Genomic DNA, 113,599 nt, shown 5'->3' with positions numbered 1-113,599 from the left:
GGGTGAGCTTCGGCGCGGGCACCCCGGACGAGCACGTGGAGCGGTTCGTGCGGGCCGTCGGGGAGCTGGTCGCCGACGGCGCCCGGTGGAACTACCGCACCGAGGACGGGCGTTGCGTGCCGGACACCGACGCCGCCGCGGGTTCTGCCGCCGGTGCCGCCGCGGCCTGATCCGGAAGCGCCGCCCCCGGAAGTGCCGCCCCCGGAAGCACGGACCCCGGCAGCCGGGAACCGAGCAGGATCATGCGCAGGGCGCGTTCGGTGGCGTCGGTGAGGAACTCGGCGCCGCGGCTCAGCGCCTCCGTGAGCGACACCGGGGCGGGCAGGATCGCGCTGTAGGCGTCCACGCCGAGGGCGCGCACGTCCTGCGCCCCGTCCCCGATGGTGCCCGCGAGCACGAGGACCGGCCTGCCGGACCGCTTGGCGCGGCGCGCCACCTCGGCAGGCACCTTGCCGCGCGGCGTCTGGTGGTCGAGGGCGCCCTCGGCGGTGACGACCAGGTCGGCGCGGGCAAGGCGGGCGTCCAGGTCCAGGTGGTCCAGGAGCACGTCGAAGCGGGGCAGGAGCCGGGCGCCGAGGGCGGCGAGCCCCGCGCCGAGGCCTCCGGACGCGCCGGTGCCGGGACCGCCGCGGAGATCGGCGGTGACGCCGAGGTCGCGGGAGAGGACGTACGCCCAGTGCTCCAGGGCCGCGGCCAGCTCCTCGACCTGGGCGGGCGTCGCGCCCTTCTGCGGGCCGAACACGCGGGCCACGCCGTGCGGGCCGCACAGGACGTTGTGCGGGTTGCAGGCGACGAGCAGCTCGGTGCGGGCCAGGCGGGGGTCGACGCGCCTGGTGTCGATGTGGTGAAGCCGCGTCAGCTCTCTGCCGCCGTGGGGCAGTTCCCAGCTGTCGGCGTCCAGGAGCCGGGCGCCGAGGGCCTGGAGCGCGCCCGCGCCCCCGTCGGAGGTGCCGGAGTCGCCGCAGCCCACCAGGATCCGGCGGGCGCCGGTGTCGAGGGCGGCCCGGATCAGCTCCCCGACGCCGTACGTCGTGGTGGCGCCCGGGTCGCGCAGATCCCGCGGGACCAGGCCGAGGCCGGCCGCCGCGGCCATCTCCACCACCGCGGTGCCGGAGCCGAGCAGCGCGAAGTGCGTGCCGATCCGCTCGCCGAGGGGGCCCGTCGCGGGCAGGGCCACCAGACGGCCCCCGGTCGCCGCGGCAAGCGCCTGCGCGGTGCCCTCGCCGCCGTCCACCAGCGGGATCAGATCGACCTCGGCGTCCGGTACGACACGCCGTACGCCCACGGCGATGGCCTCGGCGGCGGACTGCGCGGACAGGGACTCCTTGAAGCCGCTGGGCGCGACGGCGACACGGGTCAGGGACATGGACGTACTCCTTGCGAGGACGGAGGGCGGGCGGGGCGGGCGTACGGAGCGAGGAGAGGGGCTCAGCGGACCACGGGCACGCCGAGCAGCGGCCACACCGCCAGCGCGAACAGCAGGACGAGGGCCGCCGTCAGGGGAGCGAGCACGGCGGAAAGGCGCAGCAGGTCGCGCGGGGTGTAGGTGGGCGTTCCCGGGATGTCGGCGAAGAGCGTGACCGGCTTCGCCGACGCGGGCAGCGTGTGGCAGAAACCGGCGGCCGCGGTGGACGCGAGCGCGGCGGCGACCGGGTTCACCCCGGCGCCCGCGGCGGCGGCGATCACCAGCGGCACGAGCACCGACGAGCGGGCCGAGCGGGACTGCAGGACCAGGTGGGCCGCGGTGCTGACGAGGATCACCACGGCCAGGAACAGCCAGGGCGACACCTCGACGGGCAACCCCGACACCAGCCACCTCGCCGCGCCCGAGTCGGCCATGGCGACCCCCATCGCCATCGTCGCCGCCATGAAGAGCAGCAGCGACCACGGCACCGTCCGCAGCGCGTCCTTCAGGCGCACGGTGCCGAGCGCGGGCGAGGACGCGACGACGGCGCCGATCAACGCGACCATCGCGGGCGGCACTTGGTGCAGCGGCTCGCTGCACCACAGCGCGACGACGGTGGCGAGGAGGAGGGCGCAGCGGGTCTCCGCGGGCTCCCAGGGGCCGGTGACCGGGCCGCCCATTCCCTCGGTGTCGCGCACGTGGTCCCGTATCTGCTCGGGGGTGACGCGGATCGGGCCGGTGCGGTCGGCGCGGCGCGTCGTCGTCCACAGCACCGCCTCCGCCGCCAGATGGGACGAGGCGATCGCCAGGGGCAGCCCGAGCAGCAGCCACTGGGCGAAGCCGATCCGCTCCCCGGTGCTCTCCCACAGGACCGACACCGTGATGAGGTGGGCGCCCGCACCGATCAGGGTGGCGACGGCGGACAGCAGGATCACGGTCGGGAACAGCAGCGCCAGCATCACGACGAGCCGCCCGCGGCCGGCGAGGGCCTTGGCGAGCGCCAGGAAGACGGGCAGGGCGAGCGCCGCCCTGCCGGAGGTGGCCGGTACCGCGAAGGCCGTCACGACGAGCGCGGCGGTCGTCAGATGCGTCAGCTGGCGCACGCTGCGCGCCCCGCTGACCAGGAACACCGCCGCGCGCCCCGCGAGGCCGCTGCGGGCCACGGCGGCGGCGAGCACGAACGCGCAGATCAGCAGCCACACCGTCGCGTCCCCGAGGGTCCCGAAGAGGGTGTCGCTGCTGATCACGCCGGTGGCGGTGAGGGCGAGTCCGGCGCCGAGGGCTATGTAGGTGTCGTCGATCGGCGTGCCGATCCAGGCGCAGGTGGCGAGCGCGAAGACCGCGAGCGTGAGCCGGGCGTCCCCGCTCAGGCCGGGGAAGTTCCCGGGCACGACGAGCAGCGCGCACAGGCTCAGGGCCAGGCAGAGCAGGGTCGATTGCCGCAGGGTCGGTGTCACGCCGTCAAGGGTTCCGGCGCGCCGTGAGCCACCGATGAGCCGCAGATGAAGGGAACTTCACCGAGCCGCCGGGGCCCGCCGGGCCTGCTGCGACCCGCTGTGACCCCCTCACGTCGGCAGCCGGTACCCCATCCCCCGTACCGTCTCCACCCGCTCTGCGCCCAGCTTCTTGCGCAGCGCCCGTACGTACACGTCGACGATGTTCGAGCCCGGGTCGAAGTCGTAGCCCCACACGTGGGACAGGATCTGCTCGCGGGACAGGACCTGCCCCGGGTGGCGCAGGAACAGTTCGAGGAGCACGAACTCACGGGCCGTCAGGTCCACCGTCCGCTCGCCCGAACGAGCCCGGCGCGTCCGCAGGTCGAGCGTCACCTCGCCGGTGCGCAGGACGGTCACCTCGGGTGCGCGGGCCGCCGTGCGCAGCCGCAGCCGCACCCGCGCGAGCAGCTCCTCGAAGCGGAACGGCTTCGTCATCCAGTCGTCGGCGCCGCCTTCGAGCCCGGCGACCGTGTCCCGCACGGAGTCCCGGGCCGTCAGCACGATCACCGGCGCCGACACGCGTGCCTCGCGCAGCTCCCGCAGGACCGTGAAGCCGTCGCGTCCCGGCAGCCCGATGTCGAGCAGGATCAGGTCGAAGCCGCCGGTGAGGGCGTAGTCGTACGCGGTGTCGCCGTCGCCAACGATCGTCGTCGTGAAGCCGTTGGCGCGCAGCCCCTTGTCGACGAAGGAGGCGATGCGCTCCTCGTCCTCCACGATCAGGATGCGGGTCACGTCCGGCTCCCGGTGGTCGGGTCCGTGCTCACGTCTGGTCCTCCAGTACGAGTACGAAGGTGGCGCCGCCGCCCTCGGTGGGGCGCAGCCGGGCCTCGCCGCGGTGGCCCTGGGCGATCGCGCGGACGATGGACAGGCCCAGCCCCGCGCCGCTCGTCCTGGCCCCGCGCCGGGACGTGCCGCGGCGGAAGCGTTCGAAGATGACCTCGGCGTCCTGGACCTGGACCCCCGGGCCGTTGTCGGCGACGTACAGCTCGACGCGGTCCGCGGCGACCCGGGAGCCGATGCGGACGCGCTGCCCGGACACGGTGTGCTGGACGGCGTTCTGGGCGAGCTGGACCATCGCCTGGGTGATGCGCTGCGCGTCGAGCCGGGCCTCGATGTCGGCGACCTCGGCCAGCTCCCAGCGCCGGTCGCCGAGCGTGCGCGCCTTCACGAAGACGTCGGCGGTGAGCTCGGCGACCTGCACCGGCTCCGGCCTGATGAAGTCCGGGCGCTCGGCCTTGGCGAGGAGCAGCAGGTCCTCCACGATGCGGCTCATGCGGTCCAGCTCGTCGGTGACGAGCCGGACCGTCTCCTCGCGTTCGGCGGCGGTCTCTCTGGCGCCGCCCATCAGCTCCAGGTGGCCCCGCACGATGGTGATGGGCGTGCGCAGCTCGTGCCCGGCGTCGTCGACGAACTCGCGCTGCGCGGCGAAGGCCCGCTCCAGGCGGTCCAGCATGCCGTTGAACGTCTCGGCGAGGGCGGCGATGTCGTCCCTGCCGTGCACGGGGATGCGCCGCGTCAGGTCCTGCCCGGTGAGCTGTGCGGCGGCGGTGCGCACCACGCGTACGGGTTTGAGGATGCGCCCGGCGACCGCCCACGCGATGCCGGTGGTGAGCACCAGCGCCACCCCGGAGATGGCGAGCAGGATGCGGAACACGTCGTCCGCCTTGGCCTGTTCCGCGGCCGGGTGGAAGGCCACGACGAACGCGGCCTCGGGCTCGCCGCCGTGCCGGGCGATGTCGACCTTGGACCAGCGCAGTTCGCCGGTGGGGCGGTCCAGGGTGCCGGTGGAGCCGCGCGCCGCGAAGATCGCCCGCCGGGCCGCCGGGTCGTGGTGCAGCGCGTGGCGCACCGAGAGGTCGCGGGGCTGGGTGTACTGCGCGGGGTCCGCGTCCGCGCGCTGCACCAGGCCGATCAGCTCCTCGCCCGGGTCCGCGTACTGGCGCTCCAGGAAGACCTTGAGCAGCCGGCGCGGGTCGGTGAAGCTCTCGCCGGTGTCCGGGTCGACGCCCCGGTCGACGAAGTTGGTGAACTCGCCGGTCTCCTGGGCGAGCAGCCGGTCGACGCGGTGGTCGACGTCGCGCAGGAGGATCGAGCGGGTGGTCGTGGCGACCGCGGCGAGCGCGACCGTCATCACCACGAGCAGCCACAGCAGGATGCGGACGCGCGCGGAGAGCCTGCGGCGCCCGGGGTCGAAAGCGGGGCCGCGGTGCCCGGGATCGGACGCGGGGCCGCGGTGCCCGGGACCGGTCGTGTCAGCCGTCGTCGCCGGGGCCGTCGTCCGCGTCGTCGTCGCCCGCGTCGTCGTCGGACCCGGACCCGGAGCCGCTGCCGGGGTTGCCGCCTCCGCCGGAGCCCGGGCCGCTGCCACCGTGGCCTGAGCCGCCGCCGGTGCCCGGGTGGCCGCCGGATCCGGAGCCGCCGCCTGATCCGGAGCCGCCGCCGGATCCCGGGTCGCCGCCTGTGCCGGGACCGCCGCCGGGTCCGGTGCCGCCGTCGCCGTTCCTGTCTCCCGCGTCACCCGCGTCACCGGAGTCTCCCGCGTCACCCGCGCCGCCCTGATCGCCGTGCCTGTCCGTGCCGTTTGTGGAGCTCTCGCCGACCGGGGGCGGGGAGACCACCTGGTCGCTCGGGGTGGGCGGCGGTTTCGCCGGTGTGCCCGACGGGGAGCCGCTGTCCAGCTCGACCTTGGGCGGGGGCTCGGGGGCCGAGGGTGTGTCGGCGAGGACGTAGCTCGTCACGGCGATGCCGAGCGGAATCGCCACGACGGCCGTCAGAGCCGCGATGCGATGCGAGAAGACCATGGCAGCGATCGTGCGGGGCGTACCGCCTCACCAGATGAGCCGCAGATGAGGAAACCCTCATCCTGGGGCGGCCGCGGGATCCAGGGGCGGCTACGAGTCCAGGCCGATCGCGAACGCCGCTTCCAGGTCGTGCTGCGAGTACGTGCGGAAGGCCACGTGGGTGTCCGTCCCCTCCACGCCCGGGATCTTGCTGATCTTCCCCGGGATGACGTCCGCGAGGTCGTCGTGGCGGGTGACACGGACCATGGCGATCAGGTCGTAGGTCCCGGTCACCGAGAAGACCTCGCTGACGCAGTCGAGGGCGGCGATCGACTCGGCGATCTCGGGAATCCGGTCCACGCTGGTCTTGATGAGCACGATCGCGGTGATCACGGCTGAGTGTCTCCCTCGGTGGCCTTGCCAGAGGTCTTCACTGTACTTGGCCCCCGACCACGCACCCAGGCGTACAGGAACCCCAGGGAGAAGCCCACCAGGTGCGCCAGGTACGCCACCGCGGGGCCCCGGCCTGCCTGCCCCGCCGCCACCCACTGCAGCGCCACCCAGAACGGCAGCACCACCCAGGCGGGGAACCGCAGCGGCAGGAAGAACAGGAACGGGAAGAGGCTGGTGACCCGCGCCTTCGGGAAGAGATGGAGAAAGGCGCCGAGCACGGCCGAGATCGCCCCCGAGGCGCCGACGAGGGTCTGGCCGGACTCCGCGTGCGCGATCGCGTAGGCGAGCAGGGCCAGCGCCCCACAGCCGGCGTAGAAGAGTGCGTAGTGGAGGTGACCCATGCGCTCCTCGACCATGAGCCCGAACACGTACAGGAACAGCATGTTGCCGAGCAGATGCAGCCAGCTGCCGTGCACGAACAGCGCGGTCACGGGCGTGAGCCAGGCCCGCGGGCTGCCGCTGAGAAGTTCGTCGGGCACGACGCCCCAGCGCTCGAAGTAGGCCTGCTGCGCCGTGACGAGGGCGTCGCCGGTGCCGTGGACGGGGTTGAGGCCGGAGTTCGGAGAGATCACGAAGATCGCGCAGCACGCGACGATCAGGGTGTACGTCACCGGAGCCGACTGCTGCCGCACCACCCGGCCGACGGCCGGAACCCACGAACTGATCATGGACAGAGCATATGGACAGAAGGCCACTCGACGGTGCAAATACACCCAGAACGCCCCGCGCGCTCGTATGCGTACGGAGCCCCTTACCCAGGCCTTAGGGTTACGGGCAATACGCACCACGGTTCCCGAAGGAAAGCGAACGTCACGATGACGGTTCCCCTGCCGACCGACACCACCCGATGGCGCTGCACCCTCTGCGGCAACCTGACGCGCTTCGACGTGACGCGGTCGTCGAAGGTCGTCGAGTATGTGCACCTCGACCTGGCCGGAGAACCCGAGGTCGAGGAACGCGAGGTGGTCAGTGAGACCATCGAGTCGGTCCGCTGCCGCTGGTGCAACGCGGTGGATCAGGTGGAACTCGTGGACAGGCCCGGGGCCGGCTCCTGACAGGAGCGGGCCCCGCACAGTTAGTGGGGTGACCGATGGTTGAGAGCGCGAGCGGAGCGCCGGAGGACGGCGCCGCCGAGGTGCTCGACCGTCCGCTGCCCGACGGTGTGCGGCGGGCGGTCGTGCAGATCGTGTCGGACGGCTTCGGCGGCCTCACGGTCGCCGAGCTGCCGGCCCAGCTGCGCCAGTACGCGCGGTTCACCCCGAGCAGGCGGGTGAGGTTCGCCGCCAACGCCATGGCCGCCGCCCTGGAGAGCGACCACCTGTTCCGGCAGCGCATCGGCGAACGCCTGCGGGAGGCGCAGCCGGAGCTGGCCGGGGCGCTCGACGCCGGCACGCCGCCGCCCGCCGCCGACCCCCTCGACGTCGCCGCGGCGGCCTATGTCCTGCGCCCCACCGGCTGGGTGAAGCTCGTCACCGCGGCCGGCGAGGAGGCCCAGCGCGCGGACGCCGAGCGGGCCGACGAGGAGACCAGGGCCGAACTGGAGCGGCTGCGCGCCGAGCTGGCCGCCGCGCGCGCCCACACCAAGACCGAGACCGATCGGCTGCGCGCCGAACTCGACGTGGCGAAGCGGGAGGCCGAGTCGGCGCACCGCAAGCTGCGCAGCGCGCACAGCGACATCAAGCGTGGCGAGGCCGCCCTGCGCAAGTCGGCCGCGGAGACCGACGCCGTGCGCTCCGAGGGCCAGGCGCAGCTGTCGGCCGCCGAGAGCGAGGCGCGGCGCCTGAAGGCCCGGCTCGGGGAGGCAGAGGCGGCCCTCGAGGCCACCCGCAGGGCCGCGCGCGAGGGGCGCAGCGTCGAGGACATGCGGGTGCGGCTGCTCCTCGACACGGTGCTCGACGCCGCCCAGGGGCTGCGCCGCGAACTGGCCCTGCCGCCGGTGTCGGTGCGGCCCGCCGAGACCGTCGACGCCGTCGAGCCGGGGCGGATGACGCCCAAGGACATCGCCGCCCGTGCCCTGTCCGAGAACGATCCGGCCATTCTCGACCAGTTGCTCGCACTGCCGCAGGCGCATCTGGTCGTGGACGGATACAACGTCACCAAGACCGGCTATCCCACGATGCCCCTGGACAAGCAGCGGCTGCGCCTGCTCGGTTCGCTCTCCCAGCTCGCGCTCCAGTCCGGGGCCGAGGTGACCTGCGTCTTCGACGGGGCCGAGCTGGCCGCGCCGGTGCTGCTCGCGCCGCCGCGCGGGGTCAGGGTGCTGTTCTCGAAGCCCGGCGTGACGGCGGACGAGCTGATCCGGCAGCTGGTGCGCGCCGAGCCGCCGGGGCGTCCGGTGGTCGTGGTGTCGACCGACCGCGAGGTGGCCGACGGCATCGCCAAGGCGGGTGCCCGGCCGGTGGCCTCGGCGGTGCTGCTCAAGCGGCTTTCGCGCGGTTGAGCCGGTCTGCGCGACTCCCCGCCCTATGACCGGATTGGGTCGTTCTGTTGCGCGACGTAGCGTCAAATGCCTGCTACCGCCCGTCGATTCTCGGTAAAGAAAACACTGCGCGGCTGACTTTTTTCCTATGAGGATTTGATCTGATCACAGGAGGGTCACTAGGGTCTCGGCTCGTACCCTCGCTCTGTTGATCACCCACCCGGGGTGACAGCGTGCGGTCCCGCCCGCCGTCCCGGCAGGCGGCTGGAGGAAGAAGGAGCCGCCTTCGTGGCGTCCCACCGTCGACCGAAGCAGCCGGGCCGTGCCCGTGTGACCGTGCTCACCGCGACCGCCGCCGCGGCCGTCGCCCTCACCTCGCAGGCCGCGAACGCCGCCCCGAGCGAGAAGCCGAGCAAGGACGAGGTCAAGTCCAAGGTCGACAAGCTCTACGAAGAGGCCGAGAAGGCGACCGAGAAGTTCAACGGCGCCAAGGAGAAGCAGCAGAAGCTGGAGAAGCAGGTCGACACCCTTCAGGACAAGGTCGCCCGCGGCCAGGACGACCTCAACGAACTGCGCAGCGGCGTCGGTTCGCTCGCCAGCGCCCAGTACCGCTCCGGCGGCATCGACCCCTCGCTGCAGCTCTTCCTCTCCTCCGACCCGGACAACTACCTCGACAAGGCCTCCGCGCTCGACCAGCTCAGCACCAAGCAGGCCGAGGCCCTGAAGAAGATCCAGGCCAAGCAGCGCACGCTCGCGCAGCAGCGCAAGGAGGCCGCGGACAAGCTCGAGGACCTCGCCACCACGCGCACGGAACTCGGCAAGAAGAAGCGCGAGGTCCAGGGCAAGCTCGGCGAGGCCCAGCGGCTCCTGAACACCCTCACCGCCGCCGAGCGGGCCGCCCTGAAGGACAAGGAGGAGCGCGCCTCGCGTGCCTCCGAGCGCCAGGCCCTCGACAAGCAGGGCCAGGCGTCGCAGGGCGAGGCTCCCAAGAGCAACGCCAAGGGCTCGGGCCGCGCCGCGTCCGCCTACGCCGCCGCGCAGAGCAAGATCGGCTCGCCCTACGTGTACGGCGCCACGGGCCCCAGCTCCTTCGACTGCTCCGGCCTCACCTCCTGGGCCTACGCCCAGGCCGGCATGAACATCCCGCGCACCTCGCAGGCGCAGGCCAACTACGGCACGCGTATCGCCTCGCAGAGCGACCTGCGCGTCGGCGACCTCGTCATCTTCTACGGCGACCTGCACCACGTCGGCTTCTACGCGGGCAACGGCCAGGTCCTGCACGCGCCGCGCACCGGCACCGTGGTCCGCTACGAGTCGATCAACAACATGCCGTTCCAGTTCGGCGTCCGCATCTGACGACGCGGTCCGGAAACCGGCCCTCGACCGGTGCCGCGCGCACCGTCCGATCGGGCGAATTCCGTTAGCCCACGCTGACCCCGCGCCCCGCCGATGACCTGCGTCTGAGGCGGGGCGTCGGCATGCGCGGGCAGCGGAGGTCTTTGGCCGGGACGTGATCACGCCGCTACTGTCGCGCGCGTTCCCCGACATCCGGGGCGCAGCCCCCGCCCCGCGCGGGGGAACCGGCAGTCCTCCGCCGTGCGGAGGTCACCTCCCAGCGGAAGGGGGAGCGGCTACCCGTGGGGTCCCATCGCCGTCCCGCAGCACCCACCGGTCCCGACCGGTGCGTACGCACCGCCACCAGCACCGTCCTGTCCGCCGTGGTCACCGCGGCCGCCCTCGCCGCCGCACCCGCGGGCGCCGCCCCGCGGGAGCCGCGGGCCGACACCAAGGCCGCGGTGGACCGCCTGTACGAGCAGGCCGAGAAGGCAACGGAGTCGTACAACAAGGCGGACGAGCGCGCGGACCTGCTGCGCACCGAGGTCGACCGGGCCAAGGACGAGGTCGCCCGCGGCCAGGAACGCATCAACACGATGCGCGGCGCCCTCGGGGCCCTCGCCGGGGCCCAGTACCGCTCGGGCGGCATCGACCCCGCGCTCGCCCTGATGCTGTCCTCCGACCCGGACCGCTACCTGGAGCGGGCCGCCGCCCTCGACCGCGTGAGCGCCCGGCAGAGCGGCGAACTCACCAAGCTCCAGCGGGCCCAGCGCGCCCTGACCCAGGAACGCACCGAAGCCTCCCGCAAGCTCGCCGATCGTGAGAAGAGCCTCAGGACCGTCGCCCGCCACAAGCGCACCGTCGAGAGCAAGCTCGCCAAGGCCCGGCAGCTGCTCAACTCGCTGTCCGAGAAGGAGCGCGAGGGGTACGAGGGATCCGGCCGCTCCTCGCGCTCGGCGCGAAAGGACGCGCCCGACCTCGCGGGCGCGGGCGCCCCCGCCTCGGGCCGCGCCGCCGCGGCGATCGCCGCGGCCCGCTCGGCGGTCGGCAAACCGTATGTGTGGGGCGCCAACGGCCCCACGGGATTCGACTGTTCGGGCCTGACCCAGTGGTCGTACGCGCAGGCGGGCGTCGGCCTGCCCCGCACCTCGCAGGCCCAGGCGGGCGCGGGCCGGCGGGTGCCGCTCGGCCAGGCACAGCCCGGCGACCTCGTCGCCTACCGCGGCGACGCCAGCCACATCGGGATGTACGTCGGCAACGGCCAGGTGGTGCACGCGCCCTATCCCGGCGCGGCCGTGCGGTACGACCCGGTGGGGATGATGCCGGTGTCGTCGGTGACCCGCGTCTGACCCGTTGTCCGGCCCGTCGGCGGGTCGGTCCGTACGGGAACGGACGCGGGGTCCGCGGGCCGCCCCCGTACGATCGGAACGTGGCTGGTCGAGGGCGCGGGCGTGGGCGAGGACGCGAGTACGGCAAGGTGCGGGCACGGCGGTACGGAGGGCGTGCGGCGGCCGGTGCGGCCGTGTGCCTCGCCGTTCTCGCGCCCGCCGGTCTCGCGGGCTGCGCCGCAGGGGACGAGGCACGCGGCGCCCCCGACGACGTACGGCGGCTGCTCGACCGGCGCGCGACAGCGGTCCTGGAGCGCGACCCGGGGGCGTACCGGGAGACCGGCGGGCCCGCCACCGGCTACGACAACCTGCGGGACGTCCCCCTGAAGTCCTGGTCCTACCGCCTCAAGGACTTCGAGCGCGACGGCACCCGGGCCACCGCGACTGCCGCCCTGAGCTACCGCGTCGCGGGCTACGACCGTGCCCCGCTGACCGCCGACAGGACCCTGTCCCTGCAACGGCGCGACAACCGCTGGTACGTCACGTCGGAGCGCCCCGCGAAGAAGGCCGTGGAGCAACTGTGGGACCAGGGCCGGGTCGGCGCCGTGCGCGGCACCCACAGCCTGGTGCTCGGTGTGGGCCGGGAGCGGGCCGAGCTGCGCCGGTACGCGGAGCTCGCGGACCGGGCGGTGCCCGCCGTGCGGGACGCCTGGCGCGGTCCCTGGCCGGGCAAGGTGGTCGTCCTGGTGCCGAAGTCCCTGGACAGCATGGCCGGACTGCTCGGCGCGCCCGCCTCCGGCTACCAGGGGATCGCCGCGGTGACCACGGGCGAGGCCGGCGGCACCGGCCGGACGCCCGCCGACCGCATCGTCCTCAACCCCGAGGCGTACGGAGTCCTCGGCGAGCTGGGGCGCCAGGTCGTCCTCACCCACGAGACCACCCATGTGGCGACCCGCGCCGCCACCTCGAAGGCCACCCCGCTGTGGCTCTCCGAGGGCTTCGCGGACTGGGTCGGCTACCGCGGCACCGGCCGCACCTCCCGGCAGGCCGCCCCCGAACTCCGCCGCGCGGTCGTCGACGGCCGCCTGCCCGCCACCCTGCCCACCGACGACGCGTTCGGCTTCAGCGGGGACGCGGGCGGGCTCGCGCGGGCCTACGAGGGGTCGTGGCTGGCCTGCCGGATGATCGCCGAGGACTGGGGCGAGGAGAAGCTCCGCGCCTTCTACGAGGCCGTGGGGCGCCATCGGCAGCGGGCGACCGCCGTCGAGGGTGCGCTGCGGGATGTGCTCGGCACGACGGTGGAGGACTTCACCGGGCGGTGGCGGGACTATCTGCGGAGGGAGTTGCTGTAGGCCTGTGCGGGGCGCCCCGCGCAGGCACCGCCCCCCGCCAGAGCCCCCGGCAGGCGAGCACCGCCGCAGCCACCAACAGGCCGTTGCGCACCAACAGCAGCCCCACCCCCAGCGCATCGCTCGCCACCACGTGCGAGAACCAGACGGGGAACTCCAGGAACGTCACGAGGGTGGCCGCGAGGACGAGGGCGGTGGGGCGGAGCATCCGGCTTTCGCGGCAGGTGAGGCAGACGGCGGCGACCCCCACCAGCCACAGCATGTACTGCGGACTGATCACCCGGCTCGTCGTCGTGAACAGGAGCACCGCCACGAACGCCGCGTCCGCGGACGTGGCCGCCCCCCACTCGCGGGCCCGCACCCGCCACACCACGAGCCACCCGAGCGCGGCCGCCGACAACCCCTGCGCGAGTCCGCTCACCAGCGGCACGAAGGGGCCGAGGAACTCCACCGAGCCGTAGTTGAGCTGCACCGTGCCCGGCCAGCCGAGATGGCGCGCCCCGTGGAAGACGAGAGCGCCGAGCGACTCGACCTCCGTGCCCCGGTCGCGCTGGAAGGTCAGGAACGCGAGGGCGCCCGGCATCGCCACCCAGAACAGCAGGGCGACACCGCCCGCGGTGAGCACTGCCGCCGCCCAGGAACGCCGGGCCGCCCGCCCCCGCGGCACTCCGGCGAGCAGCAGTACCGGCCACACCTTCACCACCGCGCCGAACCCGGCGAGCGCCCCCATGGTGCGGGCCCGCCGTGCCCCCGCGAGCAGGGCGGCCACCGCGACGGCGGTCACCATCAGGTCGTAGCGGGCGTACGCGGTGGGTCCGAGCGCCGCCACCCCGGCCGTCCACACCCACACGCCTCGGAACGTCCTGCCGGGCCGCCCGCCCGCGTACCCGAGCAGCACCGTCACCGCCGCGTCGGCCGTGAAGGACAGCAGGAAGAAGGCGACCGGGTAGGACAGGAACGGCAGCGCGCCCGGGGCGAGGACGGCGAGCGCGGCGGCGGGCGGGTACTGCCAGGTGACGTCGTCGAGCGGGAACGTGCCGGTGCGCAGCACCTCGTACCAGCCCTGGTAGATGAAGGAGACGTCGCTGGTGACGTCCGGGCCCGGGAGGGTGAGGACGCGCAGGACGCAGAGCAGGAGGAGGGTGCGGGTGACGGCCCAGACGGCGAGGAGCCGCACACTGGGCAGCGCGCGGCCCCGGGCCTGCGCCTCGTCGGCCGGCGGAGCGTCCGCTCGTGCAGCGCCCGCCCGTGCAGCGCCCGTTCGCGCGGTCTGTGTCCGACCCGTGCCGACCGTCATATGCGCCTCGCCCGCTTTTGTCGTACTTGAGTGGGTTCGGAAGGTCATGATGCCGGGCGGGGCCGTGCGGGGGGACGAGGCGGGGCCGTGCGGCGCGGGCGGCGGCCGGGCCGGTACATTCGGCGGCGATGCACAAGACCCTGGTCGTCACGAACGACTTCCCGCCCAGGCCCGGTGGCATCCAGGCGTTCCTGCACAACATGGCGCTGCGCCTGGACCCGTCCGAGATCGTCGTCTACGCCTCGACCTGGAAGCGCGGCCGCGAGGGCGCGGAGGCCACCGCCGCCTTCGACGCCGAGCAGCCCTTCCAGGTCGTCCGCGACTCCACGACGATGCTGCTGCCCACGCCCCGCGTCGCCCGCCGGGCGGTCTCGCTGCTGCGTGAACACGGCTGCACGTCCGTGTGGTTCGGTGCGGCGGCGCCGCTCGGCCTGATGGCGCCCGCGCTGCGCCGGGCAGGGGCGCGGCGGCTCGTGGCGACCACGCACGGCCACGAGGCCGGCTGGGCGCAGCTGCCCGCGTCCCGGCAACTCCTGCGCCGGATCGGCGAGTCGACCGACACGATCACCTATCTCGGCGAGTACACGCGCTCCCGTATCGCCGCGGCGCTCACCCCCGCCGCGGCCGGGCGCATGGTCCAGCTGCCGCCGGGCGTCGACGAGAAGACCTTCCACCCCGGTTCGGGCGGCGACGCGGTACGGGCCCGGCTCGGCCTGAGCGAGCGGCCGGTGATCGTGTGCGTCTCGCGGCTCGTGCCGCGCAAGGGGCAGGACACGCTGATCCTCGCCATGCCGCGGATCCTGGCCCGGGAGCCCGACGCGGTGCTGCTCGTCGTGGGCGGCGGCCCCTACGAGAAGGAGCTGCGCAAGCTCGCCGCGGAGACACGGGTCGCGGACTCCGTCGTCTTCACCGGGGCCGTGCCGTGGGCCGAACTGCCCGCGCACTACGGCGCCGGGGACGTCTTCGCCATGCCCTGCCGGACCCGGCGCGGGGGGCTCGACGTCGAGGGCCTCGGCATCGTCTACCTGGAGGCCTCCGCCACCGGGCTGCCGGTTGTCGCAGGGGATTCGGGCGGGGCGCCCGACGCGGTGCTCGACGGGGAGACGGGGTGGGTCGTGCGGGGCGGTTCCGCCGAGGATGCGGCTGATCGGATCGTTGCGCTGCTCGGCGACGCGGAGTTGCGGGGGCACATGGGGGAGCGGGGGCGGCAGTGGGTCGAGGAGCGGTGGCGGTGGGACTTGCTGGCGGAGCGGTTGCGCGAGCTGCTGTAGGCCTCGCGGGGGCGCCCGGACCCCGTATCGGCCTGCGGCCTCGTCCTCAATCGCCGGACGGGCTGAATACGTGCCGGTGAGTTCCAGCCCCTCCGGCGTTTGAGGAGCGGGGTCTGGGGCGGAGCCCCAGTTTCGGGAAGCCCCGATGCTCGCTAGTAGGAGTTCTGAGGGTAGTGCCTGGTCAGAGCGTGCAAAAGCCCCGCTCGGCACGTGGCCGAACGGGGCGTGGTCTTGCGTGGGCTGATCAGCGCTGAGTGGTCCAGCGCATCGTGGGCAGCTCGTTCCACTGCGCGAGCGGCCCGTACAGGTGCACGCAGTCGGGGCACACGTAGTGGGTGTGCCAGCCCCCTCCGCTCGTGCGCGGGATCTCGCCTACGGGGACGGGGGCTGTCGTCTGGTGGCCGCAGATGCCGCGCACGGACGGTGTGGGCGGGGTGGGCTCGCTGGTGACTCCTTCGGGGGTCATGCGGTCACCCGCCGGACGGGAGTGATGTTCGTGGTGGGGTGGTCGTAGTCCACGCCGAGTTCTGCGAACGCTGCCGCGCGCCACTGCTCGCGTTGCAGGTACGGAAGCTCGGGGCGCTGCTCGAAGATCTCCCGGACCGTCTCGGCGCTCGGCGTCTGCCAGGGTGTACGCCATGCTGCGGCCGGATCCGGGTCGGAGGGGGCTTCGCTCACTGACGTGGGCCGGGATGTGAAGAACTTGGCGGTGTGGCGTCCCGGCTCGACGCGAGGGGCACGGGACAGTAAGGAGAGCACCCAGACGAGTGCTCTGGCGATAGCATCACGCACGGTCGTTTCAGCTCCTTGGAAGCTGTCTCGGCAAGCCCCGGTGGACCGGTCCTAAGCGGTCTGCCGGGGCGTTTTGGCTACCTGGCGCGTCTCGGCGGGCACGACGGGCACGACGGGCGCCAGGACGGCGAAGCCCCGCACATCCACAGCAGGGGGGCGCCGGGACGGGCGGGGCGAGGAGAGATCAGCGCAGGGCGGCGAGGACGCGGCCGCGTAGCGTCTCGTCAGCGATCGTGTCGATTTCCCGCCATGCGTACCCGCTGACCTCTTCCTCTTGGAGCGTCACGGAGTGCTCGCCCGTCACCTGGAAGACGTAGCGGAAGTCCGCGTGCCAGTGAGCGGGCTCGTCCTTGCTGTCGTTGGCGGGGATGGGGTGCACGTCCACGTGGATCGGGGTCGGCTGGACAGGGGCGACGCTGAGAGTGATCCCGGTTTCTTCGACCAGTTCGCGCAGGGCTGCGTGCATCAGGTTCGTGTCCTCGGGCTCCAGGTGCCCGCCGGGGGTCAGCCACTTGTTCAGGGCCACGTGGTGGATGAACAGCGCTTGGCGCTGGTCGTTGACGAGTACGGCGCCCGCGGTGGCGTGGCCCCGGAACTCCTTCCGATTGGTCACGTCGGCTCCCTGGTCCAACAGCTCCGAAAGGGGTGCGAGCGTGTGCTTGTCCTCAGGATGGGCGTTGGCGTACTCGGCGAGGGTGGTGCGGACGTGGTCTGCCGTGATGGGCATGCGATCACCTGTTGTAGTAGTGGAGCCAGGTAGCCGCGATGGCTGCCCGGTCGGTGGCGGGGACTTCGTGGAGGGTGGCATCCAGACCGCCGCGGGCCAGCATGGCCGCGCCCGCGATGATTTCGGCTTGGACGAGGAAGATGAACGGTCCAACGCTCGCGCCGTGCAGGAAGTTGACGGCGTTGCCGCCATTCAGCAGGTAGAAGTAGTGCCCCGTGGTGGTGTACCGGGTCACGTTCTCTCCAGCGCTGTCCCGGACGTAGCCCGCAGGCAGGCCGTCCAGCTCCAGTTCGTCTTCCGAACTGGTCACGGTGGCCACGTAGGCGCCGTTCTTCAGGCGAGGGAAGTCCTCGCCGCGCAAGCTGAGTCCCCCGGTGGCGCACAGCACCAGTCCAGCGGTCTCCAGAGCCTGGTCACGGTCCCGGGCCACTTCGAACCCGTGTGACATGGCCTGTGTCTGCCGTACCGGGTTGATGTCGTAGACGATGACCCGCACACCCTTGACGTGCAGCAGCCGGGCGATGCTGGAACCGAGCTTGCCGAAGCCGAGGACCAGCGCGGGGCGTCCGTGCAGGATGTCGCCACGCCCTCGCAGGAGGGCTTCGGCGGAGAAGACGACCGACTGGCCCACCAGGAAGTCTTCGGGGTCTTTGAGGGGTGAGCGCGCGACGGACACCACGGGGCACGGCAGCTTGTCCCTGTCGGCGTACCGCTTGTGGCCGTTCTCGGTGTCTTCAACCACGCCGAGAATATGACCGGTGAAGCGGGCGCAGAGCGCGTCCAGCGAAGGAGCGAAGTACCCGCCCACGTCGAACAGAACGACCGGTTCCCCGGCCGCCCTGGTCTCCAGGTAGGTCACGGCAGTGTCCGCGTCAGCGAAGGTCTCGCGCGTCAGTTCGTCGCACGCCACGACCTGTTCCACCTCGCGCCGGGCCATCACGTCGATGGACTTCGGCTTGGGCAGCACGGCTCGCAGGACGGTTGCCTTGCCGATGGCCCTGATGAACGCGGGGCGCTCGGGTAAGAGGTGTGTGATCAGCAATGAGGACGGCCGCTCGGGCGGCGTGAACCCATCGGCGATCTTGCTGAAGTAGCTTTCCAGTCGCGCTCGGTCCGTGGCTTCCATGGGCCCTCTCTCTCGGGTTCCAGGCGAGAGCTGTTCGACTGCCCATCCGGGGACATCCAGACGGCTTCCTGAGACCGCTCCGTCGATACCCCGCCTTGGGCGATTCACCAGTACAGGGATAGGCATCGGGAGGTGCCAGCGCAGGAGTGCTGCATCTCTGCCGCATCGCTGCCGCATACTGGACTCACCGGACCCTCTGACCTGGTACAACGGCAATCCAGAGAGCGGGGAGGCGACATGGCCAGGCGAGAGAGCTTCGTGAAGCGCCGCAAGGCGATGGGTTTCAGCCAGGAGTCTCTAGCTGAAGCCATCGGAGTGGAGCGAACAACCGTGAGCCGCTGGGAGACCGGTGAAACTGCTCCGCAATCCTTCCACCGGCCGGACCTTTGCCGAGAGCTGAAGGTATCCGCATCTCAACTGGATTTATTGATCCACTGTGTAGATGGCGGCCCGCAGGCAATGCCCGCGACAACTACCCAGTCGGCGTCGTCTCTTCCTGCACATGATGACGAAATGGAAGCCCTGGAACTTGTGCGGCGAGTGGCAGCCAGTGACGTCGGGGGTGAAACGCTCTCACGCCTTGAGCTGGTTTTTGATGAAATAGCGAGGCAGTATCCGTCTTCCGCTCCGCAGGACCTCTTGGTGCGGGTGCGTAAGTACTCGGCATACGTCAGTCACTTGCTGGACGCGAGGAAGACCCTCGCCGAGCATCGGCAGTTGCTGGTCCTCGGTGGTTGGTTCTCACTGTTGGGAGCAACACTCCACATCGACCTGGACCAGGAGCATGCCGCGACGGCACGGTTGCACACAGCCATGACGCTGGCCAAGCACGCCGGGCATGCTGAGATCCAAGCCTGGTGTTTCGAGACGGACGCGTGGCGGGTTCTTACTGCCGGTAATTACGCCAAGGCTGTGGAGCTGAGCAAGGCGGCTCAAGCTCTTGCGCCGAAGGGGAGTTCCGTTGAAATCCAGGCGACGGCTCAAGAGGGGCGTGCGTACGCCAGGCTCGGGCAAGCAAATGAGACGTACGGTGCCATAGGTCGAGTCAGCGCGCTCGTCTCTCCCATGCGATTCCCAGACCACCCCGAGCATCATTACCAGTACGACCCTGGAAAGTCCGTTTCCTACGCTGCGACTACCCTGGCTTGGGTAGGCGACCCGGCAGCCGAAGAGTACGCGCGTGAGGTGATCAACCGGCTTGCCCCATCGAATGACATCTCGACATGGCCGCGTCGCGTAGCCTCGGCCAATATCGATCTCGCACTGTCGCTGGTCGTTTCCGATCGAGTGGACGAAGCCTGTGACGCCGCGCAGCGAGCCATCCTCTCAGGGCGAGTCGTTCCCTCCAACCGCTGGCGCGCCCTGGAAGTCGTGCAGGCCGTTGAGTCTCGCAAAATTTCGGAAGCTAGTGACCTGCGAGAGGCGTATGAGGGAATGCGGCAACCCGAGATAGAGGCGCGCTGATTGGCCTCCAGGTCACGCCGAAAGCCCCCGCATTCATCATCCTGGTAGGGGTGACGAATACGGGGGCCTTGAGTGGGTCAGCCGTGCAGGACGCCAGTCAGACGCGCTGCTGCCTTGCCGCCGAACAGCGCGAGCCCGCAGTAGAAATCGATGCGGGTCCGGTAGACGGGCTTATCGTGGGACTCGCCGAGGTCGGTGACCTGGATGCCGCCGTTGGTCAGACCGGAGACAGCGGCATCGGCTTCGGAGGAGCCGAAGCGTACGGCGTAGATGTCGCCGGTCTGCTTGCCGCCCGTGCCGGTTGCCAGGGGCAGCACGTCGGTACCGTCCAGCTTCTGTCCTGCGTCCAGGAGCGGGATGCCGTTCCAGGCAACGGTGCGCTTCCCTGCGATCTCGGAGGGGAGGAGTTCGCAGCCGCCGAGCCGGCGGAACCCGGACACGATCTTGGCGCGGGTCTCGGCGTTCATGTACAGCGCCCCATTGGAACCGTTGATGCCGCGCACCTGCGCGGTCAGCGTGTCCAACGTATCAAAGAAGTCATAGCCGTTGGCCACAGGACCGACACCCTTTGCGTCCAGGACTTGAGAGCCGATCAGCCGCTTACGCAAACCGTCGAACCCCTTGGGGTTCACCGCGGTGTCGCCGTTGAAGAACTGGTCCGCAAAGTGGATGGAGGCGGCCTTGACCTTCATCATGGTCTGAATGGCCCGCTGGTCGTTCAGGTTTCCCCGGGTCTGCACAATGAACTTGTCCACGTCCGCGTCACCGCCGAGGATGGCGAGCGTCTCGATCCGCTGGTTCACGGCACCGGTACTCTCCGGGTACGCCTCGTTCACTGCCCGGAACGAAACGCCGGGGAGGGAGGATTCTTCGCTGTAGCGGTAGGCGTTCCCTGCCACGTCGATCAGCGGCAGTCGATCCAGGATGGGAGACTCTTGAACGAACGTCTCGATCACTCCACGCCGCAGATCATCCTGAGAGAGCTTCGCGGACTCGGACAGAGTCAATGCCATAAGGGTTCTCCTTAGTAAGCAGCCGGAATTCGGCATATCAAGTGAGCGCCAGGATTTCTGGCGGTGCGCATGGCCCACAGAAACGCTCAAATGAGCCATGCGAGTTTTTTGCCTCCCTGCCGATCCATCTCGGTGGGGCGAGGGAGTACCCCCCTGGTCGCCACTTAGAAGCGGCGAGGACGGACGCGCTCGGCAGCCCAACCACCCGGTTGGTGCTTCGCGGTCTCGCGGTTGTGGCACGACGTGCACAGCGGACGCAGACGAGAGAACGCGTCCGGATCACTGACACCCCGAGCCACGAGCGAGCGGCGCGACTCCGGGAAGTGATCAGCCAACGTCGCCGTATGGCTGCACAGCACGCACCACGGATGCGCGTACAGGTAGCGGCGCCGGATGCGCTGCCACCGCGTGCCATAGCCCCGCTCGCCGGTAGTGCCTCGCTGCTGCTGTGCCTCGCGCTCGTGTGCCGGGCAGCGTCCCCCGCTCGTCAGCTCGGGGCACCCGGGGATCGTGCAGGGGGTACGGGGCTTACGGGGCATGGGGGATCACCTCCGAAACGAAGTGGCGCTTTTCGTGTGACTCCCACGGGTGCCGGATTGGCTTTCCCGGGGGCATTGGCCGCACTGTGGCTCTCCAACCGCGAGACCGCCCATGGAGGAAGCCATGTCGACCAAGGCGCACCAGACCCCCGCGTTCGAACTCCGCTGCGGCGGGCTTCACTTGACGATCCAGTGCGTGCCCGTGTGGCTCGTCTCGCTGATCACCGCAGCGGGCAGCATCGGTGCCGCCTGGTGGGCGCGGCAGTGAGCAGAGCCGAACGCACGCGGGTTGTCAGCGGTGGTAGGTACAGTTGTGTCACGCTACAGAAGGGAGAGGCGATGGGAGAGCACGAGACCGGAGCAAGCATGTTCTACACGCCGCGGGCCCTTGTGGAAGCGGTGGTTGATCTACTTCTTGATCATGACCATGGCTGCTCCGAAGGTGATCCGCCCGCAGGCGGCATGTTGGACCTCAGCGAAGCATTCCTGGTCGAACGTGGCTTCAACATCCTCGGGTCACGTGATGTCGTCACTCCGTGGGCCATTGCCGAGAGTCACTTCCGGTCCCGCCTCCGCACTGCCGCGTACGGCCTGCGTACCGCAACAACCACCGAGGAACGGCGCGAAGCTGTCCGTGAGTTCCTCTGTGCGCTTGCAGAGTTGATCGCATGCCTTCTCGGGTTTCTCGTCCGTCTGATGATGCGTCTACTCTCGGGGCTCCTCGGTCGCACCATCACGGTTAACGTAACCGTCTGGACGCCGGTACCACTCGAACGAACACCAGAGATCACGCCCCGAGGGCCCAACCTTGCCTCCCCCGTGAACACACACCGGGGCGGGCACCACCGCAGCACGCTGGGGAGCGTCGTACTAGCTGCCTGAGTGACCCGCCGACCATGCAAGGTCGGAAGGCTTCAGATCATGTTTTCCCTGCCGGACACGGCCCCCTGGTGGGCCATCCTGGCGCTCGCCGCACTCGGAATCATCGTGTTCGGAGTGCGCAGTTTTGTCCGCGCCGTATGGCCGCAAACCTCTGCCCACCGCAAAGAGCTGTTGCAGGAGTGGCAGCGGCAGCGAGAGCAGGAGCGAGCTCGGCAGCGGAAGGGAATCGACAACCGGGAATGACGCGCGTTCGGGGCGGTGGCCACTCAAGCCCCCGCCCCTAGGCGGTAGTACCGAACTCCGTCGCGGTCTTGAGCTGGTGGCACGAGTGGCAGAGCACCTGAACGTTGCTCTCCACGTCCTCACCCCCGAGGGACAGCGGACGCACGTGGTCCACGTCCACCCCGTCCGCGGGGAAGTCCCGCAAGCACCAGTCGCACCAGGCCGAGCCCCGTTCTTGCACTCGCCGGCGGAGCCGTGCCGCAGCGTCCCGCCGGTTGGCGCGGCGTCTTCCCCTTGCTCGTCGCGTACGGACCGAGGGTCGCTCCTCATACGCCCCGTGGTGTGTCTTGCAGCGGCCCCGATGCGTCGCGGGCTCGGTGCAGTCGATACAGCGCATGTGCGTCCCCCTGGTGGTGAGCGTCGTTGCGTGCCCGCCCCCGGACTCGAACCGGGGAACTCTGCGGAGTGCGTACGGGTCTCCCTCGCGGGGCCGGTACCGCGCACCTCAGCCGTTGGGTCAGCAGGCATAGAACGCCCGAGCCGGCGAAGACCGGTCCGGGGCGCTGTGGGGGCCGTACGGGCTTCCAACCCCGTTCGGCGCACTCGCGGACGAGTGGGTTACTGATGGGCGGTACGACCCCCGCACGCTGCCTCACGACCCCCGCGGACCACCCCGAGTAACGCGGGATGCGTGGTGCATGGGCAACGTTGCTACCGAGAGCGGACACTCAGACCGCCGTGTGTCCCCCTGTAGGGCGGGTGCGCGGTAATCCCGCTCTCGGAAGTCTGTGGAGAGCGGAGGGTTCCCGTGCCCCCCCCCGGGGGGCGGACCGCTTTCGCTCTCGGTACTAGTGGAGAGCGAAGGTTTCCCGAGCGCCCCGCGGACGACGTGATACCGCTCCCTCTCCCGGTATTGGTAGAGAGCGGAGGTTTCCCGAGGTGGCCCATGGTGCTGTTGTGCCGAACGGGGGCTGATCTCTCTTCTTTCTTATTTTTTCTACGTGTTCTTAAAAAGTGGTGTAAACCGTCACTCCACCACCCCTCGCCCCGCTGTCGGGCCGCTCGGCCCGAGGGGCTGCCCGTGGGCGGACAGCGGAAAGCCCCGGCAGTCACGGGGACCAACCGGGGCTCACACGGCTAGTTGTACTGCACCGCATACAACCGGGTACCTAGCCGCTCGGGGACTGTACCGGGCAGCACAGTCCCGGCAGGCGACAAGCACCCACCGGGCCGGAATCGAGCTTGTATGGCTGCTATGCGGCGACCAGTTCCCGGGCGGGCTCGGCGAGCCGCATGGCGCTGCCAGGGGCGGGGGGAGCGTCGTTGCGTGCTTCGGCTTCCACGTCTGTTTCTACGGTCGCAAGTTCCTCTATGGCCGGGTCCAGTTCCCCAGTGATGGTGAAGTCCACGCGCCGCACGTCGAGCGTGCGCCATCCGCCCTTGGTGCCCCGCCGCACCGTGAGCCGCGCGCCCGCGTCAATGAGCATCGCGCGGCGTGCTTGCGTGTCGCCCTGGTGCCACTCGTCGGCGTGGGTGCGTCCCGTGGGGATCACGCTGCGGCGGGTCTCGGTCTTCTCCCGCGTCTCCAGCTCGGCCAGTCTGGCGTCCAGGGCATCGGCGCGCTTCTGCCACACAGCCATGCCGGACTTGGACTTGCGCCGTCCCTTTTGCTGGTCGTGTTCTTCCATCTCGGCCAACGTGGCATCGATCTCCGGTTGTGGGTCGTACCCGGGGATCTCCACGACGCGCGTGAGCTGCACACCCCCGCTGCCCGCAGGAACTCTTCGCTCACGTAGTCGTCCACCCACGTGCCCCGCACCGAGCTGGGGGCCGCGCAGTAGCTGCCGTACTTGTACGACGAGCACTGATAGTTCCCCGAGGACTTGTTCAGGTACATGCGGCTGCCGCATCCGGCGCAGTGAACGACACGCAGCAGCAGCGCCCCGGAGCCTTTGCGCTCGGGTGCCTTTTCCTCCGTGCGCTTGGGAGCGAGCAGCGCCCCGACCTGATCGAATTCCTCGCGGGTGAGGATCGGGGCAGTCGTGGCCATCACGGGGGCGCCCTGGTCGTCGCGGACCGGGTTGCCCTTGTGCATCTTCCAGCCCATCAACGCGGGGCTGGTCAGCATGCGCGCGATGGTCTGCCCGTTCCACTGCGCGGGGCGCTTGGCGGGCTCGCCCTCGGCGGTGGCGGTCTTGTTCTTCACCCGGGCCTGGTAGGCCGTCCAGTGCGCGGACGGGGACAGCACGCCGTCCGTGTTGAGGATCTTGGCAATCGCGCCGGTGGACTTCCCGTCGAGCAGCAGAGCAATGATGCGCTCGACCACCTCAACCGCTACAGGGTCCGGGACGAGCGTCCAGCCCACCCCGCCGAACTCGGCAGGCATCGGGGCGGGCAGGTAGCCGTACGCGGGCTTGCCACCGCCACGCCACCGAAGCGGCATCTTGCGCATGGCGGCCTGAGCGCCGGTGACGCGATCCTTGATGCTCTGCGACTCGACCTGAGCGGCAAAGGCGAGCATGAGCATCATCAGCTCACCCATGGGGTCCATGGGGTTGCGGAAGTCGAACACGAGCCGGCCCCCGCCGATGCCCTCGGCAAAGGCGATCATCTTGCGGTGCTTGCGTGCCCACTTCGCAAGCTCGTGCATGTCGCCCATGTCACGGATGGCGCGGTCGAAACGCCAGAACACCAGGGCGTCAAAGTCCGCGGGACGCTTCAGCCATCCACCGAGCTGGGGACGGTCGAACGGTCCGACCTTGGATGCGGACACGTCCAGGTCAACCGCTTCACGCAGGGCTGCGCCCCTGCCGAAGTCAATGCCGAGGGCCGCCGCCGCTGCGTCGTCCGCCTCGCGCTGCCGCTCCGGGCTGGTGGTCTCGTCGGTACGGACGGACAGCCGGATGCAGCGGACACCGCGCAAGGTCTCCGTAGGTGGGATCTTTACAGGTGAGCCGGTTTTCTCCATGCTCTCCGTGGAGAGCGGCAGGTTCCCCGAGTCTCTGACCAGTACCGATGCCACCATGGGTGATCACTCCAGAAGTGTCAGTCTGGAGCATCGGGAAGGGGCGGGCCTGGGGCGCCCCCGCGAGGGCACCGGGCCTCAGCCCCGGTACAGCGCCTCGATCTCGTCCGCGTAATCCTTCGCGACGACGTTCCGCTTCAGCTTCAGGGATGGCGTCAGATGCCCGGACTCCTCCGTGAACTGGGAGGGCAGGACCCGGAACTTGCGGACGGACTCGGCCTTGGAGACCGCCGCGTTCCCGTCGTCGACGGCCTGCTGCACGGCGGCGAGCAGATCGGCGTCCTGCCGCAGGGAGGCGGCACTCACCCCGGCGGGCTTGCCGTGTTCGGCGGCCCACCGCCCGAGGAACTCCTCGTCGATGGTGACGAGCGCGGCCACGAAAGGACGCCCGTCCCCGACGACCATGCACTCGGCGACGAGCGCGTGCGCCCGGATGCGGTCCTCGATCACGGCGGGCGCGACGTTCTTGCCGCCCGCCGTCACGATGATCTCCTTCTTGCGGCCGGTGATGCGCAGATAGCCGTCCTCGTCGAGGGTGCCGATGTCCCCGGTGTGGAACCAGCCGTCGGCGAGCGCCTCCTCGGTGGCGCCCTCGTTGTTCCAGTAGTGCGAGAACAGGTGCTCGCCGTGGAGCAGGACCTCGCCGTCGTCGGCGATGCGGACGACCGAGCCGGGCAGCGGCTGGCCGACGGTGCCGATCTTCTGCCGGTCCCAGGGGTTGAAGGCGGTGGCGGCGCACGACTCGGTGAGGCCGTAGCCCTCCAGGACGGTGAAGCCGATGCCGCGGAAGAAGTGGCCGAGGCGCTCGCCGAGCGGGGCGCCGCCGGAGATGGCGTACTCGCCGCGCCCGCCGAGGACCGCGCGGAGCTTGCTGAAGACCAGTCTGTCGAAGAGCGCGTGCTTGATCTTCAGACCGAGCGAGGGGCCGCTCGGGGTGTCCAGGGCGCGGCTGTAGGCGATCGCCGTGTCCGCCGCCTTGTCGAAGATCTTGCCCTTGCCGTCGGCCTGCGCCTTGGCGCGCGCCGCGTTGTAGACCTTCTCGAAGACACGGGGCACGCCGAGGATCAGCGTGGGCCGGAACGCTGCCAGCTCGTCCGTGAGGTGCTTGATGTCGGGCGCGTGGCCGAGCTTGATGGGGGCCATCAGCGCGGCCACCTCCACCAGGCGGCCGAAGACGTGCGCGACGGGAAGGAAGAGGAGTACGGAGCACTCGCCGGTGCGGAAGAGGGGTTTCAGGCGCTCCACCACGTTGCCGCACTCCGCGAAGAAGCTGCGGTGGGTGAGGACGCAGCCCTTGGGGCGGCCCGTGGTGCCCGAGGTGTAGACGATCGTCGCCGGGTCGTCGGCGCCCGCGACGGCGCCGCGCTCGTCGACGGTCCCGTCCGTGACGTCCGCACCCGTCCGGTTCAGCTCCTCGACCCCGCCCCGGTCGATCTGCCACACATGCGCCAGGGACGGCAGGGCCACGCGCACCGACTCCACGGCGGCGGCGTGCGCGTCGGTCTCCACCACGCAGGCCACGGCGCCGGAGTCGCCCAGGATCCACTGGATCTGCTCGGCCGAGCTGGTCTCGTACACCGGCACGCTGACCGCGCCCGCGCTCCAGATCGCGAAGTCGAAGAGCGTCCACTCGTAGCGCGTACGGGACATCAGGCCCACCCGGTCGCCGGGCCGCACGCCCGCCGCGATCAGGCCCTTCGCGGCGGCGCGCACCTCGGTGAGGAACGCCGTCGCGGTCACGTCCTGCCAACTGCCGTTCACCTTGCGGCCGATGACCGCCACATCCGGGTGCTGCGCGGCGTTTCTGCGGACGATGTCGGTCAGATTGCCGTCCGCGGGGACCTCGTACAGGGCCGGAAGGCTGAACTCGCGCAAGACTGCTGCTCCTACATAGGGCGCCGGCGCCACGACGTTGTGCGATGCGACGGTGCGGTCCAAGGTCGGGCAGGTGCTCAGTCGGGGGGGCTCGGGGGGTTCCTCAGGATTTCGTTGAGGGGCTGAGCACTACTGGACTGCCCGGACGTTACCCATCGGTATGGCTGGTTCGGTAGGGGGGCCGGGCCAGATGTTCCGTGCGTCACACGACGTTGTGGTCTGAACCGCACAGTACGCCACGCACTTCCTGACTCGGAAGTAACCGACGGGCCCGCGCCCGGACGTAACCGCAGGTCCGCCGCTCGTGTCCCGACCCGGACCGCCCGGCTACGAGAGCGGCCCGGCCTGGTCCGGCGCCGACCGCCCGTCCTAAGGTGTCCGGCATGCGAGGTTTCCGGGTCCATGTGGTCAGTGATGTGCACGGCAACGCCGAGGGCCTGGCTCGGGCCGGGGACGGCGCCGACGCCCTGATCTGCCTGGGTGACCTGGTGCTCTTCCTCGACTACGCGGACCACGCGCGCGGCATCTTCCCCGATCTGTTCGGCAAGGAGAACGCGACCCGCCTGGTGGAGCTGCGCACCGCCCGCCGCTTCGAGGAGGCCCGCGCGTTCGGCGCCTCCCTGTGGGCGGGCCTCGACCGCGGCCCCGCCGTGGAACGTGCCGTGCGCAAGCAGTACGCCGAGCTCTTCGCCGCCTTCCCCACCCCTACGTACGCCACCTACGGCAATGTCGACATGCCGCAGCTGTGGCGTGAATACGCCGGTGCGGGCACGACCGTCCTCGACGGGGAGCGCGTCGAGATCGGCGGCCGCGTCTTCGGCTTCGTCGGCGGCGGCCTCAGGACCCCCATGCGCACGCCGTACGAGATCAGCGACGAGGAGTACGCCGCCAAGATCGAGGCCGTCGGCGAGGTCGACGTGCTGTGCACCCACATCCCGCCGGAGGTCCCCGAGCTGGTGTACGACACCGTGGCCCGCCGCTTCGAGCGCGGCAGCCGCGCGCTCCTCGACGCGATCCGGCGCACCCGGCCCCGGTACGCCCTCTTCGGACATGTGCACCAGCCCCTGGTGCGGCGCATGCGGATCGGCGCGACCGAGTGCGTGAACGTCGGGCACTTCGCGGGGTCCGGACGGCCCTGGGCCCTGGAGTGGAGCGGGTGACCGCCGCAGGTCGCGTGCGCGGTAGCCTTCACGCGGCAGGCACTGCACCCGCACCGGACCGCATCTGGAGGAGCCACGGCGATGGCGGAACACACCAGCTCGAGCATCACGATCGAGGCGGCACCGGCCGACGTCATGGAAGTGATCGCCGACTTCGCGCGCTATCCGGAATGGACCGGTGAGGTCAAGGAGGCCGAGGTCCTCGCCACCGACGACGCGGGCCGCGCCGAACAGGTCCGCCTCGTCATGGACGCCGGCGCGATCAAGGACGACCAGACCCTCGCGTACACCTGGACCGGCGCGCACGAGGTGTCCTGGACCCTCGTCAAGTCCCAGATGCTGCGCTCCCTCGACGGCTCCTACCTCCTGACGCAGGCGGGCACCGGCACCGAGGTCACGTACCAGCTGACCGTGGACGTCAAGATCCCCATGCTCGGCATGATCAAGCGCAAGGCGGAGAAGGTCATCATCGACCGCGCCCTGGCCGGCCTCAAGAAGCGGGTCGAGACGGGCCCGAAGGCCTAGCACTCCCTCCAGCGCTCCACGCCTCCCGCCGCGGGCACCCGCCGGGCGGCGGCACCGTGCGGTGCGGTCACCGTAAACTGCCACCGCATGCGCACCCTCTTCGTCACCGGCCCCGGCGGCGCCGGCCGCACCACCCTCGCCGCCGCCACGGCACTCGCCGCAGCCCGCGACGGCGCCCGCACCCTGCTCCTGTCCGCCGACACCTCGGACACCCTCGGCGCCGCCCTCGGCACCCCCACGGGCCCCCGGCCGGAATCCGTGGCGCCGGGCCTGACGGCGCTCCGCCCGGACCCGGACGCCGGCTTCCGGGCGGGCCTGCTCGCCCTCCAGGAGCACGCCCGCCCGGCCCTGGACCTCCTTGGCGCCGACCACCTGGACGACGAGGAGCTCACCCCGCTGCCGGGCGCGGAGGACCTCGCCCTGCTCGGCGCGATACGCGCGGCGGCAACCCACGGCACGTCCCCCGGAACGGACGGCGCACCGGCGTACGACACCGTCGTCGTCGACCTGCCCGCCGCCCCCCGGGCCGTCGCCCTGCTCGCCCTGCCCGCACAGCTGCGCCGCTATCTGCGCAGACTGCTGCCCCAGGAACGGCAGGCGGCCCGCGCCCTGCGCCCGGTGCTCGGCCGCCTCGCGGGCGTGCCCGTGCCGACCGGATCGCTGTACGAGGCCGCCGCCCGCTGGGACGCCGCGCTCGCCGCCGCGCAGGCCGTGATCGAGGACCCGGCGACGGGCGTCCGCCTCGTCGCCGAGCCGGGCCCCGCGGGCGCCGACGCCGTGGCCCGTACCGCGACCGGCCTCGCCCTGTACGGCCTCGGCATCGAGAGCCTGGTGGCCAACCGGGTGCTGCCGGGGTCCCACGACGACGCCCCCTGGCTCGCCGCCCTCCGCGCGCAGCAGGACAAGACGCTCGGCGAGTGGGCCCAGGACCACCGCACGCACGAGGTCGCCCACCGCGGCCAGGACCCCCGCGGCACCGACGACCTCACCGCCCTCGGCGTACCGGGGCCCGGCGACCCGGCACCCGTGCGCTGGCCCGTCCTCGACGCCCTCGCCACGGACTCCCTGCTGACCTGGGCCATCCCGCTACCCGGCGTCGTACGCGACGATCTGCACCTGGTCCGGCGCGGCGACGAACTGGTCGTCACGGCGGGCCCGTTCCGGCGCATCGTGCCGCTGCCGTCCGCGCTGCGCCGGTGCACCGTCACCGGCGCGGGCCTGAGCGAGGGCGCCCTGCGGATCCGCTTCGCACCGGACCCCGGTCTGTGGCCGCGGACCCGATGAACGCCGTGCCGCCGTTCGGGTAACGTCGAGAGTACGAAAACGTCGGCCCTGCGCAGGAGTCAGCCCGTCATGAGCGATGCCATCGAGCGCGACGCGTCCGAGCCGGACGAGCCCGCGGGTCCCGGGCCGCGTACGCCCCGGGGCGGCGCGGAGCACGCCACCGAGGACGGCACGGAGCACGCCACCGAGGACCGTGCGGAGCACGCCTTCGAGGACCGCGCGGAGCCGCGTTCCACCCCCGACGCCGACGCCTGGGCCACCGCCTGCGCCGAGGACCTGGCGGCCGAGAAGGCCCGCCGCCGCGCGCAGTACGGCCCGCCGCCGGGCTCCGCCGCCGAGGAGCTGCGCCGACTCTTCGGGGCCGTGTCCGACAAGCTGGCGGGGTTGCAGTCGCCGCTGCTCGGCGCGGTCGCCCAGGGGGCCGTGCAGGAGACGGTGCAGCAGGTCGTGCGGCAGGCCAAGGCGGCCGTGGAGCCCGTCATCGAGCGCAACCCCGATGTCTTCGACCACCTCGCCGCGGCCGGCTCCGAACTGCTCGCCGCCTACCGCAGCGCGGTCACCCGGCAGGAGGGCCGCTGGACGCGCGACGACGCGGGGCCGGGCGCCCCGGGCGGCTCCGAACGCCGCGAGGAGGGCCCCGGGCCGGGCGAACCCATCGATCTCGACTGACCGTCCGGACCGACCCCCCTCGGGTACGGTGGGCCGTAGCGGGGCTCGATCGAACTGAGGGATTCATGGGACTCACCATCGGCGTCGACATCGGCGGCACGAAGATCGCGGCCGGAGTGGTCGACGAGGACGGTCACATCCTGTCGACGTTCAAGGTGCCCACCCCCGGCACCTCCGAGGCGATCGTGGACGCGATCGCCTCCGCCGTGGAGGGCGCCCGGGCCGGGCACGAGATCGTCGGCGTCGGCATCGGCGCCGCCGGATACGTCAACCGCCAGCGCTCCACGGTGTACTTCGCACCGAACATCGACTGGCGCCAGGAGCCGCTCAAGGACGAGGTCGAGCGGCGCGTGGGCCTGCCCGTCGTCGTCGAGAACGACGCCAACGCGGCCGCCTGGGGGGAGTACAAGTTCGGTGGCGGCAAGGGCCACCGCAACGCCATCTGCATCACCCTCGGCACCGGCCTCGGCGGCGGCATCATCATCGGCAACAAGCTGCGCCGCGGCCACTTCGGCGTCGCCGCCGAGTTCGGCCACATCCGGATGGTGCCGGACGGCCTGCTGTGCGGCTGCGGCAGCCAGGGCTGCTGGGAGCAGTACGCGTCCGGCCGCGCCCTCGTGCGGTACGCGAAGCAGCGCGCCAACGCCACGCCGGAGAACGCCGAGTACCTGCTCTCCCTGGGCGACGGCACCCCCGACGGCATCGAGGGCAAGCACATCTCCATGGCCGCCCGCCAGGGCGACCTCGTCGCCGTGGACTCCTACCGCGAGCTGGCCCGCTGGGTCGGCGCCGGACTCGCCGACCTGGCCTCGCTGTTCGACCCGTCGGCTTTCATCGTGGGCGGGGGGCTCTCCGACGAGGGGGAGCTCGTGCTCGCCCCGATCCGCAAGTCCTTCAAGCGGTGGCTCGTGGGGGCGCAGTGGCGTCCGCAGGCGGAGGTCATCGCCGCGCGGCTCGGGAACAAGGCCGGACTTGTCGGCGCCGCGGATCTGGCTCGTGAGCCCGACCCGGTGATGTGACCCCCCCCTGTGCGGGGTGCCGTCGATCGCGCTGCGCGCTCGTCCTCAAACGCCGGACGGGCTGATACTCGCTCGGCGCGGGCCGGTGCGACGGTCGAGGACGTCAACGCCGGGCCCGCCGGTTCGACCGGCGGACCCGGCGTTGACGTATCTTGATCGACATGCCGACCAGCCCGACCCCCGCGCTGCCCAACTCCCGCACCGAACCGGACGGTTCGGTCGTCGTGCGGGTGCTCAGCTACAACATTCGCTCGATGCGGGACGACACGGAGGCACTCGCCCGTGTCGTCGCCGCGTGCGCGCCCGACCTCGTGCTCGTGCAGGAGGCGCCGCGGTTCTTCCGCTGGCGCAAGAAGCTGGCGCGCCTCGCCCGCGCCGCCGACCTTGTGATGCTGTCCGGCGGCGGTACGGCGGCCGGTCCCGCGCTGCTGTGTTCGCTGCGCGCCACCGTCGAGCGCACCGAGGACGTGCTGCTCCCGCTGACGCCCGGACTGCACCGGCGCGGCTTCGCGACGGCGGTCGTACGCTTCGGGAACGTCAGGATCGGCGTCCTGAGCTGCCACCTGAGTCTGCAGGGCGAGGAGCGGTACGAGCAGAGCGGGATGCTGCTCGACCAGCTCGCCGGAATGGGCGTGGAGCACGCCGTCGCGGGCGGCGACCTCAACGACCGCCCCGACGGACGCTCCTTCCGCAGGCTCGCCGCGGGCCTCCGGGACTGCTGGGCCACGGCCCCCTGGGGCGGCGAGTACACCTCTACCCCCGCCGACCCCCACCAGCGCATCGACGGCATCTTCACCACACCGGGCGTGGAAGTCCTGGGCTGCGGGGTGCCGTTGGACCTGCCGGGCGTGACGGCGGAGGACCTCAGGGCGGCGACGGACCACCTCCCGGTCCTGGCGGCCCTGCGGGTGCCCGGTTCCAGCCCGTCCGGCGATTGAGGACGAGCGCGCAGCGCGATCGACGGCGCCCCTCGCAGGGGGTCACCTGACGGCGCCGTGCCGCACCCGGCGGCCGCCCCGGGCGGGGGTTCAGACGACGGCCCCCCGCCCGGGGTCGTCGTCCTCCTCGTCGTCCCCCTTCATGCGGACGACCAGCGTCGCGAACCCGCCGAGGAACCCGCCGATGCCGAGCGTCGTCAGCCACCACGTCATCTGCCAGCCGAGGAGCACCGCGAGCAGCAGGATCAGCGGACCGCCGATGACGGCGAGCCAGGCGAACTTCGCGGTGACGTCCGCGTCCGGCAGCGGCGGCGGCTCCGGCGGCACGAAGTGCCCCTCGTCGCCCTCGTCGAAGTCGTCGTCGGACGCCTCCGCGGCGCTGTAGTCCCGCGGCCCCCCGCCACCCACGCCGGGCGCGAAGGACACCGAGCTGCCGAGCGGCTTGCCCGCGTCGCCGTCGGCGCCCTTGCCGCTCTTGCCGACCTTGCCGTCGGTGTCGGCGTCACTCTCGGTGTCCGCGAGCGTGCCGGTGCCCGCCGTGCCGTTGCTCTCCGACTCCAGGAGCGCGAGGTCCTCGACGGACTTGAAGGGCTTGGCGCCCGGCGGGTCCGCGGGCTCCTCGCCGTACCCGGCGACGATGGCGCGCCAGGCGGCGTCCTCGTCGAGGGGCACCGCCTGCTCGGACGGCTCCCGGCTCTCCTCCTCGCGGCTCTCCTCGCGGTCCGCGCCATGCTGCTCAGCCACCGGTTGCCGTCCCTTCCTTGCCTGCGCTGGGGGCGAGCCGGCCGATGAACGCGAGGCTCTCCGCGAAGATCCGGTCCGCGTCGTAGTCCAACGTCGCGACGTGGTAGCTCTGTTCCAGGAGGATCTCCGTGACGTCCGTGGACGACACCCGGCTGAGCACACGGGCGGAGTCGGCGGGCGGCACCACGTGGTCCTGCGGGCTGTGCAGTACCAGGAGCGGCTGGGTGACCTGCGGCAGTTCGGCGTCCACCACACGGAAGAACCGGCGCAGCGAGTGCGCGGCGTGCAGCGGCACCCGGTCGTACCCGATCTCGGCCGACCCGGGCTTGGCGATGTCGCTGACGATGCCCTTCGTGGAGGGCACCAGGAAGCGGGCCACCGGCAGGGCGGGGGCGGCCTTGTCGTGCATCTTGTTCGCCGGGTTGACGACGACCACGCCGCGCACCGCGTCGCCGTGCCGGGCCGCGAGGCGCAGGGCGAGGGCGCCGCCCATGGACAGGCCGAAGACGAAGACCTCGGCGCAGCGCTCGGTCAGTGCGCGCAGCTCGCGGTCCACCTCCGCGTACCAGTCCTGCCAGCCCGTGACCTGCATGTCCTGCCAGCGCGTGCCGTGGCCGGGCAGCAGCGGGAGCGAGACCGTCAGGCCCCGCTCGGCCAGGTGCTCCGCCCAGGGGCGCAGCGATTGCGGGGATCCGGTGAAGCCGTGACACAGCAGGACGCCGACCTCGCCGCCCTCGTGGCGGTACGGCTCGGCTCCGGGGAGCACCGGCACCTCGGTCTCCTTCGTGGGATGTGTGGTTCTGCTACGGGGGGTACTTCACCGTACGCGACCGGACCGACACCGACCAGGGCCGTCTCCGGAAGGAGCGCGGGCCCCACTCGGGTTATGGTCTGATCCACAGACACAGGAGGCACTCGGTTTGATCTACGGCGCAATGAAGCTTTCCATCGGAGGGCCGCTGAAGCTCGCCTTCAGGCCCTGGGTGGAAGGCCTCGAGAACGTGCCCGCCGAGGGCCCCGCCATCCTGGCGAGCAACCATCTGTCCTTCTCGGACTCCTTCTTCCTGCCCGCGGTCCTCGACCGCAAGGTCACCTTCATCGCCAAGGCCGAGTACTTCACGACGCCCGGCATCAAGGGACGCATGACGGCCGCCTTCTTCAAGGGCGTCGGTCAGCTCCCCGTGGACCGTTCGGGGGCGCGCGGCGCGGGCGAGGCCGCCATCAAGAGCGGCATCGAGGTCCTGGAGCGCGGGGAGCTGTTCGGCATCTACCCGGAGGGCACCCGCTCGCCCGACGGGCGGCTCTACCGCGGCAAGCCGGGCGGCCTCGCCCGGGTGGCCCTGGCCACCGGTGCTCCCGTGCTGCCCGTCGCGATGATCGACACCGAGAAGATCCAGCCGCCCGGCAAGGTCATGCCGAAGCTGATGCGGCCCGGCATCCGCATCGGCGAGCCCCTGGACTTCAGCCGCTACCAGGGCATGGAGCACGACCGCTTCGTGCTGCGGGCGGTGACCGACGAGGTCATGTACGAAATCATGAAGCTGTCGGGCCAGGAGTACGTCGACATCTACGCGACCGCCGCGAAGCGCCGGCTCAGCGAGGCGGCCAAGGCGGAGAAGGAAGCCGCCAAGGAGGCGGCGAAGAAGGAGGAGGCCGCGAAGAAGGAGGCCGCGGCCAAGCGCGCCGCGGCGGCGGCCAGGGAGCGGATCGAGGGCGGCGCCGTCCCGGACGGCAAGCCGGACGACCCCGACGGCGCGAACGGCGCGGAGCGGGGCGGCGCGGCGGGCGTCGGACGTCCCGGCGGGGAACGATCCGGCTCGTAGCGGCGTCGGTGCAGGGGGGACGCACAAGGCGTCCCCGAGGGGGCGGGCGGGGTCATCTTCTGTGCGACGACATACGAGCGACGAGCACCGCGACCAGCGATCGAGGAACTCCGACGGCGAGCAGCCGCCCGCGCGGGAGCGGCGCCGGTCCGGGCGCAACGCGCTGTCGGTGGAGCAGCCGTTGTGGCGTGCGCTGACCGCGTACCGGGTGCTCACCATGCTGTACGCCATCGGGCTCTTCGTCGCCGCGTACTCCAGCTTCGCCCGGCCCTGGCTCGCCATCGCCTACTTCGCGGTGCTCGCCGTCTGGACGCTCGCCACCCTGCCGAAGGTCGCGAGCGCCGCGCGCTGCACCAAGCGGTTCCTCGCCGTCGACCTCGCGGTGGCCCTCACCGGCATCCTGCTGACGCCGGTCGCCGACGCGCACTGGCGTGTGCTCGACGGCGGTCCGACGCTGCCGTCCATATGGACGGCGGGCTCCGTGCTCGCGTACGCGATCAAGGGCGGCTGGCGCTGGGCTGCCTGCGCGTCGCTGCTGGTGGGCGTCGCCAATGTGATGCAGCGCGGGGCGTTCAGCCGCGACACCGTCCACAACGTCCTGCTCGTCTGTATCGCGTCCATCGCCATCGGGTACGTCGTGGAGGTCGCCCGCGCCTCCGAGCGGACGCTGGCCCGCGCCCTGGAGATCGAGGCCGCGACCCGGGAGCGGGAGCGCCTGGCCCGCGACATCCACGACAGCGTCCTCCAGGTCCTCGCGATGGTGCAGCGCAGGGGCACCGCCATCGGCGGTGAGGCGGCGGAGCTCGGCCGGATGGCGGGCGAGCAGGAGGTGGCGCTGCGCACCCTGGTCGCAGGCGGCCTGGTCCGCACCTCCTACGCCGCGGAAGACGGCTCCCGGGGTGCCGCCGTCCGGATGGTCGGGGAGCACGAGGAGGCGGTCGGCGGCGGCGCGGGCGCCGGCGGGCAGGGGGTCGCGGACGGCGCGGACTGCGATCTGCGCCTGCTGCTCGCACCGTACGCCGGGGCGCGCGTCACGCTCTCGGAACCCGGCGCCGCGGTGCCGCTCGCCCCGCACGCGGCCGGGGAGGTCGCGGCGGCCGTCGGCGCGGCCCTGGACAATGTCCGCAAACACGTCGGGGCGGACGCCCGAGCCTGGATCCTGGTCGAGGACGAGCCGGACACCGTCGTCGTGACGGTGCGTGACGAGGGTCCCGGCATTCCGCGGGGGCGGCTGGCGCAGGCCGAGGGCGAGGGGCGGCTCGGGGTCGCCCTGTCGATCCGGGGGCGGCTGCGGGACATCGGCGGCACGGCCGAGCTGATCTCGGTACCGGGCCAGGGGACGGAAGTGGAACTGAGGGTGCCGCGCACCGCGCGGGACATCCGGGGGAAGGCGGAAGCGGAGCGATGAGCAGCGGGCACGAGCAGCACAGCGGGACGGCGGGCGGGGCGGGCAGGTCCGCTGCGTCACCGGCGTCACCGGCGTCACCGGCGTCACCGGCGTCACCGGCGTCACCGGCGTCCACGGCGTCCACGGCGGGCAGAACGGCCGGGGCCGCCGCGGCGGCGGACGCGCCGGTCAGGGTGATGGTCGTCGACGACCACCCGATGTGGCGCGACGCCGTCGCCCGGGACCTGGCCGAGTCCGGCTTCGACGTGGTGGCGACCGCGGGCGACGGCGAGCAGGCGGTCCGGCGGGCCGGAGCCGCCGCCCCCGACGTCCTCGTCCTGGACCTGAACCTGCCCCTGAAGCCGGGTGTGCAGGTCTGCAAGGAACTCGTCGGCGCCAATCCCGCGCTGCGCGTCCTGGTCCTGTCGGCCAGCGGCGAGCACGCGGACGTCCTGGAGGCGGTCAAGTCCGGTGCCACCGGGTACCTCCTGAAGTCCGCCTCCACCGCCGAGCTGATCGACGCCGTGCGCCGCACGGCCGTCGGCGACGCCGTGTTCACGCCGGGCCTCGCCGGTCTGGTCCTCGGCGAGTACCGGCGCCTCGCCTCCGAGCCCGCGCCCGCCACCCCCGACGAGCCGGGGGCGCCACGCCTGACCGAGCGCGAGACGGAGGTGCTCCGGCTGGTCGCCAAGGGCCTCAGCTACAAGCAGATCGCCGAACGCCTCGTCATCTCGCACCGCACCGTCCAGAACCACGTCCAGAACACCCTCGGCAAGCTCCAGCTGCACAACCGCGTGGAGCTCGTGCGGTACGCGATCGAGCGCGGCCTCGACACCGACGACCCCGCCGCCTCCTCTGGCACCTCCGGCACCGCACGCACCCCTGGCACCGCCCGTCCCTCGTGACCTCCTTCGAGTGAACCGGGATCTTCCCTGGTGCGACAACTCCTGCACCGCGTACGGGAATTCACCGTTCGCCCCATGCCGGAGTGACGCGGATCACCATTAGCGTGGCCCGCGTCAGCGCAACTGCGGCGAAGGGACATTTCCATGCGGGTCGGAGTTCTGACCGGAGGCGGCGACTGCCCCGGGCTCAATGCCGTCATCCGGGGCGTCGTCCGCAAGGGCGTACAGGAGTACGGCTATGACTTCGTGGGCTTCCGCGACGGCTGGCGCGGACCCCTCGAAGGCGACACGGTCCAGCTCGCCATCCCGGCCGTCCGCGGCATCCTGCCCCGCGGCGGCACCATCCTCGGTTCCTCGCGCACCAACCCCCTCAAGGTCGAGAACGGCATCCGGCGCATCAAGGAGAACCTCGCCAAGTACGAGGTCGACGCCCTGATCGCGATCGGCGGCGAGGACACGCTCGGCGTCGCCGCCCGGCTCACCGACGAGTACGGCATCAACGTCGTCGGCGTACCGAAGACCATCGACAACGACCTGTCCGCCACGGACTACACCTTCGGCTTCGACACCGCCGTCGGCATCGCCACGGAGGCCATCGACCGCCTGCACACCACCGCCGAGTCCCATATGCGGGTCCTCGTCGTCGAGGTCATGGGGCGGCACGCAGGGTGGATCGCCCTGCACTCCGGGCTCGCGGGCGGCGCCAACGTCATCCTCATTCCCGAGCAGCGCTTCGACCTCGACCAGGTGTGCGCCTGGGTGACCTCGCGCTTCAAGGCCTCGTACGCGCCGATCGTCGTCGTCGCCGAAGGGGCGATGCCGAAGGACGGCGAGATGGTCCTCAAGGACGGCACGCTCGACTCCTTCGGGCACGTGCGGCTCTCCGGCGTGGGGGAGTGGCTGGCCAAAGAGATCGAGAAGCGCACCGGCAAGGAGGCGCGGACCACGGTCCTCGGGCACGTCCAGCGCGGGGGCACGCCCTCCGCCTTCGACCGCTGGCTCGCCACCCGCTTCGGGCTGCACGCGATCGACGCCGTGCGGGAGGGGGACTTCGGGAAGATGGTCGCGCTGCGGGGCACGGACATCGTCCGGGTGCCCATCGCCGACGCGACGGCCCGGCTGAAGACGGTGGACCCCGCCCTGTACACCGAGGTCGGTGTCTTCTTCGGCTGACACCCGGCCGCACGGCCGCTTCGGCTGACACCCGGCCGCACGCCCCTGTCAGCGATCGCCGGGTGGGGCGCCGGGAACGTATATTCGGTACCAATGGGGGGTTACATACCGAAAACGGGAGCACACCGTGGAAATCCTCGCCTTCGGCGTCCAGGCGGACGAGCGCCCCCTCATGGAGAAGGCGTTCTCCCCGCACCACGAGATCCGCTGCCTGAACGTCTTCCTGAACGAGGACACCGCCCCCATCGCCGCCGGCTACGAGATCGTCTCGACGAGCGTCAACGCCAGCCTCGACAACCGCGTCCTGCAGACCCTCGCCGCCGGCGGCACCCAGCTGATCGCCCAGCGCTCCACGGGCTTCAACAACATCGACCTCCAGGTCGCCGAGCGCCTCGGCCTGACCGTGGCCCGCGTCTCCTCCTACTCCCCCTACTCCGTGGCGGAGTTCGCCTGGACCCTGGCGACGGCGGTCAACCGCCGCATCGTCCGCGCCAGCAACCGCACCCGCGACTTCGACTTCCGCCTCGACGGCCTGATGGGCCGGGACCTGCGCGGCCGCACCGTCGGCGTGCTCGGCACCGGCAAGATCGGTGAGGCGTTCACCCGGATCGCGCACGGCTTCGGCATGCGGCTGCTCGGCTGGGACGTGGACGTGAACCCGGCGTGCGCCGAGCTCGGCATGGCGTACGTGTCCAAGGAGGAGCTGTTCGCCGAGGCCGACCTGGTCAGCCTGCACGTACCGCTGCTGCCCGCGACCCGGCACCTCGTCGACGCGAGCGCGCTGCACGCCATGAAGGACGACGCGATCCTGATCAACTCCAGCCGCGGCGGCCTGATCGACACCGAGGCCCTGGTGCGGGAGCTGCGCGCGGGCCGCTTCGCGGGCGTCGGCCTCGACGTGTACGAGGCCGAGGCAGGGCTGTTCTTCCTCGACAAGTCCCTGGAGGTCGTCGAGGACGACACCCTGGCCCGGCTCGTCACCTTCCCGAACGTCGTGGTCACCTCGCACCAGGCGTACTACACCCACGACGCCGTGAGTCAGATCATCGAGACCACGGTCCAGAACGTCCTCGACTACAGGGCGGGCCGCCGCTCCGAGAACGTCCTGGTGCCGGCCGCGCCCACCAGCTGACCGAGCAGCTCCCCGACGATCGCGGGGCCCCGCAGGGAGAGCACGGACTCGGGGTGGAACTGAGTGCCCGCGAACCCGGGCCCGCGCAGCGCGTGCACCTCGCCGCTCACCGGGTCCCTGCTCACCTCGACGCCGTGCGCGGCGAGTTCGCGGGCCGCCGCCTCGTCGCAGCGCGCCACGAAGCTGTTGTAGAAGCCGACCGTCTCCGCCCGCCCGAACAGGTCGACCGTCGTCTGCGCGCCCTGGTACGGGACCTCCTTGCGGACGATCTCCAGGCCGAGCTCGGCCGCGAACAGCTCGTGGCCCAGGCACACGCCGAGCACCGGATACCGGTGGCCGCGGATCAGCCGGGCCGCGAGGCCGCGCAGGAACCGCATCCTCGGGTCGGCGGCGTCACCGGGGTCGCCGGGGCCCGGGCCGAGCACCACGGGACCCTCGTGGGCCCGCGCCGTTTCCGCGAGCCCGGGTTCGTCGTAGCGCCGCACGGACACCGCGAGGCCGGACGAGCGCAGCACGTGCGCGAGCATCGCCGTGAAGGTGTCCTCCGCGTCGACGACGAGCGCGTGCCCGCTCAGGGCGGTGGCCGCGCCCGGGTCCTCCGGGGCGGTGCGGGCGGACGGCGCTCCCTCCTGAAGGCGCAGCCAGAACGGGGAGAGGCCCGCCCGGCGGGCGTCGAGTGCGGCCCGTACCCGCGGGTCGTCGGCGAGTGCGGGCCGGGTGCTCTCCTGCCGCGGGCGGCCGGGGCGCACCCCGAGCGCGGCGAGCACCCCGGCCGCCTTCGCGTGCGTCTCGGCCACCTCGCCCGCCGGGTCCGAGCCGCGGACGAGGGTCGCCCCCACCGGCACGCGCAGGCCACCGGCCGCGTCGATGTCGGCGGTGCGGATCAGGATCGGCGAGTCCAGGGTCTGCGCGCCGCCGGAGTCCCTGCCGATCAGCGCGAGCGCCCCCGCGTAGTAGCCGCGCCCGCCCGCCTCGTGGCGCCGGATCACCCGGCACGCGTTCTGCACCGGCGACCCCGTCACCGTCGCCGCGAACATCGTCTCCTTCAGAACCGTACGCACGTCCAGGGAGGAACGCCCGCGCAACTCGTACTCGGTGTGCGCCAGATGGGCCATCTCCTTCAGACGCGGCCCGACCACTACACCGCCCCGGTCGCCGACGGTGCACATCATCTTCAGCTCCTCGTCGACGACCATCGACAGCTCCTCCACCTCCTTGTCGTCGGCGAGGAACCGCAGCAGGTCGTCGGCGGTGGGGCCCGCGGCCGGATAGCGGTACGTGCCGCTGATCGGGTTCATCACGACCGTGCCGCCGGACATCCGCACATGCACCTCGGGGCTCGCCCCGACCAGGGTCCGCCCGCCCGTCTCCCGCCGCCGCCCTTCCGAGGAGGGCCCTTCGGGCCCTTTCCGGTCTCCGGTGTGCACGACGAACGTCCAGTACGCGCCGCGCTCCCCGAGCAGCAGCCGCCGGAACAGGGCGAGCGCGTCGGCCCGCCCGAACCCGGGGATCTCGCCCCGGTACGTACGCCGGATCACGAAGTTGGCGCCCTCGCCGCTGCCGATCTCCTCGCGCAGCACCCGGCCGACGGTGTCCGCGTACTCCTCGTCGCTCACGTCGAAGCCGCCGGCCGTGACGCGCACGTCGTGGTCGGGAAGCGCCGAAAGGGCCTCGGCGAGCGGGAGTTCGTGCCGCTCCTCGGGGACGAGGGCGGTGAGCGGCGTGCCGTCGTCGCGCACCTCGAAGCCGCGCTCCCGGATCTGCCGGAAGGGCACGAGCGCGAGGCCCTCGGGCAGGTCGGCGAGGCGTTCGCAGGTGGTCATGGAGCCGACGAGGAGCTCCACCGTGTCGTGGTCACGGCCGGGGGTGCGGCGGCGCAGCAGCGCGAACGGGCGGTCGTCGGACAGCAGGTTCCGCAGGTTCCGCGGGCTTCTCGGGTTCATGGGGGCGTTCCTTCTCCTTGAGCGGGGGGAGAGGAACGGCCGGTCCGGAAGGTTCCGGAAACACCGAAGGCCGCCCCTCGGGCGGCCTTCGCGAGTCGTGGGTACGCGCAGTCAGTGGGCCGCCGGAAGAGCGGGCCACCACCAGGAGCGGGTCGAGTGCGCGAACATGCCCGCACCTTAACGCATGGGCGGGCCCGTGCGCCGGTGCGTCTCAGGGGCGGGCCATCAGCACGTCCAGGGCCTCGTCCAGATAGGCGCCGAACTCGTCCTCGCCGGGCAGCACGGACGGCGCGGCGTGCCCGAGCTGGGCATGGCCCAGATACACCGTGACCGCGAGCAGGCCGCGCCGCCGGGCCTCGGCGGCCGGGAAGCCGAGGGCGGCGAACAACTCGGCGACGTACGCCACCCGGCGCTCGGTGACGCGGCGCAGCGCCGCCGCGACCTGGGGGTGCGAGGCGGTCGCGAGCAGCGTGACCTCCAGCGGGTCCGCGGAGGCGGAGCTGATGGCCTCGGCGAACAGGAGCCGGATCCGGCGCCGGACGTCGGGCTCGGCCTCGACCTCCTCGATCGTGCCCTCGGTGTGGACCTCGGCCCAGCGGTCGAGGGCGGCTTCGATGAGGGCTTCGCGGTTCGCGAAGTGCCAGTAGAAGCTGCCCTTCGTCGCGCCGAGCCGGGCCGCGAGGGGCTCCACCGCGACCGCCGCGAGCCCGCCCTCGCCGATGGCGACGAGCGCCGCGTCGGCCCAGTCCCGCGCGCTGAGCCGGGCCTTGCCCCCGGGCTTGCGGGCGGCGGGGGCCGCTTTCCTCTGCTGCCGTTGCGCCATGACCATACGCTACCGTACGGTTTCCGTACGCCAGCGTATGGAGGGACGTGATGGGTGTGGTGCGCAACGAGCACGAGCGGGTCGTCGAGGCGCGGGCGGACGTGGTCGGAGCCCTGCTCGACCGGCTCTCCGCCCCGGACGACCCGCTGTTCCCGACCCCGGTCTGGCCCGCGATGACCTTCGACGGCCCCCTCGCGGTCGGCGCCACCGGCGGCCACGGCCCGGTGCGCTACCGGGTCGCGGCGTACGAGCCGGGGCGCCGGGTGCGCTTCGACTTCACCGACCCGGGCGGCGGCTTCCACGAGATCTCCGTCGAGCCGCTGGGGGAGCGGCGCTGCCGGGTGCGGCACGTCCTGGAGACGGAGCCGCGCGGCCTGGAGCGGATCCTGTGGCCCACCGTCGTCAGACCCGTGCACGACACGATGGTCGAGGAGGTCCTCGACAACGCGGAGCGGGCCGCCGCGGGCGGCTGCGCGCGTCCCGTGCGCCGCTCGCGCCGGGTGCGGCTGCTGCACGCCCTCGGCTGGGACCGCCCCGAGGCCGTCGCAGTCCCCGCGGCGGCCCGGCTGCTCCGCCGCTCCATGGAGCGGCCCGCCCATGCCGACGCGTACCGGATGCGGATGCTCCCCGGACTGCCCCGCGACCCGCGGGCCTGGGCCGGGATGCTGCGCGGCGCCTTCCCCGTGCTCGGCTGCGCCGACGGCGAGCTGCTGCTCCGGGTGGACGTCGCGGGTCTGACGGCGCGCGCCTCGATCCTCGTCGACCAGGAATTCGTCACGCTCAGTACGTTCGCGCGCCCGGACACCCGGCGGGGCCGTCTGTACTGGGGCGTGGTCCGGATCGGCCACCCCTTCATGGCCAGGCTGATGATGCGCCGTACGCACCGCGCACTGGCACTGGCGGCCCCGAGTGCGGGGGAGCGGGCGCTCTCCCCCTGTCCCGTCGGCCGGGACTCCCGCTCCGCGGTTTGAACCGGGGGCACCCCGCTGACGTGCGGCGGACTCCGGACCCGCCCGCCGGGACCCCCGAAGCGGAACCACACCGGAACAGGCCATCGAGCCGCACTCGGAACGAAAGGTGGCAGAACACCGCACCAGCAGATAAAAGGCCGGTCGTCTCATCAGCCGAGCAGGGGCAAAGTCGCTTGACGGGACCCCGTAATGTTTACGGAGTGACCGTGAATGCTGATTCCCACGCCGTCGCCATCAACGCGACCTGGCGAGACCTGCCTGCGGCGCAGCAGCCCGAGTACCCCGATGCCGAGGCGCTGCGCGACGCTGTCGACGAGCTCAGCTCGTATCCTCCGCTCGTCTTCGCGGGTGAGTGCGACCAGCTGCGCTCCCGCATGGGCGCCGTGGCCCGGGGTGAGGCGTTCCTGCTCCAGGGCGGCGACTGCGCCGAGTCCTTCGACGGCGTGAGCGCCGAGCACATCCGGGCGAAGCTGAAGACGCTTCTCCAGATGGGCGCCGTCCTCACGTACGCCGCCTCGGTGCCGGTCGTGAAGGTCGGCCGCATCGCCGGGCAGTACTCCAAGCCGCGCTCCAAGCCCACCGAGACCCGCGACGGCGTGACACTGCCGACCTACCGCGGCGACTCCGTCAACGGCTTCGCCTTCACCGAAGAGGCCCGCGTCCCGGACCCGCAGCGCCTGAAGCGGATGTACAACGCCTCCGCGTCGACGCTCAACCTGGTGCGCGCCTTCACCACCGGTGGCTACGCGGACCTGCGCCAGGTGCACGCCTGGAACCAGGACTTCGTGAAGTCGTCCCCGTCCGGACAGCGCTACGAGCAGCTCGCCCGCGAGATCGACAACGCGCTCAACTTCATGCGGGCCTGCGGCACGGACCCCGAAGAGTTCAAGACGGTCGAGTTCTACTCCTCGCACGAGGCGCTGCTCCTGGACTACGAGACCGCCCTCACCCGCGAGGACTCGCGCACGGGCAGCCTCTACGACGTCTCCAGCCACATGATCTGGATCGGCGAGCGCACCCGGCAGCTCGACGGCGCGCACATCGAGTTCGCCTCGAAGGTCCGCAATCCGATCGGCATCAAGCTCGGCCCGACCACCACGGCCGAGGAGGCGCTGCAGTACATCGAGCGCCTCGACCCGGACCGCGAGCCCGGCCGGCTCACGTTCATCGTCCGGATGGGCGCCGACAAGATCCGTGACCACCTCCCCGAGCTGGTCGAGAAGGTCACCGCGTCCGGCGCGACCGTCGCCTGGGTCACCGACCCGATGCACGGCAACACCTTCGAGGCCGCGTCCGGGCACAAGACCCGCCGCTTCGACGACGTGCTCGACGAGGTCAAGGGCTTCTTCGAGGTCCACAAGTCGCTCGGCACGCACCCGGGCGGCATCCACGTCGAGCTCACCGGCGACGACGTCACGGAGTGCGTGGGCGGCGGCGACGAGATCTTCGTCGACGACCTGCACCAGCGCTACGAGACGGCGTGCGACCCCCGCCTCAACCGCAGCCAGTCGCTCGACCTGGCCTTCCTGGTGGCGGAGATGTACCGGGACCAGTAGGCGCGGCCGCTCGGCCTCCCGCACCTGACAGTGGGGCACGGATCCATGTGATCCGTGCCCCACAGGCGTACCCGGGGCTTTTGCGGTTCCGGGGACGTGGGTAAGGTTAGGTTAGCCTCACCGATCAAATCGGTACGGCACTACTCATGGACCCTGGTCGGGAGGTGAACCGCGTGTACGTCTGCAATTGCTTCGGGGTGACCGAGACGCAGGTGAAGCAGCACGCGGCGGAGGGTGCCTGCACCCCCCGGCAGATCGCCTCGGCCTGCAAGGCGGGCACGGACTGTGGTTCGTGCGTACGCCGCATCCAGGCCCTGCTCGGCCGGGGCGCGTGCCCGCGGCGGGATCTGGTGGACCAGGGCGAGTCGGCCGTGGCGCTCGCTCCGGCGGCCGAGCTTCCCAAGATTCCCGGCATCCCGGGGATCCCCGGAGTTCCGGTGGAGCGGGAGCTCCCGGAAGCGGCCTAGCTGTCCGGCTGCTCGATGAGCTGCGCGATGTACAGCGGCTCGCCGAGCTTCTCGACCAGCTCCAGCTGAGTGTCGAGATAGTCGATGTGGTGCTCCTCGTCCTCCAGGATCGACTCGAAGATGTTCGCGGACGTGATGTCGCCCTTGGCGCGCATCACCTCGATCCCGCGCTTGAGGCGGTCGATGGCCTCCACCTCGACCTGCCGGTCCGCCTTGAACATCTCCGTCACGGTCTGGCCCACGCGCACATGGAACAGCCGCTGGTAGTTGGGCAGGCCGTCGAGGAACAGGATCCGGTCGGTGAGCACCTCCGCGTGCTTCATCTCGTCGAACGACTCGGACCTGGTGTACTTGGCGAGCTTCGTCCAGCCGAAGTTCTCCTGCATCTTCGCGTGCAGGAAGTACTGGTTGATCGCGGTCAGCTCGGCGGTCAGCTGCTCGTTGAGAAATTCGAGGACCTCGGGGTCGCCCTGCATCGCAGAGGCTCCTTCCAAGCGGGTGACTGGGCAGGTAGCGGGCATCCTTGCACCGGCATCCTGGGGCGTCCAGTAAGTGCATGCTTAGTAGGAGTTGCCCGAATCCCCGTATACCTGGTCACGTCCACCACTCGCGGTCTGTCAGGATGGAGGTATGGGTCAGCCGGTGGGTCGCGCATCTCGGGACGTAGCGGAACCGGATCTTCCGCCGGGGCAGCGGCTCCAGCGCGGCTGGCCGGTCACGCACTACGGCCCGGTGCCCAAGTTCCGTCCCGAGCGCTGGGAGTTCAGGGTCTTCGGGGCCACCGCCGACGGCGAGAAGCACTGCTGGAACCACGAGGAGTTCTCGGCGCTGCCGTACAGCTCGGTGGTCGGCGATTTGCACTGTGTGACGAAGTTCAGCATGCTCGGCGCCGAATGGGGCGGGGTGCTCGCCCGCGATCTGCTCGCCCTCGCGCCGCCGGCGCCCGAGGCCACCCATGTCATGGTCTGGGCCGAGTACGGCTTCAGCTCGAATCTGCGGATGGCCGACTTCGCCTCCGAGCGCACCATTTTCGCCACCCACAAGGGCGGTGAACTGCTCACCGCGGAACACGGCTTCCCGCTGCGGCTCGTGGTGCCCCAGCTGTACGCCTGGAAGGGCCCGAAGTGGGTCCGAGGCGTCGAGTACATGACGGCCGACCGCCGCGGCTTCTGGGAGGAGCGCGGCTATCACAACGTCGGCGACCCCTGGCGCGAGCAGCGGTACTCGTACCAGGAGGAACCGGGCGACGGTCCGGAGCTGTAGCGCTCCGGGCTGTACGGCCGCGCGGTCGGGGCGCGGGCCGTCAGTGGTGGTACCGGTGCACCACGGCGTGCCCCTTGCCGCGGCCGATCATCCACTTGTTGACCGGCGTGGTGATCACGAAGGCGGCGGTGAGCGCGAGGGCGAGGACGATCCAGAACTTGGCGTCCGCGAGGTGCGCGTCCATGGCGCCCGGCCACAGCGCGATCACCCCGTTGTCGATCAGCTCCATCACGGCGATCGACAGCGTGTCGGCCGCGAGCGCGACCCGCAGGGCCGTCCTGAAGTCGACGCCCGACTTCAGGACGCCGCGCAGCGTGAGCGAGTAGCCGAAGAAGAACGCGAGCACGATCGCGAGGACCATCGTCGGCACGTTGCCCCAGCCGAGGGCCGTGCCGATCACCATGCCGAGCACCTCGCCGATGGCGCACCCGGTGAGGCAGTGCAGCGTGGCCTGGGCGGCCATGGACCAGCTGACCCCGTCGGCGCCGGGGTGTCCGGCGTGCCCGTGGTGCCCGCTGAGTCCCTCGTGGCCCTCGTGTGCGTCGTGGCCCTCGTGCCCCTCGTGTGCGTTGTGTCCCGTGTGTGCGCCGTGTCGCATGAGTTTCCCCAACGTCGAAGAGCGGTTCCTGCCCACTGCGCAGAACCGTATACCCCTAGGGGGTATTCCTCAAGAGGAAAGGATCATGTGTCCCTGAGCTCCTTCAGCCGGGCCACGTCCGCCGCGTGCCCCTCCTTGCCGCCCGGCGTCTCGATCACCAGCGGCACCCCCTCGGTCGCCGGGTGCAGCATCAGCTCGTGGAAGGGGTCGGCGCCGATGTGACCGGAGCCGATGTTCTCGTGCCGGTCCTTGTGGGCGGCGACCACGTCCTTGGAGTCGTTGGCGTGCACCAGCTTCAGACGGCCCTCGCCGACCGTGTCGACGAGCAGGTCGAGGGTCTGCTTCATGCCGGCAGGACCGGCCAGGTCGTGTCCGGCCGCGAAGATGTGGCAGGTGTCCAGGCAGACACCGAGCTTCGGGTGGGCGTCGAGGGCCTCGAAGTACGGCCCGAAGTCCCAGGTGCGCGAGCACAGCGACGCGCCCTGCCCGGCCGTCGACTCCAGGAGCAGGAACGGGTCGTCGTCGTGCGTCAGCTCGTCGAGGAGCGGCAGCATCCGCTCCCGCACCTGCCGCAGGGCGACCTCGCGGTCCCGACCGCCCGTCGCCGAGCCGGTGTGCACGACGACGCCGAGCGCGCCGATCTCCCGGCCGCGGCGCAGCGAGTGCCGCAGCGACTCCACGGACTTCTCGGCCGTCGCCTCGGTGTGCGAACCGAAGTTGATCAGGTAGGGGGCGTGCACGTAGGCGGGGATGCCCTCGGCCGCGCAGGCGGCGCGGAACGCCTCGTCCTGCTGGGGGCTGCCGGGCGGGGTCGCCCAGCCGCGGGGATTGGCGACGAAGACCTGTACGGTCTCGGCGCCGATGTCACGCGCGTACGCGAGCCCCACGGAGGCGAGGCCGCCGGCGACGGGGACGTGGCTGCCGACGGGGTTGCGGCGGATGCGGGAGTCGGGGGTGTTCTCGTTGCTCACCCTGTCCAGGGTGACACGGGCGCGGGGCGGGCCCGAACGGGGTCCGGCGCGGTCCCGGTCCCCTCGGGGAGAGGGGGGGGCGCCGGGCGGCTGCCCGTGTGCTGGTACGGCCGCTCGTGCGCTCGTACGGCCGTCCGTGTTTTCGTATGGCCGTCCGTCCGTTCGTACGGCTAGCGGATCTGGATGGTGATCGTCGAACCCTTGGGGGCCTCGTCGCCGGGGTCCACGGACTGGTCCTTCACCGTGTCGCCGAAGATGCCGAGGATGCCGCGGTCCTCCTTGACGTCGAAACCGGCCTCGCGCAGCTCGTCCTTGGCGTCGTCGACGCTCATGCCCTCCACGTCGGGGACCTCGATCATCTCCGGGCCCTTGGAGAGCGTCAGGGTGACCGTGTCGCCCTCGGCGCGGATCCCGCCCTCGGCCGGATCCTGCTCGACGACGTCGCCCTCGTCCTCGTCGGAGGAGAAGACCCGCTCCGGCGCGATCCGCACCTTGAGGCCCGACTCCTCCAGCTCCTCGCGGGCGTCGGCCTCCGGCTCGCCGGTGACGTCGCGCACCTCGATCTTCTTGCCCTTGCTGACGACGAGCGCGACGGCCGACCCGGTCTTGCGGACCGTGCCGGGCGCGGGGTCCGTGCTGATCACGGAGCCCTTCTCGACGTCGCTGCTGAAGGCCTTGTTGACCATGCCGGCGCCGAGACCGAGGCCGTCGAGCTCGTTCTTCGCCTTGTCCAGCGGGGTGCCCTTCAGATCGGGCACCTTCACGGTCTGCGGGCCGAGGGAGACGGTCAGCGTCACCTTGCCGTTGTGCCGGATGCGCTCGCCGACGCCGGGGTCGGTCGCCATGACCGTGCCGCGCTTGTCGGTGGGGCTGTAGGCGCGCTCCACCTTGCGTACGTCGAGACCGGCGCCGTCGAGGCGCTTGCGGGCCTCCGCCTCCGTCTTCGCGAGCAGCGGCGGGACCTTGGTGAACTGACCGGAGTTGATGTACCAGACGCCCGCGCCGAGGCCGAGGGCGAGCAGGACGGCGGCTATGACCGCGGTTGTCCCGCGGCGGGTCTTCAGGCGCGCGCGGAGCCGCTGCGCGGCCGAGGCGGGGGCGGCAGGCTCAGGCGGGGGCGTCCGCAGCACGCTGGTGTGGCTGAGGCCGTCCTGCCGGTGCGGCTTCAGGGACGTCGTGGCCTGGTCCTCCGCTGTGGCGGGCAGGGGGAGCTGGACCGGGCGGGCCGTGCGCGGGATGACGCTCGTACGGTCGTCCGAGCTGTCGTGCTTGCTGTGCTCGTCGTGGCCGTCATGGCTGCTGTGGTGGCTGTCGTGGCCGCTGTGGTGGGTGTCGTGGCCGTTCAGCTCCGAGCCGCGGGCGAGCGGGGGCAGGGCGTCCAGCTGGGTGTCGACGAGCGTGGCTCGGGCTTCGCGCAGCTGGCCGAGCAGCGCCACCGCGTCGTGCGGACGCAGGTCGGGGTTGCGCGCGGTGGCCGCCGCGACCAGCTCGTCGAGCGCGAAGGCGAGACCCGGTACGGCGGCGGAGGGCGGGGGCACGTCCTCGTTCAGGTGCTGGAAGAGGATCTGGGCGGGGGACTCGCCGGGGTGCGGCTTGGCGCCGGTCAGCATCTCGTACAGCACGACACCGGAGGCGTACACGTCCACGCGGGTGTCCGCCGTGCCGTGCTCGATCTGCTCCGGGGCGAGGTAGGAGACCGTGCCGAGGACCGTGCCGGTGGTGTTCGTGACCGAGTCCACGGCCCGTACGAGGCCGAAGTCGGCGACCTTGACGCGGCCGTCGTCCCCTATGAGGACGTTCTCGGGCTTCATGTCGCGGTGCACGAACCCGGCGCGGTGCGCGGCGCCGAGGGCGGCGAGCACCGGCTCCAGGATGTCCAGGGCCGCGCGGGGGCGCAGGGCGCCGCGCTCGCGCAGGACGTCGCGCAGGGTGCAGCCCGCCACGTACTCCATGGCGAGGTACACGTACGGGCCGTCTGTGCCCTGGTCGAAGACGCCGACCACGTTCGGGTGCGCGAGGCGGGCCACCGATTTGGCCTCGCGGATGAAACGGTCGACGAAGGTGGCGTCGGCCGCCAGCGTCGGGTGCATCACCTTCAGGGCGAGTACGCGGTCGAGGCGGGTGTCCACGGCCCGGTAGACCGTGGCCATCCCGCCGACCGCGATCCGTCCGTCGACGCGGTACCGGTCGTCGAGCACCTGCCCGACGAGGGGGTCCTTGAGGGTCGTGTCCACGGAGGGAGTCTACGAGGCGGTGCCTCGGGGGCGGGGGCGTGGGCGCTCCGGCCGCCGGACTGCAGCGCACCTGTGACCGACCGCGTACGCCTTGCGGGGCGGCTGCCGGATCCCGCCCCCTCGGCCGTACCCCGCACCTCTGGGCGTGCTCCCGCATCTCTGGCCGTGCCCCGCATCTCTGGGCGTGCCCCGCATCTCTGGCCGTGCCCCGCATCTCTGGGCGTGCCCCGCATCTCTGGGCGTGCCCCGCACTCCGGCCGTGCCCCGCCGCTCCCGGCGGCACCTGCCCCGCCGCTGCGCGGCGTCTTCCCCACCCGCCCGCCCGTGACGGTCGTCCGCGTCGCACCGGCGGCCGGGCCCTCCAGCCCCTTCGGGCGGCTCACCCCCGTACCGCGCTCGGGGGCCGACAGTCACGGGCGGGTGGGTGGGAGACCGCCGCGCAGCGGCGGGACGGCTGCCGCCCCCGCAGGGGGTTCAGAACGCCGGGCGTTCCGGGTCCAGGGCCGCGCGGCCCTCCGCAGGAGACGACGCCTCGGCGAAGTGCCGCCGAGGTATGCGCCCGCCCAGGTACGCGAGCCGCCCCGCGAGCACCCCGTGCCGCATGGCCTCCGCCATCAGCACCGGTTCCTGCGCCCGCGTCACGGCGGACGCGAGCATCACCCCGGCGCAGCCCAGCTCCATGGCGAGGGCCGCGTCGGACGCGGTCCCCGCCCCCGCGTCCAGGATCACCGGAACCCGTGCCTGCTCGACGATGAGCTGGAAGTTGTGCGGGTTGCGGATGCCGAGCCCGGAGCCGATGGGGGAGCCGAGCGGCATGACGGCCGCGCAGCCCACGTCCTCCAGCTTCCGGGCGAGCACGGGGTCGTCGTTGGTGTACGGCAGCACCGTGAACCCGTCGTCGACCAGCGTCTCCGCGGCGTCGAGGAGCTCCACGGGGTCGGGCAGCAGCGTGCGCTCGTCCGCGATGACCTCCAGTTTCACCAGGTCCGTACCCAGCGCCTCCCGGGCGAGCCGCGAGGTCAGCACCGCCTCGCCCGCCGTGAAGCACCCCGCCGTGTTCGGCAGCACCCGGATGCCGAGCCGGTCGAGGACGGAGAGCACGGACCCCTGCACCGCGGGGTCGAGCCGCCGCATCGCGACGGTGGTCAGCTCCGTACCGGAGGCGACCAGGGACCGGTCGAGGACGTCGAGGCTCGGCGCGCCCCCCGTACCCATGATCAGTCGCGACGACAGCGTGAGGTCGCCGATGACGAAGGGGTCGTCTGCCATCCGGGTCAGCCTCCCTGAACAGCGGTGAGGATCTCGACGCGGTCGCCGTCACCGAGCACGGTGTCGGCCCACCGGGCGCGCGGGACCACGGTTTCGTTGAGGGCGGCGGCGACACCGGACGGCGCGGCGGTCAGCTCGGCGACGACGGTCCCGAGCGTGGTCCCCGCGGCCACGTCTCGTACGTCTCCGTTGACGGAGACGGCGCATACGGCGAACGGCGTGCTCATACGGACAGCTCCGTGAAGTTCGAGGGGGAGGGAGGGGAGACAGGGGAGGAAGGAGCGGAAGGGGCGGAAGGGGCACCCGGCGCACCGGACGCACCCGGCGCACCGAACGCCCCCGGCACACCCCGCGCCTGCTCCGCCGTGAACCTGCGCGGCGTGAACGCCCGTGCCTCCTCGGGCAGTTCGCCCGTCGTGAGGGCGTGCGCCAGGACGTCCCCGGTGACCGGCGTCAGGAGGACGCCGTTGCGGTAGTGACCGGTGGCCAGGTGCAGGCCCGGCAGCGCGGTCGGGCCGAGGAGCGGCGCGTTGTCGGGGGACCCGGGCCGCAGCCCCGCGCGTGTCTCCGTGAGCGGCAGCTCGGTGATGCCGGGGACGAGTTCGTGGGCGTCGCGCAGCAACTCGTACACGCCCCCGGCGGTGACCGTCGTGTCCCAGCCCAGCTCTTCGCTCGTCGCGCCGACGACCAGTTCCCCGTCGGCGCGCGGCACCAGGTAGACGTGGCTGCCGCGCACGACCGCCCGCACGGTGCGGCTGAGGAACGGCGCGTACCGCTCCGGCACGGTGAGCCGCAGCACCTGCCCCTTGACCGGCCGTACTGGCGGCAGGACGTCGGCGGGGACCCCGGCGAACCGCCCGCTGAGGCTGCCCGCGGCGAGGACCGTCTGTCCGGCGCCGAGGGCGGTGCCGTCACCCAGTACGACTCCGGTGGCCCGGTCCCGTACCACCGTGAGTTCACGCGCCCACGCGCGCGTGAAGACCACTCCGGCCCGCTCGCAGGCCACGACGAGCGCCGCCGCGAGCTTGCGCGGGTCGACCTGGTGGTCGCCGTCGACGCGCAGCCCTCCGCGCACGCCGGGAGCGAGCATCGGCTCAAGGCGTCGGCACTCGCGGCCGTTCAGCCACTCCGACGTGAGCCCCGACTGCTGCTGGAAGGCGTGCAGCTCCCGCAGGTGCGCGCGGTCGTCGGAGTCGAGGGCCACGGCGAGCGTGCCGCACGCGCGGTAGCCGACGTCCTGCCCGCACGCCTGTGTCAGCTCCGCCGCGAAGTCCGGGTAGCGGCGCGCGGAGGCCACGTTCAGGCCGAGCAGGGTCTGCTCCCCGTAGTGCAGTTCGGTGACGGCGGCCAGCATGCCCGCCGCGACCTGCGCCGCGCCGCCGCCCGGCTCGGGGTCGACCACGGTGACGGACAGCCCGCGCTGCGCGGCCCGCCAGGCGGTGACGAGCCCGATGACGCCACCGCCGACGACGAGGACGTCCACGGGTGGCCCCCCGGAGGAGGGCCCGGCCGACGCCGACGCCGACGCCGATGCCGATGCCGACGCGGACACCGAGGTCGACGCGGACACCGAGGTCGAGGTCGAGGTCGACGTCGAGTCGGGCGTTTCGTGCGGACCGTGTCGGCCGTGCGTGTCGCTCGGACTGAGCGGATGGGAACGCATGGGCGTCCAGCCCCTCCCTTCGCCGGCATGACCCGGATCAGGTTCGTACGGTCGGAGGCCGTCCCAGCCTCCCTCTCAGCCCGGTGCGTCCGGGCTCCCGCGAGTGCTCTGCACCGCCAGCCTAGCCCGTCGCCCGGCGGTGGGTTAAGCCCGTCGTGCCCTGTCGCGAACACGCCGTCCTACAGTTGATCGGGTGAGCGAGCAGCAGAAGCGGGTGGAGACGGAACGCCGCGTCGTGATCGTCGGCGCGGGGATGGCCGGGGTGCAGACCGCGGTGGCGCTGCGCGAGCAGGGCTTCACGGGCACGGTCACCGTGATCGGCGCGGAGCCCCATCCACCGTACGACCGGCCGCCGCTGTCCAAGGCGGTGCTGCTCGGCACGGCGGACGGCTCCGCCTTCGACATCGACTTCGAGGCGCTCGGCATCGCACTCCGGCTGGGCGTGTACGTCACCGGTGTCCGTCCCGCCGACCACGAACTGGACACCGCGGCGGGTCCGGTCGCGTACGACAGCCTGGTCCTCGCGACCGGCGCCGAACCGATCCTGCTGCCCGGCTCCGAGGGCGTCCCCGGTGTGCACGTGCTGCGCACCCTCGACGACGCCGAGCGGCTGCGCCCCGTCCTGGCCGAGCGGCACGACGTCGTGGTCGTCGGCGCGGGCTGGATCGGCGCCGAGTTCGCCACGGCGGCGCGCGAGGCGGGGTGCGCCGTGACCGTGGTGGAGGCCGCCGACCGTCCGCTCGCGGGCGCCCTGCCCGCCGAGGTCGCGGCCCCGATGACGGCCTGGTACGCGGACGCGGGCGTCGCGCTGCGCACCCGCGCGCGCGTGCGGCGCGTCGAGCCCGGTGCCGTGTTCCTCGACGACGGCACCCGGCTGCCCGCGGGCGCGGTCGTCGTCGGCATCGGCGCGCGGCCCGCCACGGCCTGGCTCGCGGGCTCCGGCATCGCGCTCGGCATCCACCACGAGGTGCTCGCCGACGACCACCTGCGCACCTCGGCACCGGACGTGTACGCGGTCGGCGACTGCGCGTCCTTCCCGTCGGGCCGCTACGGGGAACGCCTCCTCGTGCACCACTGGGACAACGCCGTCCAGGGTCCGCGCACGGTCGCGTCCACCGTCATCGGCGAGACCCCGGCGGTGTACGACCCGGTGCCGTACTTCTGGTCCGAGCAGTTCGGCCGCTTCGTGCAGTACGCGGGCCACCACGCCCCCGGTGACGAGCTGATCTGGCGCGGCGACCCCACGACCCCGGCCTGGACGGTCTGCTGGCTCCGCGACGGCGCCCTGTCCGCCCTCCTCGCGGTGGGCCGCCCCCGCGACCTCGCCCAGGCCCGCAAACTGATCGAGTCGTCCACCCCTCTGGACCCGACCCTGGCGGCGGACCCGTCGATCCCGCTGAAGAAGGCCGCGACAGCCTGACTCCCGCCCCTACCGGCGCCTGTTCCGCAGCCCGGCTGCCGCCCCTCCCGGCGCCTGTTCCGCATCCCGACTCCCGCCCCTCCGGGCACCGGTTCCGCCCAGAGGGCGGAACCGGTGGGCACAGCCCGCTTTCCGGCCACCGCAAGGGCAACAGCCACCCCGGGGACACCCCCAGGACGCAGGCCCCCCGACCCCCGCTACCGGCCCCCGGCCAGAAATGGCACGCTTGATCCGTGACCGAGATTGACGCAAAGACCGATGCTCTCGTCCCCGCCTGGCTGCACCTCCCCGACATCGCCGAGATGCTCGATGTCGAGGTGACGCGCGTGCGCCAGCTGGTCAAGGAGGGCCAGCTGATCGCCGTGCGCCGCGGTGAGAACCGCGCGCTCCAGGTGCCCGCCGCCTTCATCGACGGCGACAAGGTGGTCAAGGGCCTCGCCGGTACCTTGACGCTCCTGCGGGACGACGGTTTCACCGACGAAGAGGCCCTCGAATGGCTCTTCACCCCCGACCCGACCCTGCCCGGCACCCCCGCGCAGGCCCTGAGCGAGAATCGCGGGACGGAGGTGAAGCGCCGCGCGCAGGCGCTCGCCGTCTGACCTGAAACAACCTTCCGGCGTACGGGCCACGCCCGTGGCCCGTACGCCACCGACACGGGGGGACCTCTCCATGGCCACCGACACGGCGGGCGCGTCCACACGCGCCCGGCTCGCCGACGCGCTGCTCTATCTGTGCGTGGACGCGCGCAAGCGCCAGGGCGACCTCCCGCAGTTCCTCGACGCCGTCCTCGCGGGCGGCGTCGACATCGTGCAGCTGCGCGACAAGGGCATGGAGGCGGCCGAGGAACTGGAGCACCTGGAGGTCTTCGCCGACGCCGCACGCCGGCACGGCAAGCTCCTGGCCGTGAACGACCGAGCGGACGTCGCCCACGCCATCGGCGCCGACGTGCTGCATCTGGGCCAGGGCGACCTGCCGGTGCCCGCGGCCCGCGCCGTCCTCGGCGGGCAGGTCCTGATCGGCCGCTCCACGCACGCGGAGCACGAGGCCGCCGCGGCCGCCGTCCAGGAGGGCGTGGACTACTTCTGCACGGGACCCTGCTGGCCCACGCCCACGAAGCCCGGCCGGCCCGCGCCGGGGCTCGACCTGGTCCGGTACACGGCCGCGCTCGGCACCGACCGCCCCTGGTTCGCCATCGGCGGCATCGACGCGGGCAACCTGGACGAGGTCATCGAGGCGGGCGCGCGCCGCGTGGTGGTCGTGCGGGCCCTCACGGAGGCCGACGATCCCGGGGCGGCCGCCGCCGACTTCGCGAAGCGGCTGCGTACGGCCCTCTGACCGGCCCGGTGGTCCGACCTTCACCGTACGGCCTCTCGACGCGGAGGCCCAGATTTTCTGGGCGTACGGCTGTTTGATCAACACCCCTATGGTGTCCGATGCGTGGACAACAAGCCGACTAACAGGACAAATGACCAACGTGCGGTTGGGGGAAGGTCCGGGCCTGGCTAACCTGCCGGTATGGCCCTAGGAACTGCTTCCACCAGGACTGACCGCGCACGCACCGTGCGCGACATGCTCGCAACCGGCAAAACCACGTACTCGTTCGAATTCTCGGCGCCGAAGACCCCCAAGGGCGAGCGCAACCTGTGGAACTCGCTGCGGAGGGTCGAGGCCGTCGCGCCGAGCTTCGTCTCCGTGACCTACGGAGCGGGCGGTTCGACGCGGGCGGGCACCGTGCGCGAGACCCAGCAGATCGTCGCCGACTCGACCCTCACCCCGGTCGCGCACCTCACGGCCGTCGACCACTCGGTCGCCGAGCTGCGGAACATCATCGGGCAGTACGCCGACGCAGGCATCCGCAACATGCTCGCGCTGCGCGGCGACCCGCCCGGCGACCCGATGGCCGACTGGGTCAAGCACCCCGAAGGCCTCGACTACGCCGCCGAACTGGTGCGGCTCATCAAGGAGTCGGGCGACTTCTGCGTGGGCGTGGCCGCGTTCCCCGCGATGCACCCCCGCTCCTCCGACTGGGAGACGGACGTCCGGCACTTCGTCGACAAGTGCCGCGCGGGCGCCGACTACGCGATCACCCAGATGTTCTTCCACCCCGAGGAGTACCTGCGCCTGCGCGACCGCGTCGAGGCGGCCGGGTGCGATACGCCGATCATCCCGGAGATCATGCCGGTGACGAACGTCCGTCAGCTGGAGCGACTGCCGCAGCTCAGCAACGCGGACTTCCCGGCCGCACTGAAAGAGCGCATCCTCTCGTCCAAAGACGACCCGGCCGCTGTACGCTCCATTGGCATCGAGTTCGCGACGGAGTTCTGCGCGCGGCTGCTGTCCGAGGGTGTGCCGGGGCTGCACTTCATCACGCTGAACAACTCCACGGCGACGCTGGAGATCTACGAGAACCTGGGCCTGCACCACCCGCAGGCCTGACCGGTCGTACCCCTTAGGCCACGGCCGTAGGGGAGAGGGGCGTACATGGGCTGGACGGTCCTCTACATCGCGTTCGGCGCGGTCGCGCTGTGGCTGCTCGGCGAGGTGCTGTTGCAGTACAAGGCGCGGCTGCGCTGGCGGCTGCTCGCGTTCGTCGGCTTCCTCGGTGTCGTCGTCGGCGTGCTGATGCCGTCGGTGGTGGTCATCGCCGTCGGCGCGATCGCGTTCGCCACCGGGCAGACGTATGTGACGCTGTCGTTCCGCCGCGGCTTCTCGACGGGCTGGGCGCTCGGCGGGAAGCCGGGCGCGAGCAAGCGGCGCAGGGCCACCGGCTCCCGGGCCGCGGCCGCCGAGCCGACGCTCCAGGTGTCCGGCCTGGAGTACGACGACGCCTCCGCCGCCCCCGAGTCCGGGACGGAGACCCCCGGCGACGCCGAGATCCAGGCCGTGGGGCCCGGTGTGTACGAGCCCGAGCCCATGCCCGACGACACCGGGCAGTACGGCGTCTACAGCGAGGCCGCGGACACCGCGTACATCCCACCCACCACCGACGACTACGGCTTCGCCGGATACCCCGGATACGCCCCCCAGGGCCCGGACCGGCAGGCAGAGCAGCAGGACGCGCTGCACTTCGCGTACGGCGAGACCGGCGAGCAGCGCTACGCCGCCTACTCCGACCCGTACATCGGCCCCCAGACCTACGGCGCGCAGCCCGGCTACGACGCGTACGCGGACCCGCCGCCGTACGCGCCCTACGGCGGGGACACCTACGGCGGCGGCTACCAGGACACCCCGCCCGGCGGCGTCTGGGTCCCGCACCAGCGCACCGACGAGCCCGCGCCGCCGTACGCCGGGGACCTGCCGCCCGAGCAGCACGGCCGGCCGCCGTTCCCCGGCGAGGCACCGCAGGCTCCGGGCGGCCCCTTCGGCTATCAGCCGGAGGTCGGCGGGGAGCAGCAGTACCGGTACTGAGCCGCGTGCCGCTCGGTCACTGCGAGCCGCGGAACTCCGGGCCCTCCACGATGAGGCCGGCGACCAGGGCGCCGGACATGCCCGCGTGCGGCAGCCCGCCGCCGGGGTGGGACCAGCCGCCGACCGCGTAGAGCCCCGGCAGGGCCGTGCTGTTGGCGGGGTGCAGGCGTCTTCCGGAGTCGGCCGCGAGGGCGGGCGGCGGGACGGCGCCGCCCTCGGCGCCGGTGGCCCCGGCGAGGTCCGCGGGGGTGCGCACCTCGTGCCACAGGAGCCGGTCCGCCAGGTCGGGGACCGCCGTGCCCGCGCGGTCGAGCAGGCGGCGGACGTCCCCGTCGGTGATCTCGGCTCCGGCCGCGACCGTGGTGGTCAGCGTGACGGCTTCGTGGCCGGTGTCCGGGACGGCCGTGGGATCGTCCGGGCGCAGCACGGTCAGGGTCGGCGAGTCGGGCAGGGCGGAGCGGCCGTCGGCACCGGAGCCGCCGGCGCCTCGGGGCGGGGCGGGGGCGCCTTCGGGTGGGGCGGGTGCGCCGAAGACCCGGTCGAGTTCGTCCGCGCGGTCGGCGGTGTGCAGGACCGTCCGGTGCGGCGTGTCCGCCGGGCGGCCGCCGCGCAGGGCGAGCAGGACCGTGAGGCGGCTGGGCAGGCCGGACCGGGCGGGCACGTCATCGGGCGACCGGACGGCCGTGCCCCCGGACAGCAGGGTGGCCAGCGCCCGCGGGGGCACCCCGGCCACCACGGAGTCCGCGTCCACGACGGACCCGTCGGCGAGCTCCACGCCCGCCGCGCGGCCGTCCTTCTCCACGATCCGCACCACCGCCGAGTCGAAGACGAACTCGACCCTGCGGGCCAGGCACCGCTCGTACACCGCGGTGGCGAGGGCGCGCATGCCGCCGCGCGCGGACCACGCGCCGAAGGTCTGCTCCATGTAGGGAAGCACCGCGGCGCTCGCCGGGGCCGTGCGCGGGTCCAGGCCGCGGGCCAGCGCGAAGTGCTCCAGAAGCGCGGTCAGCCGGGGCTCGCCCGCCAGCTCGAACTCGGCGACCTGCGCCAGCGTGGCCGCGCGCCGCTCCCGGCGCAGGAGGCGCTTGTGGGGCACCGCGGGGTAGGGCTCACGCTCGGCGAGCACCTGCCAGTTCGGCCACAGGGGTTCTTCCAGGAGGGGGCGGCGGGTGCGGTCCCAGGCCTCCCGCGCGCGGTTCATGAACGCCGCCCAGCGGGCGCCCGCGCCGGCGCTGAGCGCGGCGTCCAGGGCCTCGCCCACCCCTGCCCTGGAGGCGTTCGGCAGGTCCGTCGTCGTGCCGTCCGCGAAGACGTGCCGGACGGCGGGCTCGACCTGGGACAGCTCGACGCAGTCCTCCAGGGGCTGCTTGCCCGTCTTCACGAACAGGTCGCGGTAGACCGCGGGGAGATGCAGCAGGGACGGGCCCGTGTCGAAGCCGAAGCCGCCCTGCCGCACACGGCCGAGCGCGCCGCCGTACGTCCCCGCGCGCTCGTGCACCACCACCCGGTGGCCCGCGACGGCCAGCCGAGCGGCGGCCGCCATGGCGCCCATCCCGGCGCCGATCACCACAATCCGTGCCATGCCAGGGACTTTATCGGCACCCTCTGACAGTGCCGCCGTCAGCCCGGTGGCCGCCCGCCCGGCGACGCGAGCCGCCGCTCCTCGCGCCGCTGCGCCCTGCGCCGCAGGAACCGCCGGATCCGGTGGGCGAGGAACAGCAGCAGGACGAGTCCCGCGACCAGCAGCAAGGCCGCCACGACCGCCGCCGCCTCGGGGTGGAACATCGCGAAGCTGAGGACCCCGCCGACGCCCAGGTCCTCCGCGGTGCTCAGGACGAGATTGCTGAACGGCTCGGGGGAGGTGTTGACCGCCATCCGCGTCCCGGCCTTCACGACATGGCTCGCCAGGGCCGTCGAACCCCCGACCGCGCCCGCGGCCACCTCCGGGAGCGAACCGCTCTGCCCCGCGAGCAGCGCGCCCACCACCGCCCCGGACACCGGCCGGACGACGGTGTGCACGGCGTCCCACACCGAATCGACGTACGGGATCTTGTCGGCCACGGCCTCGCAGGCGAACAGCACGCCCGCGGTGATCAGCACCCAGGGGCTCTGAAGCGACTCGGGCACCTCGTCGGACAGCCCCGTTGCCCCGAAGACACCGAGCAGCAGGACCACCGCGTAGGCGTTGATCCCGCTGGCCCAGCCGCTGGTGAACACCAGAGGAAGAACACTCACTGTGGCTCCTACCTGCGAAAACCAGGGTTCAGAAGACCCCAGAGTCAGCACAAGTCAGCACGGTGATTCCGATCATGCCGCAGTCAGCACGCCATCGAGCACTGAGACGGCCGTGTCTACGGCATCCGGGGTCAGGTGGCCGTACGTGTCGGCCGTCTCCTGGATGCTGGCGTGCCCCGCCACCGGGACACCGACAGCAGCGGCAGTTTTGCTTTGGCTCAGCTCACCACAGCACGACCAATCAAGGTCCCGATGTGGTCAGGTTCGGGGGCGTCGAGAACCCGCACTTCCGCGTGATCGAATCCGGCCCGCAGGAGGAGGTTTTCCCACTTCCTCGGGGTGTAGCTGTAGCGGTAGGTGAACAGGGCCTTCCCTGCGAATCCGCCCTTGTACATGCCTTGGGGTCCGTAGGCGCCTGGGATGGCAGGGGGATGTGAGAACGCGAAGACCCCGCCAGGGGTGAGCCGCTGCGCCACCAAGGGGAAGAGTCGCGCGGGGTCGGTGAACCAGGCGGCCCCAAAGATCGAATAGATCGCCTCGTACGTCTCCGGGTTCTCGCGCAGATGCTCCAGCACTTCGGCACAGACGAACCGCGCCCCGAGCGAGCCCCACCGTCGGGTGATGTTGTCCACCATGACGGGCGAGAGATCAACGCCCGTGACCTTGACGCCTTGCTCCGCAAGGAACGCGGCGGCCCTTCCGGTGCCGCATCCGATCTCAAGGGCGGTCGTTGGCTGCCCCAGAACTTCCGGCCCCGGGCCGTGCCCCTGGTACTGCGTCCAGCAGAAGACCGGGGGCGAGTCGTTGACGGAGCCTTGCACGCTCTTGCTGTTGGCGTACTGGTCCCAAAGTTCGCGATCAACGGCGCGTGGTGCTTGTACTTGCCGCCGTTGTAGACCTCGCAGAGTGCGAAGTACACGGGCGTGTCGAGCAGGAGCTGATGGACGCCGATGTCCACCGTCTTGCCCACGCCGATGTGCACGTCTCGGCGCTCCATGGCCGTGAGGGTGTAGGCGACCGCCTGCCCGAGGATGCGTTCCGCCATGTCACGCACCATGACGTTGTCTCGCATCAGGAGCTTGATTTCGCGCTCCCAGATGGTGACGCCGATCGAGCCGGGGCTTTCCAGCACGTTGTAGGTGTAGTCCCTGATGTGCGGGCGTACCGCGTTGAAAAGCGTCACCGGGTCGCGGAGCTGTGTCCGCGTGGGGCTGTCCAGTACTACAGTCATCGCGCTTCCCTTCCTTTGGTGGTGGAGGCACCTGGGCCGAATGGCCGGGCCGTACCGCGCGCTTGCTGACCCGACCGGCCGACTCCGCTTCACGGTCGCGTGCGACCGGTCGGGCGTTGTGCCCCGCTCCCCTCGGGGGAGCCACACCTAGCCAGAGGGGAGCGGGAACTCATGGATGCGCTGGGGTGAGCTTTCCGACTGCCGCCATGGCCAGGAGAACGACGCACGTCCCCCAGGTCAGCAGGATGAAGACCCCACTCCAGAACAGGCCGTCGCGAGTGACCTTCCAACCCTGTAACCGGCTCATCTTCCGCCCCTGATGGCCGCAAGGCCGCGTACGTTGCGGTGGTGCCTGGCCAGGGCTTTGAGCTGGATCTCTTCCCTGTAAGTGGCTGCCCGGACAGCAACGACACGGGTAGACCAGCGAAGCCCGGATGGCCGCTTCAGGGTCACCAAGGCCCCCCGCTGCTCGTGAACAACGCCAACCATCTGGCTGGCCCTGTCGAACACCGGAGTGCCGGGCTTCCAACCCGTCTTTGAGGCCGTTCCGCGTTCGCCTGCATTCGTCATACCCAGTGCCTCCAGACCGCTGGTGATCTGGTGACTACCGTGCAGCCGGGCAGAGCATCCGCCCAGGGACAGGGCGTGCGAGCACTCAAGTCAGCTAGGACGCAGCGTCCTGGTTACGTATCGATCTCCAGGCGGACGGCCAACTCCCTGATGGGAGAGCTGCGCCGTCGCTCGCGTTCACGCAACTCCGCCACCAGGTGGCGTGAGGTTGAGTGATACCTCATCCACTCCGGGGCCGTGCGCTCCGCTGCGAGCAAGGCCCTGGTTGCTTCAAAGTCTCGGTTCATCTCCGCGTTGGCCAGGGCGCAGTCCAGATGATGCCGGGCGAGCCAAGTAGGGGGGAGGCTGGCCACGTTGGTGATCCGCTTGGCACGGTTCAGGGCCTTGTCCGGCTTGCCCATGTCCACGTACGCGTTCACGGCTGCTACTCCGGCGTTCGTGGGACCGAAGGGCGTCGCGTAGTCAAGCCGGTCAGCACCGATGCGCGTGGCCGCCGTCGTCGCCAGCGAGAGTAGCTCCTCTGCTGTATCGGTCCGCTCCGCCCGGACTGCGGCGCTAGCCCCTCGAAGCAAAAGAATCCCCCACAGCGACAGGTCGATAGGCGCTGAACGGAAACCGGGCTCGATACGCTCTGCCATCCGAACCGCGACGGCTTCGGCATCCGCCACCCGCCCTTGCTTGGAGAAGATCCAGGAGAGCGCGGACACACCGATGATCTCCAAACGCGGGTCGTTGGACTGCTTAGCCGCAGCCATGGAGCGCTCAAGGGCGGTATACGCAGCGTCCTCCTTCCCGAATGCGGTGAGCGTCGTGGCGGCTACCTGGTACGCCTCAGCGAGGACGGCATAGGCCGCCGACCGGTCTTCCCCGGTGCACTCGCGGACAGCAGCGCGGGCATCGGCCAGCAGCGTGGGCAGGAGGGCAGTGATCTTCGTCAGTTCGCCTTGGCGGCGGATGCGCTCGGTGCTTCGGATGCTGTCGCGTAGCTGAGCGATCGTAGGGGCAGGGAGGTCATCCGGTTCGCCGACTCCTGGAAAGTCCGAGAGAGGCGTCACCGCCTGGCGCAGGGCAAGGAGGCTCGGCGGCTCTGTTCCGTTGCTTGCCTCTAACACCCTGGGTGCCCCGAGTAGAACCGATGTCTCCACGTCCAGAGCCCGCGCGAACTTGTTGAGCGTGCTCATACGAGCCGTCATGCGTTGGTTCTGCTCCAGCTTTCGGACTGTGTCCACGCTGAGATCCGCTCTCTCAGCGAGCTGTTCCTGCGTCAAGCTACGGCGCAAGCGAAGCTCAATCAGCCGTTCCCCAAGCGTTGTTGTCGCCATGGCCCTACCCGTCGGGAAGTGAAGCTCTAGGACTACGGTACGCCCGCGCGGGACGGGTTCGAATGCTCTCCTGCCCCGTTGGTTACGCGATCAACGCAAGGCTTGGCTGCCTCGACGGTCGGGCTCGACATGAGGTGCGTTCAGTGTGATGCGGAACCCCAGTTGAGAGAGGCCGTCGCACGGACTGAGTGGTCAGCACCGAATCAGCACGGTGCCCGCAAGGGCACGGAAACGGCCCGGAACGCTCCGAAGAGCGGCCGGGCCGTCTGTCATCTGACCTGCGAGTTTGCCTAGGGGGCGCAGGGGGTGTAGGGAGCCATGATCCCGCAGCTGGTCATATCCAGAGGAAGTACGGACACGATCGTGATCGTAACTAGTAGGGCACGTTCCGGCTCAGAAGTGAACAACCCGGCCTGAGTATGCGTACTCAGTGATGGAGATGAGTACGCGCGCGGATGGGCCACGACCTGCGCGGAAGGGAGAGTGAGGGCACGGAGAAGGGCGCGGCACCGGCACCGCCGACACGGGGCGGCGGAACGGGCGGCGCCCTTGGCCGTTCCTCCCGCCCTCGGCGGGAGGGGGGAACGGGGGACCGGGGGGCGACCACGGGGGTCGCGCGGGGGAACGCAACAAGCGCCGGTCCGGCGGATCCGGGGACACCGGGGCCCGCCGGGCCGGCGCCGCGCGATGACGCCGAACGGGTGAACCGGCCCCTCGGGCAGCACCGCGGGGCACCCGGCGGCGTTGCCGTCGGTCTGCGTCCGTCTCCGGCGTTGCTGCCGGTCCGCCTCAGGCGTTGCGGTCGGTCCGCGTCCGACGTTGCTGCCATTCTTCTCAGGCCTTGCTGCCAGTCCCCATCAGGCGTTCCCGCCGCTGACCCGTCCCTGCAGCAGCCTGGACAGCGCCGCGTGCACGTCGTCGAGGGAGCGCTCCGGCTGGAAGGCCTGCCAGTCCAGGGCCGCCACCAGGACCATCCCCACGAGTGCCGCCGCGGTCAGGGGGATGTCGATCTCCTCGCTCAGCTCACCGCTCGCCACCCCGCCGCGCAGCACGTCCTCGACGACCGCCACGGCCTGCTGGCGGACCACCATGAGCGTCGACTGCCAGGCGCGGTTGGTGCGCCACAGCTCCGCGACGTAGAGCTGGGTGAAGGCCGGATAGCGGTCGATGAAGACGAGGCCCGCCCGGATCATCGCGTCCAGCGCGTCCACGTGCCGGCCGCCGTCCCGGGTGGCCTCGTCCGCCGCCGTCTTCAAGGAGGCGGTGAGCAGCCCCACACCGTGCCGCAGCAGCTCTTCGAAGAGGACCGATTTGCTGGCGAAGTTGTAGTAGACCGTGCCCTTGGCGACCCCGGCCCGTTCGGCGATCTCGTCAACTGTCGTGGCGGAGAACCCTTGTTCCGCGATGAGGGTGACGGCGGCTTCGTAGAGCTTCTGCCGGGTGGCCTCGCGCCGCGTCCTGCTTGCGCTACTTGCGCTGCTTTCCATGGGCCTGATTTTCACAGGTTCCGTCACGTTCACAGGCTCAGCTCCGGATGCAGCCGGTCGAGCGTCCACACCTGCTTGCGGCGCGCGGAGAGCGCGGTGAGCGCGAGGGCGCCCACGGTGAACGCGGTCAGGACCGCGCACGCCGTCCACACCGGACCGAGGCCGCCGCCCGTGATGAGCCTGCGCAGGGCGTCGACGACGTGACTCATCGGCAGGTACAGGTGGATCGCGCTGAAGAACGCCGGGCTCGTCTGCACCGGATAGGTGCCGCCCGCGGACGTCAGCTGGAGCATCAGAAGGGCGAGGACGAGAATCCGGCCCGCCGCTCCGAAGCGCGCGTTCAGCCACTGCACGATCGCCGCGAAGCAGCACGTCACCAGGGCCAGGAAGGCGATCGTCCCCGCCGCCCGCTCCATCTGGAGACCGAGGCGCCAGTGCAGCACCGACATCAGGGCCGCCACTTGCAGCGCCCCGAGGGCGGCGACCGGCAGCCAGCCCGCGAGCGCGATGCGCCAGGCGGGCGCGCCCGCGGCCAGCGCGCGCCGGTTGAGCGGCTGGATCAGCATGTACGCGACCATCGCGCCGACCCACAGGGACAGCGGGATGAAGTACGGGGCGAAGCCGGTGCCGTAGTTGGGCGCCTTGTGCAGGGACTGGGAGGCCAACTGCACCGGGTCGGCCATGACGTCCGTGCGCCGGTCGCGGTCCTGCTTGTCGTAGTCGGGGATCTTCTTGACGCCGTCGTGCAGTCCGCCCGCCAGCTTCCGGGTGCCGTCCGCCAGGTTGAAGATGCCGCCGTCGAGGTCGCTCGCGCCCGTCTCGAGGTCGCCGACGCCCGTGTCCAGGCGGGTGGCGCCGGCCTTGGCGGTGCCGAGGCCCGTGTGCAGCTTCTTGGCGCCCTCGGCGACGTCGCTCGCACCGGTGTTGAGCGCGTTGATGTCCCGGACGGCCTTGTCAGCCTCTTTCAGGTCCTTGTCCAGCCGCGGCGCGCGGTCGGCCAGCGCCTGGGCCTTGCGCTGGAGCTTGCCGAGGTCCCGGTCGAGCCGGGCGAGGCCGCCGGACTGGTCCTCGACGAGGGTCTCGACGTCGCCCGCGACGGTCGCCACGTCGGCCGCGGCGTCCTTGGCCCGCTTCAGGTCCGGGCACGCCGGGTCGGGCTCCGGGAGGTTCTCGCAGCGCCGTTCGTGGACGCGGTCCAGGGCCGCCGAGCCCTTCTCGGCGCCCTCGGCCGCCGCCGGTGCCGCCTTGACGAAGTCGTCCAGGTTGCGGCGCACCGCCTTCGAGGAGTCGGCCACCAGCTGAGCGCTGTCCCCGATGGTCCTGCCGTTGTCCTTCAGGTACGGACGGACCTTGTCTGCCACGCCGTTGACCTTGTCGGCCAGCTTCTGCGTCCCGTCGGCGAGGCGCCGCGAGCCGTCCTGGAGGTCGGCTGCTCCCGTGTGCAGCTTCTTGACGCCCCCGGCCAGCTTCCCGCTGCCCTCCTTGGCGTCCTTGAGGCCGTCGACGAGCTGCTGCGAGCCCTTCTGCGCCTTCCCGAGGCCGCCTTCGAGCCGGTCGGCGCCCTGCGCGGCGTCCCGCGTCCTGCCGTGGATGTCGGAGAACGAGATGAAGATCTTGTCGAGCATGTTCCGGGACGCCTTCTTCGACGCGGCCGAGCGCACCTCGGAGAAGACGGTCCGTGAGATCTGGCCGACGATGTAGTTGTTGGAGTCGTTGGTGCGCACCCGCAGGGCGCCCGTCTCCGGGGAGTCGCCGGAACTGGAGCCCACCCGCTTGCTGAAGTCGGACGGCATCGTCAGGGAGAGGTAGTACGAGCCGTCCGCCACGCCCTCGCGCGCACGGGCGCCGCTCACCTCGTGCCACTCGAACGTCTTGCTGTCGCGCAGCCGCCCGACAATGTCGTCGCCCGCCGTGACCTTCTTGCCGTCGACGGTCGCGCCCTTGTCGTCGTTCACGAGGGCCACCGGGATCTTGTCCAGACGGCCGTAGGGGTCCCAGAACGACCACAGGTACAGCGCGCCGTACAGCAGGGGAAGCAGCAGGAGCGCCACCAGGGCCGCGCGCGGCAGTTTGCCCCTGCCGAAGCGCTTGAGCTCAAGCGCGGCGAGCTTCGGCGACCGCATCGGCTGCCTCCTTGTCGGTGGCTTCGGTGGCTTCGGTGGCTTCGGTGTCAGCGGCGACGGCACCGGCGTAAGTTGCAGCAGTGGAGTCGGCGTCAGCCCCGGCCTCGGTATCGGTATCGGTATCGGAGTCGGTGGCGGTGGCGGCAGCCGCATCGGCCTCAAGGGGCGTGTCGGTGCACGCGCGCGTGGCCGACGGTGCCGTCGAGACGACGACCACTCCCGGCGGGGCCTCGCGGCACACGGCCACGACGGTCGTCCCGCGCTCGGCGACGGACCGCAGCAGCGCCCACGCCTCGTCCCGTTCGGCGTCCGAGAGCTTCAGGTCGACGTCGTCGACGCCGAGCAGCCGGGGCCCGCCCATGAGCGCGAGGGCCACGGAGAGCCGCAGCACGTCGAGGCGCTCCAGGTCCCGTACGGAGGTCCGCGGCCCCTTGGGCAGCGCCTCGACGTCGAGTCCGGCGGCCCGCACCGCGTCGTCGAAGCGCAGCCGGGACGCGGCGGCCCGCTCCGCGCGCGGCCGCAGCAGCGCGCGCAGCGGGCTCCCGAACCGCCGCTCCAGAAGCGCGCGCTCCCGCAGGTGCTCGGCGACGGTCAGCGCCGGGTCGAGGTCGGTGACGCCGGGTACGTTCGCGACGGCGCTGATCCCGCGCGCCGCCGCGAGCTGCGCGGGCAGCCGGAAGCGGCCCACGGCGGCCGTGCCCTCGGTGGCGCGCATGCGTCCGGTCAGGGCGAGCAGCAGACAGGTGCGGCCGGAGCCCGAAGGGCCCTCGACCGCGACGAGCGCGCCCGGCCCCGCGGAGATCCCGACCCCGCGGAACGCCCAGCCCCGCGGTCCCTTCAGGCCGAAGTCCGCCGCGTCGACGGCGGCGCCGTACGGGCGACCGTCCACGGCCCCCTCCCATCTTTTGAACTGACCAGTCAGTACAAAAGCTAGCTCGAACTCCCGATCGAGGCAAAAGTCCAGGTCAGGGCCGATTGTCAGTGGCATACCCCACGATGGGCACATACGGCCACTGCGCCGTCACACAGACGACAGGAGGTTCGTCATGGCCAGTACCAACGCAGCAGCCGCACACCGGCGCCGCGCCCTCGGCCCTGCCCCCTCACTGACCGGTCCCGCGAGCGACGTCCACCCGGTGCTCCGCCGGGCCACGGCCCCGCCCGCCGCCCTCGAACTGCTCGCCCAGGCCCGCGCCGGACTCGACGAGGCGGCGCACCTGGACACTCCGAACGAGCGCTACGCCACCGCCCACCTCGCCGCCCTGCGCACGGCGGCCGCGGTCCTCGCCGCCCGCGGCCGCCCCGAGCTCGCCCCGCGGCGCAGGCAGCGCATCCGAAGCGCCTGGGAAGTGCTGCCCGAGATAGCCCCGGAACTGACCGAGTGGAGCGCCCTGTTCGCCTCCGGAGCCGCCCGCAGGGCCCGCGCGGAGGCGGGTATCCAGGGTGCGGCGAGCAGCCGTGACGCCGACGACCTGCTGCGGGACGTGTCGATGTTCCTGCGTCTGGTCGAGCGGATGCTCGTGCTGCAGCCCGTGCTGCCCCAGCCGCGTCAGGAGCCGCCGGACGCGAGCTGACCTGCCGGGGCTGGCGAAGCACCGCTGCGATTCCCATTAGGGTGGGAGCGCCCGCACCCGAACAGCCCGCCGTAGATGAGGCGGAGCCGCGCCGAGGAGTCAACTGCCGTGTCGGACCCGATGCGCCCCCGCGCTTCTCTCCGTACCGCCGTGGTCTGGGACGTCCTGAAGGACGCCCTCGACCGCCGGGTCAAGGCCACGGGACAGGGGCCGGACGGCGCGACCGGAGGCGGCGCGGGACCGCTCGCCCTCGACGTCCTCGACACCGGCGGCGGCAGCGGCAACTTCGCGGTGCCCGTGGCCGCCCTCGGGCACCGCGTCACCGTCGTCGACCCCAGCCCGAACGCCCTGTTCGCCCTGGAGCGCCGCGCCGCCGAGGCCGGTGTGGCCGACCGCGTGCGCGGTGTGCAGGGCGACGTGCACGGCCTCTTCGACGTGGTCGAGCGCGGCGGGTACGACGCGGTGCTCTGCCACGGCGTCCTGGAGTACGTGGACGACCCGGCCGAAGGCGTGCGGAACGCCGTCGGCGCGCTGCGTGCCGGGGGCGTGCTGAGCCTGCTCGCCGCGGGTCTCGGCGGTGCCGTGATCGGCCGCGCGCTCGCCGGGCACTTCAGCGAGGCGCACCGGGCGCTCGACGACCCGGCAGGGCGCTGGGGCGAGAGCGACCCCGTGCCGCGCCGCTTCACCGCCGAGCAGCTCGGCGGGCTCGTCGAGGGCGCGGGACTGCGCGTCGGTGCCGTGCACGGCGTGCGCGTCTTCGCCGACCTGGTCCCCGGTGTCCTCGTGGACACCGAGCCGGGCGCCCTGGACGCGCTGCTCAAGCTGGAGGCCGCCGCCGCGGAGCTGTCCGCCTTCCATGCGGTGGCCACGCAGCTGCATGTGCTCGGTGTGACACCTGCGACGGACGAGGCCCCCGAGTCCTGAGAGGCCCTCGGGGCCTGAGTGCCCGCGGTCCGGGTGTGTCGCGAGTGACAGCCGGTACCGGGTCGCTGATCAGCGGCGCAGCGGCACATGGAGTACGCCACAGGCGCCCCGAACGGGCTACTCGCGCCGTATGATCGAGGGACACCGTCCGGCATGACGGACCGGCCGCTGGGGAATGCAGGCTTCAGCGAGCCGGAGCGACCTGGCGGTCCGGTTTGGCGAAGTTGGCGCAGAGGGGCGGGTTTCACGGGGGCGATTCCCTGCCTATCCTGAAGGGGACCCCCCGGTCGCCCCGGCGACTGCACGATGAGGAGGACTCCGTGCCGCTCTCGGAGCACGAGCAGCGCATGCTCGAGCAGATGGAGCGAGCGCTGTACGCCGAAGATCCCAAGTTCGCGACAGCGCTTGAGGGAAGCGGGCTGCGTACGTACACCCGGAAGCGGGTCTACCAAGCGGTCGCGGGCTTCCTGGTGGGCATTGCCCTTCTCATGGCCGGAATGGTCTCCCAGCTCATCTGGGTGAGCGTGATGGGTTTCCTCGTCATGCTGGGGTGCGCCGTGCTCGCCGTCACCGGTTGGCGCAAAGCGCCCAAGCCGGGTGAGCAGGCGCCCGGCGCCGCCGCCCCGGCCACCGGCCCAGGCGCGCCGGCGGGACGCCGGCATCAGCCCAGGCAGCAGCGGCGTTCCATGATGGACCGCATCGAGCAGCGCTGGCAGCGGCGCCGGGACGAACAGCAGGGCCAGTAGCGGGCCCCTGGGCCTTGAGCGATCCACGGAGCGGCAGGGGCTCGGAGCCCATCCGGGCACCGGGCACTGTTGCGCCCCTCAAGGGGGCCTGGAACACCACTGGAGCCGCCCCCTCCGCACGGCCCGGGGCGTAGCCCCCGCAGACCATCCGCGCATCGCGTGCATCCGCGCATCGCGTGCACCCATGCACCGCCTGCGCCCGCACACTGCGTGCACGGCGTACATCCGCAGACCATATGCACCCGCATACCGCGCACCCGCGTACCGCGCGCACCCCGCGCCCCCCGCACACCGCGGGCACCCGCACACTGCGTCCACCGCGTACATCCGCCCACCCACGCACCGCGTCACTCCGTGCACCCCGTGCACCCCGCACACCGCGGGCACCCGCACACTGCGTCCACCGCGTACATCCGCCCACCCACGCACCGCGTCACTCCGTGCACCCCGTGCACCCCGCACACCGCGGGCACCCGCACACTGCGTCCACCGCGTACATCCGCCCACCCACGCACCGCGTCACTCCGTGCACCCCGTGCACCCCGCACACCGCGGGCACCCGCACACTGCGTCACCCCTTGCACCGCGTGCCCCCGCACCCCCGTGCACCGCGTGCCCCCGCACCCACGCGCACCGCCCACCGCCCACCGCTCATCCCCATACCACCGTGCACCAACAGCGCACCCCGCCGGACAGCTGCCGTACACACGTGGGGGGGCGACCGCATCCATCGCGGTCGCCCCCCACGCATATGTCCGGTGGGCCCGCCCGGGCCCACCGGCCCGCTCAGCCCCCTTGCCGGGCCGGCCTCCGCAGAGCCGCCCAGCGCCTCGCCGCCCACTGTGACCAGCGGGCGGTGAGTGCCGTCCAGCGGTCCGACGCCGTCCACACCACCCGGGCGGCCGAACGCGGCGCGAGTGTCGCGCGCAGCCGTGTCTGACGGCTCACTGAGGCGCGCAGCCCCTCCCGCAGCCGCCGTACGTCGTCGCCGAGCCCCTGGGCGGGCTGCGGATGCGGCGCGTACAGGACCTGCTCCACGGCGGCCGCCACCCGGTGGACCGACTCCGCAGGGGCCGGGCCGAGAGAGCCCACGCGGACGATCCGGGCCGCCGCCTTCCGCGGGGTGTCGGACTCGTTCGGGACGATGCCGTGGTCCCAGGCACTGTCGGTGACCTCCTGCCAGGCGGCCAGCGTGCGCGTCGCCGCGTCCGCCACGGCGCGGCCACTGCCCTCCAGGCGCGGCGCGGGCCCCCCGGCCACCGGGACGCGCCCCCCGCCGCCGAGCCGCACCGCGCGCACCCGCGCCCGCCACAGCATCGGAAGCAGCGGCACCACGAGGGCGACGAGGGCGAGCAGGGAGCCGCCGACGATCCAGCCGATCGGCGGGCCGTCGTCGTCGGAGCCGCCCGTGAGCTGCGGCATCGCGCTCGTGCAGCCGCCCTGCTGCCGCGTGTCGCGCGGGCAGTCCTGGGGCTGCGAGGGCGTCGGCGACGGTGCCGCCGAGTCGGAGGGCACCGGCACGGCCGACTCGTCGGACGTGTCGGACGGCGTGTCCTCACGGGTGTAGTCGGGCACCGAACCACGGTTCGGCGTCGGCTCGAACCGGGTCCAGCCCACGCCCTCGAAGTACAGCTCGGGCCACGCGTGGGCGTCCCGAAGCCCCACCGACATGGTGCCGTCCGACTGCGCGGAACCCGGCGTGAAACCCACAGCGACGCGCGCCGGGATGCCGAGCGTGCGGGCCATCGACGCCATGGCGAAGGAGAAGTGGACGCAGAAGCCCTCCTTCTGCTCCAGGAAGCGCACGATGGCCGAGGGCCCGCTGCCCGCGCGGACCTGCGTGTTGTAGGTGAAGCCGCCGTCCGAGGCGAACCAGTCCTGGAGCTTCACCGCGCGTTCGTAGTCGTTGGCGGAGCCGTCGGTGACCTCGCGGGCCGTGGCCGCCACCATCGACGGCAGCGAGTCCGGCACCTTCGTGAACTCGCGGGCCAGGCCCGAGGGCGCGGCGGGCGCCGCCGCGAGCTGCTCGGCGGTCGGCTCCACCACCAGGCTGTTCACGCTGTACCGCGCGCCGCGCGTGGTCTGGCGGCGGTCCCCGACGACCGTGCGGCCCACCGGCTCGTACCGCCAGCGGCCGTCGATGCGGACCTGGCTGGCGGGATACGGCATCGGCAGCCAGTTCTGCGCGTAGCGGTCGTCGGCCGAGATGTTCGTCTGGATCTCGGTCCTGCGGACCGAGGGGGACAGGCCCTGCGGGTCGGGCAGGCGGGCGGGGATGTCCTCGATGTCCCGGACGGTGGTCTTCCAGGTGGTGCCGTCGAACTTGTCGAGCGAGACGATCCGCAGGTACATGTCCTGCGCGTTCTTGGCGTTCGTCCGGTACGAGATGACCTGGCGGTCCTCCGGCTGGTTCAGGCTGTCCTGGAGCGCGACCAGCGGGTTCACCGCGGAGATCGTGCCCCCGCCGCTGCCGTCACCGCCTCCGGGGCCGTCCGAGCCGTCCAGGAGGCCGCTGTCCAGTGAGGGCAGCGCGAGCGGCACCACGAGCGCGACGCCCAGGGCGACGGCGCCGATCCTGCGGCCCGTGCGCACCGGCGCCGTCGCGCCGCCGTCGGCGTCGAGACCGCCCGAGATCCGCCCCGGCGGCCGTGCCGCCCCGCCGAACACGCGGCCCCACTGGGAGAGCCGGTCCCGGCCCTCGGCCAGGAGCAGCAGCAGATATCCGGCGGCGGCGAGGAGGAACCACAGCCATCCGGCGCCGTCCTCGGAGAGCCCCGCCGCGACCGAGTACAGCGCGAGCAGCGGCAGTCCCGCGGGCGCCGCCGTGCGGAACGTCACCGCGAGCGCGTCCACGGCGAGGCCGACCACGAGGACGCCGCCGACCACCATCAGGCGGATGCCGTCGGTGAGCGGCGCCGGAATGGCGTACCGCCCGACGTCGTCGCCGCCCGTCTCCAATAGCACCCCGAAGTGCCGGAAGACCTCGGGCCCCGGGATCACTCCGGCGAGCGCCTGCTCCCGCGCGAACAGCAGTGTCAGGAGGAGCAGCGACACCAGCGCCTGGGCGGCCACCGTGACCGGGCGCGCCAGCGGCACCCGGCGGGCGAGCCCGCCGACCCCGCTCTGCAGTGCGAGCAGGATCGCCGCCTGGACGATCCAGCCCGACGTGTCGACGAGCGGCAGCAGCGCGCCCGACGCCATCAGCGTGGCGGCGGTGGCACACAGCGCAAGCCGCGTACGCCCACTCATGAAGCACCCCCCGGGCTCATCGGGAACCCCTCGTCGTCCGCGCGGACCCGGCCGCTGATGACCGGGTTCCGCGTCCCGGTCGGCCTGCGCCTCATGCCCATCCCCCGCTCGCCGCTCCCGCCGTACCCGGTGCCCCGGGCGCCGGTGTGGTTCCCGAGGTGCGCAGGTGGTCCGCCTGGCGCCACAGGTCCGTGAGCGGGACGCCCGGAGGCACCGGGACCGCCGTCCAGCCCGCCTCGCGCAGCAGCCGCAGCGGATGCTGCACCGCCGCGGAGGGGCCACCGCCGGGGCCGTGGGTCCAGGCCGCGCCGTCCAGGACGAAGGCGACCGCCGCGCCGCTGCGCTGCCGCATCTTCGCGATGACCGCGGCCTGCTCGTCGTCGAGATCGCCGAGGAAGGCCACCAGGAGGCCTTCGTTGCCGCCGCGCAGCACGTCGTACGCGCGCGAGAGCCCCGCGCCGTCCGAGTGGCCGATCACGGCGAGCGTGTCCATCATCAGCCCGGCGGAGTCCGCCGACTCCTGGCTCGCGCCCGCGAAGCCGTCCGCGCCCTCCCCGGGCAGCGAGTTCCCGGTGTCGGTCAGGAGGCGGACGGAGAAGCCGCGTTCGAGCATGTGCACCAGCGTGGACGCGGTGCCCGACACGGCCCATTCGAAGGCCGAGTCGGGGCCGCTGCCCCGATAGGCCACGTCCCTGGTGTCGAGGAGCACCGTGCAGCGCGAGCGCTGCGGCTGCTCCTCGCGGCGTACCATCAGCTCGCCGTAGCGCGCGGTGGAGCGCCAGTGGACGCGGCGCAGGTCGTCGCCGTGGCGGTAGCCGCGCGGGATGACGTCGTCCTCGCCGGCCAGGGCGAGGGAGCGGTGCCGCCCGTCGCCGTACCCCTTCGCCTCGCCCGTGAGCCGCACCGGTGGCAGCGCCTCCACGCGCGGGACGACGGTCAGTGTGTCGTACGTGGAGAAGGAGCGGGTCAGCTCGCACATCCCGAACGGGTCGGTCAGACGCAGCTGGAGCGGGCCCAGCGGATAGCGGCCCCGCAGGTCCGAGCGGACGCGGTAGGACACCTCGCGGCGGCCCCCCGCCTCGACCCGGTCGAGCACGAAGCGGGGCCGCGGCCCGAGGACGTACGGCACCCGGTCCTGGAGCATCAGCAGGCCCGTGGGCAGCCGCGAGACGTTGTCCATCCGCAGGTGCACGCGGGCCTCCGAACCGGCGGGCACACGCGCGGGGGAGAGCCTGCGGCTGCCCGCGACGCGGTAGCGCGTGCGGTAGAGCACGGCCGCGCACACCAGCGGGAGCACCGCGAGCAGCAGCCCGACCCGCAGCAGGTCGCTCTGGCCGAGGACGTAGGCGCACACGGCCGCGGCGATGCCCGCCGCGAAGAAGGACCGGCCGCGGGTGGTCAGGCCGGCGAGCGCCGTGCGCAGGCCGCTCCGGTCGTCCTCGGCCCGTGCCCCCTGCCCCCCGGCGGCCATCAGAGCCCCCGGGTGCCGGGCGGCTGCTGGCCGAAGAAGCCCTGGCCGGGCTGGGGGGCCGCCGGGACGGGGGTCCGCTGGAGGATCTCCAGGACCACCGACTCGGCCGTACGGCGGTTCAGCTGCGCCTGGGCCGTGGGCAGCAGGCGGTGCGCGAGGACCGCGACGGCGAGGGCCTGCACGTCGTCCGGCAGGGCGAAGTCCCGGCCGCTGAGCGCGGCGGAGGCCTTGGCGGCGCGCAGCAGATGCAGCGTGGCGCGCGGGGACGCGCCCAGCCTCAGGTCCGGGTGGGTGCGGGTGGCGCCGACCAGGTCGACCGCGTACCTGCGGACGGCCTCGGAGACGTGCACCGTGCGGACCGCGTCTATGAGCTTCACGATGTCGTGCGCGTGGGCCACCGGCTGGAGGTCGTCCAGCGGTGAGACACCGCCGTGCACGTCCAGCATCTGCAGCTCGGCCTCCGGGCCCGGATAGCCGATCGAGACCCGGGCCATGAAGCGGTCGCGCTGCGCCTCGGGCAGCGGATACGTGCCCTCCATCTCGACCGGGTTCTGCGTGGCCACCACCATGAAGGGGCTGGGCAGTTCGTACGTCTGCCCGTCGATGGTGACCTGGCGCTCCTCCATGGACTCCAGGAGCGCGGACTGCGTCTTCGGCGACGCGCGGTTGATCTCGTCGCCGATCACGATCTGCGCGAAGATCGCGCCCGGCTTGAACTCGAAGTCACGGCGCTGCTGGTCGAAGATGGACACACCGGTGATGTCCGACGGCAGCAGGTCCGGCGTGAACTGGATGCGCCGCACCGAACAGTCGATGGACCGTGCGAGCGCCTTGGCGAGCATGGTCTTGCCCACGCCCGGTACATCCTCGATGAGCAGGTGCCCCTCCGCCAGGAGCACGGTCAGCGAAAGCCGTACGACCTCCGGCTTGCCCTCGATCACACCCTCGATCGATCCGCGGACACGCTCCGCGGTCGTGGTCAGATCTGTGAGGCTCGCTCGATCGTCATAGGTCGTCACCCGGCCCTCCTCGGCCCTTCCCCACGCTCGGCAAGGAGCAGGGATACCTCTTTACTGGTTTCCCCGGGCCGACGCTCTCGCACGGACCGGGCCCACCCCGAAACACGGACACCACGCGGGAATGGTTCAGCGTGACGCCACACACGCATTCTTGTTGGGCTTACCGGTTCGTGTCACTTGCCTGTGGACAACTGGCGGCGATATGCCGGTTCTTGCCGGGTTTGGGTACCGGAGATTGTCCGGTACCCACCCTCCGGTGGTCACACAGGGTCGGCGCCGTCACGCAGGGTCGATCTCGCGCAGCAGTCCCGTCCGCACGTCGAAGACGAATCCGCGCACGTCGTCGGTGTGCAGAAGGAACGGCGATGTCCGCACCCGCTGCATGGACTGGCGCACGTCCTGGTCGACGTCGCGGAACGACTCCACGGCCCAGGACGGGCGCTGGCCGACCTCCATCTCCAGGTCGTGCCGGAACTCCTCGGTGAGGGACTCCAGGCCGCAGCCGGTGTGGTGGATGAGGACCACGCTGCGGGTGCCGAGCGCCCGCTGGCTGATGGTCAGGGACCGCAGGACGTCGTCGGTGACCACACCGCCTGCGTTGCGGATCGTATGACAGTCGCCCAGCTGGAGGCCGAGCGCGGCGTGCAGGTCCAGGCGCGCGTCCATACAGGCCACCACGGCGACCTCCAGCACCGGACGGGCGTCCATGCCCGGGTCGGTGAAGTCCGCGGCGTAGCGCTCGTTGGCCGCGACGAGACGGTTCGTGACCGTACCGGCCGTGCCGGCCGTGCTGTCCGTGCTGTCCGTGCCGGCCGTGCTGTTCTCGCCCGCACCACCGGTACGTATGGCGCTGTCGGGACCTGTGGGTACTGATGCGGAAGTCGTCATGAGTATGACGGTAATGGTCACGGGGGGTGTGGGCCTGCTGTGAGAGCGGACAAAGAACGCCATGGAGCCTTGTTGTGAGGGAACCCACAGGGGCGGCGGTGACGCGTCCGAACAGGTGATGCGCCCCCGCGGACCCTCGCGTCCCCTCCCTCCGGGGAGCGATCGGCCCGCCACGGAGGGGTCGGGCCGCGCCGCGCAGGCCAGTTGATTGACCGCGAGACAGGGTGGACTAAAGTGACGCGAAGCGGGAGTGGAGTCCGCTCGGCCGCACTGGTCGGTCTCCCTGACCGGTCGGTCTCCTTGCCGGTCTCCGTCCCGCTGGACCGTCCCGGAGCTTCCCGGTCGGTTCCGGAGATTTCCATTGAGTCCCCCCACGTGCGCGGCGCGTACGTACGGCTCGGCCTCCTCCCGCTCCCGGTCGGCCGACGCCACTCTCCCGGCGCCGGCCAGCCGGATTCCCCTTCAGGAGCGGGCGGGGACCCGGCCGTGCGGACGGCGACCGCGCCGGACCCTGAGAGGGTGCAGTGAGTTCTGCCCGACATGTCCCGGTGATGCTCCAGCGGTGCCTGGACCTGTTGGCCCCGGCGCTCGCGGAGCCGGGAGCGGTCGTCGTCGACTGCACCCTCGGGCTCGGCGGGCACAGCGAGGCACTGCTCGCGGCCTTCCCCTCGGCCCGGCTCGTGGCCCTGGACCGCGACAAGGAGGCGCTGCGCCTGTCCGGCGAGCGCCTCGCCCCCTACGGCGACCGCGCCACCCTGGTGCACGCGGTCTACGACGAGCTGCCCGAGGTCCTCGACCGGCTCGGCATCCCGCGCGCGCAGGGCGTCCTGTTCGACCTCGGCGTGTCCTCCATGCAGCTCGACGAGGCCGACCGCGGCTTCGCCTACGCCCAGGACGCCCCGCTCGACATGCGCATGGACCAGACGACCGGCGTCAGCGCGGCCGAGGTGCTCAACACCTACCCGCCCGGCGAACTGGTGCGGATCCTGCGCGCGTACGGCGAGGAGAAGCAGGCCAAGCGGATCGTGTCCGCCGTCGTGCGCGAGCGCGAGAAGGAGCCGTTCAGCAACAGCGCACGGCTCGTCGAGCTGATCCGCGACGCGCTGCCGCAGGCCGCCAAGCGCACCGGCGGCAACCCGGCCAAGCGCACCTTCCAGGCCCTGCGCATCGAGGTCAACGGCGAGCTGAGCGTCCTGGAGCGGGCCATTCCCGCAGCCGTGAAGACGCTCGCCGTCGGCGGCCGCATCGCCGTCCTCTCGTACCACTCACTGGAGGACCGGCTCGTCAAGCAGGTGCTCGCGGCGGGCGCCGCCACCACCGCGCCCCCCGGCCTGCCGGTCGTCCCCGAGCAGTACCAGCCGCGGCTCAAGCTGCTCACGCGCGGCGCCGAACTGCCCACGGACGAAGAGATCGCCGAGAACCGCAGGGCCGCACCGGCCCGGCTGCGGGGTGCCGAGCGCATCCGCGAGGACGCGCTGTGAGACCCCGCCGCGAGGTAGCCACGTGAGCGGCCTCTCCGGAGAGGCCCCATGAGCCGCGTCCGCAAGGAGGCCCGATGAGCAAGAAGCCCGAGCTGCGGGGAAGAGCGGCGCGGCTCGCCCGGCTGCTGCCCGCGGCCCCGAGCCAAGCCGCCCGCACCCCCTTCGTGCTCCTGGTCGTCCTGCTGCTCGGCGGCGGCCTGATCACGCTCCTGCTCCTCAACTCCTCCCTCAACGAGGGCTCCTTCCAGCTCACGAAGCTCAAGAAGGAGACCCAGGAGCTGACCGACGAGGAACAGGCGCTCCAGAAGGACGTGGACAAGTACGCCGCCCCTGACGCCCTCCAGCGCCGCGCCCGTGAACTCGGTATGGTCCCGGGCGGCGACCCCGCCTTCCTCGGCCCGGACGGCAAGGTCCGCGGCGTCCCCGGCGCCGCCCCGGGCACCGCGGTGCGCCCCTCCGCGGCCCGGCCGCCCGCCGCCCTGCCCCCGGCGTCCCCGGCACCCTCGCCGACCGGGACGCCCGCCCCGCCCTCCGCCTCCGCCTCCGCCTCGGCGCGGCAGCCGGCCACGCCCTCCCCGCAGGCGCCCGCGACGGGCTCCCCGAGCGCGGCCGGGGACCCGTCGGCACCGGCCTCCGCGTCCGCGGGCGGCGCGCCCCGGCCGCCGGCCATCGCCGAGCGGCCCGCTCCCACGACCCCCGGCAGGTGACGTAAGTGACGGACCGCCAACCGCCACCCCCACGGCGCCGGGTCCCCGGCCCGGCACGGCCCGCACGCCCCGCCGAGCGGCGCAGGCCAGACCCGGGAGCGCGCCCGCCCGCCGCCCGCGGCCCCCGCCCGCCCGGCCGGGGACCGCGGAACAAGCCCAAGACCATCCGCCTGGGCAGCCCGCGGCCCCGGCTGCGCATGGTCAGCCTCGGCCTGACCCTGGTCATGCTCGCCTTCGTGGTGCGCCTCCTTCAGGTGCAGGCCGTGGACGCCGACGTGTACGCGGCCAAGGCGGAGAAGAACCGCTACTCCACCCACAAGCTCGCCGCCGAGCGCGGCGCCATCACCGACCGCGGCGGCGTCGAACTCGCCACCAGCGTGGACGCGTACGACATCACCGCCGACCCCTCGCTCTTCACGCCGAAGGAGACGAAGACCGGCGACGCGCCCGAGCAGGCCGCGGCGCTGCTCGCGCCGATCATCGACAAGGACACCGACGAGGTCGCCGAGAAGCTGCGCACGCCCAAGTCGCGCTTCACCCTGCTGGCCCGGCGCGCGACACCGCAGGTCTGGAAGCAGATCAAGGACCTGCGCACCGCCCTCGCGGACAAGGCGAGCACCGACCCCAAGGCGGTCAACGTCCTCGGCGGCGTCTTCGCCGTGCCCACCAGCAAGCGGGTCTATCCGAACGCCGGTCTCGCTGCCGGGATACTGGGCTGGGTCAACGCCGACGGCAAGGGCGGCGGCGGCATCGAGCAGCAGCTCAACAAGGAACTCGCGGGCAAGCAGGGCGAGGTCCGCTACGCCCAGTCGGGCGGCCGCCGGGTGCCCACCGCGGGCAGCACGGAGAAGCCGGCCGTGCCCGGCTCGGACGTCGAGCTGACCATCGACCGCGACATCCAGTGGGCCGCGCAGGACGCCATCACCGAACAGGTCCGGAAGTCCCACGCGGACCGCGGCTACGTCCTCGTGCAGGACACCAGGACCGGCGAGGTCCTCGCCATGGCCAACGCGCCAGGCTTCGACCCCAACGACCTCTCCCAGGCCCAGGGCACGAGTCTTGGCAACGCCGCGGTCCAGGACGCCTTCGAACCGGGTTCAACCGCCAAGGTCATGTCGATGGCCGCGGTCCTGGAGGAGAACGCCGCCACCCCCGGCACCCGGGTGACCGTGCCCAACCGGCTGCACCGCGGGGACCGGCTCTTCCAGGACGACATCGACCACCCGACCTGGTACCTCACGCTCAACGGCGTGCTCGCCAAGTCCAGCAACATCGGCACCATCCTCGCCACCGGCGAACTGGGCGACACCCAGGAGCAGGTCAACAAGAGCCTCTACTCGTACCTGCGGAAGTTCGGCATCGGCAAGGAGACCGGGCTCGGCTTCCCCGGCGAGACCTCCGGCATCCTCGCCCCGCCCGACAAGTGGTCGACCTCCCAGCAGTTCACGATCCCCTTCGGCCAGGGCGTCTCCATCAACGCGATGCAGGCGGCCTCGGTGTACTCGACCATCGCCAACGGCGGCGTCCGCATCGAGCCGACCCTGGTACGGGGCACCAAGGGGCCCGACGGCCGCTTCACGCCCGCGCCCGCCCCCAAGAAGACGCGGGTCGTCAGCGACAGGACCGCGCGGACCGTCGCCGGGATGCTGGAGTCCGTCGTCGACGACGAGCAGGGCACCGGAACCAAGGCCCGCATCCCCGGCTACCGCGTCGCGGGCAAGACCGGCACGGCCAACCGGGTCGACCCCAAGACCGGCCGCTACCACGGCTACACCTCGTCCTTCGCCGGCTTCGCCCCCGCCGACAAGCCGCGCGTCACCGTCTACTGCGTCATCCAGAACGCCACCAAGGGAAGCTACTTCGGCGGTCAGATCTGCGGTCCCATCTACAAGAAGGTCATGCAGTTCGCCCTCAAGACACTCCAGGTCCCGCCCACCGGCAAGGCCCCCGCGCGACTGCCCGTGACGTTCAGCCCCGGTAAGCCGGAGACCCCGGGACGCCCCGCGGACGACCGCTAGCCGCCGCCCGCGCCGCCGAGCCGCCCGGCACGGACCAGGAACGCACACCCGAACAGGAAAAGCCCGTGACGACGATCACCCCGGACCCGGGGAACCGGGCCGCGACACACCGCCCGACGAGCGGTCCCGCGCCCGCGCCCCGGCCCGACCCCGCTACGCCCGGACCCCTCCCTTTTGGCTCTGGAGCGGGTACGCCCGGTACGCTCACCGCCGTGCCACACGCTGATCAGTCCCAAACCACCCAGAAGGACGCTCCCGTGAACCACCCGGGTCCGCCGAGGCCGACGCAGGTCTCCGCCACCCCCCTCGCGGAGCTCGCCGATCAGCTGGGGGCCGCGGCCCCGGGCACGGACGCCGCCATCACCGGCATCACGCACGACTCCCGTGCGGTGCGTCCCGGTGACCTCTACGCCGCCCTGCCCGGCGCCCGCATGCACGGCGCCGACTTCGTCGCGCAGGCCGCCGACCTCGGCGCCGCCGCCGTCCTCACCGACCCGACGGGCGCCGACCGCGCCGCCGCCACGGGCCTGCCGGTGCTCGTCGTCGCCGACCCGCGCGGCAGCATGGGCGAGCTGGCCGCCACCGTGTACGGCCACCCGGGCCGCGACCTGCTCCAGATCGGCATCACCGGCACGTCCGGCAAGACCACCACGGCCTACCTCATCGAGGGCGGCCTCAAGGAGGCCCGCCGGAGCTCCGTGGACCGGCGCGAAGCGCCGTCGGTCGAGGGCGGTGGCGGGCGACGGGTGGGCCTCATCGGCACCGTCGAGATGCGCATCGGCGACGAGCGCATCAAGTCCGAGCGCACCACGCCCGAGGCCACCGACCTCCAGGCGCTCTTCGCGGTGATGCGCGAACGCGGCGTCGAGGCGGTCGCGATGGAGGTCTCCAGCCACGCCCTGGTGCTCGGCCGGGTCGACGGCTGCGTCTTCGACGTCGCCGTCTTCAACAACCTCAGCCCGGAGCACATGGAGTTCCACTCCGGCATGGAGGACTACTTCCAGGCCAAGGCGCAGCTGTTCACCCAGCGGCGCGCGCGGCTCGGCGTGGTCAACTTCGACGACGAGTACGGACGCCGGCTCGTCACCGAGTCGGAGATCCCCGTCACCACCTTCTCCGCCGAGGGCCACCCGGACGCCGACTGGCGTGCCGAGGACGTGGAAGTCGGCCCCCTGGACTCGACGTTCACCGCCGTCGGCCCCAAGGGCGAGCGGATCGCCGCCAAGTCGCCGCTCGCGGGGCCCTTCAACGTCGCCAACACGCTCGCCGCGATCGTGGCGCTCGCCGTCGCCGGACTCGACCCGCAGCAGGCCGCCGACGGCGTCGGTGCCGTCGCGGGCGTCCCCGGCCGCCTGGAGCGGGTCGACGCGGACCAGCCCTACCTCGCGGTCGTGGACTACGCCCACAAGACGGACGCCGTCGAGTCGGTCCTGCGCGCGCTGCGCAAGGTCACCGAGGGCCGCCTCACGATCGTGCTCGGCTGCGGCGGCGACCGCGACCGGACCAAGCGGAAGCCGATGGGAGCCGCCGCGGCCAGGCTCGCCGACACCGCCGTACTGACTTCCGACAACCCCCGCGGCGAGGACCCCCTCGCCATCCTCGCGACGATGCTCGCGGGCGCCGCCGAGGTGCCCGCCCACGAGCGCGGCGACGTCGCCGTGTTCGAGGACCGGGCAGCCGCCATCCGTGCGGCCGTCGCCCGCGCCGAGCCCGGCGACACGGTGCTCGTCGCGGGCAAGGGGCACGAGCAGGGCCAGGACATCGCCGGTGTGGTCCGTCCCTTCGACGACCGCCAGGTGCTTCGCGAAGCTATCGAGCAAACCCAGGGATGAAGTTGTGATCGCCCTCTCCCTCGCCGAGATCGCCACCGTCGTCGGCGGGCAGACGTACGACATACCGGATCCGCAGGTCCAGGTGACCGGGCCGGTCGTCATGGACTCCCGTGAGGTGCAGCCCGGCGCCCTGTTCGCCGCCTTCGTCGGCGAACGCGTCGACGGGCACGACTACGCCGGGCAGGTCGTCGGGGCGGGCGCGGTCGCCGTGCTCGGCTCCCGGCCGTGCGGGGCCCCCGCGATCGTCGTCGACGACGTGCAGGCGGCGCTCGGCGCCCTCGCCCGGCACGTCGTCGCCCGGCTCGGCGCGACCCTGGTCGCCCTCACCGGGTCCGCGGGCAAGACCAGCACCAAGGATCTGATCGCCCAGGTCATCGGCAGCAAGGCGCCCACGGTGTGGACGCCGGGATCGTTCAACAACGAGATCGGCCTGCCGCTGACCGCGCTGAGCGCCACGGACGAGACCAAGTTCCTCGTCCTGGAGATGGGCGCCCGCGGTATCGGCCACATCCGGTACCTCACCGGCCTCACACCGCCTCGGATCGGCCTCGTCCTGAACGTCGGCACCGCCCACATCGGCGAGTTCGGCGGCCGTGAGCAGATCGCGCAAGCAAAGGGTGAGCTCGTCGAGGCGCTGCCCGCCGACGGCACCGCGATCCTCAACGCCGACGACCCCCTGGTCCGCGCGATGGCAGCGCGTACGAAGGCCCGGGTGCTGCTCTTCGGAGAGGCCGAGGACGCCGACGTACGCGCCGAGAATGTCCGGCTCACGGAGAACGGACAGCCGGCCTTCACGCTGACCACACCCTCCGGGTGCAGCGACGTGCGGCTGCGCCTGTACGGTGAGCACCACGTGTCGAACGCGCTCGCCGCGGCCGCCGTCGCCCATGACCTTGGCATGTCCGTGGACGAGATCGCCCTCGCGCTCTCCGAGGCGGGCACGCTGTCCCGCTGGCGGATGGAGGTCACCGAGCGCCCGGACGGCGTGACGGTCGTCAACGACGCCTACAACGCGAACCCCGAGTCCATGCGAGCCGCCCTGCGCGCGCTCGCGGCCATGGGCAGAGCCGCACAGGCCGACGGAGGACGCACGTGGGCGGTGCTCGGTCACATGGCCGAGCTGGGTGACGACGGGCTCGCCGAGCACGACGCGGTCGGACGCCTTGCCGTCCGGCTGAACGTGAACAAGCTCGTGGCAGTCGGGGGCAGGGAAGCTTCCTGGCTCCAACTGGGCGCATACAACGAGGGTTCGTGGGGTGAGGAGTCGGTGCACGTGTCCGACGCACAGGCGGCGATCGACCTGCTGCGCAGCGAGCTGCGCCCAGGAGACGTCGTGCTGGTGAAGGCGTCCAGATCGGTCGGTCTCGAGCGGGTCGCCCTGGCGCTGCTCGACGACTCCGCCGCGTCTTCGGAGGGGCAGGTCGCCGGCCGATGAGGCAGATCCTCTTCGCAGGTGTGATCGGGCTCTTCCTGACCCTGGTCGGTACGCCCCTGCTGATCAAGCTCCTGGCCCGCAAGGGCTACGGCCAGTTCATCCGGGACGACGGCCCGCGCGAGCACCACAGCAAGCGCGGTACGCCGACCATGGGTGGTATCGCCTTCATCCTGGCGACGCTCATCGCGTACTTCCTCACGAAGTTCATCACCGGCGGGGAGTTCACGCTCTCCGGTCTGCTGGTGCTCTTCCTGATGGCGGGCATGGGCCTGGTCGGCTTCCTCGACGACTACATCAAGATCGTCAAGCAGCGTTCGCTCGGTCTGCGCGCCAAGGCGAAGATGGCCGGCCAGCTGATCGTCGGCATCGGCTTCGCCGTCCTCGCGCTGAACTGGCCGGACAACCGCAACCAGACCCCGGCCTCCACCAAGCTGTCGTTCGTCACGGACTTCGGCTGGTCGATCGGCCCGGTCCTGTTCGTGGTCTGGGCGCTGTTCATGATCCTCGCGATGTCGAACGGCGTGAACCTCACCGACGGCCTCGACGGCCTCGCGACCGGCGCCTCCGTGATGGTCTTCGGCGCCTACACCTTCATCGGCGTCTGGCAGTACCAGGAGTCCTGTGCCAACGCCAACACGCTCACCAACCCGGAGGCGTGTTTCGAGGTCAGGGACCCGCTCGACCTGGCGGTCGTGGCCTCCGCGCTGATGGGCGCCTGCTTCGGCTTCCTGTGGTGGAACACCTCACCCGCGAAGATCTTCATGGGTGACACCGGCTCGCTCGCCCTCGGCGGCGCCCTCGCGGGCCTCGCGATCTGCTCCCGCACTGAACTGCTGCTGGCGCTTCTCGGCGGCCTCTTCGTCCTGATCACCATGTCCGTGGTCATCCAGGTCGGCTCCTTCCGTATGACCGGGAAGCGCGTCTTCCGGATGGCGCCGCTCCAGCACCACTTCGAACTCAAGGGGTGGTCCGAAGTCCTTGTGGTGGTCCGCTTCTGGATCATCCAGGGCATGTGCGTGATCGTCGGACTCGGACTCTTCTACGCAGGGTGGGCGGCCACCAAGTGAGCAGCTGGCAGGGCAGGAACGTCACCGTCGCCGGGCTCGGCGTGAGCGGCCTCAGCGCCGCCCGCGCCCTCGCGGGCCTCGGCGCGGTGGTGACGGTCGTGGACGGCGGCGACGGCGAGGCCCAGCGGGCGCGCGCCGAGGAACTCGCCGGGACCGGGATCTCCGTACGCCTCGGCGACGCGGAGACGCTCCCCGACGGCACCGACCTCGTCGTCACCTCGCCCGGCTGGAAGCCCTCGTCGCCGCTGTTCGCGGCCGCCGCCGCGGCGGGCGTCGACGTCGTCGGCGACGTCGAGATCGCCTGGCGCCTGCGCGGCCCGGACGCCGCGCCCTGGCTCGCGGTCACCGGCACCAACGGCAAGACCACGACCACGCGGATGCTCGCGTCCATCCTGGGCGCGGCCGGACTGCGCACGGCAGCCGTCGGCAACATCGGTACGCCGATCATCGACGTCGTCCTGGACGCCGAGCCGTACGACGTACTCGCCGTGGAGCTGTCCAGCTATCAGCTGCACTGGGCGCCCTCGCTGCGCGCGCACTCCGCGGCGGTCCTGAACCTGGCGCCCGACCACCTCGACTGGCACGGCTCCATGGAGGCGTACGCCGCCGACAAGGGCCGCATCTACGAGGGCAACCAGATCGCCTGCGTCTACAACGTCGACGCCGTCGACAAGCCGTCGACACAGGACCTGGTCCGCGAGGCCGACGTCGAGGAGGGCTGCCGCGCCATCGGTTTCACGCTGAACGCGCCCGCCCCCTCGCAACTGGGCGTCGTGGACGGCATCCTGGTCGACCGTGCCTTCGTGCCGGACCGCCAGAAGCAGGCCCAGGAACTCGCCGAGATCTCGGACGTACGGCCGCCCGCGCCGCACAACATCGCCAACGCCCTGGCTGCCGCCGCCCTCGCCCGCGCCTACGGCGTACCGGCCACGGCGGTCCGCGACGGCCTGCGCGCCTTCAGCCCGGACGCCCACCGCATCGAGCACGTGGCCGACGTGGACGGGGTCGCGTACATCGACGACTCCAAGGCCACCAACACCCACGCGGCCCAGGCGTCGTTGGCCTCCTACGAGTCGATCGTGTGGATCGCCGGCGGCCTCGCCAAGGGCGCCACCTTCGACGATCTTGTGGCCGATGCCGCCGCGCGGCTCAAGGGGGTCGTCCTGATCGGCGCCGACCGTGCCCTGATCCGCGAAGCGCTCGTGCGACACGCCCCGCAGGTCCCGGTCGTGGACCTCGACCGGACGGACACTGGTGCGATGTCCGAGGCGGTACGGCAGGCGGCACGGCTCGCGGGGCCGGGGGACACCGTCCTGATGGCGCCCGCCTGTGCGTCGATGGACATGTTCACCAACTACAACAAGCGTGGTGACGCGTTCGCGGCAGCCGTCCGCGAACTCGGCGCGAGCGCCTGACGGCGGGCCCAGCGGTGGTCCGGGGGCGCCCGGCACCCGAAGGAGGGCACGTGGCAGCCGTGGCAGCCGTGGCAATCGTTCGTACGCCGTCGTGGCGGGGGCCTTGTGGACGGCCGGGATCCGGTACGGGACGCGTGGCCGTCGCGGCCTTCGGCACGGGAGGCCGCTGATGCCCGAGCGAGCACCCGTGCGCACACCGCGCGCCCCCAAGCGGGCGCCGCGCCCGCGCACCGCCCCGGCGGCTGCCGAGAGCCCGCTGCGACAGCTCTACGTCCGGGCCCGGCGGGCCTGGGACCGGCCGCTGACCGCGTACTACTTGATCTTCGGCAGCAGCCTGCTGATCACCGCGCTCGGCCTGGTGATGGTCTACTCGGCGTCGATGATCCAGGCGCTGCAGCTGAACCTGCCCGCGTCCTACTTCTTCCGCAAGCAGTTCGTGGCCGCGGTCCTCGGCGCGGGACTGCTGCTCGTGGCGATGCGGGTGCCGGTGAAGCTGCACCGCGCCCTCTCGTACCCGATGCTGGCCGTCTCCGTCTTCCTGATGGTGCTCGTCCAGATCCCGGGGATAGGGCGCAGCGTCAACGGCAACCAGAACTGGATCTATCTGGGCGGTCCCTTCCAGCTCCAGCCCAGTGAGTTCGGCAAGCTCGCCCTGGTGCTCTGGGGCGCGGACCTGCTGGCGCGGAAGCAGGACAAGCGCCTGCTCACCCAGTGGAAACACATGCTGGTGCCGCTCGTTCCCGTCACCTTCATGCTGCTCGGCCTGATCATGCTGGGCGGCGACATGGGGACGGCCATCATCCTCACCGCGATCCTCTTCGGCCTGCTGTGGCTGGCGGGGGCGCCGACGCGGCTGTTCGCCGGTGTGCTGAGCATCGCCGCCGTCCTCGGTGTGATCCTCATCAAGACGAGCCCCAACCGCATGGCCCGGCTCGGCTGCATCGGCGCGACCGATCCCGGGCCGAGCGACCAGTGCTGGCAGGCCGTGCACGGCATCTATGCCCTGGCCTCCGGCGGATTCTTCGGTTCCGGTCTGGGCGCGAGTGTGGAAAAATGGGGTCAACTGCCCGAACCGCACACCGACTTCATCTTCGCCATCACCGGCGAGGAACTCGGTCTGGCGGGGACACTGTCGGTGCTCGCCCTGTTCGCGGCTCTAGGCTATGCGGGTATCCGCGTGGCCGGACGCACGGAGGACCCCTTCGTGAGGTACGCAGCGGGAGGCGTGACCACCTGGATCACGGCGCAGGCCGTGATCAACGTAGGTGCGGTGCTCGGTCTGCTGCCGATCGCCGGTGTCCCGCTCCCGCTGTTCTCCTACGGGGGCTCGGCCCTGCTGCCGACCATGTTCGCCATCGGCCTCCTCATCGCCTTCGCGCGCGAGGAACCGGCGGCGAAGGCGGCCCTGGCCATGCGGCAACCTCGGGTGAGATGGAACACGATGCGACGGCGCGTCAAGGCGCGCTCGTCCGGAGAGCGGTGAATTTCGGTGCATGTCGTACTCGCCGGTGGGGGGACCGCCGGCCACATCGAGCCCGCGCTCGCCCTCGCGGACGCCCTGCGCAGGCAGGACCCGACCGTGGGGATCACGGCCCTGGGCACGGAGCGCGGCCTCGAGACCCGACTCGTGCCCGAGCGGGGCTATGAACTCGCCCTGATCCCCGCCGTGCCCCTGCCGCGCAAGCCCACGCCCGAGCTGATCACGGTGCCGGGCCGGCTGCGCGGCACCATCAAGGCGGCCGAGCAGATCCTGGAGCGCACCAAGGCCGACTGCGTGGTGGGCTTCGGCGGCTATGTGGCGCTGCCCGGCTATCTCGCGGCCAAGCGCGCGGGCGTGCCGATCGTGGTGCACGAGGCCAACGCGCGCCCCGGTCTGGCCAACAAGATCGGCTCGCGGTACGCCTCGGGGGTCGCGGTCTCCACCCCCGACAGCAAGCTGCGCGGCTCGCGCTACATCGGCATCCCGCTGCGCCGCACCATCGCGCTGCTCGACCGGGCCCGGGTCCGTCCGGAGGCGCGCGCCGCGTTCGGTCTCGACCCGAACCTGCCGACGCTGCTCGTCTCCGGTGGCTCCCAGGGCGCCCGGCGCCTCAACGAGGTCGTCCAGCAGGTCGCCCCGGTGCTCCAGCGGGCGGGCATCCAGATCCTGCACGCGGTCGGCCCGAAGAACGAAATGCCGTACGTAGAGAACATGCCCGGGATGCCCCCCTACATCCCGGTACCGTACGTGGACCGGATGGACCTCGCGTACGCCGCGGCGGACATGATGCTCTGCCGTGCGGGCGCGATGACCGTCGCCGAGCTGTCCGCCGTCGGGCTGCCGGCCGCCTATGTCCCGCTGCCCATCGGCAACGGCGAACAGCGGCTGAACGCCCAGCCGGTGGTCAAGGCGGGCGGCGGACTGCTGGTCGACGACGCGGAACTGACGCCCGAGTGGGTCCAGGGCAACGTCCTGCCCGTGCTCGCCGACCCGCACCGGCTGTACGAGATGTCCCGCGCCGCCTCGGAGTTCGGCCGCAGGGACGCCGACGACCTCCTCGTCAACATGGTGTACGAGGCGATTGCGTCACGCCGCAGCGCGTGAGAGAAGGCAGGGACAGTGGCCGGACGGGCCGGACCGACGACCGCCGAACGGCGGGGGGCTGGGCCCGGGCCCGCCCGCCCGTCCCGCCCGCGCCCGCGGCTCCCACGGCTGCCGCGCCTGCCGGGGGTCCCGCGGCCGCGCACCCTGATCGTCGTGACGGCCGCCCTCGCCGTGCTCGTGGGCGGCGGCACCTGGGTGGTCTACGGCTCGCCCTGGCTGCGGGTGGAGCGGGTGACGACCTCCGGCACGATGGCGCTCAAGCCGGGCGAGGTGCGGGACGCCGCGGGCGTCCCGCTCGGAGGACCGCTGATTTCGGTCGACTCCGGCGCCATCGAGGAGCGACTGCGGAGAAAATTGCCCCGAATTGACTCGGTTGCTGTCATCCGCTCCTGGCCCCACGAAATCAGTCTGAAAGTGACGGAGCGCACTCCGGTACTGCTCGTGAAAAAGGGCGGAAAGTTCATCGAAGTGGATGCGAAGGGTGTCCGTTTCGCCACGGTCGACAAGGCCCCGCGGGACACCCCGCTCCTGGAGATGGCGACCGACCCCGACGGCAGCGCCGGTGCCAGCCTCCGCCGCTTCGACGCCGAGCGGCTGCGCCGCGAGGCCGTCCGCGTGGTCGCCGCCCTGCCGGGCGCCGTCGCCGCGGACACCCTGGCCGTCAAGGTCCGTTCGTACGACTCCATCTCGCTGCGGTTGCGCGACGGCCGCACGGTCCTGTGGGGCAGTGGCGAGAAGGGGCGCGCGAAGGCCGAGGCGCTCACCGCGCTGATGAAAGCAGTTCCGAAGGCACGGCACTTCGACGTGAGCGTCCCCACCGCCCCCGCGTCATCCGCGAGTTGACGTACATCAGCGCAGGCCAGCACCCTGGATGGGCAGTGCTCCGCCTGATCACATAGGGTGAAAAGAAAAACGGGAGGTTCGGCGTGTTCGTTGAACGTGCGCCACTTGTCGACTTAGTGTCCTGTTCGGAAGAGTCCAAGGAACAGACACACTGGTAACCCTAAACTTCAGCGTTAGGGTTCGGGTCGGCGTTCGGACCGTCCCATTCGGCATCAGTCGGCGTATCGCGGCAGTGCGAGACGACGACACGTAACTCGAGGCGAGAGGCCTTCGACGTGGCAGCACCGCAGAACTACCTCGCAGTCATCAAAGTCATCGGTGTCGGCGGCGGTGGTGTCAATGCCATCAACCGGATGATCGAGGTCGGTCTCAAGGGCGTCGAGTTCATCGCCATCAACACCGACGCGCAAGCCCTGTTGATGAGCGACGCCGACGTCAAGCTCGACGTCGGCCGGGAACTCACCCGCGGACTCGGCGCCGGAGCCAACCCGGCCGTCGGCCGCAAGGCCGCCGAGGACCACCGCGAGGAGATCGAGGAGGTCCTCAAGGGGGCCGACATGGTCTTCGTGACGGCCGGTGAGGGCGGCGGCACCGGCACGGGCGGCGCGCCCGTGGTCGCCAACATCGCCCGCTCCCTGGGCGCCCTGACGATCGGTGTGGTCACCCGGCCCTTCACCTTCGAGGGCCGCCGCCGCGCCAACCAGGCGGAGGACGGCATCGCGGAGCTCCGCGAAGAGGTCGACACCCTCATCGTCATCCCCAACGACCGGCTCCTGTCCATCTCGGACCGCCAGGTCAGCGTGCTCGACGCCTTCAAGTCGGCCGACCAGGTGCTGCTCTCCGGCGTGCAGGGCATCACCGACCTCATCACCACGCCCGGCCTGATCAACCTCGACTTCGCCGACGTCAAGTCGGTCATGTCCGAGGCGGGTTCGGCGCTCATGGGCATCGGCTCGGCCCGCGGCGACGACCGCGCCGTGGCGGCGGCCGAGATGGCGATCTCCTCGCCGCTCCTTGAGGCGTCCATCGACGGCGCCCGCGGCGTCCTGCTCTCCATCTCCGGCGGCTCCGACCTCGGCCTCTTCGAGATCAACGAAGCCGCCCAACTGGTCAGCGAGGCCGCCCACCCCGAGGCCAACATCATCTTCGGCGCGGTCATCGACGACGCGCTCGGCGACGAGGTGCGGGTCACCGTCATCGCGGCGGGCTTCGACGGCGGTCAGCCCCCGTCCAAGCGGGACAACGTCCTCGGCTCGGCGTCCGCCAAGCGCGAGGAACCGGCGACCCCGGCCCGGCCGAGCGAACCGGCCCGTCCGGCCCCGGCGTTCGGCGGCCTCGGCAGCGTCACGGCGCGCGAGGACTCCGCGGCCCCGGCCGAGCAGCCCGAGCCCGCCGACCGGGCGAGCGAGCCCCCGGCGTCCCCGGCGACGCCGCCGCAGGTCCCCTCGACCCGTCTGCACCAGGACAGCCAGGCGGAGGAGCTGGACGTGCCGGACTTCCTGAAGTGATAGACCAGCGCTCCACCACGAGCACCGCGAGCGGCGCGCACTTCGCCTTCACCGACAGGTGGGGCGGAGTGAGCGCCGTTCCGTACGAGGCGCTCAACCTCGGCGGCGCGGTCGGCGACGACCCCGAAGCCGTGCACCGCAACCGCGAACTGGCGGCCAAGAGCCTCGCCCTCGACCCCGCGCGCGTGGTCTGGATGAAGCAGGTGCACGGCCGGGACGTCGCGGTGGTCGACGCGCCCTGGTCCGCCGAGCAGGAGATTCCGGCGGTCGACGCCGTGGTCACCGCCCGGCGCGGCCTCGCCCTCGCGGTGCTCACCGCCGACTGCACCCCGGTGCTCCTCGCCGATCCCGTCGCGGGAGTCGCCGCGGCCGCGCACGCCGGGCGTCCGGGCCTGGTCGCCGGGGTGGTGCCCGCGGCCGTCGAGGCCATGACGGGCCTCGGGGCGAGGCCGGAGCGGATCGTCGCCCGCACCGGGCCCGCGGTCTGCGGCCGTTGTTACGAAGTACCCGCGGACATGCGCGCCGACGTCGCCGCCGTGGAACCCGCGGCGTACGCCGAGACGAGCTGGGGCACGCCCGCGGTCGACGTGACCGCCGGCGTGCACGCCCAGCTCGACCGGCTCGGAGTGCGCGACCGGGAGTGGTCGCCGGTGTGCACCCTGGAGTCGGGTGACCACTTCTCGTACCGCCGCGACCGCACGACCGGTCGGCTCGCGGGCTATGTGTGGCTGGACTGATGAGGCATGACGGACCGTAAGGCGGAACTCGCCGCGAATCTGGCGGCGGTGGAAAAGCGCATCGGGGCGGCCTGCGCGGCCGCGGGCCGCAAGCGCGAAGAGCTGACCCTGATCGTGGTCACCAAGACCTACCCCGCGAGCGATGTGCGGTTTCTCTCGGAACTCGGTGTACGCCACGTGGCCGAGAACCGCGACCAGGACGCCGCCCCCAAGGCCGCCGACTGTTCGGATCTGCCTCTCGACTGGCACTTCGTGGGCCAGTTGCAGACCAACAAGGTGCGTTCCGTGGTCGGCTATGCGGATGTGGTGCAGTCGATCGACCGGGTCAAGCTGGTCACGGCCCTGTCGAAGGAGGCCGTGCGCGCCGGGCGCGAGATCGGCTGTCTGCTCCAGGTCGCCCTGGACGCGGGGGTCGGCGGCCGGGGCGACCGCGGCGGAGTGGCGCCGGAGGGGATCGAGGAGTTGGCCGCGTCCGTGGCCGGGGCTCCGGGCCTTCGGCTCGGCGGTCTGATGACGGTCGCGCCGCTCACCGGCGCATACGCGGGACGGCAACAGGCGGCGTTCGAGCGGCTGATGGATTTGTCGACTGCCCTGCGCGTGGCCCATCCGGCTGCGAACATGGTGTCGGCAGGGATGAGTGCGGACCTCGAACAGGCTGTGGCGGCCGGTGCGACACATGTGCGCGTCGGTACGGCGGTACTCGGAGTCCGACGCGGGCTCGGGTAACGTCGCCAAGAAGTCGGACCACAGCAGAAAATATGGTCATTCCCGCAGTTCGGCGGGGATACCTCGTGGATCGCGGGCAGTTGATGACGACGGACCTCTCGATCCACCACAGAGCGGAGGACTCAGAGCATGGCCGGCGCGATGCGCAAGATGGCGGTCTACCTCGGCCTCGTGGAGGACGACGGTTACGACGGTCGGGGATTCGACCCCGACGACGATTTCGAGCCCGAGCCGGAGCCGGAGCGCGACCGTCGGCGGCACGAGCCGCCGCACCAGTCGCACCAGTCCCACCTGTCGGACCGGGACTTGGATCGGGACGAATCGGTACGAGTGGTACAGCCGCCGGCGCCGCGCGACCCGGCGCCACGCGCCGCTTCGCTTCCCGCTGAATCGGGACGTCCGGCACGAATCGCCCCCGTGGCATCTATCACACCCGAACGCCAGAGCCTGGAGAAGAACGCACCGGTGATCATGCCCAAGGTCGTGTCCGAGCGTGAGCCCTACCGCATCACCACACTTCACCCCCGGACCTACAACGAAGCCCGTACCATCGGGGAACACTTCCGCGAAGGCACCCCGGTGATCATGAACTTGACGGAGATGGACGACACGGACGCGAAGCGACTTGTCGACTTTGCAGCCGGTCTCGTCTTCGGCCTGCATGGCAGTATCGAGCGAGTGACGCAGAAGGTGTTCCTGTTGTCGCCTGCTAACGTCGATGTCACGGCGGAGGACAAGGCCCGCATCGCAGAGGGCGGGTTCTTCAACCAGAGCTGAGACGCAGGTGCAGTAGACAGCAGTCATCGGATCGACACGGCACGAACTCGACTGAGCACACAGACTCGACCGAGGACACTCGACTGAGAACAGGGGAGAGGGAAACGCGAACATGGGCGTGGTCCTGCAAGTGATCTATATCGCGCTGATGTGTTTCCTCATCGTGCTGATCTTCCGGCTGGTCATGGACTACGTCTTCCAGTTCGCCCGCTCATGGCAACCCGGCAAGGCGATGGTGGTCGTTCTGGAGGCCACCTACACTGTCACCGATCCACCGCTCAAGCTTCTGCGGCGGTTCATTCCGCCGCTGCGTCTCGGGGGCGTGGCGCTCGACCTGTCCTTCTTCGTGCTGATGATCATCGTCTACATCCTGATCACTGTCGTGACCAAGGTGTGAGCGCGATGTCGACTACGTTCTTGCCGAATGCCGACGACTACGTTGAGGTAAAGAGATGCCGCTGACCCCCGAGGACGTGCGGAACAAGCAGTTCACGACCGTCCGTCTCCGAGAAGGCTATGACGAGGACGAGGTCGATGCCTTCCTAGATGAGGTCGAGGCCGAGCTGACCCGCCTGCTCCGCGAGAACGAGGACCTGCGCGCCAAGCTGGCCGCGGCCACCCGTGCCGCCGCGCAGAACCAGCAGCAGGGCGGGATGCGCAAGGGCCCCGGCGGTCCTGGTGGCCCCGGCGGCCCCGGTGGACCCGAGGGTCCGCAGGACCAGCGCGGTCCCGGCGCCCCTGTGCCCGCCGCAATATCGGGTCCGCAGCCGGTGCCGCCGCAGCAGCAGCACCCGATGGGCGGCCCGCCGCAGCTTCCGGGCGGTGCGCCGCAGCTCCCCGCGGGACCCAGCGCGCACGGCCCGCAGGGCGGTCCGCAGGGTCAGGGGCAGATGGGTCAGGGTCAGATGGGGCAGGGCCAGATGGGCCAGGGCCCCATGGGGCAGGGTCCGGGTCCGATGGGCCAGGGTCCGATGGGTGGCCCGATGGGCGGTCCCATGGGCGGCCACGGTCCGCAGATGCCGCAGCCCGGTCAGGGCCCCGGCGGCGACAGCGCCGCCCGTGTGCTCTCCCTCGCCCAGCAGACCGCCGACCAGGCGATCGCGGAGGCCCGTTCCGAGGCCAACAAGATCGTCGGCGAGGCCCGTTCGCGTGCCGAGGGCCTGGAGCGGGACGCCCGTGCCAAGGCCGACGCCCTGGAGCGGGACGCGCAGGAGAAGCACCGTGTCGCGATGGGCTCCCTGGAGTCCGCCCGCGCCACCCTGGAGCGCAAGGTCGAGGACCTGCGCGGCTTCGAGCGCGAGTACCGCACCCGTCTGAAGTCCTACCTGGAGTCGCAGCTGCGTCAGCTGGAGACGCAGGCCGACGACTCGCTGGCGCCGCCGCGGACCCCGGCGACCGCTTCGCTGCCGCCGTCCCCGGCGCCTTCGATGGCCTCGGCCGGCGCGGGTGCCCCGTCCTACGGCAGCAACCAGTCCATGGGGGGCACCCAGTCCCCGGGCGGGCCGTCCTACGGCGGGCAGCAGCAGATGTCGCCCGCCATGACGCAGCCGATGGCGCCGGTGCGGCCGCAGGGGCCCCAGCCCATGCAGCAGGCCCCGTCCCCGATGCGTGGGTTCCTCATCGATGAGGACGACAACTGACGGGCCTCGCGCCCTAGGCGTCGGCAAGTTCGTACAGGGCGGAGCCCCCGGAGTTTCCGGGGGCTCCGCCCTTTTGCGCGCGCGGATACCGGGGTAAGGCGAAGGCCCGGCTCCGTCGCCTGAGCTGCGGGGCCGGGCCTTCGGTGGTGCCGCTACGCCTTGCGGAGGCGGAAGGTGAGGTTCAGGGAGTCGTCCTCGAACGGCTCGCCGTAGGTGTCGTCCGCCTCGCCGGAGGCGAAGTCCGTGGCGAGGACCTCGTCGGCGATGAGGGCGGCGTGGTCGGTGAGGGCCGTGGCCGTGGCCTCGTCGGGGGAGTGCCAGCGCAGGGCGATGCGGTCCGCGACGTCCAGGCCGCTGTTCTTGCGGGCCTCCTGGATCAGACGGATCGCGTCCCTGGCCAGGCCCGCGCGCCGCAGCTCGTCCGTGAGCTCCAGGTCGAGGGCGACCGTGGCGCCGGAGTCGGACGCCACCGACCAGCCCTCGCGCGGGGTCTCCGTGATGATGACCTCGTCCGGGGCGAGGCTCACCCGCTCGCCGTCGACCTCCACCGACGCCGTGCCCGCGCGCAGGGCGAGGGACAGGGCGGCCGCGTCGGCGTCGGCGACGGCCTTGGCGACCGCCTGGACGCCCTTGCCGAAGCGCTTGCCCAGGGCACGGAAGTTGGCCTTGGCGGTGGTGTCGACCAGGGAGCCGCCGACGTCGGAGAGCGACGCCAGGGAGGAGACGTTCAGCTCCTCGGTGATCTGGGTGTGCAGCTCCGGGTTGAGGGACTCGAAGCCCGACGCCGCGATCAGCGCGCGGGACAGCGGCTGCCGGGTCTTGACGCCCGACTCCGCGCGCGTGGCCCGGCCGAGCTCGACCAGGCGGCGCACGAGGACGATCTGCTTCGACAGGTCCGGGTCGATCGCCGACAGGTCCGCCTCCGGCCAGGAGGACAGGTGCACCGACTCCGGGGCGTCCGGCGTGACCGGCACGACCAGGTCCTGCCAGACGCGCTCCGCGATGAACGGCGTCAGCGGGGCGAGCAGGCGCGTGACCGTCTCGACGACCTCGTGCAGCGTGCGCAGCGCGGCCGCGTCGCCCTGCCAGAAGCGGCGCCGCGAGCGGCGGACGTACCAGTTGGAGAGGTTGTCCACGAAGGTGGAGAGCAGCTTGCCCGCGCGCTGGGTGTCGTAGGCGTCCAGGGCCTGCGTCACCTGGTCGGTGAGGGCGTGCAGCTCGCTGAGCAGCCAGCGGTCCAGGAGCGGGCGGTCGGCGGGGGCCGGATCGCTGTCCGAGGGTGCCCACTTCGACGTACGGGCGTACAGCGCCTGGAAGGCGACCGTGTTCCAGTACGTCAGGAGGGTCTTGCGGACGACTTCCTGGATGGTGCCGTGGCCCACGCGGCGGGCCGCCCAGGGGGAGCCGCCCGCCGCCATGAACCAGCGGACGGCGTCGGCGCCGTGCTGGTCCATGAGCGGGATCGGCTCCAGGGTGTTGCCCAGGTGCTTGGACATCTTGCGGCCGTCCTCGGCGAGGATGTGGCCGAGGCAGACGACGTTCTCGTACGAGGACTTGTCGAAGACCAGGGTGCCGACGGCCATGAGCGTGTAGAACCAGCCGCGGGTCTGGTCGATGGCCTCGCTGATGAACTGCGCGGGGTAGCGGCTCTCGAACAGTTCCTTGTTCTTGTGCGGGTAGCCCCACTGCGCGAACGGCATCGAGCCCGAGTCGTACCAGGCGTCGATGACCTCGGGCACGCGCACCGCTTCGAGGGCGCAGTCCTCGTGGGTGCAGGGGAAGGTGACCTCGTCGATGAAGGGGCGGTGCGGGTCGAGCGCCGACTGGTCGGTGCCGGTCAGCTCGGTGAGCTCCGCGCGCGAGCCGACGCAGGTGAGATGGCCCTCCTCGCAGCGCCAGATGGGCAGCGGAGTGCCCCAGTAGCGGTTGCGGGACAGCGCCCAGTCGACGTTGTTGGTCAGCCAGTCGCCGAACCGGCCGTGCTTGACGGAGTCCGGGAACCAGTTGGTCTTCTCGTTCTCCTCCAGGAGCCGGTCCTTGACGGCCGTGGTGCGGATGTACCAGGAGGGCTGCGCGTAGTAGAGGAGCGCCGTGTGGCAGCGCCAGCAGTGCGGGTAGCTGTGCTCGTAGGCGATGTGCCGGAAGAGCAGGCCGCGGTCGTCCAGGTCCTTGGTGAGGCTCTCGTCGGCCTTCTTGAAGAAGACGCCGCCCACGAGCGGGACGTCCTCCTCGAAGGTGCCGTCCGGGCGGACCGGGTTCACCACCGGCAGGCCGTAGGAACGGCAGACCTTGAGGTCGTCCTCACCGAAGGCGGGGGACTGGTGGACGAGGCCGGTGCCGTCCTCCGTGGTGACGTAGTCCGCGTTGACGACGTAGTGCGCCTCGGCGGGGAAGGCGACGAGCTCGAAGGGGCGCTGGTACGTCCAGCGCTCCATCTCGGCGCCGGTGAAGCTCTGGCCCGTGGTCTCCCAGCCCTCGCCGAGCGCCTTCTCCACCAGGGGCTCCGCGACGACCAGCTTCTCCTTGCCGTCGGTCGCCACCACGTAGGTGACGTCCGGGTGGGCGGCGACCGCCGTGTTGGACACCAGCGTCCACGGGGTGGTCGTCCACACCAGGAGGGCGGCCTCACCCGCGAGGGGGCCGCCGGTCAGCGGGAAGCGGACGTAGACGGACGGGTCGACGACCGTCTCGTAGCCCTGCGCCAGCTCGTGGTCGGACAGGCCCGTGCCGCAGCGGGGGCACCAGGGGGCGACGCGGTGGTCCTGGACGAGCAGGTCCTTGTTGAAGATCTCCTTCAGGGACCACCAGACGGAGTCGACGTACTCCGGGTTCATCGTGCGGTACGCCTCGTCGAGGTCGACCCAGTAGCCCATGCGGGTCGTGAGGTCGGCGAAGGCGTCCGTGTGCCGGGTCACGGACTCGCGGCACTTGGCGTTGAACTCGGCGATGCCGTACGCCTCGATGTCCTTCTTGCCGTTGAAGCCGAGTTCCTTCTCGACGGCCAGCTCGACGGGCAGGCCGTGGCAGTCCCAGCCGGCCTTTCGGGCGACGTGATAGCCGCGCATGGTGCGGAAGCGCGGGAAGACGTCCTTGAAGACGCGGGCCTCGATGTGGTGTGCGCCGGGCATGCCGTTGGCCGTGGGCGGGCCCTCGTAGAACACCCACTCGGGGCGGCCCTCGGACTGCTCCAGGCTCTTGGCGAAGATCTTCTGCTCGCGCCAGAAGTCGAGCACGGCGTGCTCCAGGGCGGGCAGGTCGACCTGGGCCGGCACCTGGCGGTACTGCGGGGGCGGTGTCATGTTCGCGCTTCCTCCGGCGGACGTTCTTCCCTTCCGTCGGAGGGACGAGAGGCTGCGCTGCTGCGCTCCCGCGGTACCACCCTCCTTGGCCCTCCTGGCGCGGGCGGCGCCCTGGAAAGCCCCCTCATTGGGGTCGCGATGCCGGGTCTACTTGCCGGGTCCGCCCCTCTTCGGGGTCGGCCGCGGCGTTCTTCCGGCGGCTCCGGGGTGATCTTCGCGTCGCGCTCGCCCCCGGGCTCTCACCGTCCCCGGGTCGCTCCTGGCCGCGTACGCCGCTACTCGTCCCCATCCACGCTTCTCGCTCCGGCCAGTGTACGGCGCCGGGACGGGGTCGGCCGACCGGTTTTCGGCGGGGCCGGGCGGGGCGGGAGCGCGGGCCCGCCCTGACCCGAATGGCCAGACGCGCGCCGACGGGTCCGCGCACGCTCCCGTCGGCGGATTTACGGGGCGGGGAGCTGGGCACAACGCTTGCAGGCTCGTCGCGCGGCACCCGCGGGGCGGGCTCATCGGGCGGCGTGCCCCGTTGCCGCGGACGTGGAGTCGATTTATCGTCCCAGCACGATTCGCGTGCAAGATCACAATATGTGAAGGGGCCGCGGCCATGGTGGCGAAGAAGACCGCCGGACAGCAGTCGGCGTCGAACAGATCCACCGGTTCCTCGGCGGGGCCGAGAAGGGCTGCCTCCGGCACGGGGGCTGCCTCCGGCGCTTCGGCCGTGCCCGAGTCCGAGGGGGCGACCGCGGCCGCCGGGGCCCCCGCGAAGCGGCCTCCGGCCAAGAGGGCTTCTGCCGCGAAGAAGCGGCCTCCAGCCGAGAGGGCTTCTGCCGCGAAGGGGGGTGGTCCGGCGGAGAAGGCCACTGCCACGAAGGCGGCCGCCGCGCACACTGGCGCCACGAAGGCCGGAGCCAAGAAGACAGCCACTGCCAAGACAGCCACTGCCAAGGCAGGCACTACGAAGGCAGGCACTACGAAGGTGGCCGCCACGAAGGCCGGCGCTACGGAGACGGCCGCCACGGAGACGGCCGCCACGGAGACGGCGACCACTACGAAGGCGACCACTACGAAGACGGCTGCTACGAAGGCGACCACTACGAAGGCGGCCGCCAAGAAGTCGGGCACAGCGAAGTCGGCCAAGGCGGCAGTGACGGCCAAGAAGGCCGCTGCCAAGAAGAGCGCCGCCAAGGAGACTGCCGCCAAGGAGTCCGCACCCGGGAAGTCCGTGGCCACGAAGGCCGTGGCCGGGGAGGTGGAGGGCGGGGTGTCTGCGTCCAAGAAGGCGACGGGCGCCGCCAAGGGCCCCGGGGCCGGAAAGCGTACGGCCAGGAAGACGGCCGCGTCCGCGGCCGACGGTGCGGCTCAGGCCGCGGAGACGACGGGAGCCACGACGGTGGTTGCGAAGAAGACTCCGGGCACGGCGACGGCGGCGAAGAAGCCGGATGCGGTGCCCAAGGCGCGGGCCGCGGCGGCGGCACCCGGCGAGCTCGCGGTGCGGCCCGGCGAGGACCCGTGGACCCCGGCGGAGGTCGCCGAGGCACGGACCGAGCTGATGGCCGAGACCATGCGGCTGCGGACCGAGATCGAGGCGTCCGAGACGTCCCTCGCGGGCCTGATGCGGGACTCCGGGGACGGCGCGGGCGACGACCAGGCGGACACCGGCACCAAGAACATCACCCGGGAGCACGAGATGGCGCTCGCCGCCAACGCCCGGGAGATGCTGGAGCAGACGGAACGCGCCCTGGAGCGCCTCGACGCGGGCACCTACGGTCTCTGCGAGAACTGCGGCAACCCCATCGGCAAGGCGCGCATGCAGGCCTTCCCGCGCGCCACCCTGTGCGTCGAGTGCAAGCAGAAGCAGGAACGGCGCTACTGAGCGTGGCCTGGGCGCCGTGGACCGTACGTGTGTGCCGTACCCTCGTCCCCAGTCAGGTACCTAGGTCGAGGGACTCACGTGGCAGAGGCGGAGCGCATCATCGGTACGCCGGACATCCCTGAGGCGGCGGGAGCCGGACCGGAGCAGTCCGCTTCCGGCTCCACGGAGGAATCCGGCTCCACGGAGGAATCCGGCGCCACGGAAGAATCCGGCGCCACGGAAGAATCCGGCGCCACGGAAGAATCCGGCGCCACGGACGCCGCGCCGTCCAACGACGAGCGCCCCGAGGGCGAGCGCCCCAAGGGGCGGCGCAAGATCGCCGTGCTGTTCGGCGTGGCCCTGTTCGCCTACGGCCTGGACCTCATCAGCAAGATGATCGTGGTCGCCAAGCTGGAGCACCACGACTCGATCGAGGTGGTCGGCGACCTGCTGCGCTTCAACGCCATCCGCAACGCGGGCGCCGCGTTCGGCTTCGGTGAGGCGTACACGATCATCTTCACGGTGATCGCCGCGGCCGTGATCGTCGTGATCGCCAGGCTCGCCCGCAAGCTGTACAGCCTGCCCTGGGCGATCGCCCTCGGTCTGCTCCTCGGCGGCGCGCTCGGCAACCTCACCGACCGGATCTTCCGCTCGCCGGGCCTCTTCAAGGGCGCGGTGGTCGACTTCATCGCGCCGAAGAACTTCGCGGTGTTCAACCTCGCGGACTCCGCGATCGTCTGCGGCGGCATCCTGATCGTGCTGCTCTCCTTCCGCGGGCTCGACCCCGACGGCACCGTGCACAAGGACTGACACCCCTCCTGCATACTCGTGGGGTGAGCACGATTCCCGAGATCCGTACCCTGCCCGTACCGGACGGCCTGGAGGGCGAGCGCGTCGACGCCGCCATCTCGCGCATGTTCGGTTTCTCCCGCACGAAGGCCGCCGAGCTCGCGGCCGCAGGCAAGGTGCTGGTCGACGGCGCGGTGGCCGGCAAGTCCGAGCGCGTGCACGGCGGCGCCTGGCTGGAGGTGGAGATGCCGCAGGCGGCCCCGCCCGTACAGGTCGTCGCCGAGCCCGTCGAGGGCATGGAGATCGTGCACGACGACGAGGACATCGTCGTGATCGTCAAGCCCGTGGGCGTGGCCGCGCACCCGAGCCCCGGCTGGACCGGCACGACCGTGATCGGCGGTCTCGCCGCCGCCGGATACCGCATCTCGACCTCCGGCGCCGCGGAGCGCCAGGGCATCGTGCACCGCCTGGACGTCGGCACGTCCGGGCTGATGGTCGTCGCCAAGTCGGAGCGTGCGTACACGTCGCTGAAGCGCCAGTTCAAGGAGCGCACGGTCGACAAGCGCTACCACGCGCTCGTGCAGGGCCACCCCGACCCGATGAGCGGCACCATCGACGCCCCCATCGGCCGCCACCCCAACCACGACTACAAGTGGGCGGTCACGGCCGAGGGCAAGCCCTCCGTCACGCACTACGACCTGATCGAGGCCTTCCGCGCCGCCTCCCTGCTCGACATCAAGCTGGAGACGGGCCGCACCCACCAGATCCGCGTGCACATGTCGGCGCACCGGCACCCCTGCGTGGGCGACCTGACGTACGGCGCCGACCCCACGATCGCCAAGCGCCTCGGCCTCACCCGCCAGTGGCTGCACGCGATGCGGCTCGGCTTCGAGCACCCCGGCGACGGCCAGTGGGTGGAGTTCGGGAGCGACTACCCCGACGACCTCCAGCAGGCGCTCGACCGGGTCCGCGCGGAGAGCGCGTGACCGCCCCGGACGGCGTGGCCGCCGACGCCGGGGTGACCTGCCGGGTCGCGGCGGACCAGGGAGACCTGGACGCCTGCTTCGCCGTGCGCAAGGAGGTCTTCGTCGCCGAGCAGGGGGTGCCGGAGGACCTGGAGTACGACGAGTACGACGCGGGGGCCGTGCACGTGCTCGCCGTGCGGAGCGGCGACGGGACGCCCCTGGGCACGGGACGGCTGCTCACCGGCGCCGCGGCGGTCGTGAAGAACGGCGATCCGGACACCGGCGTCGGGGCGCTCGGGCGGCTCGCCGTGCTGCGTTCCGCGCGGGGTCTCGGCGCCGGGGCCGCGCTGGTGGGGGCCATAGAGGACGCCGCCCGGGAACGCGGGCTCACGGCTGTCGACCTGCACGCGCAGACGCATGCGTTGGGGTTCTACGAACGGCTCGGCTACGCGGCGTACGGAGCGGAGTTCCTGGACGCGGGCATTCCGCATCTGGCGATGCGCAAGGCGTTGCTGTAGTCGACGCGGAAAGCGTTGCCGTAGCTGTCGCGCAAGGCGCCGTGGTCGTGCGGCGTGATCGCGCGGGGTGCGTGGCAAGGTTGAGGGGCTGATCGTTTCCGTCTCCCACCGCCGGAGGGCACCCCGTGGATCAACTGGCACTGATGCTCGTGCTGTTGCTGGGGGCGCTGGTCACCGTACCGCTGGGGGACCGGGTCGGGCTGCCCGCGCCGGTGCTCATGACACTCATCGGGGGCGTCCTCGCCTTCGTGCCGTTCGTGCCGAACGTCGACGTGCCGCCCGACCTCATCCTGCCGCTCGTCCTGCCCCCGCTCCTGTACGCGGCCGTGCAGCGCACGTCCTGGCGGCAGTTCGCGGCCAACATCCGGCCGATCCTGCTGCTCGCGGTGGCGCTGGTGTTCGTGACCACCGCCGCCGTCGCGGCCGTCGCGAACGCCGTGGTGCCGGGCCTGCCGCTGGTCGCCGCCGTCGCCCTCGGCGCGCTCGTCGCCCCGCCGGACCCGGTGGCCGCGACCGCCGTCGCCGGGTCGCTCGGGCTGCCGCGCCGCCTGGTGTCGATCCTGGAGGGCGAGGGCCTCTTCAACGACGTGACCGCCATCGTGCTGTACCACGTGGCGATCGCCGCCGCCGTCAGCGGCGACTTCTCCTGGTCCGCCGCCGCGGGCCAGCTCGTGCTCTCGGCCGTCGTCGCCGTGGCCGTCGGCCTCGTGCTCGGCTGGCTCTCCAACAAGCTGATGGCCCTCCTCGACGACGCCACCCTTCAGACCGGCCTGACGCTCCTGGTGCCGTTCGTCGCCTACGTCCTCGCCGAGGAGCTGCTCGGCTCCGGCGTCCTCGCCGTGCTGACCACCGCGCTCTATCTCGCGGAGAACGCCACCGACGCCGACGACGTACTCGGCCGGATCACCGGACAGTCCTTCTGGGAGATCGTCGACACGCTCGTCACCGGCGTCGCCTTCGGGCTCATCGGGCTCGAACTGCACAACGTCTTCGGCACTGCCGACGGGCGCGAGTGGGAGATGGCCGGCTGGGGCGCCGCCGTCGTCGCGGTCGTCGTCGGCGTACGCCTGCTGTGGCTCCTGCCCGCCACCTGGCTTGCCAAGCGGCTGCACAAGCGCAGGGACTACGACGAGGAGATCCCGACCACCTGGCGCGAGACCGTCGTCATGTGGTGGTCGGGGATGCGCGGTGTGGCGTCGGTCGCACTGGCCCTCGCCATTCCGCTGGAGACGGACGCCGGGACTCCGTTCCCCGCCCGCGACGAGATCGTCTTCATCGCCTTCTGCGTGATCGTCGCGACGCTCGTCGCGCAGGGCCTCACGCTGCCGTGGCTGGTGAAGAGGCTCGGCGTGCGCGCGGACACCGACGCCGAGCGGGATCTCGAGCGCGCGCTCGCGGTGCGCGCCGCCAAGGCCGCCAAGGCCCGTCTGAAGGAGATCGAGGACGTCGAGGAGCTGCCCGAGGAGATCTCCGAGCGGCTGCTGCGCGGCGCCTTCGACATCGGCGCCCGGATCAGCCCGGACATCGTGGACGACGAGCGCCGCGAGCGGCACGTGAAGCGGGTCGACCGGCTGAAGGCCCTCCAGCGCATCCAGCGCGAGATGATGTCGGCCGCCCGCCACGAGGTCCTGTCCGCCCGCAGCGAACCCGGTTACGACCCGGAGATCGTGGACCGGGTGCTGCACCACCTCGACGTACGTAGCCTGCGGTGACACGGAGCGGCCGCCCCTTCCGGTGACAGGAGGGGCGGCCGCGGGTACCGGTGTCGTCAGCCGCGTCCCGTGCGCGGCACGTGCGGAGTCATCGGGCGCGGACGGTCCCCGTTCGGCGACTCCGCCGCCCAGGCCGTGTTGACCCGGGGCAGCGCGTACGGATGGTGCTCGGTCAGCCAGGCGACGAGCTGTTCGCGCACCGTCACCCGCACCGTCCATATGTCGTCGGCGTCCTTGGCGGTCACCAGGGCCCGCACCTGGACGGTGTTCGGCGTGGTGTCCGTGACGGCGAGACCCCAGTCGCGGCCGTCCCAGGCGGCGCAGTCGCGCAGGATGTCGTGCAGCTTCTCCCGCATGGCCGCCATCGGTGCCGTGTGGTCGAGCTGGAAGAAGACGGTGCCGGTCATCTGGGCGCCGCCGCGGGACCAGTTCTCGAACGGCTTCGACGTGAAGTACGACACGGGCATCGTGATCCGCCGCTCGTCCCACGTGCGCACCGTCAGGAACGTCAGGGTGATCTCGTCGACGACACCCCACTCGCCGTCGACCACCACCGTGTCGCCGATCCGCACCATGTCGCCGAAGGCGATCTGAAGCCCCGCGAAGAGGTTGCCGAGGGTGGACTGGGCGGCCACACCGGCGACGATGCCGAGGATGCCCGCCGAGGCGAGCAGCGAGGCCCCGGCCGCCTGCATGGCGGGGAAGGTCAGCAGCATCGCGGCGGCGGCGACCACACCGACGACGGCCGCGACCACGCGCTGGATCAGCGTGACCTGCGTACGGACGCGCCGGACCCGGGCCGGGTCGCGGTGCGCGTTGGCGTAGCGCGCGTACGAGGACTCCACCACGGCAGCGGAGATCCGCACGGCGAGCCAGGCCACCGAGCCGATCAGCACCAGCGTGAGCGCTCTGCCGAGGCCCACCGAGTGCTCTTCGGTGATCTTCGCTTGTTCGTACGAACCCCTCAGCAGGGCCGTGCACATGACCACTTGCAGCGGCAGCCGGCAGCGCCGCAGCAGCCCCCACAGGGGCTGGTGCGGCTGTCGGGCGTCGGCACGGCGCAGCACCCAGTCGGCCAGCCAGCCGACCGCAAGCGTGAGCACGACCGAGCCGCCGATCACGATCAACGGACGCAGTACGTTCTCCATGCCTCCGAGGGTAGGTGCACCCGCCCACTGCTCCAGTAGGCAGGTGGCACGATGGTTCCATGAACATCGTGCTTTTCCATTCGACGTACGGGCTGCGGCCCGCGGTGCGGGCGGCGGCCGACCGGCTGCGCGAGGCGGGCCACGAGGTGTGGACGCCCGACCTCTTCGAGGGCCGCACCTTCGGGACCGTCGAGGAAGGGCTGGCCTTCAAGGAGGAGCTGGGCAAGGACGAGCTCCTGAAGCGCGCGGTGCTCGCCGCCGCGCCCCTCTCCGAGCGGGGCGTGGTCTACGCGGGCTTCTCGCTCGGGGCCTCCATCGGACAGACCCTCGCCCTCGGTGACGACAAGGCGCGCGGCCTGCTCCTGCTGCACGGCACCTCGGACATCGCCGAGAACGCGTCCGTGGACGAGCTGCCGGTGCAGCTGCACGTCGCCGAGCCGGACCCGTTCGAGACGGACGACTGGCTCAACGCCTGGTACCTGCGGATGGGCCGCGCCGGGGCCGACGTGGAGGTCTACCGCTATCCGGGCGCCGGTCACCTGTACACCGACCCGGACCTGGACGACTACGACGCCGAGGCGGCGGAGGCGACGTGGCGCACGGCACTGGGGTTCCTGGACAGCCTGTGACCTGCGCGCCTCCCGCGCGGCGGCGGCCGCTCAGGGGCGCGTGCAGCGGCCCACCGGGCTGCTCGCGGGCGGCTTGCACTGAAGCGGCAGGTCCGCGCCGCTGTCGCTGAGATAGCGCCCCAGGCACGCCCTGTCCGTGGTGCGGCCGCGTTCCGCGCAGAACCGCAGCGCCGCCCCGCCGTCGGCGAAGGGGCCCGGCGCGTAGAACACCCAGAAGCCCGGACGCAGCGAGGCGTAGTCGTCGCTGTGCAGGTACCGGGCCTCCGGCACCGCCCTGCGCAGGGCGGCCAGCTTGCGGTCGCGGGTGGCGGCGGACGAGCTGTCCGGTTCGGAGTGCAGTTGCGCGATCCAGCGCCCGGACGGGGGCGGCGCCGACGAGGCGGGTTCCGAGCCGGGCGGTGACTCGGCCGGTGACCCGGCGGGCGGGCCGGTCGTGGCGGAGGGCGGCGGTGCGGGCGCCGGTGCGGACGGCGTGCGGGTTGCGCCGGCGGGCGGCCCGGCAGAATCCGGCGTACGGGACGTTCCGGCCCCGGCACCGCTCGTACGGGCGCCGCCGTCTCCGGCGCCGTCGCTCCCGCTGTCACGCAGCGCCAGGGCGAGGGCCATCCCCGCCACGAGGGCGACGGCCACCGCCACCGCGGCCACGATCACCGGTGTGCGCCGCCGGGCGTCACCGGCGGGGAACGGGCCGGAGGCGGCGGGAGTGGCGGCAGTGGTGGGTAGACCCGGTGCGGGGCCGGGTGGGGGCGCGGGAGGCGGCACCGGGTCCGGCGGAGTCGCGGGAGCAGGGGGTGCGGCGGGCCGCGGTGCCGTCTCGGTGGGCTGGTACGACACGCCCTCCGCGACCGCGGCGAGCAGCTCGTCGAGGCGGTCCGCCGTGGGCCGCAGCGCCGGGTCCCGTACGAGGAGCGCCGCGAGGACCGGCGCCAGCGGACCCGAGCGCACCGGTGGCGGCACCGGCTCCTCCAGGACCGCGGCCAGCGTGGCCAGGGTGGAGGTCCTGCGCAGCGGACTCTCGCCCTCCACGGCCACGTACAGGACCAGGCCGAGGGACCACAGGTCGGCCTCCGGGCCCTCGCCGGTGCCCCGGACGCGCTCGGGAGCCATGTACTCCGGCGAGCCGATCAGGTCGCCGGTGGCCGTGAGCCGTGTGGAGCCCCGCAGCGCGGCGATGCCGAAGTCGGTGAGCACGACGGGCGGAACGCCGTCCGGCCGGCCGGGGGAGGGGGCGCGCAGCAGGACGTTGGCGGGTTTGAGGTCGCGGTGCAGGATGCCCGCCGCGTGGGCGACACGCAGGGCCGAGAGCAGTTCGCGTCCCATGCGCGCCGCCTCCCGGGGCGGCAGTGTGCGCTCTTCGAGGAGGTCCTGGAGGGTGCGTCCGGGCAGCAGCTCCATCACGAGCCACGGATGCGGCTCGACGTCGACGATGTGGTGGATCGTCACGACGTGCGGGTGGTTGAGCCGGGCCAGGGCCCTGGCCTCGCGCAGGACGCGCTCCCGCAGTACGCGGGAGGTCTCCTGCCCCTGCGGCTCCCCGGAGGCGTCACCGCCCGGTTCCGGGCCCGGGGGCAGTACCTCCTTCAGCGCCACCTCGCGGTGGAGCACGGTGTCGCGCGCCCGCCACACCGTGCCCATGCCGCCGCTGCCGAGCCGCTCCAGCAACTCGAAGCGCCCGTCGACCATGTCCCCCCGGCCACTCATGGGCGCCAGGGTAGGGGCTAACGCACCGGCGCGTGCACCCGCTCGACCTTCTGCGTCCCGCTCACGGTGCGGTACGAACGAGCCCACGACGACGTCGCGTGCGGGTCGGTGCGGTCGGAGAGGACGTAGTAGTCCATCTGGGACCGCTCTTCGGTCACGTCCAGGACGCCGTACCCGTGCGAGTCCATGTCCAGGTACTTCACATGGCGGTTGGCGGCCTTGACCGCGGCGACGCCGACGAGCGACAGCGTGTGCGGCGCGACGTTCAGGAAGTCGTCGACGTTGTCGGAGGTCACGGACGTGACGACGAACTCCGTGGCCGCGGACGGCGAGCCCGGGTAGGTGGCGGCGGTCACCGGCACGTCGTTGGCCCACGCCATGTGGATGTCACCGGTCAAAAAGACCGTGTTCCGGACGGCCTTGTCGCGCAGGTGCCCGATCAGCTCCTTGCGGTCGTGGGTGTAGCCGTCCCACTGGTCGGTGTTGACGGCGAGACCGCCCTCGGGCAGGCCGAGCAGCTTCGCGAGCGGCTTCAGCAGGTACGCGGGCAGCGACCCGAAGGCGACCGGCGAGATCATCACCGAGGTGCCGACGAGCTGCCAGGTGGCGTTCGAGGCGGTCAGGCCGGACTTCAGCCAGTCGAGCTGGGCGCGGCCGGTGATCGTCCGCGTGGGGGAGTCGACGTCGCCGCTGCCGACGCCCGCCTGCTGCGAGCGGAAGGAGCGCAGGTCGAGCAGGTGCAGATCGGCGAGCCTGCCGAAGCGCAGCCGGCGGTAGACGGTGCCCTCGGTGGCCGGGCGCACCGGCATCCACTCGAAGTAGGCCTGCTTGGCGGCGGCCACGCGCGCGGCCCAGGGGCCCTCGGTGGCCGGGGTGTGGTTCTCCGCGCCGCCCGACCAGGCGTCGTTGGCGACCTCGTGGTCGTCCCAGATCGCGATCACCGGGTGCGTGCCGTGCATCGCCTGTGCGTCGGGGTCGCTCTTGTGGGCGCCGTGCCGGGTGCGGTAGTCGGCGAGGGTGAGGATCTCGTGCCGGGGCCGGTGCTCGCGCACGACGTCGCCGGACGAGGCGAAGCCACCGGACGCGTACTCGTAGAGATAGTCGCCGAGGTGCAGGACCGCGTCGAGTTCGGTGCGCGCGGCCAGGTGGCGGTAGGCGGAGAAGTACCCGGCCTCCCAGTTGGAGCAGGACACGACCCCGAAGCGGATTCCGGCCGCCGAGGCCTCGTGGGCGGGTGCGGTGCGGGTGCGGCCCACGGGGGAGCGGACCGGCGACCCGCCCTCGCCGCCTTCGTTGCCACTGCTGCCACCGCTGCCACCGTTGCTCACTGAGAAGCGGTAGTAATAGGTGCTCGCCTGGCGCAGGCCCCTTACATCGGCCTTGACCGTGTGGTCGCCCGCGGCCTTCGCCGTGATCGTGCCGCTGCGGACGACCCGCGTGAAGTCCTTGTCCTCGGCCACTTCCCAGCGCACCTCGGTGTCCGGGCCCTTCCCGGACCCCGGGGACGCCTCGGGCACCGGTGTGACGCGCGTCCACAGCAGGACGCCGTCGGGCAGCGGGTCACCGGAGGCGACGCCGTGCAGGAAGGCGGGACCGTCGGCGGCACGGGCGGCCGGGATCGCCGCGAGCGGGGCGGCGAGGGCGGCGCCCGCGGCCGCGGCCTTGACGACGGTGCGGCGGCTCGGTGCGCGGGAGGCGTCCGGGGATCTCTCGGAAACCTCGGCGGACGCGGCGGCGTTGTTGTCTATTCGACTGGTCACAGGGCGGACCCTACGGACCGGTAACGGCGAAGAGCGGGCGACTGCCAAAAGTTCGCCCGCTCTTCCGCAACGCGCCTACTGCGCCTGCGTGATAACCCCCGGATCAGGCCTCGCCACTCCCGGCGCGGGCCTGGTGGCCCCGAGGATCAGGCCTTCAGCTGCTCACCGACGGCCTTGTCGAACTCCTGGACCGACATCGGCGCGTTCTTGCCGTCGGCGCCCTTGAGCTGCTTGCCGTTCATGACGAAGGCGGGGGTCCCCTCGACGCCGTCCTTGTTGTCGTCGAAGGTCTTGGACATCTCCAGGGCCCACCGGTCGTACGTGCCGTCCTCGACCGCCTTCTTGAAGGCCGCGCTCTTCTTGAGCTCGGGCACCTCGTTGGCGATCTTCAGCAGCAGGTCGTCGTCCTTGAACTTGTCCTCCTGCTCGTTCGGGTGGTTGTCGGCCGAGTACAGCGCCTTCTTGTAGGCGAGGAAGGCGTCCGGGGACACGTTCAGGGCGGCACCGAGGGCGCTCATCGCGTTGCGGGAGCCCTCACCGGGGAGGTTCCGGTCGAGGAAGGTGGCGCCGATGAACTGGACCTTGTACTTGCCCTCCTTGAGGTCCTTCTCGACCGTCGGGCCGACGGCCTGCTCGAAGCTGGCGCAGACGGGGCAGCGCGGGTCCTCGTAGACCTTCAGGGTCTTCTTGGCGCTCGCCTTGCCGACGACGACGGTCGTGCCGTTCTCACCGGTGGTGTTGGCAGGCTTGACCAGCTTCTTGTCCTTGGCCTCGTCCCAGTACCCGGGCTTGTTGTTCTGCACGACGGCGTACGAGACGCCGCCCGCGATGGCGAGGACACCGAGGATGGAGGCGCCGACGAGGATCGACCGCTTGCGCTTCTCGCGCCGGCGCTCCGCCTCCTGCTGGGCGCGGATCCGCTCGCGGGCCGCCTGCTTCGATGCCTGGCTGTTGCGCTTGCTCATGATTCTTCTCCGTGGTGGGGCTGCTGGATACGGCTGTGCTCAGGCGAATGCGGCCGAGCACGGCGGTCCACGCCGTCCCACGCTGTGCACGAGCAGTCTGCTGCGGACGACCGGCGTCCGGCGCACGGGGCGCGGCAGGCGGCGCGCGGGCTCGCTGCGCGGGGTCACCGCGGCGACCACGACGATCAGTGGCCGGAACGTCGCCGCTGCGGCGGCGCGCAGCAGCCTGGCGACGGCGCGTTCACCGCGCCCGAGCCAGGAGGCGGCGAGCAGCCCGGTCGCGATGTGCGCGGCGAGCAGAAGCCAGGCCGCGGCGGGGTCGGCGTCGGCGAGCAGCGCGGTGGCGCCGTGGCTCTCGCCGCCGCCCGCCATCCGGGCCAGCGGCGTGCCGACGCTGCCGCCGCCGCACAGCACGTCGAAGCCCACGGAGCGCAGGGGCCCGGCGACCGGGCCGCCCGCCTGGCCGTAGCAGACGTGCTGGCCCGCCGTGAACACCGTGTCAGCGGCGAGTTCCAGCGGGATCAGCAGGGCGGCGATCGCGCCGAAGCCCCGCTCGCGCCCCGCGAGGGCGTACGCGATGAGGAACACGGCGGTGGTCACCGCGGCGAACGAGGTGAGCGGCAGCGGGGCGCGGGACAGCAGCACGTGCGACGCGGCGGAGAGCGTCACGACCAGGGCCGTGAACACCGCCGCACGCGCCACTCTGAGCTGGGTCCCGGATATGTCCATCGCGCAAGCGAGTGTGCCACGTGTCGTCGTAAGAGACCCCTAAAGGGTCGCTGTGAAAGTCCCCGTGGACGTTCCCGCGGCACCGGCGAACGGCGACATCCGGCCTACAGGCCCGGGATGCGGCCGTTGCGGAAGAGGTCGACGAAGATCTGGTGGTCCGCGCGGGCCCGTGCGCCGTAGCTGTGCGCGAAGTCCACCAGGAGGTCGGCGAAGCCGGTCTCGTCGGCGGCGATCGCGGCGTCGATGGCGCGCTCCGTGGAGAACGGCACCAGGTCGGAGTGGCCGCTCTCGTCGTCCGCCGCGGCGTGCATCGTCGCCGTGGCCCGGCCCAGGTCGGCCACCACCGCGGAGATCTCCTCCACGTCGTCGATGTCCGACCAGTCCAGGTCCACCGCGTACGGCGAGACCTCGGCGACGAGCTGGCCGGTGCCGTTCAGCTCGGTCCAGCCGAGCCAGGGGTCGGCGTGCGCTTGCAGGGCCCGCTGCGAGATGACCGTGCGGTGGCCCTCGTGCTGGAAGTAGTCGCGGATGGCGGGGTCCGTGATGTGCCGGGAGACGGCCGGGGTCTGGGCCTGCTTGAGGTAGATCACGACGTCGTTCTCCAGGGCGTCGCTGTTGCCCTCGAGCAGGATGTTGTACGACGGCAGGCCCGCCGAGCCGATGCCGATGCCGCGGCGGCCCACGACGTCCTTCACGCGGTAGGAGTCGGGGCGGGCGAGGGAGGATTCGGGGAGGGTCTCCAGATAGCCGTCGAAGGCGGCGAGGACCTTGTACCGGGTGGCGGCGTCCAGCTCGATGGAGCCGCCGCCGGGCGCGAAGCGGCGCTCGAAGTCGCGGATCTCCGTCATCGAGTCCAGGAGCTCGAAGCGGGTCAGGGAGCGGGCCGCGCGCAGGGCGTCCAGGAGCGGGCCCTGGGCCGTGTCGAGCGTGAAGGGCGGCACCTCGTCGCTCTTGGCGCCCGTCGCCAGGTCGTGGACGCGCTCGCGGTAGGCCGCCGCGTACGTGCGCACGAGGTCCGTGATCTGCTCGTCGCTGAGCGCCTTGGTGTACCCGATCAGGGCCAGGGAGGCCGCGAGGCGCTTCAGGTCCCAGGTGAAGGGGCCCACGTACGCCTCGTCGAAGTCGTTGACGTTGAAGATCAGGCGGCCCTGGGAGTCCATGTACGTGCCGAAGTTCTCGGCGTGCAGGTCGCCGTGGATCCACACCCGGCCCGTGCGGTCGTCCACGTAGGGGCCGCCGTGCTTCCCGCCGTCCGCGTGCTCGCCCTCCAGGTCGTGGTAGAAGAGGCACGCCGTGCCGCGGTAGAAGGCGAAGGCGGAGGCCGCCATCTTCCGGAACTTCACCCGGAACGCGGCGGGGTCGGCGGCGAGCAGCTCGCCGAACGCGGTGCCGAAGACGGCGAGGATCTCCTCGCCGCGCTGGTCGGCGGGGGGCTGCGGGACCGACATCGGGGGGTGCCTCCTGGTGCACGACATGGGGGACGGCTCTCCGCCCTCTCCATCCAACGGACGACCGTACTCCCGAGTGCCCGGCCGCGTACTCCCGAGTGCCCGGACGGTGTCAGTGAGCCGGACTAGACTTCCACGCTGTCCACCCCAGCCGCCCGCAGAGTCCCACCCGGAGGCCCAAGCCGTGTCGAAGCCGCCCTTCACGCACCTGCACGTCCACACCCAGTACTCGCTCCTGGACGGTGCCGCGCGGCTGAAGGACATGTTCAAGGCGTGCAATGAGATGGGCATGACGCATATCGCGATGTCCGATCACGGCAATCTGCACGGGGCGT

General features: G+C 71.8%; 104 protein-coding genes, 1 pseudogene and 1 riboswitch (1 of these 106 cut by a window edge). Of the genes and pseudogenes, 57 read left to right on the top strand and 48 right to left on the bottom strand.

Annotated features, from left to right (window positions below):
- Positions 1 to 170: the end of an aminotransferase class V-fold PLP-dependent enzyme gene (locus GPA10_RS31225; protein WP_246260141.1), read on the top strand. The gene continues 1,258 nt to the left of window position 1, outside the view; 170 of the gene's 1,428 nt are visible here — the last part of the coding sequence; the start codon falls outside the window, past its left edge; the stop codon is at positions 168 to 170.
- Here the strand turns inward: GPA10_RS31225 and GPA10_RS31220 are convergent.
- The 7 genes from GPA10_RS31220 to GPA10_RS31190 form a co-directional block, all read right to left on the bottom strand.
- Positions 92 to 1,366, bottom strand: coding sequence for a glycerate kinase family protein (locus GPA10_RS31220; protein ID WP_157168392.1), 1,275 nt, complete (start codon positions 1,364 to 1,366; stop codon positions 92 to 94). The genes GPA10_RS31225 and GPA10_RS31220 overlap by 79 nt on opposite strands.
- A gap of 62 nt (positions 1,367 to 1,428) precedes the next feature.
- On the bottom strand, positions 1,429 to 2,862 hold the full coding sequence (locus tag GPA10_RS31215; protein ID WP_343041525.1) for an SLC13 family permease: 1,434 nt from the start codon (positions 2,860 to 2,862) through the stop codon (positions 1,429 to 1,431).
- 108 nt (positions 2,863 to 2,970) lie between these two features.
- Positions 2,971 to 3,633: a response regulator transcription factor gene (locus tag GPA10_RS31210; protein ID WP_058850480.1), complete on the bottom strand. Its 663-nt coding sequence runs from the start codon at positions 3,631 to 3,633 to the stop codon at positions 2,971 to 2,973.
- A 28-nt stretch (positions 3,634 to 3,661) separates the two neighbouring features.
- Positions 3,662 to 5,032: a sensor histidine kinase gene (locus GPA10_RS31205; protein ID WP_157168391.1), complete on the bottom strand. Its 1,371-nt coding sequence runs from the start codon at positions 5,030 to 5,032 to the stop codon at positions 3,662 to 3,664.
- A gap of 121 nt (positions 5,033 to 5,153) precedes the next feature.
- Complete coding sequence (locus tag GPA10_RS43840) at positions 5,154 to 5,702, bottom strand: hypothetical protein (RefSeq protein ID WP_343041524.1); 549 nt, start codon at positions 5,700 to 5,702, stop codon at positions 5,154 to 5,156.
- A gap of 90 nt (positions 5,703 to 5,792) precedes the next feature.
- On the bottom strand, positions 5,793 to 6,074 hold the full coding sequence (locus GPA10_RS31195; protein ID WP_058850481.1) for an Lrp/AsnC family transcriptional regulator: 282 nt from the start codon (positions 6,072 to 6,074) through the stop codon (positions 5,793 to 5,795).
- Positions 6,071 to 6,802, bottom strand: a complete 732-nt coding sequence (locus tag GPA10_RS31190) for a rhomboid family intramembrane serine protease (RefSeq protein ID WP_157168390.1) — start codon at positions 6,800 to 6,802, stop codon at positions 6,071 to 6,073. Before GPA10_RS31190 ends, GPA10_RS31195 begins: the two co-directional genes overlap by 4 nt.
- 147 nt (positions 6,803 to 6,949) lie before the next feature.
- Here GPA10_RS31190 and GPA10_RS31185 point away from each other — a divergent pair, with 147 nt between their 5' ends.
- From GPA10_RS31185 to GPA10_RS31165, 5 genes are all read left to right on the top strand, one after another.
- The gene (locus GPA10_RS31185) at positions 6,950 to 7,189 is read left to right on the top strand and encodes a hypothetical protein (RefSeq protein WP_058850483.1); all 240 of its coding nucleotides are present in this window, start codon (positions 6,950 to 6,952) and stop codon (positions 7,187 to 7,189) included.
- A gap of 35 nt (positions 7,190 to 7,224) precedes the next feature.
- A complete protein-coding gene (locus tag GPA10_RS31180) occupies positions 7,225 to 8,574 on the top strand; it encodes an NYN domain-containing protein (RefSeq protein ID WP_157168389.1) in 1,350 nt (449 codons plus the stop codon).
- 267 nt (positions 8,575 to 8,841) lie between these two features.
- Positions 8,842 to 9,909: a C40 family peptidase gene (locus tag GPA10_RS31175; protein WP_058850485.1), complete on the top strand. Its 1,068-nt coding sequence runs from the start codon at positions 8,842 to 8,844 to the stop codon at positions 9,907 to 9,909.
- A gap of 281 nt (positions 9,910 to 10,190) precedes the next feature.
- Positions 10,191 to 11,237, top strand: coding sequence for a C40 family peptidase (locus GPA10_RS31170; protein WP_343041523.1), 1,047 nt, complete (start codon positions 10,191 to 10,193; stop codon positions 11,235 to 11,237).
- A 128-nt stretch (positions 11,238 to 11,365) separates the two neighbouring features.
- Positions 11,366 to 12,568: a hypothetical protein gene (locus GPA10_RS31165; protein WP_425505847.1), complete on the top strand. Its 1,203-nt coding sequence runs from the start codon at positions 11,366 to 11,368 to the stop codon at positions 12,566 to 12,568.
- Here the strand turns inward: GPA10_RS31165 and GPA10_RS31160 are convergent.
- Positions 12,525 to 13,862 (bottom strand): glycosyltransferase 87 family protein, encoded by a 1,338-nt coding sequence (locus tag GPA10_RS31160; RefSeq protein WP_157168388.1) that lies wholly within the window; start codon positions 13,860 to 13,862, stop codon positions 12,525 to 12,527. The genes GPA10_RS31165 and GPA10_RS31160 overlap by 44 nt on opposite strands.
- A gap of 128 nt (positions 13,863 to 13,990) precedes the next feature.
- On the opposite strand from GPA10_RS31160, the gene GPA10_RS31155 reads away from it, so the two are divergent.
- The gene (locus GPA10_RS31155) at positions 13,991 to 15,133 is read left to right on the top strand and encodes a glycosyltransferase family 4 protein (protein WP_157168387.1); all 1,143 of its coding nucleotides are present in this window, start codon (positions 13,991 to 13,993) and stop codon (positions 15,131 to 15,133) included.
- Positions 15,134 to 15,377: 244 nt separating this feature from the next.
- Here GPA10_RS31155 and GPA10_RS31150 read toward each other — a convergent pair whose 3' ends face one another.
- From GPA10_RS31150 to GPA10_RS31135, 4 genes are all read right to left on the bottom strand, one after another.
- Positions 15,378 to 15,599, bottom strand: a complete 222-nt coding sequence (locus GPA10_RS31150; protein ID WP_157168386.1) for a hypothetical protein — start codon at positions 15,597 to 15,599, stop codon at positions 15,378 to 15,380.
- Complete coding sequence (locus GPA10_RS31145) at positions 15,596 to 15,925, bottom strand: hypothetical protein (RefSeq protein ID WP_343041522.1); 330 nt, start codon at positions 15,923 to 15,925, stop codon at positions 15,596 to 15,598. Before GPA10_RS31145 ends, GPA10_RS31150 begins: the two co-directional genes overlap by 4 nt.
- Before the next feature lie 184 nt (positions 15,926 to 16,109).
- Positions 16,110 to 16,652, bottom strand: coding sequence for an NUDIX hydrolase (locus GPA10_RS31140; RefSeq protein WP_157168385.1), 543 nt, complete (start codon positions 16,650 to 16,652; stop codon positions 16,110 to 16,112).
- Positions 16,653 to 16,656: 4 nt separating this feature from the next.
- Positions 16,657 to 17,778 (bottom strand): adenosylhomocysteinase, encoded by a 1,122-nt coding sequence (locus GPA10_RS31135; protein ID WP_157168384.1) that lies wholly within the window; start codon positions 17,776 to 17,778, stop codon positions 16,657 to 16,659.
- A 237-nt stretch (positions 17,779 to 18,015) separates the two neighbouring features.
- On the opposite strand from GPA10_RS31135, the gene GPA10_RS31130 reads away from it, so the two are divergent.
- A complete protein-coding gene (locus GPA10_RS31130) occupies positions 18,016 to 19,242 on the top strand; it encodes an NsdA family TPR-like regulatory protein (protein WP_157168383.1) in 1,227 nt (408 codons plus the stop codon).
- A gap of 77 nt (positions 19,243 to 19,319) precedes the next feature.
- On the opposite strand, the gene GPA10_RS31125 is transcribed toward GPA10_RS31130, so the two are convergent.
- Positions 19,320 to 20,255 (bottom strand): major capsid protein, encoded by a 936-nt coding sequence (locus tag GPA10_RS31125; RefSeq protein ID WP_157168382.1) that lies wholly within the window; start codon positions 20,253 to 20,255, stop codon positions 19,320 to 19,322.
- Positions 20,256 to 20,918: 663 nt separating this feature from the next.
- On the opposite strand from GPA10_RS31125, the gene GPA10_RS31120 reads away from it, so the two are divergent.
- The 3 genes from GPA10_RS31120 to GPA10_RS31110 all read left to right on the top strand — a co-directional run bounded on the left by GPA10_RS31120 (position 20,919) and on the right by GPA10_RS31110 (position 21,919).
- Positions 20,919 to 21,062 carry a hypothetical protein gene (locus GPA10_RS31120; RefSeq protein WP_157168381.1) on the top strand — a complete coding sequence of 48 codons (144 nt, stop codon included), beginning with the start codon at positions 20,919 to 20,921 and terminating at the stop codon, positions 21,060 to 21,062.
- A gap of 71 nt (positions 21,063 to 21,133) precedes the next feature.
- Positions 21,134 to 21,676, top strand: coding sequence for a DNA methyltransferase family protein (locus GPA10_RS31115; protein ID WP_198351754.1), 543 nt, complete (start codon positions 21,134 to 21,136; stop codon positions 21,674 to 21,676).
- Positions 21,677 to 21,715: 39 nt separating this feature from the next.
- Complete coding sequence (locus GPA10_RS31110) at positions 21,716 to 21,919, top strand: hypothetical protein (RefSeq protein ID WP_157168379.1); 204 nt, start codon at positions 21,716 to 21,718, stop codon at positions 21,917 to 21,919.
- Positions 21,920 to 21,956: 37 nt separating this feature from the next.
- Here the strand turns inward: GPA10_RS31110 and GPA10_RS42960 are convergent, their stop codons facing one another.
- The 4 genes from GPA10_RS42960 to GPA10_RS31095 all read right to left on the bottom strand — a co-directional run bounded on the left by GPA10_RS42960 (position 21,957) and on the right by GPA10_RS31095 (position 26,798).
- Positions 21,957 to 22,103: an HNH endonuclease gene (locus tag GPA10_RS42960; RefSeq protein WP_246260138.1), complete on the bottom strand. Its 147-nt coding sequence runs from the start codon at positions 22,101 to 22,103 to the stop codon at positions 21,957 to 21,959.
- A gap of 1,048 nt (positions 22,104 to 23,151) precedes the next feature.
- Positions 23,152 to 23,451 (bottom strand): hypothetical protein, encoded by a 300-nt coding sequence (locus GPA10_RS42955; RefSeq protein ID WP_246260136.1) that lies wholly within the window; start codon positions 23,449 to 23,451, stop codon positions 23,152 to 23,154.
- The gene (locus GPA10_RS31100) at positions 23,448 to 24,923 is read right to left on the bottom strand and encodes a recombinase family protein (protein WP_246260134.1); all 1,476 of its coding nucleotides are present in this window, start codon (positions 24,921 to 24,923) and stop codon (positions 23,448 to 23,450) included. Before GPA10_RS31100 ends, GPA10_RS42955 begins: the two co-directional genes overlap by 4 nt.
- Before the next feature lie 78 nt (positions 24,924 to 25,001).
- Positions 25,002 to 26,798 (bottom strand): AMP-dependent synthetase/ligase, encoded by a 1,797-nt coding sequence (locus GPA10_RS31095; RefSeq protein WP_157168377.1) that lies wholly within the window; start codon positions 26,796 to 26,798, stop codon positions 25,002 to 25,004.
- 383 nt (positions 26,799 to 27,181) lie between these two features.
- Between GPA10_RS31095 and GPA10_RS31090 the strand changes: the two genes are divergently transcribed.
- The 6 genes from GPA10_RS31090 to GPA10_RS31065 all read left to right on the top strand — a co-directional run bounded on the left by GPA10_RS31090 (position 27,182) and on the right by GPA10_RS31065 (position 32,393).
- On the top strand, positions 27,182 to 27,958 hold the full coding sequence (locus GPA10_RS31090; RefSeq protein ID WP_157168376.1) for a metallophosphoesterase family protein: 777 nt from the start codon (positions 27,182 to 27,184) through the stop codon (positions 27,956 to 27,958).
- Positions 27,959 to 28,039: 81 nt separating this feature from the next.
- Positions 28,040 to 28,483 (top strand): SRPBCC family protein, encoded by a 444-nt coding sequence (locus GPA10_RS31085; RefSeq protein ID WP_157168375.1) that lies wholly within the window; start codon positions 28,040 to 28,042, stop codon positions 28,481 to 28,483.
- An 87-nt stretch (positions 28,484 to 28,570) separates the two neighbouring features.
- A complete protein-coding gene (locus GPA10_RS31080) occupies positions 28,571 to 29,767 on the top strand; it encodes an ArsA family ATPase (protein WP_157168374.1) in 1,197 nt (398 codons plus the stop codon).
- Between the two features lie 69 nt (positions 29,768 to 29,836).
- Positions 29,837 to 30,436, top strand: a complete 600-nt coding sequence (locus GPA10_RS31075) for a DUF5304 domain-containing protein (protein ID WP_198351753.1) — start codon at positions 29,837 to 29,839, stop codon at positions 30,434 to 30,436.
- Between the two features lie 65 nt (positions 30,437 to 30,501).
- Positions 30,502 to 31,455, top strand: coding sequence for an ROK family glucokinase (locus GPA10_RS31070; protein WP_157168373.1), 954 nt, complete (start codon positions 30,502 to 30,504; stop codon positions 31,453 to 31,455).
- Between the two features lie 161 nt (positions 31,456 to 31,616).
- Positions 31,617 to 32,393 (top strand): endonuclease/exonuclease/phosphatase family protein, encoded by a 777-nt coding sequence (locus tag GPA10_RS31065; protein WP_157168372.1) that lies wholly within the window; start codon positions 31,617 to 31,619, stop codon positions 32,391 to 32,393.
- A 90-nt stretch (positions 32,394 to 32,483) separates the two neighbouring features.
- On the opposite strand, the gene GPA10_RS31060 is transcribed toward GPA10_RS31065, so the two are convergent.
- Positions 32,484 to 33,137 carry a hypothetical protein gene (locus GPA10_RS31060; protein WP_343041521.1) on the bottom strand — a complete coding sequence of 218 codons (654 nt, stop codon included), beginning with the start codon at positions 33,135 to 33,137 and terminating at the stop codon, positions 32,484 to 32,486.
- Positions 33,130 to 33,909, bottom strand: a complete 780-nt coding sequence (locus GPA10_RS31055) for an alpha/beta hydrolase (RefSeq protein ID WP_343041520.1) — start codon at positions 33,907 to 33,909, stop codon at positions 33,130 to 33,132. Before GPA10_RS31055 ends, GPA10_RS31060 begins: the two co-directional genes overlap by 8 nt.
- Before the next feature lie 163 nt (positions 33,910 to 34,072).
- On the opposite strand from GPA10_RS31055, the gene GPA10_RS31050 reads away from it, so the two are divergent.
- The 5 genes from GPA10_RS31050 (at position 34,073) to GPA10_RS31030 (ending at position 39,557) form a co-directional block, all read left to right on the top strand.
- On the top strand, positions 34,073 to 34,960 hold the full coding sequence (locus GPA10_RS31050; protein ID WP_246260132.1) for a lysophospholipid acyltransferase family protein: 888 nt from the start codon (positions 34,073 to 34,075) through the stop codon (positions 34,958 to 34,960).
- Between the two features lie 163 nt (positions 34,961 to 35,123).
- Positions 35,124 to 36,368, top strand: a complete 1,245-nt coding sequence (macS, locus tag GPA10_RS31045; RefSeq protein WP_281364862.1) for a MacS family sensor histidine kinase — start codon at positions 35,124 to 35,126, stop codon at positions 36,366 to 36,368.
- A 176-nt stretch (positions 36,369 to 36,544) separates the two neighbouring features.
- Complete coding sequence (locus tag GPA10_RS31040) at positions 36,545 to 37,252, top strand: response regulator (protein WP_157168433.1); 708 nt, start codon at positions 36,545 to 36,547, stop codon at positions 37,250 to 37,252.
- A 144-nt stretch (positions 37,253 to 37,396) separates the two neighbouring features.
- A complete protein-coding gene (locus GPA10_RS31035; RefSeq protein WP_157168371.1) occupies positions 37,397 to 38,425 on the top strand; it encodes a 6-phosphofructokinase in 1,029 nt (342 codons plus the stop codon).
- A 127-nt stretch (positions 38,426 to 38,552) separates the two neighbouring features.
- The gene (locus tag GPA10_RS31030; protein WP_343041519.1) at positions 38,553 to 39,557 is read left to right on the top strand and encodes a 2-hydroxyacid dehydrogenase; all 1,005 of its coding nucleotides are present in this window, start codon (positions 38,553 to 38,555) and stop codon (positions 39,555 to 39,557) included.
- Here the strand turns inward: GPA10_RS31030 and GPA10_RS31025 are convergent.
- The 3 genes from GPA10_RS31025 to GPA10_RS31015 form a co-directional block, all read right to left on the bottom strand.
- A complete protein-coding gene (locus tag GPA10_RS31025) occupies positions 39,500 to 41,500 on the bottom strand; it encodes an anthranilate synthase family protein (protein ID WP_157168370.1) in 2,001 nt (666 codons plus the stop codon). The genes GPA10_RS31030 and GPA10_RS31025 overlap by 58 nt on opposite strands.
- A gap of 111 nt (positions 41,501 to 41,611) precedes the next feature.
- Positions 41,612 to 41,668 carry a trp operon leader peptide gene (locus GPA10_RS44160; RefSeq protein WP_107450524.1) on the bottom strand — a complete coding sequence of 19 codons (57 nt, stop codon included), beginning with the start codon at positions 41,666 to 41,668 and terminating at the stop codon, positions 41,612 to 41,614.
- A gap of 43 nt (positions 41,669 to 41,711) precedes the next feature.
- Positions 41,712 to 42,329 (bottom strand): TetR/AcrR family transcriptional regulator, encoded by a 618-nt coding sequence (locus GPA10_RS31015; RefSeq protein ID WP_198351752.1) that lies wholly within the window; start codon positions 42,327 to 42,329, stop codon positions 41,712 to 41,714.
- A 44-nt stretch (positions 42,330 to 42,373) separates the two neighbouring features.
- Here GPA10_RS31015 and GPA10_RS31010 point away from each other — a divergent pair, with 44 nt between their 5' ends.
- The 3 genes from GPA10_RS31010 to GPA10_RS31000 all read left to right on the top strand — a co-directional run bounded on the left by GPA10_RS31010 (position 42,374) and on the right by GPA10_RS31000 (position 45,317).
- Positions 42,374 to 43,294, top strand: a complete 921-nt coding sequence (locus tag GPA10_RS31010) for an SRPBCC family protein (RefSeq protein WP_157168368.1) — start codon at positions 42,374 to 42,376, stop codon at positions 43,292 to 43,294.
- 200 nt (positions 43,295 to 43,494) lie between these two features.
- Positions 43,495 to 44,850 carry a class II 3-deoxy-7-phosphoheptulonate synthase gene (locus GPA10_RS31005; protein WP_058850500.1) on the top strand — a complete coding sequence of 452 codons (1,356 nt, stop codon included), beginning with the start codon at positions 43,495 to 43,497 and terminating at the stop codon, positions 44,848 to 44,850.
- Between the two features lie 164 nt (positions 44,851 to 45,014).
- Positions 45,015 to 45,317: a (2Fe-2S)-binding protein gene (locus GPA10_RS31000; protein ID WP_425505846.1), complete on the top strand. Its 303-nt coding sequence runs from the start codon at positions 45,015 to 45,017 to the stop codon at positions 45,315 to 45,317.
- Here GPA10_RS31000 and bfr read toward each other — a convergent pair.
- Positions 45,314 to 45,793, bottom strand: a complete 480-nt coding sequence (gene bfr / locus GPA10_RS30995) for a bacterioferritin (RefSeq protein ID WP_058850501.1) — start codon at positions 45,791 to 45,793, stop codon at positions 45,314 to 45,316. The genes GPA10_RS31000 and bfr overlap by 4 nt on opposite strands.
- 154 nt (positions 45,794 to 45,947) lie before the next feature.
- Here bfr and GPA10_RS30990 point away from each other — a divergent pair, with 154 nt between their 5' ends.
- Positions 45,948 to 46,580, top strand: a complete 633-nt coding sequence (locus GPA10_RS30990; protein WP_157168365.1) for a sulfite oxidase-like oxidoreductase — start codon at positions 45,948 to 45,950, stop codon at positions 46,578 to 46,580.
- Positions 46,581 to 46,620: 40 nt separating this feature from the next.
- Here the strand turns inward: GPA10_RS30990 and GPA10_RS30985 are convergent, their stop codons facing one another.
- From GPA10_RS30985 to thiO, 6 genes are all read right to left on the bottom strand, one after another.
- Positions 46,621 to 47,178: a DUF4396 domain-containing protein gene (locus tag GPA10_RS30985; protein WP_157168364.1), complete on the bottom strand. Its 558-nt coding sequence runs from the start codon at positions 47,176 to 47,178 to the stop codon at positions 46,621 to 46,623.
- Between the two features lie 83 nt (positions 47,179 to 47,261).
- Positions 47,262 to 48,149: a deoxyribonuclease IV gene (locus GPA10_RS30980; RefSeq protein WP_343041516.1), complete on the bottom strand. Its 888-nt coding sequence runs from the start codon at positions 48,147 to 48,149 to the stop codon at positions 47,262 to 47,264.
- 170 nt (positions 48,150 to 48,319) lie between these two features.
- The gene (gene pknB / locus GPA10_RS30975) at positions 48,320 to 50,383 is read right to left on the bottom strand and encodes a Stk1 family PASTA domain-containing Ser/Thr kinase (protein ID WP_343041515.1); all 2,064 of its coding nucleotides are present in this window, start codon (positions 50,381 to 50,383) and stop codon (positions 48,320 to 48,322) included.
- Between the two features lie 474 nt (positions 50,384 to 50,857).
- Positions 50,858 to 51,652: a thiazole synthase gene (locus GPA10_RS30970; protein ID WP_157168363.1), complete on the bottom strand. Its 795-nt coding sequence runs from the start codon at positions 51,650 to 51,652 to the stop codon at positions 50,858 to 50,860.
- A 5-nt stretch (positions 51,653 to 51,657) separates the two neighbouring features.
- Positions 51,658 to 51,879, bottom strand: coding sequence for a sulfur carrier protein ThiS (gene thiS, locus GPA10_RS30965; RefSeq protein WP_058850507.1), 222 nt, complete (start codon positions 51,877 to 51,879; stop codon positions 51,658 to 51,660).
- Positions 51,876 to 53,315, bottom strand: a complete 1,440-nt coding sequence (gene thiO, locus GPA10_RS30960) for a glycine oxidase ThiO (protein ID WP_157168362.1) — start codon at positions 53,313 to 53,315, stop codon at positions 51,876 to 51,878. The genes thiS and thiO overlap by 4 nt, the downstream gene beginning before the upstream one ends.
- A riboswitch (TPP riboswitch) is annotated at positions 53,313 to 53,426 on the bottom strand. (Overlaps the previous gene by 3 nt.)
- A 142-nt stretch (positions 53,427 to 53,568) precedes the next feature.
- On the opposite strand from thiO, the gene GPA10_RS30955 reads away from it, so the two are divergent.
- The 5 genes from GPA10_RS30955 to GPA10_RS30935 all read left to right on the top strand — a co-directional run bounded on the left by GPA10_RS30955 (position 53,569) and on the right by GPA10_RS30935 (position 58,143).
- Positions 53,569 to 54,735, top strand: coding sequence for an NAD(P)/FAD-dependent oxidoreductase (locus GPA10_RS30955; protein ID WP_246260151.1), 1,167 nt, complete (start codon positions 53,569 to 53,571; stop codon positions 54,733 to 54,735).
- A gap of 233 nt (positions 54,736 to 54,968) precedes the next feature.
- Positions 54,969 to 55,334 (top strand): Rv2175c family DNA-binding protein, encoded by a 366-nt coding sequence (locus GPA10_RS30950; protein ID WP_058850510.1) that lies wholly within the window; start codon positions 54,969 to 54,971, stop codon positions 55,332 to 55,334.
- A gap of 70 nt (positions 55,335 to 55,404) precedes the next feature.
- Entirely contained in the window at positions 55,405 to 56,070 is a 666-nt protein-coding gene (gene thiE, locus GPA10_RS30945; RefSeq protein WP_058850511.1) for a thiamine phosphate synthase, read from the top strand.
- A 180-nt stretch (positions 56,071 to 56,250) separates the two neighbouring features.
- Complete coding sequence (metF, locus tag GPA10_RS30940) at positions 56,251 to 57,171, top strand: methylenetetrahydrofolate reductase [NAD(P)H] (protein WP_157168361.1); 921 nt, start codon at positions 56,251 to 56,253, stop codon at positions 57,169 to 57,171.
- 45 nt (positions 57,172 to 57,216) lie between these two features.
- Positions 57,217 to 58,143, top strand: a complete 927-nt coding sequence (locus tag GPA10_RS30935; RefSeq protein ID WP_157168360.1) for a hypothetical protein — start codon at positions 57,217 to 57,219, stop codon at positions 58,141 to 58,143.
- Between the two features lie 16 nt (positions 58,144 to 58,159).
- Here GPA10_RS30935 and GPA10_RS30930 read toward each other — a convergent pair whose 3' ends face one another.
- The 8 genes and pseudogenes from GPA10_RS30930 to GPA10_RS30900 form a co-directional block, all read right to left on the bottom strand.
- The gene (locus GPA10_RS30930; RefSeq protein WP_157168359.1) at positions 58,160 to 59,725 is read right to left on the bottom strand and encodes a phytoene desaturase family protein; all 1,566 of its coding nucleotides are present in this window, start codon (positions 59,723 to 59,725) and stop codon (positions 58,160 to 58,162) included.
- 38 nt (positions 59,726 to 59,763) lie between these two features.
- Positions 59,764 to 60,378, bottom strand: a complete 615-nt coding sequence (locus GPA10_RS30925) for a DUF4126 domain-containing protein (RefSeq protein WP_343041514.1) — start codon at positions 60,376 to 60,378, stop codon at positions 59,764 to 59,766.
- A 218-nt stretch (positions 60,379 to 60,596) separates the two neighbouring features.
- The gene (locus tag GPA10_RS30920; RefSeq protein ID WP_343041513.1) at positions 60,597 to 61,199 is read right to left on the bottom strand and encodes a class I SAM-dependent DNA methyltransferase; all 603 of its coding nucleotides are present in this window, start codon (positions 61,197 to 61,199) and stop codon (positions 60,597 to 60,599) included.
- A gap of 35 nt (positions 61,200 to 61,234) precedes the next feature.
- Positions 61,235 to 61,609, bottom strand: a pseudogene (locus GPA10_RS42950) (hypothetical protein); the annotation flags it as partial.
- 683 nt (positions 61,610 to 62,292) lie between these two features.
- Entirely contained in the window at positions 62,293 to 63,501 is a 1,209-nt protein-coding gene (locus tag GPA10_RS30915) for a helix-turn-helix domain-containing protein (RefSeq protein WP_157168358.1), read from the bottom strand.
- 857 nt (positions 63,502 to 64,358) lie between these two features.
- Positions 64,359 to 64,988, bottom strand: a complete 630-nt coding sequence (locus tag GPA10_RS30910) for a TetR/AcrR family transcriptional regulator (protein WP_058851726.1) — start codon at positions 64,986 to 64,988, stop codon at positions 64,359 to 64,361.
- Positions 64,989 to 65,017: 29 nt separating this feature from the next.
- Complete coding sequence (locus tag GPA10_RS30905; protein ID WP_157168357.1) at positions 65,018 to 67,111, bottom strand: YhgE/Pip domain-containing protein; 2,094 nt, start codon at positions 67,109 to 67,111, stop codon at positions 65,018 to 65,020.
- On the bottom strand, positions 67,083 to 68,000 hold the full coding sequence (locus GPA10_RS30900; protein WP_343041512.1) for an ATP-binding cassette domain-containing protein: 918 nt from the start codon (positions 67,998 to 68,000) through the stop codon (positions 67,083 to 67,085). Before GPA10_RS30900 ends, GPA10_RS30905 begins: the two co-directional genes overlap by 29 nt.
- Before the next feature lie 157 nt (positions 68,001 to 68,157).
- Between GPA10_RS30900 and GPA10_RS30895 the strand changes: the two genes are divergently transcribed.
- The 3 genes from GPA10_RS30895 (at position 68,158) to GPA10_RS30885 (ending at position 70,355) form a co-directional block, all read left to right on the top strand.
- The gene (locus GPA10_RS30895) at positions 68,158 to 68,685 is read left to right on the top strand and encodes an SAV_6107 family HEPN domain-containing protein (RefSeq protein WP_058851723.1); all 528 of its coding nucleotides are present in this window, start codon (positions 68,158 to 68,160) and stop codon (positions 68,683 to 68,685) included.
- A gap of 108 nt (positions 68,686 to 68,793) precedes the next feature.
- A complete protein-coding gene (locus GPA10_RS30890; protein ID WP_058851722.1) occupies positions 68,794 to 69,609 on the top strand; it encodes a methyltransferase in 816 nt (271 codons plus the stop codon).
- A gap of 320 nt (positions 69,610 to 69,929) precedes the next feature.
- The gene (locus tag GPA10_RS30885; RefSeq protein ID WP_343041511.1) at positions 69,930 to 70,355 is read left to right on the top strand and encodes a DUF3040 domain-containing protein; all 426 of its coding nucleotides are present in this window, start codon (positions 69,930 to 69,932) and stop codon (positions 70,353 to 70,355) included.
- Between the two features lie 786 nt (positions 70,356 to 71,141).
- Here GPA10_RS30885 and GPA10_RS30880 read toward each other — a convergent pair.
- The 4 genes from GPA10_RS30880 to GPA10_RS30865 all read right to left on the bottom strand — a co-directional run bounded on the left by GPA10_RS30880 (position 71,142) and on the right by GPA10_RS30865 (position 76,982).
- Entirely contained in the window at positions 71,142 to 73,604 is a 2,463-nt protein-coding gene (locus GPA10_RS30880) for a transglutaminase TgpA family protein (RefSeq protein WP_157168353.1), read from the bottom strand.
- A 91-nt stretch (positions 73,605 to 73,695) separates the two neighbouring features.
- Positions 73,696 to 75,075, bottom strand: coding sequence for a DUF58 domain-containing protein (locus tag GPA10_RS30875; RefSeq protein WP_157168352.1), 1,380 nt, complete (start codon positions 75,073 to 75,075; stop codon positions 73,696 to 73,698).
- Entirely contained in the window at positions 75,075 to 76,094 is a 1,020-nt protein-coding gene (locus GPA10_RS30870; RefSeq protein WP_058851719.1) for an AAA family ATPase, read from the bottom strand. Before GPA10_RS30870 ends, GPA10_RS30875 begins: the two co-directional genes overlap by 1 nt.
- 279 nt (positions 76,095 to 76,373) lie before the next feature.
- Positions 76,374 to 76,982, bottom strand: a complete 609-nt coding sequence (locus tag GPA10_RS30865) for a beta-class carbonic anhydrase (protein ID WP_157168351.1) — start codon at positions 76,980 to 76,982, stop codon at positions 76,374 to 76,376.
- A 524-nt stretch (positions 76,983 to 77,506) separates the two neighbouring features.
- On the opposite strand from GPA10_RS30865, the gene rsmH reads away from it, so the two are divergent.
- The 16 genes from rsmH (at position 77,507) to GPA10_RS30785 (ending at position 95,752) form a co-directional block, all read left to right on the top strand.
- Positions 77,507 to 78,463, top strand: a complete 957-nt coding sequence (rsmH, locus tag GPA10_RS30860; RefSeq protein ID WP_079086967.1) for a 16S rRNA (cytosine(1402)-N(4))-methyltransferase RsmH — start codon at positions 77,507 to 77,509, stop codon at positions 78,461 to 78,463.
- A 74-nt stretch (positions 78,464 to 78,537) separates the two neighbouring features.
- The gene (ftsL, locus tag GPA10_RS30855; RefSeq protein WP_157168350.1) at positions 78,538 to 79,170 is read left to right on the top strand and encodes a cell division protein FtsL; all 633 of its coding nucleotides are present in this window, start codon (positions 78,538 to 78,540) and stop codon (positions 79,168 to 79,170) included.
- 5 nt (positions 79,171 to 79,175) lie between these two features.
- On the top strand, positions 79,176 to 81,188 hold the full coding sequence (locus GPA10_RS30850; protein ID WP_343041510.1) for a peptidoglycan D,D-transpeptidase FtsI family protein: 2,013 nt from the start codon (positions 79,176 to 79,178) through the stop codon (positions 81,186 to 81,188).
- A 65-nt stretch (positions 81,189 to 81,253) separates the two neighbouring features.
- Positions 81,254 to 83,020 (top strand): UDP-N-acetylmuramoyl-L-alanyl-D-glutamate--2,6-diaminopimelate ligase, encoded by a 1,767-nt coding sequence (locus GPA10_RS30845; RefSeq protein ID WP_425505844.1) that lies wholly within the window; start codon positions 81,254 to 81,256, stop codon positions 83,018 to 83,020.
- A 4-nt stretch (positions 83,021 to 83,024) separates the two neighbouring features.
- Positions 83,025 to 84,455: a UDP-N-acetylmuramoyl-tripeptide--D-alanyl-D-alanine ligase gene (locus tag GPA10_RS30840; protein WP_058851713.1), complete on the top strand. Its 1,431-nt coding sequence runs from the start codon at positions 83,025 to 83,027 to the stop codon at positions 84,453 to 84,455.
- The gene (mraY, locus tag GPA10_RS30835; protein WP_030564377.1) at positions 84,452 to 85,522 is read left to right on the top strand and encodes a phospho-N-acetylmuramoyl-pentapeptide-transferase; all 1,071 of its coding nucleotides are present in this window, start codon (positions 84,452 to 84,454) and stop codon (positions 85,520 to 85,522) included. The genes GPA10_RS30840 and mraY overlap by 4 nt, the downstream gene beginning before the upstream one ends.
- Positions 85,519 to 86,937 carry a UDP-N-acetylmuramoyl-L-alanine--D-glutamate ligase gene (gene murD / locus GPA10_RS30830; protein WP_343041508.1) on the top strand — a complete coding sequence of 473 codons (1,419 nt, stop codon included), beginning with the start codon at positions 85,519 to 85,521 and terminating at the stop codon, positions 86,935 to 86,937. The genes mraY and murD overlap by 4 nt, the downstream gene beginning before the upstream one ends.
- Before the next feature lie 169 nt (positions 86,938 to 87,106).
- Entirely contained in the window at positions 87,107 to 88,420 is a 1,314-nt protein-coding gene (gene ftsW, locus GPA10_RS30825) for a putative lipid II flippase FtsW (protein WP_058851711.1), read from the top strand.
- A gap of 6 nt (positions 88,421 to 88,426) precedes the next feature.
- Positions 88,427 to 89,521 (top strand): undecaprenyldiphospho-muramoylpentapeptide beta-N-acetylglucosaminyltransferase, encoded by a 1,095-nt coding sequence (gene murG, locus GPA10_RS30820; RefSeq protein WP_030564384.1) that lies wholly within the window; start codon positions 88,427 to 88,429, stop codon positions 89,519 to 89,521.
- Positions 89,522 to 89,536: 15 nt separating this feature from the next.
- Positions 89,537 to 90,364, top strand: a complete 828-nt coding sequence (locus GPA10_RS30815) for a cell division protein FtsQ/DivIB (protein ID WP_425505843.1) — start codon at positions 89,537 to 89,539, stop codon at positions 90,362 to 90,364.
- A gap of 275 nt (positions 90,365 to 90,639) precedes the next feature.
- Positions 90,640 to 91,872, top strand: coding sequence for a cell division protein FtsZ (ftsZ, locus tag GPA10_RS30810; protein WP_058851710.1), 1,233 nt, complete (start codon positions 90,640 to 90,642; stop codon positions 91,870 to 91,872).
- Positions 91,869 to 92,609 carry a peptidoglycan editing factor PgeF gene (gene pgeF, locus GPA10_RS30805; RefSeq protein WP_343041507.1) on the top strand — a complete coding sequence of 247 codons (741 nt, stop codon included), beginning with the start codon at positions 91,869 to 91,871 and terminating at the stop codon, positions 92,607 to 92,609. The genes ftsZ and pgeF overlap by 4 nt, the downstream gene beginning before the upstream one ends.
- A 6-nt stretch (positions 92,610 to 92,615) precedes the next feature.
- Positions 92,616 to 93,335 carry a YggS family pyridoxal phosphate-dependent enzyme gene (locus tag GPA10_RS30800; protein WP_157168349.1) on the top strand — a complete coding sequence of 240 codons (720 nt, stop codon included), beginning with the start codon at positions 92,616 to 92,618 and terminating at the stop codon, positions 93,333 to 93,335.
- Between the two features lie 129 nt (positions 93,336 to 93,464).
- Complete coding sequence (locus GPA10_RS30795; protein WP_030564394.1) at positions 93,465 to 94,112, top strand: cell division protein SepF; 648 nt, start codon at positions 93,465 to 93,467, stop codon at positions 94,110 to 94,112.
- 112 nt (positions 94,113 to 94,224) lie between these two features.
- Positions 94,225 to 94,509 (top strand): YggT family protein, encoded by a 285-nt coding sequence (locus GPA10_RS30790; protein WP_058851707.1) that lies wholly within the window; start codon positions 94,225 to 94,227, stop codon positions 94,507 to 94,509.
- A 55-nt stretch (positions 94,510 to 94,564) separates the two neighbouring features.
- Entirely contained in the window at positions 94,565 to 95,752 is a 1,188-nt protein-coding gene (locus tag GPA10_RS30785) for a DivIVA domain-containing protein (RefSeq protein WP_079086963.1), read from the top strand.
- 152 nt (positions 95,753 to 95,904) lie between these two features.
- On the opposite strand, the gene ileS is transcribed toward GPA10_RS30785, so the two are convergent.
- A complete protein-coding gene (ileS, locus tag GPA10_RS30780) occupies positions 95,905 to 99,051 on the bottom strand; it encodes an isoleucine--tRNA ligase (protein ID WP_157168348.1) in 3,147 nt (1,048 codons plus the stop codon).
- 973 nt (positions 99,052 to 100,024) lie between these two features.
- Between ileS and GPA10_RS30770 the strand changes: the two genes are divergently transcribed.
- The 5 genes from GPA10_RS30770 (at position 100,025) to GPA10_RS30750 (ending at position 104,884) form a co-directional block, all read left to right on the top strand.
- Complete coding sequence (locus GPA10_RS30770) at positions 100,025 to 100,921, top strand: TraR/DksA family transcriptional regulator (RefSeq protein WP_425505842.1); 897 nt, start codon at positions 100,025 to 100,027, stop codon at positions 100,919 to 100,921.
- Between the two features lie 78 nt (positions 100,922 to 100,999).
- Positions 101,000 to 101,710, top strand: coding sequence for a signal peptidase II (lspA, locus tag GPA10_RS30765; RefSeq protein WP_343041506.1), 711 nt, complete (start codon positions 101,000 to 101,002; stop codon positions 101,708 to 101,710).
- Between the two features lie 23 nt (positions 101,711 to 101,733).
- Positions 101,734 to 102,675: an RluA family pseudouridine synthase gene (locus tag GPA10_RS30760; RefSeq protein ID WP_343041505.1), complete on the top strand. Its 942-nt coding sequence runs from the start codon at positions 101,734 to 101,736 to the stop codon at positions 102,673 to 102,675.
- Positions 102,672 to 103,172, top strand: coding sequence for a GNAT family N-acetyltransferase (locus GPA10_RS30755; RefSeq protein WP_425505841.1), 501 nt, complete (start codon positions 102,672 to 102,674; stop codon positions 103,170 to 103,172). Before GPA10_RS30760 ends, GPA10_RS30755 begins: the two co-directional genes overlap by 4 nt.
- 143 nt (positions 103,173 to 103,315) lie before the next feature.
- On the top strand, positions 103,316 to 104,884 hold the full coding sequence (locus tag GPA10_RS30750) for a Na+/H+ antiporter (protein WP_157168420.1): 1,569 nt from the start codon (positions 103,316 to 103,318) through the stop codon (positions 104,882 to 104,884).
- Between the two features lie 56 nt (positions 104,885 to 104,940).
- Here the strand turns inward: GPA10_RS30750 and GPA10_RS30745 are convergent, their stop codons facing one another.
- Positions 104,941 to 106,032, bottom strand: a complete 1,092-nt coding sequence (locus GPA10_RS30745) for a mechanosensitive ion channel family protein (protein ID WP_058851701.1) — start codon at positions 106,030 to 106,032, stop codon at positions 104,941 to 104,943.
- A 59-nt stretch (positions 106,033 to 106,091) separates the two neighbouring features.
- On the opposite strand from GPA10_RS30745, the gene GPA10_RS30740 reads away from it, so the two are divergent.
- Complete coding sequence (locus GPA10_RS30740) at positions 106,092 to 106,661, top strand: dienelactone hydrolase family protein (RefSeq protein WP_058851700.1); 570 nt, start codon at positions 106,092 to 106,094, stop codon at positions 106,659 to 106,661.
- 30 nt (positions 106,662 to 106,691) lie between these two features.
- Here GPA10_RS30740 and GPA10_RS30735 read toward each other — a convergent pair whose 3' ends face one another.
- The 5 genes from GPA10_RS30735 to GPA10_RS30715 form a co-directional block, all read right to left on the bottom strand.
- The gene (locus GPA10_RS30735; RefSeq protein ID WP_157168346.1) at positions 106,692 to 108,362 is read right to left on the bottom strand and encodes a serine/threonine-protein kinase; all 1,671 of its coding nucleotides are present in this window, start codon (positions 108,360 to 108,362) and stop codon (positions 106,692 to 106,694) included.
- Positions 108,363 to 108,379: 17 nt separating this feature from the next.
- Positions 108,380 to 110,122 carry an alkaline phosphatase D family protein gene (locus GPA10_RS30730; RefSeq protein WP_425505840.1) on the bottom strand — a complete coding sequence of 581 codons (1,743 nt, stop codon included), beginning with the start codon at positions 110,120 to 110,122 and terminating at the stop codon, positions 108,380 to 108,382.
- A 146-nt stretch (positions 110,123 to 110,268) separates the two neighbouring features.
- Complete coding sequence (locus GPA10_RS30725; RefSeq protein ID WP_058851698.1) at positions 110,269 to 111,087, bottom strand: thioredoxin domain-containing protein; 819 nt, start codon at positions 111,085 to 111,087, stop codon at positions 110,269 to 110,271.
- A gap of 39 nt (positions 111,088 to 111,126) precedes the next feature.
- Entirely contained in the window at positions 111,127 to 111,816 is a 690-nt protein-coding gene (locus GPA10_RS30720) for a hypothetical protein (RefSeq protein WP_157168344.1), read from the bottom strand.
- Positions 111,817 to 111,920: 104 nt separating this feature from the next.
- The gene (locus GPA10_RS30715) at positions 111,921 to 113,264 is read right to left on the bottom strand and encodes a DUF2252 domain-containing protein (RefSeq protein WP_058851696.1); all 1,344 of its coding nucleotides are present in this window, start codon (positions 113,262 to 113,264) and stop codon (positions 111,921 to 111,923) included.
- Positions 113,265 to 113,448: 184 nt separating this feature from the next.
- On the opposite strand from GPA10_RS30715, the gene GPA10_RS44155 reads away from it, so the two are divergent.
- Positions 113,449 to 113,599 (top strand): PHP domain-containing protein (locus GPA10_RS44155; RefSeq protein WP_198351751.1); only part of this gene is annotated, 151 nt, incomplete at its 3' end.

Origin of the sequence: Streptomyces typhae (assembly GCF_009755605.1) — a bacterium.
Lineage (GTDB): Bacteria > Actinomycetota > Actinomycetes > Streptomycetales > Streptomycetaceae > Streptomyces > Streptomyces typhae.
The sequence above is the reverse complement of the archived record's forward strand: the minus strand, read 5'-3'. Positions and strand labels throughout refer to the sequence as shown.

Excerpts from the sequence above, each read along its gene's own strand:
- GPA10_RS31220 (WP_157168392.1), bottom strand. The coding sequence starts at position 1,366 with ATGTCCCTGACCCGTGTCGCCGTCGCGCCCAGCGGCTTCAAGGAGTCC.
- GPA10_RS31205 (WP_157168391.1), bottom strand. The coding sequence starts at position 5,032 with ATGACGGTCGCGCTCGCCGCGGTCGCCACGACCACCCGCTCGATCCTC.
- GPA10_RS43840 (WP_343041524.1), bottom strand. The coding sequence starts at position 5,702 with ATGGTCTTCTCGCATCGCATCGCGGCTCTGACGGCCGTCGTGGCGATT.
- GPA10_RS31190 (WP_157168390.1), bottom strand. The coding sequence starts at position 6,802 with ATGATCAGTTCGTGGGTTCCGGCCGTCGGCCGGGTGGTGCGGCAGCAG.
- GPA10_RS31185 (WP_058850483.1), top strand. The coding sequence starts at position 6,950 with ATGACGGTTCCCCTGCCGACCGACACCACCCGATGGCGCTGCACCCTC.
- GPA10_RS31180 (WP_157168389.1), top strand. The coding sequence starts at position 7,225 with ATGGTTGAGAGCGCGAGCGGAGCGCCGGAGGACGGCGCCGCCGAGGTG.
- GPA10_RS31160 (WP_157168388.1), bottom strand. The coding sequence starts at position 13,862 with ATGACGGTCGGCACGGGTCGGACACAGACCGCGCGAACGGGCGCTGCA.
- GPA10_RS31155 (WP_157168387.1), top strand. The coding sequence starts at position 13,991 with ATGCACAAGACCCTGGTCGTCACGAACGACTTCCCGCCCAGGCCCGGT.
- GPA10_RS31150 (WP_157168386.1), bottom strand. The coding sequence starts at position 15,599 with ATGACCCCCGAAGGAGTCACCAGCGAGCCCACCCCGCCCACACCGTCC.
- GPA10_RS31140 (WP_157168385.1), bottom strand. The coding sequence starts at position 16,652 with ATGCCCATCACGGCAGACCACGTCCGCACCACCCTCGCCGAGTACGCC.
- GPA10_RS31135 (WP_157168384.1), bottom strand. The coding sequence starts at position 17,778 with ATGGAAGCCACGGACCGAGCGCGACTGGAAAGCTACTTCAGCAAGATC.
- GPA10_RS31130 (WP_157168383.1), top strand. The coding sequence starts at position 18,016 with ATGGCCAGGCGAGAGAGCTTCGTGAAGCGCCGCAAGGCGATGGGTTTC.
- GPA10_RS31125 (WP_157168382.1), bottom strand. The coding sequence starts at position 20,255 with ATGGCATTGACTCTGTCCGAGTCCGCGAAGCTCTCTCAGGATGATCTG.
- GPA10_RS31120 (WP_157168381.1), top strand. The coding sequence starts at position 20,919 with ATGTCGACCAAGGCGCACCAGACCCCCGCGTTCGAACTCCGCTGCGGC.
- GPA10_RS31115 (WP_198351754.1), top strand. The coding sequence starts at position 21,134 with ATGGGAGAGCACGAGACCGGAGCAAGCATGTTCTACACGCCGCGGGCC.
- GPA10_RS31110 (WP_157168379.1), top strand. The coding sequence starts at position 21,716 with ATGTTTTCCCTGCCGGACACGGCCCCCTGGTGGGCCATCCTGGCGCTC.
- GPA10_RS31100 (WP_246260134.1), bottom strand. The coding sequence starts at position 24,923 with ATGGTGGCATCGGTACTGGTCAGAGACTCGGGGAACCTGCCGCTCTCC.
- GPA10_RS31090 (WP_157168376.1), top strand. The coding sequence starts at position 27,182 with ATGCGAGGTTTCCGGGTCCATGTGGTCAGTGATGTGCACGGCAACGCC.
- GPA10_RS31085 (WP_157168375.1), top strand. The coding sequence starts at position 28,040 with ATGGCGGAACACACCAGCTCGAGCATCACGATCGAGGCGGCACCGGCC.
- GPA10_RS31080 (WP_157168374.1), top strand. The coding sequence starts at position 28,571 with ATGCGCACCCTCTTCGTCACCGGCCCCGGCGGCGCCGGCCGCACCACC.
- GPA10_RS31075 (WP_198351753.1), top strand. The coding sequence starts at position 29,837 with ATGAGCGATGCCATCGAGCGCGACGCGTCCGAGCCGGACGAGCCCGCG.
- GPA10_RS31070 (WP_157168373.1), top strand. The coding sequence starts at position 30,502 with ATGGGACTCACCATCGGCGTCGACATCGGCGGCACGAAGATCGCGGCC.
- GPA10_RS31065 (WP_157168372.1), top strand. The coding sequence starts at position 31,617 with ATGCCGACCAGCCCGACCCCCGCGCTGCCCAACTCCCGCACCGAACCG.
- GPA10_RS31050 (WP_246260132.1), top strand. The coding sequence starts at position 34,073 with ATGAAGCTTTCCATCGGAGGGCCGCTGAAGCTCGCCTTCAGGCCCTGG.
- GPA10_RS31040 (WP_157168433.1), top strand. The coding sequence starts at position 36,545 with ATGGTCGTCGACGACCACCCGATGTGGCGCGACGCCGTCGCCCGGGAC.
- GPA10_RS31035 (WP_157168371.1), top strand. The coding sequence starts at position 37,397 with ATGCGGGTCGGAGTTCTGACCGGAGGCGGCGACTGCCCCGGGCTCAAT.
- GPA10_RS31025 (WP_157168370.1), bottom strand. The coding sequence starts at position 41,500 with ATGAACCCGAGAAGCCCGCGGAACCTGCGGAACCTGCTGTCCGACGAC.
- GPA10_RS31015 (WP_198351752.1), bottom strand. The coding sequence starts at position 42,329 with ATGGTCATGGCGCAACGGCAGCAGAGGAAAGCGGCCCCCGCCGCCCGC.
- GPA10_RS31010 (WP_157168368.1), top strand. The coding sequence starts at position 42,374 with ATGGGTGTGGTGCGCAACGAGCACGAGCGGGTCGTCGAGGCGCGGGCG.
- bfr (WP_058850501.1), bottom strand. The coding sequence starts at position 45,793 with ATGCAGGGCGACCCCGAGGTCCTCGAATTTCTCAACGAGCAGCTGACC.
- GPA10_RS30990 (WP_157168365.1), top strand. The coding sequence starts at position 45,948 with ATGGGTCAGCCGGTGGGTCGCGCATCTCGGGACGTAGCGGAACCGGAT.
- GPA10_RS30985 (WP_157168364.1), bottom strand. The coding sequence starts at position 47,178 with ATGCGACACGGCGCACACACGGGACACAACGCACACGAGGGGCACGAG.
- GPA10_RS30970 (WP_157168363.1), bottom strand. The coding sequence starts at position 51,652 with ATGGCAGACGACCCCTTCGTCATCGGCGACCTCACGCTGTCGTCGCGA.
- thiS (WP_058850507.1), bottom strand. The coding sequence starts at position 51,879 with ATGAGCACGCCGTTCGCCGTATGCGCCGTCTCCGTCAACGGAGACGTA.
- thiO (WP_157168362.1), bottom strand. The coding sequence starts at position 53,315 with ATGCGTTCCCATCCGCTCAGTCCGAGCGACACGCACGGCCGACACGGT.
- GPA10_RS30955 (WP_246260151.1), top strand. The coding sequence starts at position 53,569 with ATGGCCGGGGTGCAGACCGCGGTGGCGCTGCGCGAGCAGGGCTTCACG.
- thiE (WP_058850511.1), top strand. The coding sequence starts at position 55,405 with ATGGCCACCGACACGGCGGGCGCGTCCACACGCGCCCGGCTCGCCGAC.
- metF (WP_157168361.1), top strand. The coding sequence starts at position 56,251 with ATGGCCCTAGGAACTGCTTCCACCAGGACTGACCGCGCACGCACCGTG.
- GPA10_RS30935 (WP_157168360.1), top strand. The coding sequence starts at position 57,217 with ATGGGCTGGACGGTCCTCTACATCGCGTTCGGCGCGGTCGCGCTGTGG.
- GPA10_RS30930 (WP_157168359.1), bottom strand. The coding sequence starts at position 59,725 with ATGGCACGGATTGTGGTGATCGGCGCCGGGATGGGCGCCATGGCGGCC.
- GPA10_RS30915 (WP_157168358.1), bottom strand. The coding sequence starts at position 63,501 with ATGGCGACAACAACGCTTGGGGAACGGCTGATTGAGCTTCGCTTGCGC.
- GPA10_RS30910 (WP_058851726.1), bottom strand. The coding sequence starts at position 64,988 with ATGGAAAGCAGCGCAAGTAGCGCAAGCAGGACGCGGCGCGAGGCCACC.
- GPA10_RS30905 (WP_157168357.1), bottom strand. The coding sequence starts at position 67,111 with ATGCGGTCGCCGAAGCTCGCCGCGCTTGAGCTCAAGCGCTTCGGCAGG.
- GPA10_RS30895 (WP_058851723.1), top strand. The coding sequence starts at position 68,158 with ATGGCCAGTACCAACGCAGCAGCCGCACACCGGCGCCGCGCCCTCGGC.
- GPA10_RS30880 (WP_157168353.1), bottom strand. The coding sequence starts at position 73,604 with ATGAGTGGGCGTACGCGGCTTGCGCTGTGTGCCACCGCCGCCACGCTG.
- GPA10_RS30875 (WP_157168352.1), bottom strand. The coding sequence starts at position 75,075 with ATGGCCGCCGGGGGGCAGGGGGCACGGGCCGAGGACGACCGGAGCGGC.
- GPA10_RS30865 (WP_157168351.1), bottom strand. The coding sequence starts at position 76,982 with ATGACGACTTCCGCATCAGTACCCACAGGTCCCGACAGCGCCATACGT.
- ftsL (WP_157168350.1), top strand. The coding sequence starts at position 78,538 with ATGAGCAAGAAGCCCGAGCTGCGGGGAAGAGCGGCGCGGCTCGCCCGG.
- mraY (WP_030564377.1), top strand. The coding sequence starts at position 84,452 with ATGAGGCAGATCCTCTTCGCAGGTGTGATCGGGCTCTTCCTGACCCTG.
- ftsW (WP_058851711.1), top strand. The coding sequence starts at position 87,107 with ATGCCCGAGCGAGCACCCGTGCGCACACCGCGCGCCCCCAAGCGGGCG.
- GPA10_RS30800 (WP_157168349.1), top strand. The coding sequence starts at position 92,616 with ATGACGGACCGTAAGGCGGAACTCGCCGCGAATCTGGCGGCGGTGGAA.
- GPA10_RS30795 (WP_030564394.1), top strand. The coding sequence starts at position 93,465 with ATGGCCGGCGCGATGCGCAAGATGGCGGTCTACCTCGGCCTCGTGGAG.
- GPA10_RS30790 (WP_058851707.1), top strand. The coding sequence starts at position 94,225 with ATGGGCGTGGTCCTGCAAGTGATCTATATCGCGCTGATGTGTTTCCTC.
- GPA10_RS30785 (WP_079086963.1), top strand. The coding sequence starts at position 94,565 with ATGCCGCTGACCCCCGAGGACGTGCGGAACAAGCAGTTCACGACCGTC.
- ileS (WP_157168348.1), bottom strand. The coding sequence starts at position 99,051 with ATGACACCGCCCCCGCAGTACCGCCAGGTGCCGGCCCAGGTCGACCTG.
- GPA10_RS30750 (WP_157168420.1), top strand. The coding sequence starts at position 103,316 with ATGCTCGTGCTGTTGCTGGGGGCGCTGGTCACCGTACCGCTGGGGGAC.
- GPA10_RS30745 (WP_058851701.1), bottom strand. The coding sequence starts at position 106,032 with ATGGAGAACGTACTGCGTCCGTTGATCGTGATCGGCGGCTCGGTCGTG.
- GPA10_RS30740 (WP_058851700.1), top strand. The coding sequence starts at position 106,092 with ATGAACATCGTGCTTTTCCATTCGACGTACGGGCTGCGGCCCGCGGTG.
- GPA10_RS30735 (WP_157168346.1), bottom strand. The coding sequence starts at position 108,362 with ATGAGTGGCCGGGGGGACATGGTCGACGGGCGCTTCGAGTTGCTGGAG.
- GPA10_RS30725 (WP_058851698.1), bottom strand. The coding sequence starts at position 111,087 with ATGAGCAAGCGCAACAGCCAGGCATCGAAGCAGGCGGCCCGCGAGCGG.
- GPA10_RS30720 (WP_157168344.1), bottom strand. The coding sequence starts at position 111,816 with ATGGACATATCCGGGACCCAGCTCAGAGTGGCGCGTGCGGCGGTGTTC.
- GPA10_RS30715 (WP_058851696.1), bottom strand. The coding sequence starts at position 113,264 with ATGTCGGTCCCGCAGCCCCCCGCCGACCAGCGCGGCGAGGAGATCCTC.